We start from the raw sequence: 115,343 nt of genomic DNA on the forward strand, positions 1-115,343 counted from the left end.
ACCGTGCCGGCCACTCTCCCCTCGCGGGTGCTGACACACCAGTGATAGCTACGGCCTCTTTCCCCGCGCGCACCCAATCTTAAGCCGAGCACTTGTTTGCTGCGCGACAGCGCAGCGTCGGCGACGCGGCGGGGACTCCCTCGCCACAAAGGCAATCGTCACTTGCCAGTGGGCTTGCAGAGGCCCCGCAAACCCACTTTTGCAGTCTCTCAGGAATACCGCAACGCCTGCGCCGGTTCGATCTTCGCCGCACGCAACGCCGGGTACACCGTGGCGAGGAAGCTCAGGATAAACCCGGCCGAGCAGATCAGCACCACGTCGCCACGCTGCAGCTCCGACGGCAGGTTGCTGACGAAGTACACATCGGAACTGAAGATGTGCTGGCCACTGACCCGTTCCAGCCAGCCCACCAGCGCACTGACGTTCAGCGCCGCGACCACCCCCAGCACGCCGCCAATCAGCGTACCGACAACGCCGATCACCGTGCCCTGGACCATGAAAATCGCCATGATCTGCCGCGGGGTGGCGCCGATGGTGCGCAGGATCGCGATGTCCGCGCCTTTGTCGTTCACCACCATGATCAGGGTGGCGATGATGTTGAACGCCGCCACCGCGACGATCATCAGCAGCAGCAAGCCGATCATGGTTTTTTCCATTTTCATGGCACTGAACAGGCTGCCCTGGGTGTGGGTCCAGTCGTCGGCCTTGTAGGCCGCGCCAAGGCTAGTGGCGACGTCACCGGAGACCTTGGGCGCCGCGTACAAATCCTTCACCGCCAGGCGCACGCTTTGTACCTGGTTCGGCTGCCAATGCTGCATCTGTGCGGCATCGGCCAGGTGGATCAGCGCCATGGAGCCGTCCAGCTCGGCGCCCACCTTGAACACACCCACCACATTCAGCCGCTGCATCCGTGGGGTGATGCCACCGGGGGCCGTGCTGACTTCCGGCACGATCAGGGTGATTTTGTCGCCAACGTTCAGGCGAAAACGTCGGGCGGTGATTTCGCCGATCACCACGCCAAACTCGCCCGGCTTCAACGCATCGAGACGCCCCTGGACGATATGCTGGGCGACGATGGACACCTTGCCTTCCTGGGCCGGGTCGACGCCGCTGATCTGGATCGGCTGCATCGAACCTTTATGGCTCAGCATCCCTTCCATCTCGGTAAACGGCACGGCAGCGGTCACTTCAGGGTTTTTCAGCGCCGCGGCGGCCACCGGCTGCCAATCGTCGATCGGATTGACACCGACGATAGTGGCGTGGGGCACCATGCCGAGGATGCGCGAGCTCATTTCGCGCTGGAAGCCGTTCATCACCGACAACACTACGATCATCGCCAGCACACCCAGGGCGAGGCCGATCATCGAGGTCATGGAAATGAACGAAACAAAGCGATTGCGGCGCTTGGCGCGGGTATAGCGCGTGCCGATAAAGATCGATAACGGTCTGAACATTCGCGGGGCACCGTATGAAAATAAAAGACCCGGCGTGTGTAGCAAACGCCGGGTTTCGGTCGGTCAGATGGGCGTCAGGCAACCTTCCTGCAAGTGCAGGACGCGGTCCATCTGCCGGGCCAGGTTCATGTCGTGAGTCACCACCAGGAACGCGGTGCGCATCGACGTGCTGAGCTCCAGCATCAAATCCTGGATGCCTTGGGCGGTGTGGGAGTCGAGGTTGCCGGTCGGCTCGTCGAGCATCACCAGGCCAGGCTTGTTGACCAGGGCCCGGGCAATCGCCACGCGCTGGCGTTCACCACCGGACAATTCGGCCGGCTTGTGCTCCAGGCGATGCCCCAGCCCTACCCGCTCCAGCAACGCCGTGGCGCGCTGACGGGCCTCAGGAATCGCCGTGCGGCCAATCAACAGCGGCATGCAGACGTTTTCCAGCGCGGTGAACTCGGGCAGCAAATGGTGGAACTGGTAGACGAAGCCCAGGGAACGGTTGCGCAGCAGGCCACGGGCCTTCTCGTTCAACGCCGAAAGCTCTTCGCCTGCCAGCCAGACACTGCCGGCGGTCGGCGTATCCAGGCCGCCCAGCAGGTTGAGCAAGGTACTTTTACCCGACCCGGAGGTGCCGACAATCGCCACGCGCTCGCCAGGATGCAACTCCAGTTGCAGGCCCGACAACACCACCACCGACTCCGGACCTTCCTCGTAGGATTTGCCCAGGTTGCGGCAGCTCAAGATTGCTTTTTCACTCATGCCCGACTCACTCATAACGTAACGCCTCCGCAGGCTGGGTGCGCGCGGCACGCCAGGCAGGATACAGGGTGGCGAGGAAACTCAGGACCAACGCGGCGCCGCAGACCATCAACACGTCATCGGCCTGCAATTGCGATGGCAGGTAGTCGATGAAGTACACGTCGGCGTTGAGAAACTTGTGCCCGATCAGGCCTTCGAGGGCGGCAATCGCGGCGCTGACGTTCAGCGCGGCGAACATCCCGACCAGGGCGCCGACGAACGTACCGATCACGCCAATGACCGTGCCCTGGACCATGAAGATCCGCATGATCTGCCCCGGCGTGGCGCCGAGGGTACGCAAGATGGCGATGTCGCCCTTCTTGTCGTTCACCACCATCACCAGCGTGGAGATGATGTTGAACGCCGCCACGGCAACGATCAGCAACAGCAGCAGACCGATCATGGCTTTTTCCATGCGGATCGCCTGGTACAGGTTGCCGTGGGTGCGGGTCCAGTCCCGGGCATAGTAGCGGTCTTCGCCGAGTTGCTGGGCGATGGTCCACGCGACGCGCGGTGCCTGGAACAGGTCGTCGAACTTCAACCGCAGGCCCTGGACCTGATCCGGCTTCCAGCGGTGCAGGCGCGCCAGGTCCTGAAGGTTGGTGACGCCCAGGTAACCGTCCAGCTCGCCGGCGCCGACATGGAAAATGCCGACCACGGTAAAGCGTTTCATGCGCGGGAACATGCCGCCCGGGGTCACGGTGACCTCCGGGGCGACGAACGTCAGCTTGTCGCCAATGGCAACGCCGAGCTTGGCCGCGGCCTTGTCACCGATGACGATGCCGAAACTGCCTGGCGCCAGGTCATCGAGTTTTCCCTGTTGCATGAAGTTGTCGATGATCGACACCTGCCGCTCGAGCCCGGGGTCGATGCCATTGAGCAACACTTTGGACACCTTGCCGTCGTTGGTCAGCAGCCCCTGCATCTGGGTGAACGGCGCAACGGCCAGCACCTGCGGGTTCTGCTTGACCTTGGCGGCCAGGCTCGGCCAATCGCTGATGGCTTCGCCGGATTCGAGGGTCGCGTGGGGCACCATGCCCAGCACGCGGGTGCGCATCTCATGGTCGAAGCCGTTCATCACCGAGAGCACGACGATCATCACGACCACGCCAAGGGCCAGCCCGATGATGGACGTCAGGGAAATGAACGATACGAAATGATTGCGACGCTTTGCACGGGTATAACGCGTGCCGATAAATACGAAGAGAGGTCTGAACATGTCGGGGCTTGTTCGGAGGGAAAAGGAACGTCCTTGTGGCGGGGGTCACAAACCAGCTTTACACTCAGACCACCGCCGCTACCATGGGTTCGCCATGTCGACATTAGATGAAGAAGATCGCCGCGAATACTACCGTATCGAGGACACGATCGCACTGGAAATTCGGCCCCTGTCCATTCCTGAAGCTGCTGACCAGGAAGTGTTGCAGGATGCTTCTCCATTGTTCAATCTGCTCAGTGAATTGCACCTGAGCGAATTCGAATCACAGCACCTGCTGCGCCAGATCAGCGAGCGCGAACGCAGCATCGCGGCCTACCTCAAGGCAATGAACAAACGCATCGACCTGCTCAGCCAGGTCATTGCCCTGACGGTGCTCGGCGAAATCGGCGAACCGCAACCGGTGATCATTTCCGAAGGCGGCGTCGACTTCCAACACCCCACGCCGATCGCGGTCGGCACCCACTTGTCGATCAAGCTGGTGCTGATGCCGCAAGCCCTCGGCCTGTTGCTGCGGGCGCGGGTCACCCACTGCGACCCCAAGGGCGACGGCTACGACGTCGGCACCGAGTTCGAACGCCCGACCGACGCCCAGCGCCAGTTGCTGGCTCGCTACATCCTGCAGAAACAGGCGCAAGAGCGTCGCCTGGCCCGGGAACAGAACGACTCAGGTATCAATAAGGAAGAACCGTGACCCTCATTTATGGCCACCGCGGCGCCAAGGGCGAAGCGCCGGAAAACACCCTGACCGGTTTTCAGGAGTGCCTCAAGCACGGCGTACGCCGTTGCGAGCTGGACCTGCACCTTTCGATGGACGGCGAGTTGATGGTGATCCACGACCCGACCCTCAAGCGCACCACGGACCGGCGCGGCAAAGTGGTGGAGCATTCCGCCGCCGAGCTGGTGACCTACGATGCGCGCAAGGGTGGCCCGGGCTGGATCAAGCCGTGCCCGATCCCACGCCTGGAGGAGCTGTTCGAGAAGTGTGATTTCGAGCACTGGCAACTGGAGGTCAAGAGCGCCTCGCGCACCCGCGCCGCCGCGACGGTGCTGGGCATTCGCGAAATGGCCCAGCGTTTCGGGCTGCTGGACAAAATCACCATCACGTCCAGTTCCCGGGAAGTACTCAAGGCGGCCCTGGACCTGACTCCGGACATCTCCCGCGGACTGGTGGCCGAATACGCCTGGCTCGACCCGTTGAAGGTCGCCCAGAGTTACGGCTGCGAGATTCTGGCGCTGAACTGGACCCTGTGCACGCCGGAACGCCTGATCAAGGCGCAGCGCCAGGGGCTGCATGTGTCGGTATGGACCGTCAACGAGCCCGCGCTGATGCGCAGGCTCGCCGACTTTGGCGCTGACAGCCTGATTACAGACTTTCCCGGTTTGGCCACTGCCACCCTCGAGAATTGCTGAAATCGGTCTCCCCGGCCGGCTCAGGCCACCGGCCGGAGCCGCTCAAAAAAGCCGGTTGAGCCCGTCATAGGCCGCTACCCGATAGGCTTCGGCCATGGTCGGGTAGTTGAACGTGGTGTTGACGAAGTACTTCAACGTGTTCAATTCGCCCGGCTGGTTCATGATCGCCTGGCCGATGTGCACGATCTCCGACGCCTGGTAGCCGAAGCAGTGCACGCCCAACACTTCCAGGGTCTCGCGGTGGAACAGGATCTTCAGCATGCCTTGCGGCTCGCCGGCGATCTGCGCCCGCGCCATGCTCTTGAAGAAGGCCTTGCCCACTTCATAAGGCACCTTGGCCTGGGTCAGCTCCTGCTCGTTCTTGCCGATCGAGCTGATCTCCGGAATGGTGTAGATCCCGGTCGGCACGTCGTTGACGAAGCGCCAGCTGCCGTTGTCGACAATGCTGCCAGCGGCCGAGCGGCCCTGGTCGTGGGCGGCACTGGCCAGGCTCGGCCAGCCGATCACGTCACCGGCACCGTAGATGTTCGGCACGCAGGTACGGTAGTTCTCGTCGACTTCGATCTGGCCGCGGCTGTTGACCTTCACGCCAATGTTTTCCAGGCCCAGGGTGTCGGTGTTGCCGGTACGACCGTTACACCAGAGCAAGGCGTCGGCCTTGATCTTCTTGCCGGACTTGAGGTGCAGGATCACGCCATTGTCGACGCCTTCGACGCGGTCGTAGTCTTCATTGTGGCGCACGGTGATGTTGTTGTTGCTGAAGTGATAGCTCAGGGCCTGGGAGATTTCCGAGTCCAGGAAGCTCAGCAACTGCCCGCGGTTGTCCACCAGTTCCACCAACACACCCAGGCCGCTGAAGATCGAGGCGTATTCGCAACCGATCACGCCAGCGCCGTAGACGATGAGCTTGCGCGGGGTGTGACCCAGGCTCAGGATGGTGTCGCTATCGTAGATACGCGCATGGTTGAAATCGATGTCGGCCGGACGATACGGGCGCGAACCGGTGGCAATGATGATGTGCTTGGCCACCAGTTTCTCGACCACGCCATTGCCGCAGACCACTTCGACCGTCTGCTCGTCGGCAAAGCTGCCGGTGCCGAAGAACACGTCCACGCGGTTGCGGGCGTAGTAACCGGTGCGCGAGGCCACCTGCTTGGAGATCACCTTCTCGGCACTCTTGAGCACGTCCGGGAAGGAGAACCAGCGCGGTTCGCCGATGGCACGGAACATCGGGTTGGTGTTGAACTGCATGATCTGCCGGACCGAGTGACGCAAGGCCTTGGACGGGATGGTACCCAAGTGGGTGCAGTTGCCGCCGACCTGCCGACGGCTGTCGACCATCGCCACCTTGCGCCCTGCCTTGGCCGCGTTCATTGCCGCGCCTTCCCCCGCCGGGCCGGAACCCAGTACCACCACGTCGTAGTTGTAGACAGCCATGCATACTCCTCAGAACAGGCCGCTGTGCCTCACTTGGCACCGACGGCTAAATCATGCCGGCCTGCGGCATGAAGGAACAATTTGGGGCCGGTTCACGAGCCCGGCCACAGTCTATAGAAGCGTCAACGCCGCGCACATTACCCCTTGGTCGCGTCGTAGGCTAGTTTTGCCTGCGCTATTTCGCCACAGGTCGCCTTTCATGACGCTGTCATCATTGCGCTTTTCCGCTGCTTATGCGCTCAAACGCATCGTTGGTACGTGTAACAAAGCCATTGCCATCGCGCAGCACAAAAAATACCCCAATGCCGTACTTTTCGGCATAGTCCCAACCCCGTTCAGGCCCAAGAATCAGCAACAGCGTCGATAGTCCATCGGCCATCAACGCCGAAGGATGAATCACCGTGACTGACGCCAGGTTATGTAGGACTGGTGTACCGGTGCGTGCGTCAAAAGTGTGGGAATAACGCCTACCACCCTGTTCGAAATATTTACGGTAGTCGCCCGAGGTGGAAACCCCGTAGCCATTGACCTCGATGACACGTTCGGCCACTTGCCGGTCGTCCCGGGGCTCTTCCAGGGCGATACGCCAGGCCGAACCATCGGGCTTGCGCCCCAAGGCCTTGAGTTCGCCGGTGGCTTCGGCCAGGTAACTGTCGATCCCCAGGGCCTGGAGCCTGGCGGCGATGCGGTCGACGGCATAGCCTGCGGCGACACTGTTGAAGTCGACTTCCACCGCAGTGTCCTTGCACAACCGGTCGCCCTCGATGCGCAAATGACCATGACCGACGCGCTGGCGCGCCAAGGTCAAGGCTTCGGCGGTCGGTACTTTTTCTTCGCGAGACTGGGGACCGAAGCCCCACAGGTTCAGCAGCGGTTCCACCGTCAGGTCGAAGGAGCCGTCGCTTTGAACCGACAACTGCTCACCTACGCGGACCAACTCCAGGACCGAGCCAGGCATGACCTGGCAGCTGTTGGCCGGCAGCGCGTTGAAACGCTCGATGTCCGAGTCGCTGCGATAGGTCGAGAGTTGCCGATCCACTTCGGCGAGGATGCTTTCCACCTCGGCCTGCACCGTTTTCGCAGTGGGCCCGGCGGAATGCCTGACGTACTGAATCGAATAATGACTGCCCATGGTCGGGCCGTCGAAGCGCTCCAGGGTGTCGCCGTTGCCGCAACCCGACAACACGCCGGCCAGCACCACAAGCCCAATCCATCGTCCAGTTAACAAATCTTCATCTCCCCTCAAAACCGCGCCCGCCATTATGAACTCCGGCGCGCGCAAAAAAACCTGTGGGAGCCAATGGAGCCCTGTGGGAGCAAAGCTTGCTCGCGATGAACGATGACGCGGTCTTGCAGCTAAACCGTATCGCCTGCATCGCGAGCAAGCTTTGCTTCCACAGGTTCCAAGGCTCCAAGGTTCCAAGGTTCCAAGGTTCCAAGGTTCCAAGGTTCCAAGGTTCCAAGGTTCCAAGGTTCCTGCAAGGCTCCCACAGGGGTGCAGCGCTTCCATACAAGATTTGCCAGAGTGAGTACCTACACATGTCTTCCCAAACGAGCAACGGCAAGGCGATTTTTCGCGTTGTCAGCGGCAACTTCCTGGAGATGTTCGACTTCATGGTCTATGGCTTCTACGCCACGGCCATCGCCAAGACGTTCTTCCCCGCCGACAGTGCGTTCGCCTCGCTGATGTTGTCCCTGGCCACGTTTGGTGCCGGGTTCCTGATGCGTCCCCTCGGTGCGATTTTTCTCGGTGCCTACATCGACCGCCACGGCCGTCGCAAAGGCTTGATCATCACCCTGGCGCTGATGGCCACGGGCACCATACTGATCGCCTGCGTGCCGGGCTACGCTGCCCTCGGCGTGGCGGCCCCGTTGCTGGTGCTGCTGGGCCGATTGCTGCAAGGCTTCTCCGCCGGCGTGGAACTCGGTGGCGTGTCGGTTTACCTGGCGGAAATCTCCACACCGGGGCGCAAGGGTTTCTTTGTCAGTTGGCAATCCGCCAGTCAACAGGCTGCCGTGGTGTTCGCCGGCCTGCTGGGAGTTGGCCTCAATCACTGGCTGAGCCCCCAGGAAATGGGCGAATGGGGCTGGCGCGTACCGTTCCTGGTGGGGTGCATGATTGTCCCGGCCATATTCGTGATCCGTCGCTCACTGGAAGAAACACCTGAGTTCCAAGCGAGAAAACATCGTCCCAGCCTGTCGGAAATTGTCCGTTCCATTGGTCAGAACTTCGGTATTGTCTTGGCCGGCATGGCGCTGGTGGTGATGACCACGGTGTCGTTCTACCTGATCACCGCCTACACACCGACCTTCGGCAAGGCCGAGTTGAACCTGTCGGACCTGGATGCGCTGCTGGTCACGGTGTGCATCGGCTTGTCGAATTTCTTCTGGCTGCCCGTGATGGGGGCGTTTTCCGACAAGATCGGACGTAAACCCCTGCTGCTCGGTGCGACTGTCCTGGCGATCCTCACCGCCTATCCGGCGCTGTCCTGGTTGGTGGCGAACCCCAGTTTCAGCCATTTGCTGATCGTCGAGCTGTGGTTGTCGTTCCTGTATGGATCGTACAACGGTGCAATGGTCGTGGCCTTGACGGAAATCATGCCGGTCGAGGTGCGCACCACCGGCTTCTCCCTGGCCTACAGCCTGGCGACAGCGACGTTCGGCGGGTTTACCCCGGCGGCTTGTACCTATCTGATTCATGTACTGGATAACAAGGCCGCGCCGGGGATATGGCTCAGTGGCGCGGCGGTGCTGGGGTTGATTGCGACCCTGGTGCTGTTCAAGGGCAATCGGCATGCACTGCGGACGGCGCAGGCCTCGGTGGTCGGCGGCGCCTGACACATCGCTATCGCGAGCAAGCTCGCTCCCACAGGTGACCGTGTACATCCTGTGGGAGCGAGCTTGCTCGCGATGAGGCCAGCCCAGGCACCACAAACCCCAGACAAAAAAACGCCCCGACAAGTCGGGGCGTTTTCACAAGCAGCTAAGGCTTAGCGCGGGAACGCTGGCGGGTTTACACCGGCCATGTCTTCCATCACGCGAACCACCTGGCAGCTGTAACCGAACTCGTTGTCGTACCAAACGTACAGAACAACGCGGCTGTCTTGGCTGATGGTAGCTTCAGCATCCACGACACCGGCGTGGCGCGAGCCGACGAAGTCGGTGGACACCACTTCCTGGGAATTGACGAAGTCGATCTGCTTGTGCAGGTCGGAGTGCAGCGCCATGTAGCGCAGGTACTCGTTCATCTCTTCACGGGTGGCGGCTTTCTCAAGGTTCAGGTTGAGAATGGCCATCGACACGTTCGGCGTCGGCACACGGATCGCGTTGCCGGTCAGCTTGCCGGCCAGTTCAGGCAGGGCCTTGGCGGCGGCGGTGGCGGCACCGGTCTCGGTGAGGACCATGTTCAGCGCGGCGCTGCGGCCACGGCGATCGCCCTTGTGGAAGTTGTCGATCAGGTTCTGGTCGTTGGTGTACGAGTGAACCGTTTCAACGTGACCGTTGACGATGCCGAACTTGTCGTTCACCGCCTTGAGCACCGGCACGATGGCGTTGGTGGTGCAAGAAGCAGCGGAGACGATCTTGTCGTCAGCGGTGATTTCGCCGTGGTTGATGCCGTGAACGATGTTCTTCAGCTTGCCCTTGCCAGGCGCTGTCAGCACGACGCGGTCGATGCCCGGGCAGGCCAGGTGCTGGCCCAGGCCCTCGGCATCACGCCATACGCCGGTGTTGTCCACCAGCAGTGCGTCCTTGATGCCGTACTGGGTGTAGTCCACCTCGGCCGGGTTCTTCGCGTAGATCACCTGGATCAGGTTGCCGTTGGCGAGGATGGTGTTGTTTTCTTCATCGATGATGATGGTGCCGTTGAACGAACCATGGACCGAATCACGACGCAACAGGCTGGCGCGCTTGGTCAGGTCGTTATCGGCACCTTTGCGCACCACGATGGCCCGCAGGCGCAGGCCGTCGCCGCCACCGGTTTTTTCGATCAGGATGCGCGCCAGCAGACGGCCGATACGACCGAAGCCGTACAGGACCACGTCAGTGCCTTTGCGAGGCGAAGCGTTCTGCTGGCCAACCACATCGGCCATCTCTTCACGAACGAACTGCTCGGCGCTACGGCCATTGCCTTCGCTGCGAAATTTGAACGCCAACTTGCCCAGATCCACCGAAGCCGCGCCGAGCTTGAGCTCGCTCATGGCTTTGAGCAGGGGGAATGTTTCGTGGACGGAGAGTTCGCTGTCGTCGGAAGAACGGTGGCGAGCAAAGCGATGGGCTTTGAGGATCGCGATGACAGACTGGTTGATCAGGCTGCGGCCATAGATCGAGCTCACCACGTTGTTATTGCGGTAGAGCTGACCGATGAGAGGGATCATCGCTTCTGCGAGAGCTTCACGATCAATCCATTCACCAAGACACTGGTCGGGCTTCTGAGTCACGGTAACCTTCCACATGTAGGGGCTGAAAAAAGGGGCTACATTATGCCGCCGAGTCATCGGCGGAGCAATGCGCGCCTGTCGCACCGTGGTTTTCCTGTCTGCCCGGGTAGTCTGCGACTGACAGCAGCCCTCTTCCCCCGCTACAATTGTCGACTTTGTCGCAATGCTGGAGCTCAATCTTCCGTGCCCGTTCTGCGTCTTCCGCTTCTCCCTGCCGCGGCAGGTAAACAGCACTGGGGCAACCTGCCCGGTGCCGCCCTGAGCCTGGCCATCGCCGAGGCTGCCAGCGCTGCAAAGCGTTTCACCCTGCTGCTGACCGCCGACAGCCAAAGCGCCGAGCGGCTGGAACAGGAGCTGAGTTTCTTCGCTCCGGATTTGCCGGTCTTGCATTTTCCGGACTGGGAAACCCTGCCCTACGATCTGTTTTCGCCGCACCAGGACATCATTTCCCAGCGAATCGCCAGCCTTTATCGGCTGCCGGAACTCAGTCATGGCGTTTTGGTAGTGCCGATCACCACGGCCCTACATCGCCTGGCGCCGACCCAATTCCTGCTTGGCAGCAGCCTGGTGCTGGACATCGGCCAGAAGCTCGATGTCGAGCAAATGCGCACTCGCCTTGAGGCCAGTGGCTATCGCTGCGTCGACACGGTGTACGAGCACGGCGAATTCGCGGTACGCGGCGCCTTGATCGACCTGTTCCCGATGGGCAGCAAACTGCCTTATCGCATCGACCTGTTCGATGACGAAATCGAGACCCTGCGCACCTTCGACCCGGAAAACCAGCGGTCCATCGATAAAGTGCAGTCGATCCGCCTGTTGCCGGCCAAGGAGTTCCCGCTGCAGAAAGACGCCGTGACCCGCTTCAAGGCCCGCTTTCGCGAGCGCTTCGATGTGGATTTCCGGCGCTGCCCGATCTTCCAGGACCTGAGCAGCGGGATCACGCCCGCCGGCATCGAGTATTACCTGCCGCTGTTTTTCGAAGAAACCTCCACCCTGTTCGATTACCTGCCCCAGGACACCCAGGTATTTTCCCTGCCGGGCATCGAACAGGCCGCGGAAAACTTCTGGAACGACGTGCGCAACCGCTACGAAGAACGTCGCGTCGATCCTTCCCGACCTCTATTACCGCCGGCCGAGCTGTTCCTGCCGGTGGAAGACTGTTTTGCCCGCCTCAAGAGCTGGCCACGGGTGGTGGCGAGCCAGCAGGACGTGGAAACCGGCGTCGGCCGTGAACGCTTCCCGGCCAAGGCGTTGCCGGACCTGGCCATCGAAGCCAAGGCCACGCAACCCCTGGCGGCGCTGGCCGGCTTTCTCGATGCATTCCCCGGCCGCGTGTTGTTCACCGCCGAATCCGCGGGTCGTCGCGAAGTGCTGCTGGAGCTGCTTGAGCGCCTGAAGCTGCGACCTAAGACGGTGGACAGCTGGCCGGACTTCGTCGCCGGCAAGGACCGCCTGGCGATTACCATCGCGCCATTGAACGACGGCCTGGTCCTGGATGACCCGGCCCTGGCCCTGGTCGCCGAAAGTCCTTTGTTCGGCCAGCGCGTCATGCAGCGCCGCCGTCGCGAGAAACGCGCCGACGCCGCCAACGACGCCGTCATCAAGAACCTCACCGAACTGCGCGAAGGCGCGCCCGTGGTGCACATCGACCACGGCGTGGGCCGCTACCTGGGCCTGGCGACACTGGAAATCGACAGCCAGGCCGCCGAGTTCCTGACCCTTGAATACGCCGAGGGTGCCAAGCTCTACGTGCCGGTGGCGAACCTGCACCTGATCGCCCGCTACACCGGCAGCGACGACGCCCTGGCCCCACTGCATCGCCTGGGCTCGGAAACCTGGCAGAAAGCCAAGCGCAAGGCGGCCGAACAGGTACGCGACGTGGCCGCCGAGCTGCTGGACATCTATGCCCGGCGCGCGGCCCGCGAGGGCTATGCCTTCGCCGATCCGAAAGCCGACTACGAAACCTTCAGCGCCGGTTTCCCGTTCGAAGAAACCGTCGACCAGCAGACCACCATCGAAGCCGTGCGCGCCGACATGCTCGCGCCCAAACCGATGGACCGGCTGGTGTGTGGCGATGTGGGCTTCGGCAAGACCGAAGTGGCGATGCGCGCCGCGTTCATTGCCGTGCACGGTGGCAAGCAGGTGGCAATCCTGGTGCCGACCACCCTGCTCGCCCAGCAGCATTACAACAGTTTCCGCGACCGCTTTGCCGACTGGCCGGTGACCGTGGAAGTGATGAGCCGTTTCAAATCCACCAAGGAAGTGAACGCCGCCGTGGCCGACCTGGCCGAGGGCAAGATCGACATCGTCATCGGCACGCACAAGCTGCTGCAGGACGACGTGAAGATCAAGAACCTGGGGCTGGTGATCATCGACGAAGAGCACCGCTTTGGCGTACGCCAGAAAGAACAGCTCAAGGCCCTGCGCAGCGAAGTCGACATCCTGACCCTGACCGCCACGCCGATCCCGCGCACGCTGAACATGGCGGTGTCGGGCATGCGCGATCTGTCGATCATCGCCACGCCGCCGGCCCGGCGCCTGTCGGTGCGCACCTTTGTCATGGAGCAGAACAAAAGCACGGTCAAGGAAGCCTTGCTGCGTGAGTTGCTGCGTGGCGGCCAGGTCTATTACCTGCACAACGACGTGAAGACCATCGAGAAATGCGCCGCCGACCTCGCCGAACTGGTGCCGGAAGCGCGGATCGGCATCGGCCACGGGCAAATGCGCGAGCGTGAGCTCGAACAGGTGATGAGCGACTTCTACCACAAGCGCTTCAACGTGCTGATCGCCTCGACCATCATCGAGACCGGCATCGACGTGCCGAGCGCCAACACCATCATCATCGAGCGCGCCGACAAATTCGGCCTGGCCCAGCTGCACCAGTTGCGCGGCCGAGTCGGTCGTAGCCACCACCAGGCCTATGCCTACCTGTTGACGCCACCGCGCCAGCAGATCACCCCGGATGCGGAAAAGCGCCTGGAAGCCATCGCCAATACCCAGGACCTGGGCGCCGGCTTCGTGCTGGCCACCAACGACCTGGAAATCCGCGGTGCCGGCGAATTGCTCGGCGACGGCCAGAGCGGCCAGATCCAGGCCGTCGGCTTCACCCTGTACATGGAAATGCTCGAACGCGCGGTCAAGTCGATCCGCAAGGGCGAACAGCCGAACCTCGACCAACCCCTGGGCGGCGGGCCGGAAATCAACCTGCGGGTGCCGGCGTTGATCCCGGAAGACTACCTGCCGGACGTTCACGCACGGCTGATCCTCTACAAACGCATCGCCTCGGCCAGCGACGAGGAAGGCCTCAAGGACCTGCAAGTGGAGATGATCGACCGCTTCGGCCTGCTGCCGGAACCGACCAAGAACCTGGTGCGTACCACGCTGCTCAAGCTCAAGGCCGAACAACTGGGCATCAAGAAAGTCGACGGCGGCCCCAACGGCGGCCGGATCGAGTTCGAGGCCCAGACGCCGGTCGATCCACTGGTGCTGATCAAGTTGATCCAGGGCCAACCCAAACGCTACAAGTTCGAAGGTGCCACGATGTTCAAATTCATGGTGCCCATGGAGCGCGCGGAAGAGCGCTTCAATACCGTAGAAGCGCTGTTCGAGCGCCTCACTCCGACCACTGTTTGAAGGACGCCACATGCGCCTGTTTCGCTCACTGACCTTGTTGTTGACCCTGGTCGCTCCCCTGGCGCTTGCCGACGACCTGTATCAGGTTGAAATGATCCTGGTGCGCCAGAATGCCGAGCCGGCGATTGTCAGCCGCGCCGCACCGGAAGACTGGGACGCCGGCGCGCAACGCCTGGGCGCGTATAGCCAGCGCACGCCGGCCATGGGCAACATCGTCGAGAAACTCACCGCCAGCGGCCAATACACGGTATTGATGCACAAGGCCTGGCAGCAGACCCTCGGTGAACAGGGGCGCAAAATTGCCATCAGCGACGGTGCCGAACAGTTCGGGCAATTCCCCATCGAGGGCACCCTGGAACTGAAGCTGGGCCGTTTCACCGACGTGGATGCCGATTTCTGGATCAACCAGATCAACGCCAATGGCCTGGTCACCTCCAGCGAGCGCCTCAAGCAGCAGAGCCATACCAAGAATGGCCAACTGAACTTCCTCGACAACGGGCATCTTGGCCTGCTGATCAAGATCACCTCGTTGACCGCGCCCGCGCCACGGCAGGCACCTGAAGTCATTCCGGACTGATTGGCGCACCTATGCCCTCGCCCCTGAGCAAACCCCTGGCACCTTCCTGGGTCAATCGATTCAAGGAACAGAGCCTGGAGCGCGGGCGCCGTTATGCGCTGGAAAACCGCGTCAGGATTGTCGAAGCCGGCGACAGCACCATCACCGCCAGTTGCGAAGGCTCTGGCGGTAACGTCTACCGTCAGACCATTCGCCTTAAAGAGTCAGCCAAGGGCACGCTGATTCTGCTCGAAGCCGCGTGCTCCTGCCCGGTGCGCATCAACTGCAAGCACTGCGCGGCGGTGTTGCTGCAAGTCCAGGAAACCCTGGCCTACCCGGCCGCCGAAAAAGACGCGCAGTTGCTGGAGAAACTCCAGGCCGTGCTGGACAACCGCAGCCCCAAGGCCCCGCCACAAGTGCTGGTGGACAACGTGCAACCGGTGCCGCGCCTGTGGCTGGCCAGTATCGAGTTCAGCGCCTTCGAGCCGCGCAACGGCAAGATGCAGCGCTACATCCAACACCGCGCCGCACTGTCGTTCAGTTACCTGGACGAATACGTCAGCGGCCAGCGCAACACCGACGTGCTGATTCGCCAGGAAACCCAGACTCTGCGGATAAAACGCCACACCGACGTGGAACAGTCCTACCGCGAACAGCTGCGAATCCTCGGCTTCAAGGTCGCGACCCGACAAAGCAAGGCCCTGCCGGAAAGCGCTGGCGAACTGTACGAGATGGTCAACGACAGTGCCTGGCTGACCTTCACCCTCAATGACCTGCCGAAACTGCGCACCCAGGGCTGGGAACTGCAGATCGACGAGGACTTCGGCTTCGACCTGACGGCTGTGGACGAGTGGTACGCCACCGTCGAGGAAACGCCGGAGCGGGACTGGTTCGACCTCGAACTGGGGATCATCGTCAACGGCGAACGCCTGAGCCTGCTGCCGATCCTGCTGAACCTGATGCGCTCGCACATCGAATTGTTCAACCCGGAACGCCTGGCCCGGCGTCGGGATGACGAACTCATTCTGGTCAACCTGCCCAACCGCCCGAACTCGGAGTTCGGCCCGCAACAGGTGGCCCTGCCCTATGGCCGGCTGAAACCGGTGCTGGCGACCCTGGGCGAGTTTTACCTGCAAGAGCCCGGCACCACCAAACTGCGCCTCAACAGCGCGGACGCCCTGCGCCTGAACCCGCTGCAGGACATGCCGCTGACCTGGGAAGGTGGCGAACACATTCGCGGCCTGGCGCAACGCCTACGGGACATCAAGGATTACACCGCCCTCGCGCCCGAGGGCCTGAACGCAACGCTGCGACCTTATCAACTCGAAGGCTTGAGCTGGATGCAATCGCTCAGGCAATTGGAAGTCGGCGGCATTCTCGCGGACGACATGGGCCTGGGCAAAACCCTACAGACCCTGGCGCACATTCTCAGCGAAAAACACGCCGGACGCCTGGACCGGCCGTGCATGGTCGTCATGCCGACCAGCCTGATCCCCAACTGGCTCGACGAGGCGGCTCACTTCACGCCGCAGCTCAAGGTATTGGCGCTTTACGGCGCCGGGCGCAAGAAATATTTCGACCGACTGGCCGATTACGACCTGGTCCTCACCACCTATGCCCTGCTGCCCAAGGATGTCGAGCGCCTGGCCACGCAGCCGCTGCACGTGCTGATCCTCGATGAAGCCCAGTACATCAAGAACCCCACCAGCAAAGCCGCCCAGGCCGCCCGCGAGCTCAACGCCCGCCAGCGGCTGTGCCTGTCCGGCACGCCGCTGGAAAATCACCTGGGCGAATTGTGGTCGCTGTTTCACTTCCTGCTGCCGGGGTGGCTTGGGGACGTCAAGAGTTTCAACCGCGATTACCGTGTACCGATAGAAAAACGCGGCAGCGATGTACGACTGCAGCACCTCAACGGTCGGATAAAACCTTTCCTGCTGCGCAGGACCAAGGAGCAAGTGGCGACGGAGTTGCCGCCCAAGACCGAGATCATCCATTGGGTCGAACTCAGCGACGCCCAGCGGGACGTCTACGAGACCATGCGCCTGGCAATGGACAAGAAGGTCCGCGACGAGATCACCCGCAAAGGCGTGGCCCGCAGCCAGATCATCATTCTCGAAGCCCTGCTCAAGCTGCGCCAGGTGTGTTGCGACCTGCGCCTGATCAACGACGCTACCCTGCCCGCCCGAGGCAGCACCTCGGGCAAGCTCGACAGCCTGATGGAAATGCTCGAAGAGCTGTTTGAAGAAGGTCGCCGGGTGCTGTTGTTTTCCCAATTCACGTCCATGCTGGCGCTGATTGAAGATGAGCTGAAGAAACGCGGCGTCGATTACGCCCTCCTGACCGGCCAGACCCGCGACCGACGCACGCCCGTCAAGGAGTTCCAGAGCGGCAAGCGTCAGATCTTCCTGATCAGCCTCAAGGCTGGTGGCGTAGGCCTGAACCTGACCGAGGCCGACACCGTGATTCACTACGACCCATGGTGGAACCCGGCCACCGAAAACCAGGCGACCGACCGCGCCTACCGCATCGGCCAGGAAAAACCGGTATTCGTCTACAAGCTGATTGCCCGAGGCACGGTGGAAGAGAAGATCCAGCTACTGCAAAAGGAAAAATCCGACCTCGCCGCCGGCGTGCTGGACGGACGCGTGGCCGGGGATTGGAAACTGCAGAGCGACGATATCGAAGCATTGTTCGCGCCGCTGCCTGACAAGCTGGAAAAACGCTGACACCCCTCAATTCCTGTGGGAGCCAAGCTTGCTCGCGATAGCGGTGGTTCAGTTGGCGCGGATGTCGACTGTGCCGCCGTCATCGAGAGCAAGCTCGGCTCCCACAGGTGACCGAGTCACTTGATGTGCGCGGACAATATGTGGGAGCGAGCCTGCTCGCGATGACTGACTATCAGGCGACATAGCCAGTGAATGTGCCGGTGAATCAGGTCTTGGGCAACGGTGCAAACAACGCTTCGATATCGCTCTGCTCAAGCTTCCACCCACCCGTCGCGCCGCCATCCAGCAGACTGCCCGCCAACGCGGCCTTATCCTCCTGAAGCGCCTGTATCTTCTCTTCCACCGTGCCTCGGGCAATCAGCTTGTAGACGAACACTGGCTTGTTTTGACCGATCCGATAAGCCCGGTCGGTCGCCTGATTTTCCACCGCTGGGTTCCACCACGGATCGAAGTGAATCACCGTGTCCGCAGCCGTCAGATTGAGCCCCGTACCGCCGGCCTTGAGGCTGATTAGAAACAGCGACACCTTGCCACTCTGAAATTCCCTCACCGGGGTGCGGCGATCCGTGGTGGATCCGGTCAGTAAGGAATAGGTCAGGCTGCGCTTTTGCAGTTCCTCCTCGATCAGGGCCAGCATCGAGGTGAACTGGGAAAACAGCAGAATCTTGCGCCCTTCGCTGAGCAACTCTTCGAGCATCTCCATTAAACTGACCAACTTGCCGCTGCCGGAACGTAGCGCTTTGGCGGTCTGTACGGTATTGAGCAGCCGCAGGTCGCAGCAGACCTGGCGTAACTTGAGCAACGCATCGAGAATGATAATCTGGCTACGGGCCACGCCGCTGCGAGCGATTTCGTCGCGCACTTTCTTGTCCATGGCCACACGCACGGTTTCATAGACATCCCGCTGCCCGTCACTGAGGTCGACCCAATGGACGATTTCAGTCTTGGGTGGCAGCTCAGTAGCGACTTGTTCCTTTTTGCGCCGCAGTAGAAACGGTTTTATTCGCGCCGTCAGATAGTGCATTCGCTCGCTGTTGCCATGTTTTTCGATCGGCGTCCGGTAGTCTCGGTTGAAGCTTTTGTTATCCCCCAACCAGCCGGGCAGGAGGAAATGAAACAGAGACCAGAGTTCGCCCAAGTGATTTTCCAGGGGCGTACCGGACAGGCACAAGCGCTGCCGGGCATTGAGTTCGCGAGCAGCCTGGGCGGCCTTGCTGGTGGGGTTCTTGATGTTCTGCGCTTCATCGAGAATCAGCACACTCCAGGCCTGGGGTTTCAGCACCTCCAAATCCCGCGGCAACAAGGCATAAGTCGTCAGAACCAGGTCGTACTGTGCAAGGCTGGCGAAATCTTTTTGCCGGGCTGCACCATGAAGCGCCACGACGTTGAGCTGCGGTGTGAAGCGTGCCGCTTCGTCGAGCCAGTTGGGAATCAGACTGGTGGGCATGACTGCAAGCGCCGGGACATCCAGGCGCCCGGCCTGTTTCTCGCAAAGCAGGTGAGCCAGGGTCTGCAAGGTTTTACCCAAGCCCATGTCATCCCCCAGGATGCCGCCAACTTCCAGCTCGCGCAGCGTCTGCATCCAATTGAGCCCTTCGAGCTGATAAGGTCGCAGCTTGGCTTTGAGCCCTGCCGGCGCAGGGACATGCACGTGAGTCGACTCATTCAATCGCTTGGCGAACGTACGCAACCGCTCCCCGCCTTGCCAGGTCAATGGCACGCTTTCAAGCACATTCAACCTGGCCGCATCAAAGGCATTCAACCGTATCGAGTCACCCCGGTGCTCCTTCATGTACAACTCACCAAGCGTTGCCATCAGCGGCTTGACCCGCCCATATGGCAACGCGACCTTCACACCAGGACCCGCCCCGAATTTTCCGCCGTTGAGATCGAGCAACATCAACTCTTCGTCACCGCGACGACCCAAGTTGTCCGGGGTCATCATCTCGGGGCTTGAGCGAAGCAGATGAAGCAAGATCGGCAGCAGGCTGTGCCGTTTTCCATCGACGATAATGCCCAGTTGTAAATCGAACCACTCTCGACCGGGAGACTCCTCGATGTCGGCGTACAACTGCTCCACCGGTTGCAGATCGAAATGAAAACCCGCTTCGATATCGATCTGCCAATTGGCGGCACGCAATCGCGGCAGGCCTTTGTCCATGAAGACCAACCAGGCGTCGTCATCCGCCATTTGAAATAGCTCACCCCCGATGTCCGCCAGCGCAAGGCTCTTGCGATTGGTTTTCTTGAAACCTACCTTACGCAGAACGGTGCGAAAGGCTTGCTCGACATCCGGCTTACGCTCAATGCGCAAGATTTCGGTTCCGAACAGGATCGACAGTTCGGTGGATGCTTTGTCGTCCGCCACATGACCATCATAAATAAAGGTCAGTGCCGCGCGATGTTCTGGAACAGATTTCCAGTGCCGGAAGTTGATTGCACTTCCCAACGTCAACACCGCTCGCGGTTCAACACCTTCGATGATGCGCTCAGTCAGTTCTTTCGGCGGCGGGATAGGTCGGTCGACAGCGTTGATCCTATGGCTGAAAAGCACGACATCCCGAGCGGGCACCTCCGGCGCATGGCATAAATGGCACGCCAATTTGTCGTCCATTTCATAGGACAGCCGGCCAAGTTCCCTGCGCGATAAATCCAGATAATGAAGCGGCTCAAGCACCAGGAGGTTATCCAGTACCTGATCGCCACTGCGCCACCGAGACCGATAGTTGCCATTGGCCTGCTCAGCCCAGAAAAACTGCACATTTTTTAGCGGACCTGCGCCCAATGGCTGCGGCGGGTCGAAATCCAGGAACAAGCGTGAGGACTGCAATGCCAGCGCCAGCACTTCGGCGCCGCTGCGACCTTGCAACGGAAAGCTGTTCTGGCTGTGATAATGCTGACTGCTGATAAGCGACTGGCCAATTTGCTTGTCGACGTCGGACATATAATTCGGAAAACGATTCAGCATGTCCGTCAGTTGGCCAAACGCTTTCAGATCCTTCAGGGAACCATCATCGAGCTGGCGCCCCTTGAAGAGCTCCAAAAGCCACTGCCCTAAGTGCGTCTTCTTGAGTTTGTAGAAGATCCGGACATCGGCGTCTTTTTTGCTCGGTAGCGAATCGGCGTCCCACTCGGGAATACCCTTGATCCAGGTTTCAAGTTCAAAACTCAGGCGCTCGCTGGCGGAGCCGGCCTCCAGCGCTTGCGGATTCCACATCAAATGGAACATGACGGCAGCGCAGTGCTTGCAGCTGTCACCGACCGGGCACGAACATTCGTAACGAACGCCGTCGTAGCCCCGATAACGAGTGAGCTCGATCACCTGCTGATAGACATTATCGCCGCCACCCTCGCATTCGGCGTGAATCGATTGCTCGTCTATCCGCAGTATCCGTACTCGGTCTCTCTCGGCGTAGTCGAACCCGCGCTGAAGGTAACTCTGATGGAAGTCTTCTCCCCAATCCGTCTCAAGAAGCGCCTCAATTGGCTGGGTCATGGGCACCGCCGAGCATTACGCATATCAGTCACGACACTTCCTCAATCAACCAGCTGGGCAGCCCTCAGCGCGCCGAGCGCCGCCAGCCAGCGAGGGTCCTGACGGTATTCAGTGGAGGCACAGGCCTGGCCGCGCATGCGGGCGATCCGTGCCGAAGGCTTGACCTTCAGGCGCTGGGCAGCGCTCAAGGCCAACTCCGCGGCAGCACGGTCATTGCACACCAAGCCCATGTCGCAACCCGCCGTCAAAGCAGCCTCGATACGACTGGCAGCATCACCGACCACATGAGCCCCGGCCATCGACAGGTCATCACTGAAGATCACGCCATCGAATTGCAACTCGCCGCGCAGGATGTCCTGCAGCCAGCGGCGGGAAAACCCGGCTGGATTGGGGTCAACCTGCGGGTAGATGACATGGGCCGGCATGACGGCGGCCAGTTGTTTGCTCAGCCTGGCAAACGGCACCAGGTCGTTGGCGCGAATCTGCTCCAGGCTGCGCTCATCGTTCGGAATCGCCACGTGGGAATCGGCCTCGGCCCAGCCATGCCCCGGAAAATGCTTGCCAGTGGCGGCCATCCCGGCGGCGTTCATGCCGCGGATGAAGGCACCGGCCAATAACGCAGCGCGCTCGGGGTCACCCTCGAAGGAACGACTGCCGACGACGGCGCTGCGCTGGTAATCGAGGTCCAGCACCGGGGCAAAGCTCAAGTCGAGACCGACCGCCAGTACTTCTGTGGCCATGATCCAGCCGCACTGCTCGGCGAGGTACTCGGCGTTCGGGTTATCGGCTATCGCCCGCATCGCCGGCAACCGCACAAAACCCTGGCGCAGCCGCTGGACACGACCACCTTCCTGATCCACCGCCAATAAAAGGTCAGGGCGGATGGCGCGGATCGACGCGCTCAGCTCGCGCACCTGCCGTGGATGCTCGATATTGCGGGCAAAAATGATCAGGCCGCCTACCTCGGGCTGGCGCAACAGGTGGCGATCTTCGGCCGTCAGCCAGGTACCGGCGACGTCCACCATCAACGAGCCTTGCAGGCCAGCAGTCATAGCATTTCCTTAATAACGATGAACCCGCGCGGTAACACAGACACGACCACACCGCTGGGCCCAAGGCCCGGCAGGTCGCGGTCATGCAATGAAAAATGGAACGGATTCGAAACGAGAGTCGGCATGGGCGGCTAGCTTAGCGGATGTCGGCAGCCGCGCCCACCCGTGCGCTTACGCCTTGGCCAGCGCCGGTGTCGATTTACTGCGCGGACGCAATTGCGCGGCAGCCATGGCTTCATCGGTGACACCACTTTCGGCACGCATGCCGGCTGCCAGGAACGGCACCATCAGGCGCATGACCTGTTCGATCGAGGTGTTCACGCCAAAGTCGGTTTCAGCGATGGCGCGCAACGCCTTGATACCGGACATGCTGAACGCCGCAGCGCCAAGCATGAAGTGCACCCGCCAGAACAACTCGATGGGCGGAATGCGCGGTGCGGCCTCGTTGACCAGCAGCATGTAGCGCCGGAAAACCTTGCCGTACATGTCTTCCAGGTAACGTCGCAGGTGGCCCTGGCTCTGGCTGAAGGCAAGGCCCAACAGGCGCATGAAAATGGAAAGGTCGTTACCGCTGCGCGGTTGCACGACAAGGGCTTGCTCGACCAGGATTTCCAGCAGCTCTTCCAGGGTCGGCTTGACGTCAGGCTTGGCCTGCCGGCGCTCCAGCTCGCGATCGAGGCTGAGGCAGAAAGGCCCGAGGAACCGCGAGAATACCGCCTGGATCAGGGCCTTTTTCGAGCCGAAATGATAGTTCACCGCCGCCAGGTTCACCCCGGCCTTGCTGGTGATCAGACGCAACGAGGTTTCAGCGAAACCTTTTTCCGCGAACAACTGCTCGGCAGCATCGAGAATGCGTTCAACGGTTTCCGACTGGGCCATGGTTACTCCGCCTGACAAACACTTGTTTGAAACATACGTTTCAGCCCAGGGGTTGTCAAGCCTGCCGGGGCGTTTTGCGAACGCCCGGTCACGTATTTAACCACACCTTTTCACGGGTGGTAGCCATGTCGCATCCAACAGCCCGACCGACCGTCCAGCGGCCGGTGAAAAAAGGAGGATTGCCAAGCGGCGTCCACTGTATATAATCCCAGTCACTGTATAAAAAGACAGAGCGATCAATATGCTAAAGCTGACGCCACGCCAAGCAGAGATTCTGGCCTTCATCAAACGCTGCCTCGAAGACAACGGCTACCCGCCAACCCGCGCGGAAATCGCCCAGGAACTGGGTTTCAAGTCGCCCAACGCGGCTGAAGAACACCTCAAGGCGCTGGCGCGCAAGGGTGCTATCGAAATGACCCCGGGCGCATCCCGTGGCATTCGCATCCCCGGCTTCGAAGCCAAGGCCGACGAAACCACCCTGCCGATCATCGGCCGGGTAGCGGCAGGCGCACCGATCCTGGCCCAGCAGCATGTCGAAGAGTCCTGCAACATCAATCCTTCGTTCTTCCATCCTCGTGCCGACTATCTGCTTCGTGTACACGGCATGAGCATGAAGGACATCGGCATCTTCGACGGTGACCTCCTGGCCGTCCATACCACCCGCGAAGCCCGCAACGGCCAGATCGTGGTGGCGCGAATCGGCGACGAAGTGACCGTCAAGCGCTTCAAGCGCGACGGCAGCAAGGTCTGGCTCATCGCCGAGAACCCGGAGTTCGCGCCCATCGAAGTGAACCTGAAAGATCAGGACCTGGTCATCGAAGGCTTGAGCGTCGGCGTCATTCGCCGCTAAAGGAGGCTTTATGCAGTTCCCTCACACACCACAACACACACAACTTCCGCTGTTCGAGGCATTCATGGCCCAACCGCTGGTTCCAGTCCTGAAAGAGGTCATCGAGTCGCCCTGGGGCGTCGAGCCCGAGGCTTTCAGCGAACTGTCGTTACGTGGTGCGGCCGGAAACTGCCTGAACCTGCTGGCGCCGATTCTGCGAGAACTCAGCCAGGACCAGGATGCTCGCTGGCTGACGCTGATCGCACCACCGGCCAGCGTCACCCAGGCCTGGCTGCGGGATGCCGGCCTGAACCGCGAACGCATCCTGTTGTTGCAGCCGCGGGGCACCCAAAGCGCTCAACAGTTGACCTGCGAAGCCTTGCGCCTGGGCCGCAGCCACACCGTGGTCAGCTGGCTCAACCCGCTAACCGCGACCGCACGGCAACAGTTGATCAGCGCCGCCCGTACCGGGGACGCACAAAGTCTGAATATTCGATTGGGCTAAGACGAACGCGGGGCTTCTCCAAGGCAGAGAAGCCGACCAGCCACACTATCCAAAAAAGCCGACAGACGGGATCAATGAAGAACCCGCGGCCCCTCTTCCTTGTTGAATTCGCCTTCAACCAGGCGACCTGCCATCTGGACGCCCACGCTCAGCATCGCCTTGGCGACTTCGACGTGTTGGCCCTGGAGGAATACCTTGGCATCTTCGGAGAAGTTCAGGGTAACCAGAGAACCCTCGTCCTCAGCCCTGCGCAGCTCGATGCGGCCATCAGGAAGTTCGACAATTTCTAGAAAGGACGTAGGCATAAAAGTCTGTTCTCCACGAAAGGCGAGGATTATATAGTCATCGGCCAGGCTCCGCTCGGGATCTTGACCAAGTGTTATCAACCAACGTAACGGGCCGGGGGCGAACTCAGCACTCGTTCAACCCTTCACGAAAGCGTATCGCCAGGCTCTTGAGGTTCTGGCGCCAGCTCTCCAGCTCCTCCCGGCTCAACTCCTGCTCGGGTTCTTGTTCGTCCAGATTGACCGCCACGATCAACGGCTGGGTCACGTCCCCTTTGGGCTTGCGTGGGGCTCGCGGCGGCTCGAACAACGCCGCATGGGCCGCCAATAGCTTCGCCAGCCAGGTTTCCGGGTTGTGCGCCAGTTCGACCATTTCGGCCAACTCCGGGATAGCAATGGTTTCCAACGCTTCGCGGGTCAACAGCAGCTCGGCCCGAGGTGCGTTCGCTTGTGGCAGGCGATAGAAACCGGCGATTTCATGGCACAACCCCAACAATGCACCGTACAGGTGAAACAGCGCGGATTCGCGCCCTGCCTGGAGCAGCGCCGGAGAGTTCATCGCACGTCCATCTTCGGCCCTGGTGAGCGCTTCGAGCGACAGACCGGCGAAATAGATTTTCTGATTGGTGCGGGTATAGAGTTCGTGGGCCATGGCGGCATCTCCCCAACGAAATGAAAGCGTCACGCAAGTGCGACAGTGTCATGGATCAACCGAGGCCACTGCAAGCCAAAAACAAAAAGGCCGCATGAAAACCTGTGGGTTGTCATGCGGCCTTTTGTTCACTTGAGACTTATTGGGGCGGCTACGCCCGAAACGTCGGACCGGCCCAGCGGGAGCAAGCCCCCTCGTCACACGTGAGTGCTGCCATCAGCTCTTGTCTTGCACCGTCCACTTACCACCGTCGTAGTAGGCTTTCCAGCCAGTCGGCTTGCCGTCGACTTCGGTTTGCACGTATTGCTCCTTGGTCTTGCGGCTGTAGCGGATGACCGCTGGGCGCCCTTCCGGATCCTTCTGCGGCGCTTCGCAGAGGAAATGGTACTTCGGATCGATCTCGTCCTTGTGCGGCACGATTTCCATCACCAACGGTGCACGGGTCTCACGGTTTTTCGGGAACTGGCTCGCCGCCAGGAACAGGCCGGAGGCACCGTCGCGCAGGATGTAGGTGTCGTTGACCTTCTCGCACTTGAGCTCAGGCATCTTCACCGGGTCCATCTTCGGCGGCGCCGCGTCACCGCTCTTGAGCAGTTTGCGGGTGTTCTTGCAGGTCGGGTTGGTGCAACCGAAGAACTTGCCGAAACGGCCGGTCTTGAGCTGCATCTCGCTGCCACACTTGTCGCACTCCAGGCTCGGGCCTTCGTAGCCCTTGATGCGATAAGTGCCCTCTTCGATCTCATAACCGGCACAGTCCGGATTGTTACCGCAGATGTGCAGCTTGCGCTTTTCATCCAGCAGGTAGGCGTCCATCGCCGTGCTGCAGATCGGGCAGCGATGCTTGCCGCGCAGCACCAGGGATTCCGATTCACCCTCGTCGTCCGCGGCGATTTCGTCGCCCGGCACCAGGTTGACCGTCGCCTTGCAGCGCTCCTTGGGTGGCAGGCTGTAGCCCGAGCAACCGAGGAACACGCCGGTCGAGGCCGTACGGATTTGCATCGGGCGCCCGCAGGTCAGGCACGGGATATCGGTCATGACCGGCTGGTTGGCGCGCATGCCGCTGTCCGGGCTTTCGGCCACTTCGAGCTTCTTCTTGAAGTCGCCGTAGAACTCGTCGAGAACGTTTTTCCAGTCGCGCTCGCCTTGGGCCACATCGTCGAGGTTCTCTTCCATACCGGCGGTGAAGCCGTAGTCCATCAGGTTCGAGAAGCTCTCGGACAGGCGCTCGGTGACGATGTCACCCATCTTTTCCGAATAGAAACGACGGTTGTGCAGCGCCACATAGCCGCGGTCCTGGATGGTGGAGATGATCGCTGCGTAGGTCGAAGGACGACCAATGCCGCGCTTTTCCATTTCCTTGACCAGGCTGGCTTCGGAGTAACGGGCCGGTGGCTTGGTGAAATGCTGGGTCGGATCAAGCTTGATCAGCTTCATCACGTCGCCCTGGGCCATGTCCGGCAGGACGTCGTCATCCCCAGGCTTGGTGATCTGCGGCATGACGCGGGTGTAGCCGTCGAACTTCAGGATGCGGCCCTTGGCGCGCAGCTCGAAGTCACCGGCACCGACGCTGACCGTGGTCGACAGGTATTGCGCCGGCAGCATCTGGCAGGCCAGGAACTGGCGCCAGATCAGCTCGTAGAGACGCTCGGCATCGCGCTCCATGCCCGACAGCTTGCTTGGCTCGGTGTTGGCATCGGACGGACGAATCGCTTCGTGAGCCTCCTGCGCGCCTTCCTTGCTGCTGTAGACGTTCGGCGTGTCCGGCAGGTACTTCTTGCCGAACTCGCTTTCTATATAAGTGCGCGCCATCGCCACGGCATCGACCGAAAGGTTGGTCGAGTCGGTACGCATATAGGTGATGTAGCCGGCTTCGTACAGACGCTGGGCCATCATCATGGTTTTCTTCACGCCAAAGCCCAGGCGATTGCTCGCGGCCTGCTGCAACGTGGAGGTGATGAACGGCGCCGACGGCTTGCTGCTGGTCGGCTTGTCTTCGCGCTTGACGATGCTGTAGGTGGAAGCCTTGAGCTTTTCCAGCGCAGCCATGGCCTGGGCTTCGTTGAGCGGCTTGAAGGCCTCGCCCTTCTCCCGGGCCACGTCGAAGCGCACGGTGGCGCCCTTGGCGGTGCCGAGGTCGGCGTGGACTTCCCAGTACTCTTCAGGGATGAACGCACGGATCTCCCGCTCGCGCTCCACCACCAGCTTCACGGCGACCGACTGCACACGACCGGCCGACAGGCCACGGGCGATCTTGGCCCACAGCAGGGGCGAAACCATGTAGCCCACCACGCGGTCGAGGAAGCGACGCGCCTGCTGGGCGTTGACCCGATCGATATCCAGCTCGCCCGGCTGGGAGAAGGCTTCCTGGATGGCCTTCTTGGTAATTTCGTTGAACACCACGCGCTTGTAGCGGCTGTCATCCCCACCAATGGCTTCGCGCAGGTGCCAGGCAATGGCTTCCCCTTCGCGGTCCAAGTCCGTCGCGAGATAGATGGTGTCGGCATCCTTGGCGAGCCGGCGCAGCTCTTCGATGACCTTTTCCTTGCCCGGGAGGATCTCGTACTTGGCTTTCCAGCCGTGTTCCGGATCGACCCCCATGCGTGAGACCAGCTGCTTGCGCGCCTTGTCTTTCGGCGACAGCGCCGGCGCTTCACCGGCAGCAGCCTTGCCGCGCTTGGCGGCTGGCTCCTTGCTGGCGCTAGCCGAACCGCTGGTGGGCAGGTCTCGGATATGGCCGATACTCGACTTCACCACGTATTGGTTGCCCAGATACTTGTTGATGGTCTTGGCCTTAGCCGGGGATTCCACAATGACCAGCGATTTGCCCATGGATCAGAAAATTCCTGAATTCTAAAAAGTGAAAGGCGGTTGGCGCCTGACGCGGCACCGCTATATATAGTGGCTGCAAGGTGAGGTCAAGCGCAGGGTTGCCCGCATACCGGCCTCAAGGCTTGGAAAAAATGCTCTCCTCGGCCTGCACCAAAGCAAAGCGTGGCACCTGTTCGCCGTCAACCTCGACGGACTCCTCGAACATGCTCAAGGGACGCACCCAAAAGCCGTAATCGCCATACAGGGCTTGATAGAAGACCACTTCTTCCTCGGTCTCGGAATGCCGCGCGATGCTGAATACGCGGTACTGCGGACCTTTGTAATGCTGGTAGAGCCCAGGTTGTATCGGCATGCTTTGGCACTCACTCAAATTTTTTCAAAATAAAAACAAAATCTTTTTTACTAAACCCGAAAAAACAAAAACCGGGGCACTTGGCCCCGGCTTCCATCAACGCAACGCTTAGACGCGTTCGAAGACAGTGGCGATGCCCTGGCCGAGGCCAATGCACATGGTCGACACACCAAAAGTGCCGCCATTCTGCTTCATGACGTTGAGCAGCGTGCCGGAGATACGCGCACCGGAGCAACCGAACGGGTGACCCAGGGCGATCGCGCCGCCGTGCAGGTTAACCTTCTCGTTCATCTTGTCGAGCACTTTCAAATCTTTCAGCACTGGCAAGGCCTGTGCGGCGAAAGCTTCGTTGAGTTCGAAGAAGTCGATATCGGCAATACCCAGGCCTGCGCGCTTCAAGGCTTTCTGCGTGGCCGGTACTGGACCATAGCCCATGATCGCCGGGTCCACACCCGCCACGGCCATCGAACGAATCACCGCCATCGGCTGGATACCCAGGTCCTGGGCACGTTGGGCCGACATCACGATCATGCACGAGGCACCGTCGGTGATCTGCGACGAGGTACCGGCTGTCACGGTGCCGCCCTTCGGATTGAATGCCGGCTTGAGGGCCGCCAGGCTTTCCAGGGTGGTTTCCGGACGAATGGTTTCGTCGTAGTCGAACAGCTTCAGGAAGCCGTTCTCGTCGTAGCCCTGCATCGGGATGATCTCATCCTTGAACTTGCCTTCCACGGTCGCCTTGTGGGCGAGCTGGTGGGAGCGTACGCCAAAGGCGTCCTGCTGTTCGCGGGTGATGCCGTGCATTTTGCCAAGCATTTCCGCAGTCAGGCCCATCATGCCCGAGGCTTTCGCCGCGTACAGCGACATGTGCGGGTTCGGATCGACACCGTGCATCATGCTCACGTGGCCCATGTGCTCGACACCACCGACGACGAACACGTCACCGTTACCGGTCATGATCGCCTGGGCGGCGGTGTGCAGTGCGCTCATGGACGAACCGCACAGGCGGCTGACGGTCTGGCCCGCCGCCGTATGAGGGATCTGAGTCATCAGCGAGGCCATGCGGGCGATGTTCCAGCCCTGCTCCAGGGTCTGGTTCACACAGCCCCAGATCACGTCTTCGACTTCGTTGGGGTCGACCTTGACGTTGCGTTCCAGCAGCTTGCGGATCAGGTGCGCCGACATGTCTTCGGCGCGGGTGTTGCGGTGCATGCCGCCCTTGGAGCGGCCCATCGGCGTACGACCGAAGTCGACAATCACGACGTCTCTAGGATTCAAGCTCATAAATGTTCTCTCGCTCTAGTCGTTGGGCGCTTAACCGAAGAAGCGCTGGCCGTTCTTGGCCATTTCACGCAGCTTCGCGGTCGGGTGGTACAGCGCGCCCAAATCAGCGTACTGGTCAGCCAGGGCAACGAACTCGGCAACACCGATCGAATCGATGTAGCGCAGCGCACCGCCACGGAATGGAGGGAAACCGATACCGTAGACCAGACCCATGTCGGCTTCGGCAGCGGTCTCGACAATACCGTCTTCCAGGCAACGCACGGTTTCGAGGCACAGCGGGATCATCATCCAGTTGATGATGTCCTCGTCGGTGACTTCGCGCTGCTCGTAGACGATCGGCTTGAGCACCTCCAGCACCGACGAGTCGGCGACTTTCTTCTGCTTGCCGCGCTTGTCGGTCTCATAGGCGTAGAAGCCCTTGCCGTTCTTCTGGCCCAGGCGCTTGGCTTCGTAGAGCACGTCGACAGCCGAACGACGGTCGTCCTTCATGCGGTCCGGGAAGCCCTCAGCCATGACGTCGCGACCGTGGTGGCCGGTGTCGATGCCGACCACGTCCATCAGGTACGCCGGGCCCATCGGCCAGCCAAATTTTTCCATGATCTTGTCGATGCGCACGAAGTCCACGCCAGCGCTGACCAGCTTGGCGAAACCGCCGAAGTACGGGAACAGCACGCGGTTGACCAGAAAGCCCGGGCAATCGTTGACGACGATCGGGTTCTTGCCCATTTTCTTGGCGTAGGCCACGGTGGTGGCAACGGCATGTTCGCTGGACTTCTCGCCACGAATCACTTCCACCAGCGGCATCATGTGCACCGGGTTGAAGAAGTGCATGCCGACGAAGTTTTCCGGACGCTTGAGGGCCTTGGCCAGCAGCGAAATGGAGATGGTCGAAGTGTTCGAGGCCAGGATGGTGTCCTCTTTGACCTTGTCTTCGACTTCAGCCAATACCGCCTGCTTGACCTTCGGGTTCTCGACAACGGCTTCGACCACCAGGTCGACATGGCCGAAATCGCCGTAGGACAGGGTCGGACGAATGCCATTGAGCACTTCGGCCATCTTCGCAGCGGTCATGCGACCTTTGTCGACACGGCCGACCAGCAGCTTGGCGGCTTCGGCCAGGCCTTGCTCGATCCCGTGTTCGTTGATGTCCTTCATCAGGATCGGCGTGCCTTTGGACGCCGACTGGTACGCGATACCGCCCCCCATGATGCCGGCGCCGAGCACGGCGGCCTGCTTCACGTCACTGGCGATTTCGTCGTAGGCCTTGGCCTTTTTCTTCAGTTCCTGGTCATTGAGGAACAGACCGATCAGGCTTTGCGCAGCCGAGGTCTTGGCCAGCTTGACGAAGCCGGCGGCCTCGACTTCCAGGGCCTTGTCGCGACCGAAGCTCGCGGCTTTCTGGATGGTCTTGATCGCTTCGACCGGCGCCGGGTAGTTCGGGCCTGCCTGACCGGCCACGAAACCCTTGGCGGTTTCGAAGGCCATCATTTGTTCGATGGCGTTGAGCTTGAGCTTCTCGAGCTTCGGCTGACGCTTGGCCTTGTAGTCGAACTCGCCGCTGATGGCGCGCTTGATGGTTTCAAGGGCCGCTTCCTGGAGCTTGCCAGGTTCGACCACGGCATCCACGGCACCGACCTTCAGCGCGTCTTCAGCACGGTTTTCCTTGCCGGCGGCAATCCACTCGATGGCGTTGTCGGCACCGATCAGGCGCGGCAGGCGCACGGTGCCGCCGAAGCCTGGGTAGATGCCCAGCTTGACTTCCGGCAGGCCGATCTTGGCCGTGGTGGCCATGACGCGGTAATCCGCCGCCAGGCACATTTCCAGGCCGCCACCCAGGGCAATGCCGTTGATGGCCACGACGGTCGGTACGTTGAGGTCTTCGAAGTCGCTGAAAATACGGTTGGCTTCGAGGTTGCCAGCGATCAGTTCGGCATCGGGCAGCTTGAAGTTGTCGACGAATTCGGTGATGTCGGCGCCGACGATGAACACGTCCTTGCCGCTGCTGACGATCACACCCTTGATCGAAGCATCTGCCTTGATAGTGTCTACAGCCTGACGCAATTCATTCAGGGTTAGACGGTTGAACTTGTTGACGGACTCACCCTTGAGGTCGAACTTCAATTCGACGATGCCACTTTCAAGAGCCTTAACCGTGATGGCTTTACCTTCGTAAATCATCAACTGATCTCCACGATATGGAAGCTGAACAGTACACGTTGAACGCTGACCACTGGTTTGGCATAGACGTTACCGTCGATGCTACGCCAATCCGCCAGGCACACCCGTCAACGCGATAGTCGGGGTCTGTAGGAGCATTCTGAAAATACAAACGCTCAATTCATACGCCCGTTTGATTTGGGTACGTCACCTTCACGGAATTTCCGACAATTGTCAATCGCCCTAAACACAGGCGTGAACGCGACTTCACGGTCATTTCCGTACCGTACGGATCCGCAACACGGCGCCGCATGAGCCGCTATTCATAGGATCAATAATTAGAAAAATCGCCCTAATTCCAGACAGACCGGATCCAGCGGTCTACGCTGTCGGGACGCGATTGAAAATTGGGAACAAAGGACGTTACGAACGCACGCCCTGACATGAGATTGATTACCGGCCTGCCTGGCCAACCCGCCCGATGAGACTGTCGGGCTTTTTTATGCCTCAGGCCAGCGCCTTGAGCACCGTGCAAATATCTTGCAAAACAGTCGCTTCGCCCTTCTCGCCCCAGTACAAGGCAATCATTTGCCGATCGGCTTCAACTTTGTAGACGTTGGCCGGCAATTTTTCGAAATGATTGAGCAGGGATTCATCCTGGCAGACTTCTCGCCACCGGTTGACCCAGACGCCTGGCGCCGTCTGCCAATAGCTCCAGACCGCCGGTTCCTTGCCGCGCCGGGGCCGGTGGTACTGGGCGCAGGGGTTTGGCGGCTGCTGGCCGAGCCAGTGCGGCCACTCCTGCGGCGCCAGCTGCATGGCCAGGCCCAGGCGTCGTGCCTCCATGCGCAGGGCCATGCGACCGCTCTGGACACGGGACGGCCGCAACCATGCCAGCGGACTTAACACCACCAACAGGATTGACACCACTATCCAGACCGTCATATTCGTACTCCCGAATTCTGATGAGCCCATTGAGCCACGTCGCCGTCAATGCGCTTGAAACCAGCCATACTTACCGTATCGCAATTCTCTGGAGTGCTTTCCATGTACTACGAACACGTTCTGGTCGCCGTCGACCTCACTGAAGAATGCGATCCGGTCGTCAAGCGCGCCCTCGCCCTTTGCGAAAGCCGGGACACCAAGCTGTCGCTGGTACACATCGTCGAACCGATGGCCATGGCCTTCGGCGGCGACGTGCCTATGGACCTTTCCCAGTTGCAGCAGCAGCAATTCGACCAGGCCAAGGAGCGCCTTGACCGACTGATCGTGAAATACCCGGCCCTGAAGAAGGAATTCAGCCACCTGACCTACGGCCAGCCGCGCCAGGAGATCCATCACCTGGCCAAGGAGCAGGGCTGCGACCTGATTGTGGTCGGCAGCCATGGTCGCCACGGCCTGGCGCTGTTGCTGGGCTCGACCGCCAACGACGTGCTGCATGGCGCGCCTTGCGACGTGCTGGCGGTACATCTGGTCAAGCGCACATAAACCCTACCCTTGTGGGAGCGAGCCTGTGGGAGCAAAGCTTGCTCGCGATGAACGATAACGCGGTCATTCGACAGACCGAGATGCCTTCATCGCGAGCAAGCTTTGCTCCCACAGGCTCACCCCTACAGGGGAATAGCGTTTCAAATAGAAATCCCGGCATTCATTGCTGAATTCCGGGATTTTTTCAACAGCGGATCAAGCGTCCAGTTCAGCCCAGCGCTCGACCAGTGCGTCCAGCTCGGCCTGCAACTGCTCCAGGTGCGCGATCACCTTGGCGGTTTCGGCAGCAGGTCGCTGGTAGAAACCGGCGTCAGCCATCTCCGCTTCCACCGCAGCGATCTGCTGCTCCTTCGCGTCGATATCACCCGGCAACGCCTCCAGCTCACGCTGCAGTTTGTAGCTGAGTTTTTTCTTGGCCGGTGCCGGCGCCGCTGCGGCGGCTACCGGGGCTGGCTCGGCCTTGACCACGGCCGAATTCAGGTCGGCCTTGCCGGACTTGCTCTCGGTGACCCCCAGCAGACGCGGCGAGCCGCCCTGGCGCAGCCAGTCCTGATAACCACCGACGTATTCACGCACCAGGCCTTCGCCTTCGAACACCAGGGTGCTGGTCACCACGTTATCCAGGAATGCCCGGTCGTGACTGACCATCAGCACGGTGCCGTTGAAGGTCAGCAGCACCTCTTCCAGCAACTCCAGGGTTTCCACGTCCAGGTCGTTGGTCGGTTCGTCGAGCACCAGCAGGTTCGCCGGCTTGCTGAACAACTTGGCCAGCAACAGACGGGCGCGTTCGCCACCCGACAGCGCCTTGACCGGCGTACGGGCACGCTGGGGGCTGAACAGGAAATCGCCGAGGTAGCTCAACACATGGCGGCTCTGACCATCGATGTCGATGAAATCGCGACCTTCGGCCACGTTATCGATCACGGTCTTTTCCAGGTCCAACTGATGGCGCAACTGGTCAAAGTAGGCGACGTCGATCTTCGTGCCCTCCTCCACCTTGCCATTGGTCGGCACCAGGCCACCGAGCATCAGCTTGAGCAGCGTGGTCTTGCCGGTACCGTTGGCACCCAGCAGGCCGATGCGATCACCGCGCTGCAGGACCATGGAGAAGTCCTTGATCAGGAACGGGCCGCCCGGATGCGCGAAACTCACGTTCTCAAGGACCATCACCTGTTTGCCGGACTTGTCAGCGGTATCCAACTGAATGTTGGCCTTGCCGGTGCGCTCGCGACGTTCACTGCGTTCCATGCGCAAGGCCTTGAGCGCCCGCACACGGCCTTCGTTGCGGGTGCGACGCGCCTTGATGCCCTGGCGAATCCAGACTTCTTCCTGGGCCAGTTTCTTATCGAACAACGCGTTAGCGGTTTCTTCCGCTGCCAGCGCCGCTTCCTTGTGCACCAGGAAGCTGGCGTAGTCGCCGTTCCAGTCGATCAGGCCGCCACGGTCCAGTTCAAGGATGCGGGTCGCCAGGTTTTGCAGGAAGGAACGGTCGTGGGTGATGAACAGCACAGCCCCCTGGAAGTCCTTCAAGGCTTCTTCAAGCCAGGCGATGGCGCCGATGTCCAGGTGGTTGGTCGGTTCGTCGAGCAGCAGCAGGTCCGGCTCGGACACAAGGGCCTGGGCCAGCAGGACGCGACGACGCCAGCCGCCGGACAACTCGGCGAGGGTCTTGTCGGCCGGCAGTTGCAGGCGGCTCAGGGTGCTGTCGACCAGTTGCTGCAGACGCCAGCCGTCTCGGGCTTCAAGGTCGTGCTGCACGTGCATCAACTTGTCCAGGTCAGCATCGGTGACGATGTTCTGGCTCAGGTGGTGATACTCGGCCAACAGCGCGCCGACACCGTCCAGGCCTTCGGCAACCACGTCGAATACGGTCCGCTCGTCGGCCACCGGCAGTTCCTGGGGCAATTCGCCGATTTTCAGGCCTGGCGCGCGCCAGACCGAGCCGTCATCGGGCTTTTGATCGCCCTTGACCAGCTTCATCATGCTGGACTTGCCAGTGCCGTTGCGGCCGATGATGCACACCCGCTCACCACGGGCGATCTGCCAGGACACCTTGTCCAACAACGGCATAGCGCCGAAAGCAAGGGACACATCGCTGAATTTGAGCAGGGTCATGAGCTTCTCCAAAAACCGGGCGCGCATTCTACCTGAGATGAGGCCTCAGGGGTCCGCCAATTTCGCCACCGAAGCACTCTGCATAACAAATGTTGCGAACTTGCACTGACGGCCTTGCAAAGCTTTCGCCGGCTGCTGGCAAAAGGCTAAGCTACAGACAGTTACCCTGGGTTACCCCTTGGGCTTGTCATGTTTTTTATGCCCGGACGTCTCATGCGCAGTCGCCTTTTCAGTGTTTTATCGTGTCTTTTTGTATGTGCCACTGCCGTTCAATCCGCGCAGGCGGTGGATATCTCCACTCAACGCCAATATTACGACGAGGCCAAGCGCGCCTTGGCCAAGGGTGATTCCGGCCCTTACTTTCGCTACAGCCAGGCCCTGCGCGATTATCCGCTGGAACCCTATCTGGCCTACGACGAATTGACCGCTCGCCTCAAGAGCGCCAGCAACGCCGAAATCGAGAAGTTCCTCGCCGAACACGGCGATCTGCCCCAGGCCAACTGGATGAAGTTGCGCTGGCTGCGTTGGCTGACCGAGCGCGGTGACTGGGAGACCTTCGTCAAGTATTACGACCCCAAGCTCAATTTCACCGAACTGGACTGCCTTAACGCCCAGTACCAGCTCAGCCATGGCTTGAAAGCCGAAGGCTATGCCAATACCGAAAAGCTGTGGCTCTCCGGCAAATCCCAGCCCCAGGCGTGCGATGCCTTGTTCGGCCTATGGGCCTCCCAGGGCCAGTTGACCGAACAGAAACGCTGGGAACGCACAAAACTGGCGGCCCAGGCCCGCAACTACCCGCTGGCCAACAGCCTGGTCAGCGGTCTGACTACCCTCGCCCCCCGCGGCAAGCTGCTGGTGGACGTGGCGCAAAAGCCTGAGTTGCTCAACCAGCCCTCGCGCTTCACCCCGGCCGATGAACCGATGTCCGACATCGTCAGCCTCGGCCTGCGTCGCCTGGCCCGCCAGGATCCGGAAAAGGCCATGGCACTGCTGGACGGCTACGCCAGCACCATGCATTTTTCCCGTGATGAAAAAGTTGCGATTGCCCGGGAAATCGGCCTGACCCTGGCCAAGCGCTTCGACAGCCGGGCCTTGGACGTGATGACGAAATACGACCCGGAACTGCGCGATGACACCGTTTCGGAATGGCGCTTGCGCCTGCTCCTGCGCCTGGCCCGCTGGGACGATGCCTACCAACTGACCCGTCGCCTGCCCGAGTCGCTGTCGAGCACCAATCGCTGGCGGTACTGGCAAGCCCGCACGCTGGAACTGGCGCAGCCGCAGAACCCCGAGGCGCTGGCGCTCTACAAGCACCTGGCCCGTGAACGAGACTTCTATGGCTTTCTGGCGGCCGACCGTTCCCAGTCACCGTACTCGCTCGTCAACAAGCCGCTGGTGATGAGCCAGGCGCTGATCAACAAAGTGCGCAACACCCCTGGCGTGCGTCGGGCGCTGGAATTTCATGCCCGTGGGGACATCGTCGACGGGCGCCGCGAGTGGTATCACGTCAGCCGTCATTTCAACCGTGACGAAATGGTCGCCCAGGCCAAACTGGCCTATGACCTGAAGTGGTATTTCCCGGCCATTCGCACCATCAGCCAGGCCAAGTACTGGGACGACCTGGACATCCGCTTCCCGATGGCCCACCGCGACACCCTGGTACGCGAAGCCAAGATCCGCGGCTTGCATCCAAGCTGGGCGTTCGCCATCACCCGCCAGGAAAGCGCCTTCATGGACGACGCCCGCTCCGGCGTCGGTGCCGCAGGCCTGATGCAACTGATGCCCGGCACCGCCAAGGAAACCGCGCGCAAGTTCAGCATTCCCCTGGCCTCACCACAGCAAGTGTTGAACCCGGACAAGAACATCCAGTTGGGCGCGGCGTACCTGAGCCAGGTTCATAGCCAGTTCAACGGCAATCGCGTCCTGGCTTCGGCGGCCTACAACGCCGGCCCCGGTCGCGTGCGCCAGTGGCTGCGCGGCGCCGACCACTTGAGCTTCGACGTCTGGGTCGAAAGCATTCCCTTCGACGAAACCCGCCAATACGTGCAGAACGTGTTGTCGTACTCGGTGATCTACGGCCAGAAACTCAACTCGCCGCAACCGCTGGTGGATTGGCATGAGCGGTATTTCGATGATCAGTGATCATTAGCGAAAGCTGTTCCTGAGAAGAAAAAATGCCCGCATCGAAAGATGCGGGCATTTCTTTTTGCTCGCTTGCTGAACCCTGTGGGAGCGAGCTTGCTCGCGATGGCGGTGGCACCTTCAACATGGATGCAAGCTGGCTCAACGCTATCGCGAGCAAGCTCGCTCCCACAAGGGACCATACTTAGTCGGTTGCCGTCTCCAACCCCACATTGAACTGCAACGCCGCCAGCCGCGCGTACAGCGCATTGCTGGCAACCAGCTCCTGGTGAGTGCCCACGGCAACCACCTTGCCCTGGTCCATCACCGCGATCCGGTCGGCGTTTTTCACCGTGGCCAGGCGGTGGGCGATGACCAGGGTCGTGCGGTTTTTCATCAGGTTGGGCAGGGCTTGCTGGATCAGGTGTTCGCTTTGCGCATCGAGGGCGCTGGTGGCTTCGTCCAGCAGCAGGATCGGCGCGTCCACCAGCAACGCCCGGGCGATGGCCAGGCGTTGGCGCTGGCCGCCGGACAGACCCAGGCCACCGTCGCCCAGATGGGTCTGATAGCCGTCGGGCATTTTTTCGATGAAGTCATGGGCGTGGGCAATCTGCGCGGCCTCACGCACCTGCTCGGACGTTGCGCCAGGGTTGCCGTAGCGGATGTTCTCTTCGACCGTGCCGAAAAACAGCGCCGGGTTTTGTGAAACCAGGGCGAAGTGGCGGCGCAGGTCCAGCGGATCGAGTTGAGTCAACGGCACGTCGTCGATCAGGATCTGCCCTTGCACCGGATCGTAGAAACGCAGCAGCAGGTCATATACCGTTGACTTGCCCGCACCGGAAGGCCCGACCAGGGCCAGGGTCTCGCCGGCCTTGATGCTCAGGTCGAGACCGTCGACCGCATAACTGTCCGGCCGGGAGGGGTAGGAAAAACGCACGCCTTCGAGGCGCAGATCGCCCCGGACCCGCTCCGGCAACGTAACAAGGCCTGAAGCCGGCGGTTGGATGATGTTCTCCGAACGCAGCAACTCGGCAATGCGCTCGGCAGCGCCCGCCGCCCGTTGCAGCTCGCCGATCACCTCGCTCAGGGTACCGAAGGCGCTGCCGACGATCAGGCTGTAGAACACGAATGCCGCCAGCTCACCGCCGGAAATCCGCCCGGCGATCACATCCATGCCGCCGACCCAAAGCATCACCCCCACCGCGCCCAGCACCAGCACGATCACCAGGGTGATCAGCCAGGCTCGCTGGGCGATGCGCTTGCGGGCGGTGTCGAAGGCCTGCTCCACCGTCACGGAGAATCGTTGTTCGTCCTGGACCTGGTGGTTGTAGGCCTGCACGGTCTTGATCTGGCCAAGGGTTTCGGAGACGTAGCTGCCGACGTCGGCAATGCGGTCCTGGCTCTGGCGCGACAGACTGCGCACCCGCCGACCAAAGACCAGGATCGGCGCCAATACCAGCGGCAGGGCAATCACCACGATACTGGTCAACTTGGGATTGGTGATGAACAGCAGCACTATGCCGCCCACCACCATCAAGGCGTTGCGCAAAAACAACGACAGCGACGAACCGATCACCGATTGCAGCAAGGTCGTATCGGCGGTCAGCCGCGACTGGATTTCCGAACTGCGGTTGTTTTCGTAGAAACCGGGGTGCAAGTACACCAGATGGTTGAAGACCTGCCGCCGGATATCGGCCACCACCCGCTCGCCGATCCAGGACACCAGGTAAAAACGGGCAAACGTACCGATCGCCAACCCCACCACCAGCACCATGAACAGGCCGATGGATTGATTGAGCAGGTGCGGCGAGCGGGTCATGAAGCCCTGGTCCACCAGCAACCGGATGCCTTGGCCCATGGACAAGGTAATACCGGCGGTGACAATCAGGGCCAGCAAGGCGCCGGCGACCTGTTTGCGATAAGGGGCGATGAAGCCGTTGGCCAGGCGTATGGCACGGCGATGTCGGGAAGAAAGCATCAAGGGTATCCGATAATGCAGCAGGAAAAAGGCCGGCCAGCGACGCCAAAGCGTAGCGGAACCAAATTGAATCAGAATGAGTCAGGTTAAATATGACCACAACGACTAGAGGCTAGATGTTATCGGTCTAAAGTCTGGCTGGAAACGCAACTGCGTTTCTGATTGAGTGGAGGTGTCGCCATGAACCTACAAGGAGTGTCATGGCTCGGTCACCTGGCGACATTAAAGTAGGCACACAACCTGATGAGGAGACAGGCCATGTCCTTGCAACACAGCAGCGACGACAAGATTCAAGTAATCCGCACGCAACCGGACCAGTCTCTGGGCTGCTCGTTCATCGATGCCCAAGGGCGCGAAGTACCGATCACCGAAGACATGATCCAGAAAGCCTGCAGCGAGCTGGAAAAACGACTGGTCAAGCCTGCCGAACAAAAGTGATACAGCCCGTCTTCAATTGGACCCGACCTTGATGTCGGGTTTTTTATGCCTGCTGATTGCACAAGCTTCTGTGGCGAGGGAGCTTGCTCCCGCTGGGTTGCGCTGTAGGAGCTGTCGAGCGAAGCGAGGCTGCGATCTTTCCATTGGCGCTTGAGTTCCAAGTGAAAGATCAAAAGATCGCAGGCTTCGCCAGCTCCTACACCGCCGAGCGGGAGCAAGCTCCCTCGCCACAAGAGCGGTGATCAAATAACAGTGGCGCCCAATGCCGTCACGATCTGTTGCAAGGCCGCCGACTGCCCTTCGATACGCACCTTCAAGCTATCGATTTCCCGCCGTGGCGGATAATGCTTGCGCAAGGCGTCGAACGCGCTGCGTTGCTCGCTGACGCTGCCCACCAGGCTGCGGCGAAAGTTCGCGTCGTCGCCACGGGGGTCATACACGCTCCGGCACAACGCCGCCAAGGCCCAGGCCGGGTCGGTTGCGGCATCCAGGGTGATGCCACCCAGCCAAGGCCGAGGCAACAGGTCGCTGAGGCTGACTTCAACCGGCCGCTCCAGGAAAGCGCACAAGGCCTGGTAGATCTGGGCGGTGCCGCGCTGGCGGCCATCAAGGCTGTAACCGGCAATGTGCGGGGTCGCGATCACGCACAAATCGGCCAGGTCCACATCCACGGTGGGTTCCTGCTCCCAGACATCCAACACCGCTTGCAGGTCTTCGCGTTCCAGCAACACTTCGCGTAGCGCGGCGTTATCGATCACCGGGCCGCGGGCCGCGTTGATCAGCCAGGTCCCGGGCTTGAGCTGGTTCAGGCGCGCCTCGTCGAACAGGTGCCAGGTCGGTTGCTCACCGTCGCGGGTCAACGGTGTGTGCAGGCTGATCACATCGCACTGCTCGATGATCTGCTCCAGGCTCACATAGTCGCCCCCCTCGGCGGCCTGACGCGGCGGATCGCAGACCTTCACGGTCCAGCCCAGCCCCTTGAGCACCTCGATCAACCGCCCGCCCACCTGGCCTGCACCGACCACACCGAAGGTTCGTTGCTCGAGTTGCGCGCCTTCGATTTCTGCCAGGGTCATCAGGCTGCCCAGCACGTAGTCCACCACGCCACGGGCATTGCAGCCCGGCGCGCTGGCCCAGCGGATACCGGCTTCGGCGAAATAATCCAGGTCCAGATGATCGGTGCCGATGGTGCAGGTGCCGACGAAGCGCACCTTGCTGCCTTCCAGCAGAGCCCGATTGACCTGGCTGACCGAACGCACCAGCAGCACGTCGGCTTGCTCGACCATCGTCCGGTCGATCCCCCGGCCCGGTACCCGGCGGATTTCGCCGAATCCTTGGAAAAATGCATCAAGCAGGGGGATGTTTTCGTCGGCGACGATCAGCATGGCAGAGCTCCTTTGGCGGGAGGCGCAGTGTAGGCGTTCCTCGCCTCGATGGGCCAGCGCATTACCTCAGTGAACTAAATTGTGGCGAGGGAGCTTGCTCCCGCTGGCCTGCGAAGCGGGCCCAAAGTGCAGGCGACTGCTGCGCAGTCGAGCGGGAGCAAGCTCCCTCGCCACAACAGCATTTGCACGACTGAGCGAACGATTACAAATCCACAACACAGGATTTTTCCTGACCACTGCGTCAAAGCGTAGAATTCGCCGCCTTGCGCTTAACCTTTTCGGACGCTTTCCCTGTGAACCCTGTCATCGATACCCCCACCACCCTCTCCCGCCCGGCCCGCGTTCGCCTGGAACTCAGGACCTTGCTGGCCCTGGCCTTGCCGATCATGGTGGCGCAACTGGCAACCACCGCCATGGGGTTTGTCGATGCGGTGATGGCCGGTCGGGTTGGCCCGCGAGACCTGGCGGCCGTGGCCCTGGGCAATTCGATCTGGGTGCCGGTGTTCCTGTTGATGACCGGCACATTGCTGGCGACCACGCCGAAAGTTGCCCAGCGCTTCGGTGCCGGTACGTTCGACGAGATCGGCCCACTGGTGCGCCAGGCGCTGTGGCTGGCATTGGTGGTGGGGTTGATCGCCTCACTGGCGCTGTTCAGCGCCGAACCGATCCTGCACATCATGAATGTCGACCCTGAACTGATTGGCCCATGCATGGAATACCTGCGCGGCATCGGCACGGGCCTGCCGGCCGTGGCGCTGTACCACGTACTGCGCTGCTTCAGCGATGGCCTGGGTCGCACGCGGCCGGCGATGGTGCTGGGGCTGTGCGGGTTGGCGCTGAACATTCCGCTCAATTACATCTTCATCTACGGACACCTGGGCGTGCCCGCCATGGGCGGCGTCGGTTGTGGCTGGGCCACGGCCATCGTGATGTGGGTCATGGCCCTGGGCATGGCCGGTTGGGCGCGCTGGGCACCGGCCTATCAGTCGAGCCGGCTGTTCAGCCGTTTCGACTGGCCGCAATGGGCGGTGATCAAGCGCCTGCTGGGCATCGGCCTGCCGATTGGCATTGCGGTGTTCGCCGAATCGAGCATTTTCGCGGTGATCGCCCTGCTGATCGGCAGCCTCGGCGCCACCGTGGTGGCCGGGCATCAGATCGCGCTGAACTTCAGTTCATTGGTGTTCATGATCCCCTACTCCCTGGGCATGGCCGTCACGGTGCGGGTCGGCCAGGCCCTGGGCCGTCGTCAGCCGCGCGAAGCGCGCTTCGCCGCCGGGGTGGGCATGGGCACGGCCCTGGCGTACGCCTGCCTGTCGGCGAGCCTGATGTTCGCGCTACGCGGGCCCATCGCGGCGATCTATACCGCCGATCCGGTGGTGATCAACGTGGCGTCGATGCTGATCGTCTACGCGGCGCTGTTCCAGTTTTCCGATGCGATCCAGGTCACGGCGGCAGGCGCGTTGCGCGGCTTTCAGGACACCCGGGTGACGATGATCCTGACCCTGTTCGCCTATTGGGGGATCGGCCTGCCGGTGGGTTACGCCCTGGGCCTGACCGACTGGCTCGGTGCCGCCAGCGGCCCGAGCGGGTTGTGGCAAGGCCTGATCGTGGGCTTGAGCTGCGCGGCGCTGATGCTGTCGATCCGCCTGGCACGCAGCGCGCGCAAGCAGATCCGCCTCAGCCGCTCGACGGATTAAGCGAGTTTCTTGCGAATCCAGTAGAGGTAAGTGCCCGCTTCCTCCTGCTGGGCCACCAGTTCGTGGTCCAGGAACACGCAAAACTTGGGGATGTCGCGGCGAGTCGAGGGGTCGGTGGCGATCACTTTCAGCAGCCCGCCGGGGACCAGGTCGCGGATGTGCTGGTGTAGCATCATCACCGGTTCCGGGCAATTGAGACCCGTGGCATCCAGCGTGCCGTCCACCGGCGTATCGTTCATTTCACTCATGTTCTACTCCTGAAACTGGCCGGCATTGTCGCGCAATGTCGGCGCGCTTAACAAATGTACATCAGCCCTGTGGCGAGGGAGCTTGCTCCCGCTCGGCTGCGCAGCAGTCGTCGCTTTTAGAATCCAGCAGGAGCATTGGGGTTGCTTCGCAACCCAGCGGGAGCAAGCTCCCTCGCCACAAAAGCTCGCTACATGCTTCAGCGAGACTTGGGCTTCTTGGTGTCCAACCGCCGCAGATGGCACGTCACTTCCTCGCGGTCGTGGTACAGCTGCTTGCAACCGATCTCAACCTTGATCCCCCGAGCCTTGAACCCCTCGGCGATACGTTCGAGCAGGCGCTTGACCTCGGCATAACGCTGTTTCATCGGCAGCTTGAGGTTGACCACGGCCTCGCGGCAATGCCCTTCGCCAATCCACTCTTCCAGCATCGCCGCGTTGCGTGCCGGCTTCTCGACGATATCGCAGACCATCCAGTCCACCGGCTGCTTGGGCTTGAACGTGAAGCCGTCTGCCATCAGATGCTGCACCAGGCCGGTGTCCATCAGGCTTTCGGCCATCGGGCCATTGTCGATGGCGGTCACCAGCATGCCCCGGTTGACCAGTTGCCAGGTCCAGCCGCCCGGCGCGGCGCCGAGGTCCACGCCGGTCATGTCGCTGTGCAGGCGCTCGTCCCACTGGTCCCGGGGAATGAAATGGTGCCAGGCCTCTTCAAGCTTGAGGGTGGAACGGCTCGGCGCTTCCCGGGGAAACTTCAGGCGGGGAATGCCCATCGGCCACATCGCCGAGTTATCGGATTCGGCCAGGCCCAGGAACACTTCGCGACCACTCTTGAAGGTCAGCAGCAGGCGCGGCTTGCGCGGGTCGTCCACCAGCTTGCCGGCGCCAATCAGCGCCTTGCGCAAGGGGCCTTCGAATTTTTTGCAGAAGTTCGACAGCTCCTTGCCGTCGTTGGTGTCCACCACTTCCAGCCACAGGCTGCCACAGGTCGGGAAAGCGGCCATGTGGGCCAGGATGACGCTGATGCGATCGGTTTCCGGCAAATCGATGAAAGTACCGCGCGCCCACTGGCGCGGAAAAATCAGTTCGGCGAAGCGCTGGCCGCCCATCAGCCGCTCGGCGCCGCCGTCTTCGGTGCAGACAAATTCAGCGCAGGCACTGGCCGATTTGGCCTTGGCGTAGCCGGCCACGTTGAGTCGGGCCGCGTGCTCGGCGATCTCGGAACAGACCTCGCCTTCGAAGCCCGGCCGGCAGTGCATGAAAAGCGTGTTCATTGAAACTCCGTAGCAAAGCCTGTCACGAAAACCGCCGCATGATAGCGGAGTTCGGAACCGCGAACCTGCCCATAGAGTCCAGTGATTAGTCATACGCTCAAAACAGGGCTAGGTTAAAGGCTCTGTCCGTTCCGTCAGTCCGTAGCCGTGCGGACTCAAAGGAGTGATTTCAATGCCGTCCCTCGATAGCCTGAAGACCCTTAAAACACTGCAAGTCGACGCCAGGACCTACCACTACTTCAGCCTGCCGGATGCCGCCCGAAGCCTGGGCGACCTGGACAAACTGCCCATGTCGTTGAAGGTACTGCTGGAAAACCTGCTGCGTTGGGAAGATGAAAAAACCGTCACCGGCACCGACCTCAAGGCCCTGGCCGGGTGGCTCAAGGAGCGCCGCTCCGACCGCGAGATTCAATACCGCCCCGCGCGGGTGTTGATGCAAGACTTCACCGGCGTCCCCGCCGTGGTCGACCTGGCCGCCATGCGTGCCGCCGTGGAAAAGGCCGGCGGCGATCCCCAGCGGATCAACCCGCTGTCGCCGGTGGACCTGGTGATCGACCACTCGGTGATGGTGGACAAATTCGCCAGCAGCCAGGCGTTCGAGCAGAACGTCGACATCGAAATGCAGCGCAACGGCGAACGCTACGCCTTCCTGCGTTGGGGCCAGAGCGCTTTCGACAACTTCAGCGTGGTGCCGCCGGGCACTGGCATCTGCCATCAGGTCAACCTCGAATACCTGGGCCGCACCGTGTGGACCAAAGAGGAAGACGGTCGCACCTACGCGTTCCCCGACACGCTGGTGGGCACTGACTCCCACACCACCATGATCAACGGCCTCGGCGTACTGGGCTGGGGCGTCGGCGGGATCGAGGCGGAAGCGGCCATGCTCGGCCAACCGGTGTCGATGCTGATTCCCGAGGTCATCGGCTTCAAACTCATCGGCAAGCTGCGCGAAGGCATCACCGCCACCGACCTGGTGCTGACCGTCACGCAGATGCTGCGCAAGAAAGGCGTGGTGGGCAAGTTCGTCGAGTTCTATGGCGACGGTCTGGCCGACCTGCCCTTGGCCGACCGCGCCACCATCGCCAACATGGCCCCGGAATACGGCGCCACCTGCGGTTTCTTCCCGGTGGACGATGTGACCCTGGACTACTTGCGCCTGTCGGGACGCCCAGCGGAAACGGTGAAATTGGTCGAGGCCTATTGCAAGGCCCAAGGCCTGTGGCGCTTGCCCGGCCAGGAACCGGTGTTCACCGACACCCTGGAGCTGGACATGGGCAGCGTCGAGGCCAGCCTCGCCGGACCGAAACGCCCGCAGGACCGGGTTTCGCTGCCGAATGTCGGCCAGGCTTTCAGCGACTTCCTGGGGTTGCAGGTCAAACCCACCAGCAAAGAAGAAGGTCGCCTGGAAAGTGAAGGTGGCGGTGGCGTCGCGGTGGGCAATGCCGATCAGGTGGGCGAAGCCGAATACCAATACGAAGGCCACACCCATCGCCTGAAAAACGGCGCGGTGGTGATTGCCGCCATTACTTCGTGCACCAACACCTCCAACCCCAGCGTGATGATGGCCGCCGGGCTGCTGGCGAAAAAAGCCGTGAAAAAGGGCCTGACCCGCAAGCCGTGGGTCAAGAGTTCCCTGGCCCCGGGCTCCAAGGTGGTCACCGACTACTACAAGGCGGCCGGCCTGACCGAGTACCTGGATAAACTCGGTTTCGACTTGGTGGGCTATGGTTGCACCACCTGTATCGGCAACTCCGGGCCGTTGCCGGAGCCCATCGAAAAAGCCATCCAGAAAGCCGACCTGACGGTGGCTTCGGTATTGTCGGGCAACCGCAACTTCGAAGGCCGGGTGCACCCACTGGTGAAGACCAACTGGCTGGCTTCGCCGCCGCTGGTGGTCGCCTATGCCCTGGCCGGCACCGTGCGCATCGACATCAGCAGCGAGCCGCTGGGCAACGACCGGGACGGCAAACCGGTGTACCTGCGGGACATCTGGCCCAGCAGCCAGGAAGTGGCCGCCGCCGTAGCCCAGGTCAACACCAGCATGTTCCACAAGGAATACGCCGCCGTGTTTGCCGGTGACGAGCAATGGCAAGCCATCGAAGTGCCGCAGGCGGCGACTTACGTCTGGCAGGACGACTCGACCTACATCCAGCACCCGCCGTTCTTCGACGACATCGACGGGCCGCCACCGGCCGTCAAGAACGTCGTGGGTGCACGTGTCCTGGCCCTGTTGGGAGACTCGGTGACCACCGACCACATCTCCCCGGCCGGCAACATCAAGGCGGACAGCCCGGCCGGTCGCTACCTGCGCGAACAAGGCGTGGAGCCACGGGACTTCAACTCCTATGGTTCCAGGCGCGGCAACCACCAGGTGATGATGCGCGGCACCTTCGCCAATATCCGCATTCGCAACGAAATGCTCGACGGCGAAGAAGGTGGCAACACGATCTACATCCCCAGTGGCGAACGAATGCCGATCTACGACGCCGCCATGCTGTACCAGGCCGCAGGCACGCCGCTGGTGGTGATCGCCGGCCAGGAATATGGCACCGGATCGAGCCGGGACTGGGCAGCGAAGGGCACGAACCTGCTGGGGGTCAAGGCGGTGATCGCCGAAAGCTTCGAGCGCATCCATCGCTCCAACCTGGTGGGCATGGGTGTGCTGCCGTTGCAGTTCAAGCTCGACCAGAACCGCAAGAGCCTGAACCTTGCGGGCAAGGAAACCCTGGACATCCTCGGGCTCAATGACGTCGAACTGACGCCGCGCATGAACCTGTCCCTGGTCATTACCCGCGAGGACGGCAGCCAGGAGCGAATCGAAGTGCTGTGCCGGATCGATACCTTGAATGAAGTGGAATATTTCAAGGCCGGCGGGATCCTTCACTATGTGTTGCGGCAATTGATTGCCGGCTAAAGATCAGCCCCCTGTGGGAGCGAGCTCGCTCGCGATAGCGGTAGAACAGCCAACATCGATGTTGACTGACAAGCCCCTATCGCGAGCAAGCTCGCTCCCACAGGTTCTGCGGCTTACTGACCGTTATTAGCGTTTTAACAGGCGGCGTCTTTGCACGAGCCTGCCTATAATCCCGTCGGCACTCACGGAACCGAGTCAGCCAACGGCTTGCCCCTCCTACGCATGAACCTGCATGGATACAAAACGTGTTCTTTGCGCGACCTGGCAGCGTCATAGACGCGGCGGCCACTTTCGCCCAAAGCTCTACCGTCTAAAAGGATGTTATATGCCCGCTTTACCTTGGCCCTATCTGGCCATGCTCGCCATCGGCTATGGCCTGGCCCTGGCCTACGGCCAGTTGGCCTGGACCGCCCTCATCTCAGTCGCGCTATTGCTGTTCGCCGGGTATGCCGTTCGCCAGCAACCCATGCCAATCGGCCGGTTTCTCGGTCACATTCTATTTGTGGTAATGGCCCTGGCGCTGGCCTTGCATTGGATGCCCGGCTTCTTCAATGGCCGGGCGATCCCCGCGCAACGCTTGACCGACGACGCCGCGCCATTTGCCATGTACTTCAACCAGGACAAGCCCCTGATCGGATTCTGGCTGCTGCTGGCCTGCCCCTGGATCGTCGGCCGGCGCTCATTTCGCCTGTCGGTCTATGCCACGGCCCTGGGGCTGGCGCTGAGCGCGGTGCTGGCCCTCGGCGGGGCGATGCTGCTGGGCATGATCCATTGGGCACCAAAATGGCCGGATCACGCCTGGTTGTGGGTGCTCAATAATCTTTTATTGGTGACGCTCGTGGAGGAAGCGCTGTTTCGTGGCTACATTCAGGGAGGCTTGAGCCGGCGCTTCAAACACTTGGGTTACGGCGACAACCTGGCGCTGCTCCTGACCTCGCTGCTGTTCGGCGTGGTACACGCTGGCGCAGGTTGGCAATGGGTGCTGTTGTCGGGCCTGGCGGGGGTCGGCTACGGCCTGGCGTATCGTTTTGGCGGCCTGGGCGCGGCGATTGCCACACATTTTCTCCTCAATCTGCTTCATTTCGCCCTATTTACCTATCCGATGCTGGCGTGATAGCGACAGGCAAAAATAACTTCAATTAAAACCTGACACCGCCGACAACCTTTCATAGCCTTTCAAAGTCTTGCGGATCAACACACATGCGTAACAACCAACCCGTCACACAACGCGAAAGGACCTTCCCGGCCCAGCAACGATTGATTTCGACCACCGACGCCAAGGGCGTGATCACCTACTGCAACGACGCGTTCGTTGACATCAGCGGGTATTCGAAGGAAGAACTGATTCGTTCGCCGCACAATCTCGTGCGCCATCCCGACGTCCCATCCGCGGTGTTCGCACACATGTGGGGTACGCTGAAACAAGGCTTGCCATGGATGGGCATCGTCAAGAACCGCAGCAAGAACGGCGACCATTACTGGGTCAATGCCTATGTCACGCCCGTGTTCGAGGGCAATCAGGTGGTCGGCTACGAATCGGTGCGGGTCAAGCCCTCCGCCGAACAGATCGCTCGGGCCGAAGCGCTTTATCAACGCATCAACCAAGGCAAGTCCGCGGTTCCGGGCAGCGACAAATGGGTGCCCATGCTGCAGGACTGGCTACCGTTTATCCTGGTCAGCCAGTTGAGTTTCGTCGTCGGCGCGTTCCTGGATTCCTCCTGGGGCTTTGCCCTGGCGGCCGTGCTGTCGGTGCCCTTGGGGCTGATGGGCCTGCAATGGCAGCAACGCGGGATCAAGCGCCTGCTGCGCCTGGCCGAGCAAACCACGTCCGACCCGCTGATCGCCCGGATGTACACCGACAGCCGTGGCGTCCAGGCACGCCTGGAGATGTCGATCCTCAGCCAGGAAGCACGCCTGAAAACCTGCCTGACCCGCCTGCAGGACACCGCCGAGCACCTTAACGACCAGGCTCGCCAGTCCAACACCCTGGCTCATAACAGTTCCAGCGGCCTGGAGCGCCAGCGGGTGGAGACCGAACAGGTCGCTACGGCCGTCAACCAGATGGCGGCAACAACCCAGGAAGTCGCCAGCCACGTGCAGCGCACCGCCGATGCCACCCAGGAAGCCAACCGCCTGACCAGCCGCGGCCGCGACATCGCCGGCGAAACCCGCGAAGCCATCGAGCGCCTGTCGGTGGTGGTCGGCGAGACCGGGCAGACCGTGACCCAGTTGGCCAAGGACAGCGACGAGATCGGTGGCGTGGTAGACGTGATCAAAGGCATCGCCGACCAGACCAACCTGCTGGCCCTCAACGCCGCCATCGAAGCGGCCCGTGCCGGAGAGATGGGCCGTGGCTTTGCCGTGGTGGCTGACGAAGTGCGGCAACTGGCACAACGCACCAGCGAATCCACTGGGCAGATCCACGCCCTGATCGCCAAGCTCCAGCAGACCGCCACCAACGCCGTGCAGACCATGGACGCCGGCCATCGCCAGGCCGAAGAAGGCGTGGCGCGGGTCATGGAAGCGGACGAGGCACTGGTGGGGATCAGCGAAGCAGTAGCCCACATCACCGACATGACCACCCAGATCGCCGCCGCCACCGAGGAGCAAAGCTCAGTGGCCGAGGAGATCAGCCGCAACATCAGCAATATCTCGGAGCTGGCCGACCAGACCTCTGGCCAGGCTCACAGCTCGGCACTGCTGAGTGAAGAGCTGACCCGCACGGCCAATACGCAGTATTCGTTGGTAGAGCGGTTTAACCGCTGATCGTTGCTTGATACAGAAAACCCGGATAGCGAAAGCTTCCGGGTTTTTTGTTGCCTGATAGATCGCTATCGCGAGCAAGCTCGCTCCCACAGGGGTTGGGGTCGCTCATTCAAATGCACTCCACTGTGGGAGCGAGCTTGCTCGCGAAGAGGCCAGGACAGACGCCATCAATCCTGAAGAAACGCCGCCACCTTTCCCGCAGCAGCCTCCAGATGCTGCTCATGACTAAACCCCGAAGCCTTCAACGGCTTCAAATCATGATCCCCCGCCGCCAGCCACATCACTTCAATATCCGGTGACAAGGCATACCCCTGCACCGCCTCCCGATTGCCTAACGCATCGCGCTCGCCCTGGACGATCAAGGTCCGGGTCTTCAACGCCGCCAGATGCTCGACCCGCGGTTTCTCCGGCTTGCCCACCGCGTAGAAGGGATACCCCAGGCACACCAGCGCATCGGCGCCCAGTTCATCGGCCAGCAGGCTCGCCATACGCCCGCCCATGGATTTGCCCCCCACCGCCAGCCGTCCAGCGACATAAGGCCGCACCGTGGCGTACACCTCACGCCAGCATTCCAGCAACTTAGGCGCCGGGTTGGGTGGACGCTTGCCCCCATCCTGGCGCCGCTGGGCCATGTAGGGAAACTCGAAGCGCAATACGTTGACGCCCTGCGCGGCAAGGCGCGCGGCCATTTGCGCCATAAAGCCACTGTCCATTGGCGCACCGGCACCATGGGCCAGGATCAGGGTTGGCGCCCTGGCGCTGGCGACCGATTGCCCGGCAGTCCATAACCAGCCGTGTTCGGCCACACATCGCGCCCATTGATCCCCGTCAATACTGGCCTTGTGCTGTTTGTCCATGCTGACCTCGCTTTTAGTCTGCCTATAACTCCAGGCGAAGAACGCCGCACTGCCTTGCGCAGGCGCTACTTCGGCTGAACCGTGGATGGGGAACCATGAACACTTCTATCAGTACCGCCTACAACTACAAGGTGGTCCGCCAATTCGCCATTATGACGGTGGTGTGGGGCATCGTCGGCATGGGGCTCGGGGTTTTTCTCGCCGCCCAATTGGTCTGGCCACAACTCAACTTCGATTTGCCATGGACCAGCTTCGGCCGCCTGCGCCCACTGCACACCAACGCAGTGATCTTTGCCTTCGGCGGGTGCGCGTTGTTTGCGAGTTCGTTTTATTCCGTGCAACGCACCTGCCAGACGCAGCTGTTCGCGCCGAAAATCGCCGCGTTCTGCTTCTGGGGCTGGCAACTGGTGATCCTGCTGGCGGCCATCAGCCTGCCACTGGGCTACACCAGTTCCAAGGAATACGCCGAGTTGGAATGGCCGATCGACATCCTGATCACCATCGTCTGGGTGGCCTACGCGATTGTGTTCTTCGGCACCGTGGCCAAACGCAACACCAAGCACATCTACGTCGGTAACTGGTTCTTCGGCGGGTTCATCCTGACCGTGGCGATCCTGCACATCGTCAACAACCTGGAGCTGCCGGTGAGCTTCACCAAATCCTACTCGGTGTACGCCGGGGCCACGGACGCGATGGTGCAATGGTGGTACGGCCACAACGCCGTAGGCTTCTTCCTCACCGCAGGCTTCCTGGGGATGATGTACTACTTCGTGCCGAAGCAGGCCGAGCGCCCGGTGTATTCCTATCGCTTGTCCATCGTGCACTTCTGGGCACTGATCACCCTGTACATCTGGGCCGGCCCTCACCACTTGCACTACACCGCGCTGCCGGACTGGGCACAGTCCCTGGGCATGGTGATGTCGCTGATCCTGCTGGCGCCAAGCTGGGGCGGCATGATCAACGGCATGATGACCCTGTCGGGGGCCTGGCATAAGCTGCGCAGCGACCCGATCCTGCGGTTCCTGGTGGTGTCCCTGGCGTTCTACGGCATGTCGACCTTCGAAGGTCCGATGATGGCGATCAAGACCGTCAACGCCCTCTCCCACTACACCGACTGGACCATCGGCCACGTCCATGCCGGCGCGCTCGGCTGGGTGGCGATGATTTCCATCGGTGCGCTGTACCACATGATCCCGAAAGTCTTCGGCCGGCCACAGATGCACAGCATCGGCCTGATCAACGCGCACTTCTGGCTCGCGACCATCGGCACCGTGCTCTACATCGCCTCGATGTGGGTCAACGGCATCGCCCAGGGCCTGATGTGGCGTGCGGTGAACGAAGACGGCACGCTCACCTACTCCTTCGTCGAAACCCTGGTGGCCAGCCACCCAGGCTTCGTCGTGCGGCTGGCGGGCGGGTCGATCTTCCTCCTCGGCATGCTGCTGATGGCCTACAACACCTGGCGCACCGTGCGGGCCTACCAGCCTGCCGAAGCCGCCGCTGCCGCGCAGATGGCCTGAGGAGTCCACCATGAAACACGAAACAATCGAAAAAAACGTCGGCCTGTTGATGCTGCTGATGGTCCTGGCCGTGAGCATTGGTGGTCTGACCCAGATCGTGCCGCTGTTCTTCCAGGACGTGACCAATAAACCGGTGGACGGCATGAAGCCCTACACCGCCCTGCAACTGGAAGGCCGTGATATCTACATTCGTGAAGGCTGCGTCGGCTGCCACTCGCAGATGATCCGTCCATTCCGCGCCGAGACCGAGCGCTACGGCCACTACTCCGTCGCCGGCGAAAGCGTCTGGGACCACCCATTCCTGTGGGGCTCCAAGCGCACCGGGCCGGACCTGGCACGGGTCGGCGCGCGCTACTCCGATGATTGGCACCGCGCCCACCTGTACAACCCGCGCAACGTCGTGCCCGAGTCGAAAATGCCGGCCTACCCGTGGCTGGTGACCCAGGCGGTAGACAGCAGCCACACCGAAGGCAAGCTGCGCGCCATGCGCACCCTGGGCGTGCCGTACACCGACGACGACATCACGGGCAGCGTGGCCTCGCTCAAGGGCAAGACCGAAATGGACGCGCTGGTGGCCTACCTGCAAGTGCTCGGCACTGCCATCAAGAGCAAGAGGTGAGCCATGGTTCTTGAAATGAGTACTGGAATGATCCGCGGCCTGGGCACGGTCGTGGTGTTCATCGCCTTCATCGGCCTGACCCTGTGGGTATTCAGCAGCAAACGTCGTCCAGAGTTCGCCGAAGCGCGCCTGCTGCCGTTCGCCGACGAGCCAGCTGCCGACATCGCCACCCCCCAAGACCCTGCAACAAGGAGCACCCGGCCATGACCACCTTCTGGAGTACGTGGATCTGCGTACTGACCATCGGCAGCCTCATCGGCCTGACGTGGTTGCTGATCGGCACTCGCAAGGGCGAGACCAAGGGCAGCGTCGACCAGACCATGGGCCACAGCTTCGACGGCATCGAGGAGTACGACAACCCGCTGCCGCAGTGGTGGTTCCTGTTGTTCGCCGGCACCCTGGTGTTTTCCGTCGGCTACCTGGTCCTCTATCCGGGCCTGGGCAACTGGAAAGGCATCCTGCCAGGCTACGAGAACGGCTGGACCGGCGCCCATGAATGGGAAAAGGAAATGGCCAAGGCCGATGCCAAGTTCGGACCGATCTTCGCCAAATTCGCCGCCATGCCCGTGGAGGAAGTAGCCAAGGACCCACAGGCCTTGAAGATGGGTGGCCGCCTGTTCGCCTCCAACTGCTCGGTCTGCCATGGTTCGGACGCCAAGGGTGCCTTCGGCTTCCCGAACCTGGCCGACAGCAACTGGCGCTGGGGCGGCGCTGCCGACACCATCAAGACCACCATCATGGGCGGCCGCATGGCGGCGATGCCGGCCTGGGGCGAAGTGCTGGGAGAGGCCGGGGTCAAGAATGTGGCCGCGTACGTACGCCACGACTTGGCCGGCCTGCCTCTGCCGGCGGACAGCGGTGCCGACCTGCAAGCCGGCCAGCAAGCCTTCAGCACCACCTGTGTCGCCTGCCACGGCGCCAACGGCCAGGGAACCGAAGCCATGGGCGCGCCGAACCTGACGCAACCGGCCGGCTTCATCTACGGCACCAGCCTGGCACAGTTGCAGCAGACCATTCGCCATGGTCGCCAGGGCCACATGCCAGCGCAGAATGAGTTGCTGGGCAATGACAAGGTGCAACTGCTGGCCGCCTACGTCTACAGCCTGTCCCACGCCGCCGGTGCCGAGCGCCTGCAAGCCGAACACAAAAGCGAATAAATCTTGACCGCGTGAACAGCCGCATCCGTCTGGATGCGGCTGCTCCGTGTCCCTGCGCGACGCATTGTCGCACCCTCCCATAGTCTTTCTTTCGGTTCCCCGGAATCGGGTCTAAGCTTGCCTTTGCGTGCGCTGGCGACTGCCGGTTTCAGGTCGACCCGACCCGATGCGTTCGACAATCGTTCGTCAAAAAGGCCGCAAAGGCAGGTGAATACCGGCTGTTGCGACAGTTGCCTGGCATCACCCGAACGCCGTGTTTGAACACACCCCGTTACAACCGACCTGACCCCCTCGCCTCATTCCTTCGTTGCGACATTTTGCCGTGGGCCATTTTTGTCCCTACAAGAAACATGGAAAGGCCGCAGAATCAGCTTTGGAAAGCATTGACCCAGGTCATGGCGCGTTGCAATGACCCCCCGCTTTCTCCATACTTGCGACCGATTTTTATCCTAATAAAACACCCAAACCGTGGAACCTTAGAATGAGCACAGCAATCAGTCCGACTGCTTATAACTATAAGGTAGTCCGCCAGTTCGCCATCATGACGGTGGTCTGGGGGATCCTTGGCATGGGGCTCGGTGTCTTCATCGCCTCGCAACTGGTCTGGCCGGAGTTGAACTTCGATCTGCCATGGACGACATTTGGACGCCTGCGCCCGCTGCACACCAACCTGGTGATCTTCGCCTTCGGTGGTTGTGCATTGTTTGCCACTTCTTACTACGTCGTGCAGCGAACCTGCCAAACGCGACTGATCTCCGACAGCCTCGCCGCCTTCACCTTCTGGGGCTGGCAAGCGGTCATCGTCGGTGCGATCGTGACCTTGCCACTGGGTTACACCACCACCAAGGAATACGCTGAGCTGGAATGGCCCCTGGCTATCCTGCTGGCCATTGTCTGGGTGACCTACGGTCTGGTGTTCTTCGGCACCATCGTCAAGCGCAAGACCAAGCACATCTACGTCGGTAACTGGTTCTACGGTGCGTTCATCGTCGTGACAGCCATGCTGCACATCGTCAACCACGCTTCCCTGCCGGTCAGCTTCTTCAAGTCGTACTCGGCCTACTCGGGCGCGACCGATGCGATGATCCAGTGGTGGTACGGCCACAACGCCGTAGGCTTCTTCCTGACCACCGGTTTCCTGGGGATGATGTACTACTTCGTGCCGAAACAGGCCGAGCGTCCGATCTACTCCTATCGCCTGTCCATCGTGCACTTCTGGGCGCTGATCACCCTGTACATCTGGGCCGGTCCGCACCACCTGCACTACACCGCACTGCCAGACTGGGCGCAGTCCCTGGGCATGGCGATGTCGATCATCCTGCTGGCGCCAAGCTGGGGCGGCATGATCAACGGCATGATGACCCTGTCGGGCGCCTGGCATAAGCTGCGCACCGACCCGATCCTGCGGTTCCTGGTGGTCTCGTTGGCGTTCTACGGCATGTCGACCTTCGAAGGCCCGATGATGGCCATCAAGACCGTCAACTCCCTGAGCCACTACACCGACTGGACCATCGGCCACGTACACGCTGGTGCGCTCGGCTGGGTGGCGATGATTTCCATCGGCGCCATCTACCACATGATCCCGAAACTGTTCGGTCGTGCGCAGATGCACAGCACCGGCCTGATCAACGCGCACTTCTGGCTCGCGACCATCGGCACCGTGCTCTACATCGCCTCGATGTGGGTCAACGGCATCACCCAAGGCCTGATGTGGCGTGCAATCAACGACGACGGCACCCTGACCTACTCGTTCGTCGAAGCCCTGCAAGCCAGCCACCCGGGCTATATCGTCCGAGCCCTGGGCGGCGCGTTCTTCGCCAGCGGCATGCTGTTCATGGCCTACAACGTGTACCGCACCGTTCGTGCCTCTGACCCGGCTGAAGCTGAAGCCGCCGCCAAGATCGCCGTAGTTGGAGCTCACTGATGAAGCACGAAGCAGTAGAGAAGAATATCGGCCTGCTGGCCTTCTTCATGGTCATCGCCGTGAGCATCGGCGGCCTGACCCAGATCGTTCCGCTGTTCTTCCAGGACGTGACCAACAAGCCGGTCGAAGGCATGAAGCCACGTACCGCCCTTGAACTGGAAGGCCGTGACATCTACATCGCCAACGGTTGTGTCGGCTGCCACTCGCAGATGATCCGTCCGTTCCGCGCCGAAACCGAACGCTATGGCCACTATTCGGTCGCCGGTGAAAGCGTCTGGGACCACCCATTCCTGTGGGGTTCCAAGCGTACCGGTCCGGACCTGGCCCGCGTTGGCGGCCGCTACTCCGACGACTGGCACCGTGCGCACTTGTACAACCCGCGCAACGTGGTACCTGAGTCGAAAATGCCGGCCTACCCGTTCCTCGTAGAAAACAAGCTCGACGGCAAAGACACCGCCAAGAAAATGGAAGTCCTGCGCACCCTGGGCGTGCCTTACACCGACGAAGACATCGCCGGTGCCAAGGATGCCGTCAAGGGCAAGACTGAAATGGACGCGCTGGTGGCCTATCTGCAAGGCCTGGGCACCATCATCAAAAGCAAACGGTGATTCTTTATGGATATCGGGATGATTCGCGGCCTGGGCACCGTCGTCGTGATGGTGGCCTTCATCGGTCTGGCCCTGTGGGTGTTCAGCCCCAAGCGCAAGTCGGAGTTTGACGACGCGACCTTGCTGCCGTTCGCGGATGATCCCGAAGCCATCAAGCACGTCGAGCAAGCTTCTAGGAGTAACAAAGAATGACTACATTCTGGAGTCTGTACGTCACAGTCCTCAGCCTGGGAACGATCTTCTCCCTGACCTGGCTGCTGCTGTCGACCCGCAAGGGCCAGCGCGCCGAGCAGACGGACGAGACCGTCGGCCACTCGTTCGACGGGATCGAGGAGTACGACAACCCACTGCCGAAATGGTGGTTCATGCTATTCGTGGGCACCATCGTGTTCGCCCTCGGTTACCTGGTGCTCTATCCTGGCCTGGGCAACTGGAAAGGCCTGCTGCCAGGCTACAACTACCTGGACACCGAAAAGCAGACCGCCTTCGCCAACGGCCAGACCGGCTGGACGGGCGTTCACGAGTGGGAAAAGGAAATGGCTCGCTCGGACGCCAAGTTCGGTCCGATCTTCGCCAAGTTCGCCTCCATGCCGATCGAAGAAGTCGCCAAGGACCCGCAAGCCCTGAAGATGGGTGGCCGCCTGTTCGCCTCCAACTGCTCGGTTTGCCACGGTTCCGACGCCAAGGGTGCCTATGGCTTCCCCAACCTGACCGACGCCGACTGGCGCTGGGGCGGTGAGCCGGAAACCATCAAGACCACCATCATGGGCGGTCGTCACGCCGTGATGCCGGGCTGGGCTGCCGTGGTCGGCGAGCAAGGCGTCGCTGACGTGGCTTCCTACCTGGTGACCAGCCTGCACGGCCGTAAACTGCCGGAAGGCGCCAAGGCCGATCCGGCCAACGGCCAGAAACTGTTCGCGGCCAACTGCGTGGCCTGCCACGGCCCAGCCGGCAAAGGCACGCCCGCCATGGGCGCACCTGACCTGACGCACCCTGCGGCGTTCATCTACGGTTCGAGCTTCGCTCAACTGCAGCAGACCATCCGTTACGGCCGCCAGGGCCAGATGCCTGCCCAGGCTGACCTGCAAGGCAACGACAAGGTCCACTTGCTGGCCGCCTATGTCTATAGCCTGTCTCATGGCGAAAAGGCTCCGGCCGCTGACGCCCAGTAAGACAAGTAGCTGATACACCAAAGGCCCCGCCAATCTGATTGGCGGGGCCTTTTTGTTACCGGCCGAAAAACCTGGGTAAATCTGTTTCGCTTGCCGGCCAACCACCCCGGTAGTAACGTGCCTACATTCAAGTTCAAACGAGGACACCTCCATGTCCATCACCACCATCTCCAGCCGCGAATTCAACCACGACACAAGTGGTGCCAAAAAAGCCACCCGTGAAGGGCCGGTGATCATCACCGACCGTGGCAAGCCGGCCCATGTACTGCTAAGCATTGAGGAGTACCAGAAACTGACCGGCATCGGCACCAGCATTGTCGAGTTGCTGGTCATGCCCGATGCGCCGGACATCGACTTCGATACCGAGCGTGCCGTCATCGCCCCCCGCTCGGTGGACCTGTCCTGAATGTTTCTACTCGATACCAATGTCATCTCGGAGCTGCGCAAACCCCAGGCAGACAAAAACGTCCAAGCCTGGGCGCGCAGCGTCCCTGCTCCCAGCCTGTATGTCTCGGCGATCACCGTACTGGAACTGGAAACCGGCGTGCTGCGCTTCGAACGCAAGGACCCGACGCAGGGCAGTCGCCTGCGGGCCTGGCTGGATAATCATGTGATGCCTGCCTTTGCCGGCCGGATCCTGGCCGTGGACCGTGCCGTCACATTGCGTTGCGCTCGCCTGCATGTGCCTGACCGCAGCAATGAATGCGATGCGTTGATCGCCGCCACCGCCCTGGTTCATGGGTTGACCGTGGTGACCCGCAACGTGAGTGATTTTCAAAGCAGCGGCGTGGCGGTGCTCAACCCGTGGGTTGGCTGATTACAAGGTGGCCTTTTGTGGCGAGGGAGCTTGCTCCCGCTGGGGGGCGGTGTAGGAGCTGTCGAGTGCAACGAGGCTGCGATCTTTCCACTGACAATTGAGTCGAGAGCGAAAGATCAAGATCAAAAGATCGCAGCCTTCGGCAGCTCCTACGCGCAGCCGAGCGGGAGCAAGCTCCCTCGCCACGAAACAGAACAGCCTGCAGAGCGCGCTCTTCGTTTCGCCGACGTTATGAAATAGCTATAGTCAATTGATCTGAGTCATGACTTGTTACATCCACTACACCATTCTATGCAGACCCCCAACGCGACCAAAGGTCGCACCCTTGGGCTAGAGCGACAGGCGTATCATTGCGCCACCGCAACACCCTTTCTGACCGTGGTCGGCACGTACTGGCCACGGCACTTTTCCACTGCCGTGGGATGCATTTGATGAGTAACCAGATTCCGGTACATGACGTCACCCCGCCTGCCAAGGACGCGAACAAAAGCGTCGACCTGTATGCCTCTCGGGAAAAAATCTACACCCGCGCCTTCACCGGCCTGTTCCGCAACCTGCGAATGGCTGGCGGCGCGCTCTTGTTCCTGCTGTATTTCGGTACGGTCTGGCTGAACTGGGGTGGCCATCAGGCCGTCTGGTGGAACCTGCCGGAGCGCAAATTCTTTATTTTCGGCGCCACCTTCTGGCCCCAGGATTTCATCCTGCTGTCCGGGATGTTGATCATTGCCGCCTTTGGCCTGTTTTTCATCACGGTCTATGCCGGACGAGTGTGGTGTGGCTACACCTGCCCACAGAGCGTGTGGACCTGGATCTTCATGTGGTGCGAAAAAGTCACCGAAGGCGACCGCAACCAGCGCATCAAGCTCGACAAGGCCCCCATGGGCGCCAACAAATTCCTGCGCAAGCTCACCAAGCACAGCCTGTGGCTGCTGATCGGTTTCGTCACCGGCATGACCTTTGTCGGTTACTTCACGCCAATCCGCGAACTGGTGTTCGAGTTCTTTACCGGCCAGGCCGATGGCTGGTCGTATTTCTGGGTGGGTTTCTTCACCCTCGCCACCTACGGCAACGCTGGCTGGCTGCGTGAGCAAGTGTGTATCTACATGTGCCCTTACGCACGCTTCCAGAGCGTGATGTTCGACAAGGACACCTTGATCGTTTCCTACGACCCGCGTCGTGGCGAAAGCCGTGGCCCGCGCAAGAAGGGCGTTGACTACAAAGCCCTGGGCCTGGGGGATTGCATCGACTGCACCATGTGCGTCCAGGTCTGCCCTACCGGTATCGACATCCGCGACGGCCTGCAGATCGAGTGCATCGGCTGCGCAGCCTGCATCGATGCCTGCGACAACATCATGGACAAGATGGATTATCCACGCGGCCTGATCAGCTACACCACCGAACACAACCTTTCGGGGCAGAAAACCCATAAACTGCGCCCGCGCCTGATCGGTTATGCCTTGGTGCTGCTGACCATGATGAGCCTGTTGGCGGCGGCGTTCTTCATGCGCTCGCTGGTGGGTTTCGACGTCAGCAAGGACCGCGTGCTCTTCCGCGAAAACGCCGAAGGCCGAATCGAGAACGTCTACAGCCTGAAGATCATGAACAAAGACCAACGCGACCATACCTACGTCCTGGAAGCCGCCGGCCTGCCCGACCTCAAGCTGCAAGGCCGGCGGGAAATCAAGGTCGCGGCCGGCGAGATCTACAGCCAGCCGGTCGAGCTGTCCAGCGCACCGGAACAACTGCCATCGAGCACCAACGAGGTGACCTTCATCCTCAAGGACGCCGATGACGAAAGCGTACATGTCGAAGCCAAGAGCCGGTTCATCGGCCCACAAACTCGTTGAGAGAACTGAACATGCCTGCAGCAACCGCCACCAGCCCTTGGTACAAGCACCTCTGGCCGTGGATCATCATCGCGATCCTGACCTGTTCGGTGACACTGAGCCTGACGATGGTGACCATTGCGGTGAAGAACCCGGACAACCTGGTCAACGACAACTATTACGAAGCCGGCAAGGGCATCAACCGCTCGCTGGAGCGCGAATTGCTGGCCCAGACCCTGCAACTGCGTGCCAACGTGCAAATGGACGAACTCACCGGTGAAGTGAACCTGCGTCTGAACGGCAACAGCCGTCCCCAGACCCTGGAACTGAGCCTGATCTCGCCGACCCAACCGGAGAAGGACCGCAAGATCGTCCTGACCCGCAACGACAGCGAACCGGGGCGCTACGTCGGTCAGTTGGCGGACAAGATCGAAGGCCGGCGCTTTGTCGAATTGCTGGGGGTGGAGAACGACAAGACCTGGCGCCTGTTCGAAGAAGAACAGATCAATCACGGCCAGGACCTCTTGCTCGGCGATGAACCGCTGCAAGGCGCTGAAGACCTGAAAAAATAAACCAGACGACAGCCCCTGTAGGAGCTGCCGAGCGAAGCGAGGCTGCGATCTTTCCCTTGCTGCTTGAGTCCCAAGCGAAAGATCAGAAGATCAAAAGATCGCAGCCTTCGGCAGCTCCTACAGTTTGTGTACCTCCTTGCAAGCCCACTATGCCAGGCCTTCATGCGATACCCATGACCACTCCACAGCCCTGCTACCACTGCGCCCTGCCCGTCCCCCCCGGCAGTCGCTTCACCGCCGTTGTCCTCGGTGAAACCCGCGAGCTGTGCTGCCCGGGCTGCCAGGCGGTGGCCGAGGCCATTGTCGCCGGTGGCCTGGAAAGTTATTACCAGCATCGCAGCGAAGCGTCGGCCAACCCCGAATCCCTGCCCGTCCAGTTGACCGATGAACTGGCCCTGTACGATCGCCCAGACGTGCAGCAATCATTCGTGCGCCATGAAGGCGAACTGGCCGAAACCACCCTGTTGATGGAAGGCATCAGTTGCGCCGCCTGCGGCTGGTTGATTGAAAAACAATTACGCAGCCTGCCGGCCGTGGCCGAAGCGCGACTGAACCTGTCCAATCATCGCCTGCATGTACGCTGGGCCGACGCTCAACTGCCGCTGAGCACGCTGCTCGCCGAATTGCGCCAGATCGGCTATGTCGCCCACCCGTACCAGGCCGACCAGGCCTGTGAACAACTCGCCGCACAAAACCGCCTGGCCCTTCGCCAATTGGGTGTGGCCGGTCTGTTGTGGTTCCAGGCGATGATGGCGACCATGGCCACCTGGCCGGAATTCAACATCGACCTGAGCCCGGAGATGCACACCATCCTGCGCTGGGTTGCCCTGTTCCTCACCACGCCCATCGTCTTCTATAGCTGCGCGCCGTTCTTCAAAGGCGCCATGCGCGACCTGCGTACCCGCCACCTGACCATGGACGTTTCCGTGTCCCTGGCCATCGGCAGCGCCTACGTTGCCGGGATCTGGACGTCGATTACCGGCGTCGGCGAGTTGTACTTCGACGCCGTGGGCATGTTTGCCCTGTTCCTGTTGGCCGGCCGTTACCTGGAACGCCGGGCCCGGGAGCGCACAGCTGCCGCCACCGCCCAACTGGTCAATCTGTTGCCGGCTTCGTGCCTGCGCCTGGAGGATAACGGCCAGAATGAACGCATCCTGCTCAGCGAATTGCGCACCGGTGACCGGGTGCTGGTGCATCCCGGGGCAGTCCTGCCGGCCGATGGCAGGATCCTGGAGGGGCAGTCCAGCATCGACGAATCGCTGCTGACCGGTGAATACCTGCCACAGCCTCGCCAGGTGGGCGACGCGGTCACCGCCGGCACGCTGAACGTCGAAGGGGCCTTGACGGTCGAGGTGCTGGCCCTCGGGCAAGACACCCGACTGTCGGCCATCGTGCGGCTGCTGGAGCGGGCCCAGGCCGAGAAGCCACGGCTGGCGGAAATCGCCGACCGCGCCGCCCAATGGTTCTTGCTGTTCTCCTTGGTCGCCGCTGCCGTCATCGGGCTGGTGTGGTGGCAACTGGACGCTTCGCGCGCGTTCTGGATCGTCCTGGCGATGCTGGTCGCCACCTGCCCTTGCGCGTTGTCCCTCGCCACGCCGACCGCCCTCACCGCCGCTACCGGCACCTTGCACAAGCTCGGCCTGCTGCTGACGCGCGGTCATGTGCTGGAAGGCCTGAACCAGATCGACACGGTGATTTTCGACAAGACCGGTACCCTCACCGAAGGCCGCCTGGCGTTGCGCGCCATTCGGCCATTGGCGGCCCTCGACAGCGATCAATGCCTGGGCTTGGCCGCGGCCCTGGAAAACCGCTCGGAACACCCTATCGCCCGCGCCTTCGGCCGCGCGCCACTGGCCGCCGAGCAGGTACACAGCACCCCGGGGCTGGGGCTGGAAGGCCTCGTGGCAGAACAGCGACTGCGCATCGGCCAACCCGGTTTTGTCTGCGAACTCAGTGGCGCGACGGTGCCGGTGATGCCGGATGAACCCGGGCAGTGGCTGTTGCTGGGCGATGAGATCGGGCCCCTGGCCTGGTTCGTCCTCGATGACCGCTTGCGCGTCGATGCCCCAGCCCTGCTGGCGGCCTGCAAGGCACGGGGCTGGCGGACGCTGCTGTTGTCGGGTGACAGTTCGCCCATGGTTGCCAGCGTCGCCGGCGAGCTGGGCATCGATGAGGCTCGCGGCGGGCTGCGCCCGGACGACAAACTGGCCGTGTTGCAGCAGTTGCATCAACAGGGCCGCAAGGTGCTGATGCTCGGCGATGGGGTGAACGACGTGCCCGTGCTGGCGGCGGCGGACATCAGTGTCGCCATGGGCTCGGCCACCGACCTGGCCAAGACCAGCGCCGACGCGGTGCTGCTGTCCAACCGCCTCGACGCCCTGATCCACGCCTTCAGCCTGGCCCGACGCACCCGCCGGGTGATCATTGAGAACCTGGTGTGGGCAGGGCTGTACAATGGCCTCATGTTGCCGTTCGCCGCCCTCGGCTGGATTACGCCGGTGTGGGCGGCGGTCGGCATGTCCATCAGTTCGTTGACCGTGGTGTTGAATGCGCTGAGGCTGACGCGTCAGCCCAAGACGCAGGTTTTCGACGCCACGCCCGATACCCGCCCGCTGCCGGCCTGAGCCGCGCGGGCATGGAGTTCCGACATGCCAGCTCTCTACGTGATGATCCCGGCCGCGCTGCTGATCGTGGCCATCGCCGTGTACATTTTCTTCTGGGCCGTGGACAGCGGCCAGTACGATGACCTCGACGGCCCGGCCCACAGCATTCTGTTCGACGACCAGGACCCGAACCACAAGGCGGCGGTGGACGAAGCCAGTGGCGAGGCCCGCAAGCCGGACGACAAGGCTCCGCCCCATGCTTGATCTGGCGCCCCTGTTGGTTTCGGCGGTTATCCTTGGCCTGCTCGGCGGCGGCCACTGCCTGGGCATGTGCGGCGGCCTGATGGGCGCCCTGACCCTGGCGATTCCCAAGGAACAACGCAGCCGGCGCTTTCGGTTGCTACTGGCGTACAACCTGGGGCGGATCCTGAGCTACGCCACCGCCGGGTTGCTGATCGGCCTGGCCGGCTGGGCCGTGTCCAACAGTCCGGCAGCGATGATCATGCGGGTGCTGGCCGGCTTGCTGTTGATTGCCATGGGCTTGTACCTGGCGGGCTGGTGGAGCGGCCTGACGCGCATCGAAAGCGTGGGGCGTGGTTTGTGGCGGCACATCCAACCCGTCGCCAACCGTTTGCTGCCGGTGTCGAGCCTGCCCCGGGCCTTGCTGCTCGGCGCGCTATGGGGCTGGCTGCCGTGCGGCCTGGTCTACAGCACCCTGTTGTGGTCCGCCAGCCAGGGCAATGCACTGGACAGCGCGTTGCTGATGCTCGCCTTCGGCCTGGGCACCTGGCCGGTACTGCTCGCCACCGGCCTGGCGGCCGAACGCGTCACCGCCCTACTGCGCAAACGCAGCGTGCGCATGGCCGGTGGTTTGTTGGTGATTATTTTCGGGGTATGGACACTGCCGGGGCCGCATCAACATTGGCTCATGGGGCATTGACCAAGTCGCCCCCAATCGCGAGCAGGCTCGCTCCCACAGGAGACGTGTGAGCGCCCCAGATCAAATGTGGGAGCGAGCTTGCTCGCGATAGCGGTGGTTCAGCTGACATCCCTGCTGGATGTGCCGCCGTCATCGCGAGCAGGCTCGGCTCCCACAGGTCATGCGTCGCCCTCAAAAACCATGCACACCCTCCTTCGCAGCGAGCCCGTTGACGCAAATCAAAACGGCCACGCCCACGCGCCCCTAGACTCGCCCCATGCCAGTCTATCCGGGGAATGCCCGCATGCTCGACACCATTTGTTGGGACTCAGATCTCATCCGCCGTTACGACCTGGCGGGACCACGCTACACCTCGTACCCCACTGCGGCACAGTTCGCCAGCCAAGTGGGCACCTTCGACCTGCTCCACGCCCTGCGCGACAGCCGCAAGGCCCTGCGGCCGTTGTCGCTGTATGTGCACATACCGTTCTGCGCGAACATCTGCTACTACTGCGCCTGCAACAAAGTCATCACCAAGGACCGCGGTCGTGCCCACACTTATCTGCAACGCCTGGAACAGGAAATACAACTGATCGGCTGCCACCTGGACCCCACGCAGCGCGTAGAACAGTTGCACTTTGGCGGCGGTACCCCGACGTTCCTCAGCCACGACGAACTGCGCCAACTGATGGCCAAGCTGCGCAAGCATCTGAACCTGCTGGACGACGATTCCGGCGACTACGGCATCGAAATCGACCCTAGGGAGGCCGACTGGTCGACCATGGGCCTGTTGCGTGAACTGGGTTTCAACCGGGTCAGTATCGGCCTGCAAGACCTTGATCCAGCGGTGCAGCGAGCCGTCAATCGCCTGCAAAGCCTGGAAGAAACCCGTGCCGTGGTCGAAGCCGCCCGGACCTTGCAGTTCCGTTCGATCAACATCGATCTGATCTACGGCCTGCCCAAGCAGACCCCGGAAAACTTCGCCCGCACCGTCCAGGAAGTCATCCATCTGCAACCGGACCGGCTCTCGGTGTTCAACTACGCCCACCTGCCGGAACGCTTCATGCCCCAGCGGCGCATCAACAGCCAGGACTTGCCGAACCCGGAGCAGAAACTGGCGATGCTGCAAGGCACCATCGAACAACTGACCGCCGCCGGTTACCGCTATGTCGGCATGGACCACTTCGCCCTGCCTGACGACGAACTGGCAATCGCCCAGGAAGAGGCTACGTTGCAGCGCAACTTCCAGGGCTACACCACCCATGGCCATTGCGACCTGGTCGGCCTTGGCGTGTCAGCCATCAGCCAGATCGGCGATTTGTACTGCCAGAACAGCAGTGACCTGAACCATTACCAGAACACTCTCGCCGACGGGCAACTGGCGACCAGTCGCGGGCTGATCTGCAACGCTGACGACCGGCTGCGGCGCGCGGTGATCCAGCAGTTGATCTGTCATTTCCACCTGCCTTTTGCCGAGATCGAGCAAACCTTCAACATCGACTTTCGCGGTTACTTCGCGCCGCAGTGGCCGCAATTGCAGGCCATGGCTGCGGATGGACTGATCGAGCTGGATAACACCCACATCCGGGTGTTGCCCGCCGGGCGCCTGCTGGTGCGATCGGTGTGCATGGTGTTCGATGCCTATCTGGACCTGCACAATCGCCAACGCTTCTCCCGAGTCATCTGAGCGCGACAATTTGACGACGAAACCACGCTGGCCGGACTGTCTGCTCTGGGGTACCCTTACGCCTTATGCGTGATTTCCCACAAGGATTTAAGAAATGTCCGAGCCAGTCAAACTGCGCGCCCACAACCAGGCCCATTGCAAGGATTGCAGCCTGGCCCCCCTCTGCCTGCCACTTTCGCTGAATTTGGAGGACATGGACGCGCTGGACGACATCGTTAAACGGGGCCGCCCGTTGAAAAAAGGTGAATTCCTGTTTCGCCAGGGCGATACCTTCGATTCGGTCTATGCGGTGCGCTCGGGCGCCTTGAAGACCTTCAACCTGAGCGACGGCGGCGAAGAACAGCTCACCGGCTTCCACCTGCCCAGCGAACTGGTGGGCCTGTCCGGCATGGACACCGAGTCCCACCCAGTCTCGGCCCAGGCGCTGGAAACCACCTCGGTGTGCGAAATTCCCTTCGATCGCCTGGACGAGTTGTCCATACAGCTGCCGCAACTGCGCCGCCAGTTGATGCGGGTCATGAGCCGGGAAATTCGTGACGATCAGCAAATGATGCTGCTGCTTTCGAAAAAAACCGCCGACGAGCGTATCGCCACGTTCCTGGTCAACCTCTCGGCACGCTTCCGCGCCCGCGGGTTCTCGGCCAACCAGTTCCGCTTGAGCATGTCGCGCAACGAAATCGGCAACTACCTGGGCCTGGCGGTGGAAACCGTGTCCAGGGTATTCACCCGCTTCCAGCAGAACGAGTTGATTGCCGCCGAAGGCAAGGAAATTCACATTCTCGACCCGATCCAGCTCTGCGCCCTGGCCGGCGGCTCGATCGAAGGCTGATGGCCGCGCGCGGCTGAGGGATGTTCCCAGCCGCGCTATACTGCCGTGTTTGCAGCTCAGCCAGGACACCTCCACGATGGTCTTTGACTCCTTCGATATCAAATCCCTGATCCGCCCGGTGATCGATTTCCCCAAGCCCGGCGTGATCTTTCGCGACATTACCCCTCTGTTCCAATCCCCAACCGCCCTGCGACTGGTCATGGACAGTTTCGCCCACCGGTACGTCGAGGCCGAGTTCACTCATATCGGCGCGATGGATGCGCGGGGTTTCCTGATTGGCTCGATCCTGGCCTATCAGTTGAACAAACCGCTGATCTTGTTCCGCAAGCAAGGCAAGCTGCCGGCCGATGTGCTGGCCGAGGGTTACCAGACCGAATACGGCGAAGCCTTCCTTGAAGTGCACGCCGATAGCTTGTGCGAGGGTGATTCGGTGGTGATGTTCGATGACCTGATCGCCACTGGCGGCACGCTGATCGCCGCTGCCAACCTGATCCGCCGCATGGGCGCCAAGGTCCACGAAGCCGCGGCGATCATCGACCTGCCGGAACTGCTCGGCTCCCAGCGCCTGGAAGACATGGGGATTCCCACGTTCTGCCTGACGCAGTTCTCGCTCAGCGAAAAATAATGGTCGAGTGAGTCACCCTGTGGGAGCGAGCTTGCTCGCGATAGCGGTGTGTCAGCCAACATAGATATTGGCTGGTCTACCGCTATCGCGAGCAAGCTCGCTCCCACAGGGATTTGTGTTGCTGTTACAAGGCGATCGGCTTGCGCCCCGCAAACGAATGCGCCAGTGTCCCGCCATCCACCAACTCAAGCTCCCCACCCAGCGGCACGCCGTGGGCGATGCGTGAGGCGATCAGGCCTTTGTTGTTGAGCAGTTGGGCGATGTAATGGGCGGTGGCTTCGCCTTCGACCGTCGGGTTCGTAGCAAGGATGACTTCCGTGAAAGTACCCGCTTCTTCGATCCGCGCGATCAACTGTGGAATGCCGATGGCTTCAGGCCCCAAGCCATCAAGCGGTGACAAGTGGCCCTTGAGCACGAAATAACGGCCACGAAAACCGGTCTGCTCCACCGCGTACACATCCATCGGCCCCTCCACCACGCAAAGCAGGCTGTCGTCCCGACGCGGGTCGGCACATTGTGGGCAGAGATCGTCTTCAGTGAGGGTGCGGCACAAACGGCAATGCCCTACGCCTTCCATGGCCTGGCTCAGGGCCTGGGCCAGGCGTGAACCGCCGCTGCGATCACGCTCGAGCAATTGCAACGCCATGCGCTGGGCAGTTTTCTGACCTACACCCGGCAACGTTCGCAGGGCATCGATCAGTTGGCGAATCAAAGGGCTGAAGCTCATGGAGGAAATGTCCGACATAACAACGAGACGCGGTTTATACCCGCGCCTCCGATTAGCGTCAAATACTCAATCCTGCGCGACCCGCACCACCAACTTGCCGAAGTTGCGCCCTTCCAACAACCCGATAAACGCCTGTGGCGCATTCTCAAGGCCATCGACCACGTCCTCACGGAACTTGACCTTGCCATCACGCACCCAAGAGGCCATGGCGCTGATGAACTCCGGCTGACGGTCACCGTAGTCATCAAACACGATAAACCCCTGGATCCGCACACGCTTGTTCAGCAACGTGCGCTGCAACTGCGGCAAGCGATCCGGGCCGCTCGGCGCTTGATGATCGTTGTAGGAAGCGATCAGGCCACAGAGCGGGATCCGCGCCTTGGCGTTGAGCAGCGGCACGACGGCATCGAAAACCTTGCCACCGACGTTTTCGTAATAGATATCGATGCCCTTGTCGCAAGCCTGCGCCAGCTCCTCGGCAAAACGTGCGCTCTTGTGATCGACACAGGCGTCAAACCCCAGCTCGTCGACCACGTACTTGCATTTCTCGCTGCCACCCGCGACGCCGACGACACGCAGGCCCTTGATCTTCGCCACCTGGCCGACCACCGAGCCCACCGCACCCGAGGCCGCCGCCACCACCAGGGTCTCCCCGGCCCTGGGTTGGCCAATGTCCATCAGCCCCATGTAAGCGGTCATGCCCGGCATGCCCAGCACCCCCAAGGCCATCGACGGGCTCGGCAGCCCCGAAGGGATGGGCATCACGTTGCGCCCATCGCTGATGCTGTGGCTCTGCCAACCGGTGGCCCCCACCACCAGATCACCCTCCTGGAATTTCGGGTGCATCGAGCGTTCTACGCGGCTGACGGCGCCGCCGGTCATCACCTCGTCGATTTTTACCGGAGCAGCGTAGGAAGGCGCGTCACTCATTCGCCCGCGCATGTAAGGGTCCAGGGACAGGAACTGCGTCTTGAGCAGAATTTGTCCCTCCGCCAGATCCGGCAGTGTCACGTGCTCAAGACGAAAATTTTCCGGCGTGGGCGCCCCTTGGGGGCGGGAGGCCAGGACGATGCGCTGACTGGAAAGCGATGACATGGATGCGTCTCCTTGTTCGTTGAGCGGACACGTATAGGAAGCAGACCATTGCCGAAGGGGCGGCGTTCGATGTTTGTTCAACGGGTACTTGTGGGAGCAAGGCTTGCCCGCGATGAACGATGGCGCGCCGTTCCGACACACCGAGGCGTCTGCATCGCGGGCAAGCCTTGCTCCCACAGAGCCTTGCTCCCACAGCTAAGGTTTCTGTCACCGCTCGCCCCTACGACAGAAACAACAATGCCAGGCGCGATGCCTGGCATTGTGTGTAGCCCATCCCGACCGGGATGGCGAATCAGAACGGCAGTTTCATGCCCGGCGGCAGTTGCATGCCGGCCGTCACGCCAGACATCTTGTCCTGGCTGTTGGCTTCGATCTTGCGCACCGCGTCATTGACGGCGGCGGCGAACAGGGCTTCGAGCATTTCCTTGTCGTCTTCGCTCAGGCCTTCGACCACGCTTGGGTCGATGCTGACGCGCTTGATGTCGTGGCGACCGGTCATGACCACGGTCACCATGTCGCCGCCGGACTTGCCGGTGACTTCGGCGTTGGCCAGTTCTTCCTGCATCTTGGCCATTTTTTCCTGCATCTGCTGCGCCTGCTTCATCAGGCCGGCCATGCCACCTTTCATCATGGGAATCACCTCGAAAGTACTTGGATAAACAACGCGCCCGGCCCGTTCGACCCGGCGCCTTCAGTTATGAGCCCTGGGTGACCGGGGCCTCGACAGGTTCGATAGTATCGTGACGGACCACGGCGCCGAACTGTTGCATCATCTGCTGGATGAATGGATCACCGTGGATCGACTCCTCGGCTTCGCGCTGACGGTCGGCACGGCGCCGGGACGCGGCCTGGGCCGGGGTCTCCTGCTCGGGCTTGATCAGCTCGATGGTCAGCGTCAGGGTGCGCTGGTGATACTGGTTCAGCGCATCGTTGAGACGACGTTGCTGGGTCGCGTTGAACAGTGCGCTGTGGGCCGGGTCCAGGTGCAGCAGCCAGTGGTCGCCTTCTACGGCCATCAGCGTGCAGTTGGCGGCGATGCTGCCGGTCATGCCGCTGATCGGCAGTTTAGGAAACAGTTCCAGCCATTGCAGGGCCAGGCCGGTGGCTGGCATCGCCGCGGGTTCCGGCTCGGGCTCCGGGGCCGGCTCAGCGGCGTGCTCGCTGGCCAAGTCGTCCAGGTAGCTGTAGGCCGAATCCATGTCTGGCTCGATGTAATCCTCGTCCAGCGGCGGTTCGTCGTCCTGGTCGAGGCCTGGCGTGGCGACATCGACGTCGGCCACTGTCGGTTCGGGCACCGGCGCGGCGACCCACTCAGGCGCATCGGGCACCACGCTGTCGGGCGTCGGCAAAGGCATCGGCGGCAACTCGGGCTGCTCGGCGATGGTCTCCAGGACCGGCTCCACGGCAGGTTGCTGGGCAACCTCGGGCTCGATCGGATCGTTCCAGGGCAGATCGACAACGGCTTCGGCGACCGGCTCGGGCAGCGCCTCGACGACCGGTTCAGGTTCTGGCTCAGGGACCGCGACAACAGGCGTCGGGGTCGGTGGTGCCACAGGTGCCGGCGCTACCGGAGCCGAAGCCACTGCCGGCGCAACGACGGGCGCGGCAGCCACTGGCTTGGCGGAATCAGCTGTGGCTTGGCTGATCCCCACTGGCTTTAGCGCTTGCCTCGGGGCGTCCGCCGTGTCGGCTGGCCGGAACGCCAGCATTCGCAGCAGGACCATTTCGAAGCCGCCGCGCGGATCGGGGGCCAGGGGCAGGTCGCGACGGCCGATCAGGCCCATCTGGTAATAGAACTGCACGTCTTCGGCCGGCAACGCCTGAGCCAGGGCCAGTACGCGATCACGATCGCCGTGACCGTTGTCGACACCATCAGGCAAGGCCTGGGCGATGGCGACCCGGTGCAATACGTTGAGAATTTCCGAGAGCACGCCATTCCAGTCAGGGCCCTGCTCGGCCAGGTGACGCACCGCTTCGAGCAGCGCCTTCGCGTCGCCTTCGATCAGCGCATGCAAAACGTCATAGACCTGGCCGTGATCGAGGGTACCGAGCATGGCCCGGACATCCGCGGCCATGACCTTGCCTTCACCGAAAGCGATGGCCTGGTCGGTCAGGCTCATGGCGTCGCGCATCGAACCATCGGCGGCGCGGCCCAGCAGCCACAGCGCATCGTCCTCGAAGGGCACGTTCTCGACGCCCAGTACGTGAGTCAGGTGCTCTACAACCCGTTCCGGCGTCATGTTCTTGAGGGAGAACTGCAGGCACCGCGACAAAATCGTTGCAGGAAGCTTCTGCGGGTCGGTGGTCGCCAGGATGAACTTGACGTAGGGCGGCGGCTCCTCAAGGGTCTTGAGCAGCGCATTGAAGGAATGGCTGGAGAGCATGTGCACTTCGTCGATCAGGTAGACCTTGAAGCGCCCACGGCTCGGCGCGTACTGCACGTTGTCGAGCAGCTCGCGGGTGTCTTCGACCTTGGTGCGGCTGGCGGCGTCGATCTCGATCAGGTCGACGAAACGGCCCTCGTCGATTTCCCGGCAGACCGAGCACTCGCCGCAAGGCGTGGAGGTGATGCCGGTTTCACAGTTCAGGCACTTGGCGATGATCCGCGCGATGGTGGTCTTGCCCACGCCACGGGTACCAGTGAACAGGTAGGCATGGTGCAGCCGCTGGCTGTCCAAGGCATTGATCAGAGCCTTGAGCACATGGGTCTGGCCGACCATTTCGCGGAACGAGCGCGGACGCCATTTACGTGCAAGAACCTGATAACTCATCGAAAACCGTCGCAACGAAGGAACATAAGCGGCTAATGCTAGCGGAGCAGGGGCGAAATTGCATCCGGTGTGCTCGTCTAATCTGACTAAGATTGAATCAGGGACTCGGTTGTCGACACGGATTTGCACAGTCAGGAGAGTTTATGCGCTCAGCCATGGGGGCTTTGCTGTTGTTGGGAACCAGTTGCTTTGCCGAGGAGGCACCCTTGCGTTTCGCCGTTACCGACGGCTGGGCGATGCCCATGGTGCAGATCGAACGAGGCCGCCCGACCCAGGGCATCCTTCCCGATGTAATGACCAGCCTGGCGACCCAGATGGGACTGCCAGCGCAATTCCACGTCCTGTCCCGCGCCCGACTGGACGGCGCCATGAAACACGGCGAGATCGACGTACGTTGCTACGTCAGCCCTGACTGGGTGAGTGATAGCGGCGATTACCTGTGGAGCATCCCGTTGTTTTTCCAGCGCGACCTGCTCATTGCCACGGCAAGCACACCTGCGGCGGTAGCACCGGCAACGCTGGCGCACCAGGCCATAGGCACGGTGCTCGGCTATACCTACCCGACCTTGCAACCCTTGTTCAACAGCGGCCAACTGCACCGAGACGATGCTCGCAGCCAGGAACAAGTGCTGGCGAAACTGCTGGCCGGCCGCTATAGCTATGCGGTCAGCAACCAATGGGCACTGGACTGGTTCAATCAACGCCACACTGCGGATCGACAACTCCATGCAGTGGCTGTGCTTCAGGAACAGCAGTTGAACTGCTACGTGCGCAACGATCCGAACATTCCAGCACAACGCATTCTGAGGACCTTGCTGGACATGAAAACCTCCGGGGAAATCGACGCGATCATCCAGCTTTACACTGGCCGCAGTGACGCATCCCAGTCCAGGAGCGAGGCGCCCTCCCCCTGATCGCCCGGCCGCTGCTGCCATTGCAACGGCGGGATGAAGCCCTGCACCCAGCCGGGTATCTGTTCGGGCGGCATGGGCCGTGCGATGAAATAACCTTGTGCCACCTCACAGCCCAGGTTCAGCAGCAGTTGGCCATGCTCAAGGCTGTCCAACCCTTCGGCGACTACCTCACGGCCAAACGCCCGGGCCAGGCCGATCACCGCTTTGGTCAGTGCCAGGTCGTCACGGTCATGGAGAATGTCGCGGACAAAGGTCTTGTCGATCTTGATGGTTTGGGTGCGCAGGTGCTTGAGATCATTGAGCGAGCAGTAGCCCGTGCCGAAACCACCCAGCGAAAACCCCACACCCAAGGCATGGCAGGCCTGGAGGCAAGCGCTGACGTGGGCAAGGTTCTCCACCGCGACCGATTCGACAATCTGCAGATCCAACAGGCGTGGCGGTACCGCCGGATGCCGCTCCAACACCTGTCGCAGCCGCTCGACAAAATCCGCTCGCTGGAAATGCCGCGCCGAGATATTGATGCTCACCGGCCAGCCCTGCCCCGCTTGCTGCCATTGCTGCAACTGGGTCAATACCTGCTCCATGACCCACTCGCCGATCTCGACGATCAGGTCGGTCTCTTCCACCAGCGGCAGGAACTCCCGAGGCGGCACCAGGCCACGTTGCGGATGCTTCCAGCGCAGCAGCGCCTCCAGGCCGACCACGGCGCCATGACGCATGTTGACCTTGGGCTGGAAATGCAGCCGCAACTCATTGCCGGCAAGCGCCTGGCGGACCCGCTCGACGGTCTGGTAAGTGGCTCGCACTTCCTTGTCCCGGGACACATCGAACAAATGGAAACGATTGCGACCGCTTTGCTTGGCCACGTACATCGCCTGGTCGGCGTGGCGCAACAAGGTCTCGGCGTCTTCGTTGTCCCACGGAAACAATGTGACGCCAATGCTAGCGAAGACCTTGATGTCCTTCCCGTCAATGCCATACGGCATGGAAACAGCGATCAACACCCGGTTCAACGCGGCATGCAACTCATCCATCCCACGCACATGGCGCAGCACCAGCACGAACTCATCCCCACCCAGCCGGGCCACCACATCCTCGCCACGCACAATACTGCGCAGGCGCCTGGCGACCTCCACCAGCAGCCGATCGCCACTGGCGTGACCATAGCCGTCATTGACCGCCTTGAAGCCATCGAGGTCGAGCATGCACACTGCCAGGGGCAAGTTTTCCGCACGGGAAAACTCCAGGGCCTGGTCCAGCAGATCGGACAGATAAGTGCGGTTGGGCAGCCCGGTCAGCACATCGTGACCGACTCGCCATTGCAGCGAATGCAGCAGGCGACGCTTTTCGCTGACGTCGAAGCGAATCGCCAGGTAGCGTTCGATGTGCCCTGTTTCGTCATCGATCACCGGCACCAGGGTGGTATCGACCCAGTGCAGCGTACCGTCCTTGGCCCGGTTGCAGATTTCCCCTTTCCAGACCTGGCCCACGGCAATGGTGCGCCACATGTCGCTGAAGAACTCTTCAGGGTGCTGGCCGGAATTGAGCAGGCGATGATTCACGCCCAGCAACTCATCGCGCCGGTAACCAAAAAGGCTGCAAAATTGATCGTTGACGTAGGTGATGCGCCCGCTCAGATCGGTTTCGGAAAAAATCGCGGCGGCGTCAACGGCTCTGCGGTACTTCTTATCCATCGAAGCAGTCATCCATGAGTCAGGCTCATTTGTCGCGCGCGGTTGCACCGCCTCCAAGACAGGCGAAAATCAACTAGGCTCAAACACTTTGAGAACAGCTGGAGCGCGGGCCCTGGTGGTGCCAAGGGAGGGCTTCAGCCCTTGCCTGGTATCGCGGCAAGAAACGCAAGGCCTGGTCTCTGCACACACCCCGGCTTCTGAAGCAGGTCACCAAATACCCGTGCCAAAGGCCGATTCTACGAAACACATCACATTTTGCAAAGCAAGGTGATGGATCACGCGGTTGCCTAATGCGAAAATCTATCGTTAAGTTCTTGATTCTAAATGGGAATTAAGCGATGCGAATTTCAAGTTTGGGTCCAGCCATCAGACGCTACCGCAAAGTAGCAGGGCTTACTCAGGCTGAACTTGGCGAAAAAACCGGTTTTGACCCCAAAACCATCAGCCGCTTCGAAACCGGCACCTACACCCCCAGCGTCGAAGCCTTGCTCCTGCTTGCCAATGTGCTGGATGTACAACTCAAAGCCTTTTTTGCCGACATGGGCGATGAGGACGAACAGCGGGCGTATCTGTTCGGTGTCATACACAAAGCCACCTCCAAGGACCTGGAAAAACTGATCACGGCGGTCGACCAGGCCTTGTCCAAGCCTTGATGCAGATGTGAAAGAGAAGCCGAGGCTGCCAGCGGGAGACAGGCCGGGGTTCTCTTTGGCGTTCGTTAGCCCTGCCCGACCAAAGCCTGAACAGCAGAAAGCACCGATCGATATCAATCAGCAAAAAAGAAATTTTGATTTGGAAAACCTTGCGAATGAAGGCTCGGGCGTTATGGAGGCAACCCCACCAGCCACACCCCGGCACACAATGTTCCCGCTGTGGCTGCTTCCTTCCGGATCTGACCAGGTTCACGGGTAATCGCTGCGGGGGGACCGATGGGGTCACCATAACGACGCCCGCCTGACGGCGAGCCGCGCCATTGTACCTATCTGGCAAGAAGTTACAACCGTTCGTGCCGGATTAAAAAACTGAAGATGTTCAAGCACTTGCTGTGGGAGCAAAGCTTGCTCGCGATGACATCGGCACATCAGGCATGGATGCAAGCTGACCCACCGTTTTCGCGAGCAAGCTCGCTCCCACAAAAGCTCTGCGCTTGGAAGCCGCCGCTGTGAACAGTCGCCCCCCTTGTGGGAGCAAAGCTTGCTCGCGATGACATCGGCACATCAGGCATGGATGCAAGCTGACCCACCGTTTTCGCGAGCAAGCTCGCTCCCACAAAAGCTCTGCGCTTGGAAGCCGCTGCGGTGAACAGCCGACAACCCCTGTGGGAGCGAGCTTGCTCGCGAAGGCGTCGGTACATTCAACAGGGTTGCAAGCTGCTTCCACAGAAAACTACAACAGCACCTCATCCGCCCGACCACCCTCCTCCTGGATCACCAGATGGATGAAATGCAGCTTGGTAATAACGGCGGCCGGTACGACAAACGGGTAGAAATCCGGCTGGCCCATGCTGCGGGACAGTTCGTTGAGCATGCCGGCCAACTCGATCCAGGCGTTGACGAACGAGAGGAAGGCCGTACCGCCAGCGTGCTCGGAATCGTATAGGGTTTCGGGCGGGAACGGCTGGTAGTCGAAATCCATTTCCCGGGCGCTCATACCGAACCCCAGGGCGGTGTCCACCGCGTCCATCATGTGCAGGTAATGGGCCCAGGTTTCCGCCCAGTCCTCCCACGGGTGCATGGTGGCATAGGCGCTGACGTAGCGGGTTTGCCAGTCCAGCGGCGCGCCTTGCTGGTAGTGCCGCTCCAGGGCTTCGGTGTAGCTGGCGCGCTCATCGCCGAACAGCTCGCGAAAGGCTTCGAGCCAGTGGCTGTTGGCGATCAGCCGGTCCCAGTAATAGTGCCCCACCTCATGCCGGAAATGCCCGAGCAAGGTGCGATACGGCTCACGCATCTGCTGGCGCACGTATTCGCGATGGGCATCGTCAGCTTCTTTGATGTCAAGGGTGATCAGCCCGCTGGCGTGACCGGTGGTGGGTGGCGTGCCGTCGGGGTCGACACCGATGAAATCAAACGCCAAGCCGATGTTTTCGTCGACGGTTTTCGGGATGACAGGCAAGCCGAAAGTAATCAGTTGCGCGACCAGTCGACGCTTGGCGGTCTCGACCTTGCGCCAGCGTTCTGGGTTTTCCGGGATCGACAGGTCGGGAATGGTGCGGTTCAGGCTACAGGCGACGCACAGGGTGTCGTGCCCGTTGTCCGGCAGCAGCCAATTACAGGCCGCCGCGGTGTCGAGGTTGGCGCAACGGCGGAACAGCCCGGCCTGGGGATCAGCGTCCAGCGTCCAGGTCCCGGCTTGCCCGCCAGGTTGCAAGGACGTCAGGCGACTCTGCTCAGGTTGATAACCCAGCGCCGCCAGGCAGGCCAGGCATTGGCTATTGCGAAAAAACAACGACTGGCCACAGCGGCACGGCCAGACCTTGCTGTTACGTGACCGATCGCCCAGGAACGGCGCGGCGATGCGTGAGCTCAGTTGTTCGAAGAAGCGGTACATGGCGATCTCTCCCTGGAGCCTGCAAGACTAGATCACCTTACGTTCATGATCGTTCCAACGCGTTGCGTCATAGACCGTGGGGAGGGAGCTTGCTCCCGCTGGGCTGCACTGTAGGAGCTGTCGAGTGCAACGAGGCTGCGATCTTTCCACTGCCCATTGAGTCGTGAGCGAAAGATCAAGATCAAAAGATCGCAGGCTTCGCCAGCTCCTACAGAGCCCAGCGGGAGCAAGCTCCCTCGCCACAAAACTCAGAACGCAATGCCATGTCCTGTCAGGAAATCGACAAAGGCTTGTTCATCCAGCACCTTGAGCCCCAGCTCGTTGGCCTTGGTCAATTTCGAGCCCGCCCCCGGCCCCGCCACCACGCAGTGGGTTTTCGCCGACACGGAACCGGCGACCTTCGCCCCCAGGCTCTCCAGCTTGTCCTTGGCGACGTCGCGACTCATCAACTCCAGCGAACCGGTCAGCACCCAGGTATGCCCCGCCTCGGGCAAGCCTTCGACGACCTTCTTCTCGCTTTGCCAATGCATGCCAAAGTCGCGCAACTGTTGTTCCGCTGCCTCGGCCTGCTGACGGTTGGTGGCAATGGCGAAGAACTCGCGCACGGCGTTGGCCTGCTTTTCCGGCAACGCCTGGCGCATGTCCAGCCAGTCGGCATTCATCACCGCTTCGAGCGAACCGAACTTGCCTGCCAGTTTCTGCGCCCCGCCCGGCCCGACCGAGGGGATGTTCAGCTTGTCGAGAAAGCCGCCCAGGGTCGTGCTGGCGGAGAACTCGGCGCCCAACTCGCCTTGGTCCTGGATCTCGAGACCGTGGCGCAGCAGGTCCTTGATCACCTGGCGGTTGTGTGGGTCCTCGAAGAAGCTGTGGATCTCGTGGGCCACTTCCAGGCCGACGTCGGGCAAGTAGGTGAGCACCTGGGGCAAAGCCGCCTGCACACGCTCCAGCGAACCAAGAGAGCGAGCCAAGACCTTGGCGGTTTCCTCACCCACGTCCGGGATACCGAGGGCGTAGATGAAACGCGCCAGGCTCGGCTTCTTGCTGTCGACAATGGCTGCCAGCAGGTTCTTGCTCGACAGTTCGGCGAAACCCTCCAGGTCGACCACCTGCTCGAAGGTCAGGGCATACAGATCGGCAGGCGAACCCACCAGGCCCTCGTCCACCAGTTGCTCGACGCTCTTCTCGCCCAGGCCCTCGATGTCCATGGCCCGACGCGAGACGAAGTGAATGATCGCCTGCTTGAGCTGCGCGCCACAGGCCAGGCGACCGACGCAGCGGTACACCGCGCCTTCGCTGATGGTTTCACGGCCCTTGCTGCGCTTGATCAGTTGCGTGCGCTCGACATGGGAACCACATACCGGGCACTGCTGGGGGATCTCCACGGGGCGGGCATCGTCCGGGCGGCGCTCGGTGATCACTTGCACCACTTGCGGGATCACGTCACCGGCACGACGGATGATCACGGTGTCGCCGATCATCAGGCCCAGACGCGCCACTTCGTCCATGTTGTGCAAGGTGGCGTTGGCCACGGTCACGCCAGCGACCTTGACCGGCTTGAGGCGCGCCACGGGCGTGACAGCACCGGTGCGGCCGACCTGGAACTCGACGTCCAGCAACTCGGTGAGTTCTTCAGAGGCCGGGAATTTATGAGCGATGGCCCAGCGTGGCTCCCGGGCGCGGAAACCGAGCTCGCGCTGAGAGGCGATGCTGTTGACCTTGAACACCACCCCGTCGATCTCATAAGGCAACGCGTTGCGCCGCTCGCCGATGTCGCGGTAGTAATCCAGGCATTCGTCAATACCTTGGGCCAGCTTCAATTCACGGCTGATGGGCAGGCCCCAGGCCTTGAGCTGCTTGAGATTGCCAATATGGGTATCGGCAATGTCCGCGGTCACCTGGCCGATACCGTAGCAGCAGAATTCCAGCGGGCGGTTGGCGGTGATCTTGGAGTCCAGCTGGCGCAGGCTCCCCGCCGCCGCGTTGCGCGGGTTGGCGAAGGTCTTGCCACCCGCTTCCAGTTGCGTAGCGTTGAGGCGCTCGAAGCCAGCCTTGGACATGTACACCTCACCGCGCACTTCCAACACTGGCGGCCAGCCGCTGCCCTGCAGCTTGAGAGGGATATTGCGCACGGTACGCACGTTGACGCTGATGTCCTCGCCCGTGGTGCCATCACCGCGCGTGGCTCCGCGCACCAGCATGCCGTCCTGATACAACAGGCTGACCGCCAGGCCATCGAGCTTCGGCTCGCAGCTGTATTCCACCGCCGCGCCACCGCCCAGCAAATCGCCCATGGGCAGATCGAGGCCTTCAGTCACCCGCCGGTCGAATTCGCGCATGGTGGTTTCGTCGAAGGCGTTGCCCAGGCTGAGCATCGGGATCTCGTGACGCACCTGGCTGAACGCCGACAGCGCCACGCTGCCGACGCGCTGGGTCGGGGAATCACTGGTCACCAATTCCGGGTGTTGCTCTTCCAGGGCCTTGAGCTCGTGGAACAAGCGGTCGTACTCGGCGTCCGGGATGCTCGGCTCGTCGAGGACGTGGTAGCGGTAGTTGTGCTGATCCAGCTCGGTACGCAGCTTTTGGATGCGGGTTTCAACGGCGTTCATGGGTGTTCTCTCATAAAGCAAAAGAGCAGCCTAAGCTGCTCATTCTCAATACTTCGATCGCATGCAGGCGCTGTAGGAGCTGACGAGTGCAACGAGGCTGCGATCTTTTGATCTTTCGCTCACGACCCAATCGTCAGTGGAAAGATCGCAGCCTCGTTGCACTCGTCAGCTCCTACAAGCCAGCGATCTTTGGCCTCAGCGCTTCTGGGTCAGCGCCCGGCGCTCGAATTCGACGATGCGCTGGCGGTAGTGCTCGATGGTCTGGGCAGTCAGCACGCTGCGCTGGTCATCCTTGAGTTCACCATTGAGCTCCTGGGACAGCTTGCGCGCCGCGGCCACCATCACGTCGAAGGCTTGCTTGGGATGACGTGGGCCCGGCAGGCCGAGGAAGAAACTCACCGCCGGCGTGCTGAAATGATCGATGTCGTCCAGGTCGAACACGCCAGGCTTGACGGCGTTGGCCATGGAGAACAGCACCTCGCCGTTGCCGGCCATGCTCTCGTGACGATGGAAAATGTCCATTTCGCCGAAACGCAGGCCGCTTTCCAGGATGTTCTGCAGCAACGCCGGGCCCTTGAAGCCGGCCGGGTCGCGGCAGATCACGCTGATCACCAGCACTTCTTCAGCCTGGGCCTGATCCTTGTCGGCGCTCGAGGCTTTGTTCTCGTCCGGGAAGTCGCTGTCGCGACTGCTGAAGCTCGGACCACCATCCAGGTCGAGGTTCAGGTTCAAATCACCCTGGGATGGCTCGCTGTTGCGCTTGCCGCGCTTGGAACCCGATTCCCGTGGCTCACGGGCAGGCGCGCTCATCGACGGCAAGTCGTGTTCGTCCAGCTGCGGCTCCTTGTGGGTGTCCAGCACCCGGGGCGGGCCCAGCAGCTCGGCGCTGTCGTCCTCATCGGGCAGGTTCGACAGGCTGCGGTCCAGGCGAAACTTCAGCTTCCCCTTGCCGCCGCGCATGCGGCGCCAGCCGTCGAAAAGAATACCGGCAATGACAATGATGCCGATGACGATCAGCCACTCGCGCAGACCGATTTCCATGTAATCCCGTGCCTCTATAAAAATGCTGAAAAATAAGGGGCTTAGCTATTTGCAAACCGCTTTAAAACGTGGCGCCAACTCTATGTTCTGAATGGCCTTTTGCCCACGCATACGAAAAATTGACATTAAACTAGCACGACCAAAGATAACTTTACACCGTCTGTCGCACAGGCTTGTGCCCAAACTGTGATTTGAACAACAGGCCCAAGGGTAAAAAATACCTATAGCGCTCCAAGTAGAAGCCCTGCAACCCGTTCTTCAGGCATCCACCATGGCCATGGCCTCCTCCACATCCACCGCCACCAGCCGCGAACAGCCCGGCTCATGCATGGTCACACCCATCAACTGATCGGCCATTTCCATGGCGATCTTGTTGTGGGTGATGTAGATGAATTGCACCGTTTCAGACATCTCCTTCACCAGCCGTGCGTAACGGCCTACGTTGGCGTCGTCCAGTGGTGCGTCGACTTCGTCGAGCATGCAGAACGGCGCCGGGTTCAATTTGAAGATGGCAAAGACCAGGGCCAGCGCGGTCAGCGCCTTTTCGCCCCCGGAGAGCAAATGGATGGTGCTGTTCTTCTTGCCAGGAGGACGCGCCATGATTGTCACCCCTGTATCGAGTAGATCTTCGCCCGTCAGTTCCAAGTAAGCGCTGCCGCCACCGAAAACTTTTGGAAAAAGTGCCTGCAAACCGCCGTTGATCTGATCAAAGGTATCCTTGAAGCGGTTGCGGGTTTCCTTGTCGATCTTGCGAATGACGTTTTCCAGGGTCTCCAGCGCTTCCACCAGATCGTCGTTCTGGGCGTCCAGGTAGCGCTTGCGCTCGGACTGCTGCTGGTACTCGTCAATGGCCGCCAGGTTGATTGCCCCCAGGCGCTGGATACGCTGGGCAATGCGTTCCAGCTCCTCCTCGGCGTCCTTCTCGTTCGCCCCGGCCACCAAGGTGGCGAGCACGCCGTCGAGGTCGTAGCCATCTTCGAGCAATTGGTCCTGCAAGGCTTTGCGCCGCACCGTCAGGGCTTGCCACTCCATGCGCTGCTGTTCCATCTGGCCGCGAATCAGTTGCGATTGCTGCTCGGCCTGGCTACGGCGCTTTTCGGCGTCGCGCAGTTCGCGGTCGGCGTCCTCCAGGGCGATCTGCGCCGTCTTGAGCTCCTCGTCGACGCTCATGCGCTTGTCGAGTAATTCTTCGAGCTTGAGACGCAGCTCTTCCAGCGGCGCTTCGCCCTCCTCCAGATTGAGGCTCAACTGCTCGCGTTTTTCGGTCAGGCGTTCGGACTGCATTTCCAGCCGCTCCAACGCCTGGCGCGTGGAATCGTGCTGGGCCTTGAGCGAGCCCAGGCGCACCGCCAACTGATGGGCATGGTCCTTGTGCTGGCGTGCTTCCTGGCGCACCCGGTCCAGGCGCTCGCGCAGACTGTCACGCTGGGCCAGCAGCAGTTCACGCTGCTCGGTGTCCAGCGCCATGGCATCGAGGGCGTCTTGCAGCTGCAAACGCGCCTCGCCGATCTGTTCGTGCTCCAACGCCCGCTGCTCGCCCAGTTCGGCGATTTCTTCTTCAAGGCGGGTGCGGCGCAACGCCAGCTGCTCGACCTTGGCCTTGCCGGCCGACAACTGCGCCTTGAGCTCGCCTTGCTGGCGCGCTTCATCCTGCAACAGCCGCCGCAGGTGTTCGCGGCCGTTCTCCTGCTGACGCTGTTGCGCCCGCAGGTTCTGCAATTCGGTTTCCAGGGCTTCGACGCTGGCCTCGCGCTCCTCGCGCTCGGCGCCCAGGCGCTGGATTTCCTGGCCACGGGCGAGCATGCCGCTCTCGGCTTCGCTGGCCCGGCGCACCCGCAGGAAATGCCGGCCAACCCAATAGCCGTCACGACTGATCAGGCTTTCGCCGGCCGCCAACTGCCCACGCTGAGCCAAGGCCTGTTCAAGGCTGTCCACCGGCTTGACCTGCCCGAGCCAGGGCGACAGGTCGACCTGGGCCTCGACCTTGTCCAGCATGCTGCCGGGGATTCGTACGCCGTCGCCAGCCGGGCTGAGCAGGCGCAGATCGCCCTGGGTGAAACCCGACAGGTCGAAGCCGCCGAAGTCATCCACCAGTACTGCTTGCAGGTCGGCACCCAGCACGGTTTCCACCGCCAGCTCCCAACCGGCATCGACCTTCAGGCCCTCGGCCAGTCGCGGACGCTCGGCCAGATGCTGGTCGCGCAGCCATTCGGCGGTGCCGGTGCCTGGGTCCAGCGCGGCTTGCTGCAAGGCTTCCAGCGAAGCCAAACGCCCATTGAGCCGCTGCAATTCGCCCTGGCCCTGCTGCTGGTTCTGCAAGGCCAGTTGCAAGGCCTGGCGCAGTTGCTCAAGCCGTTCGACCTGGGCGTCTTCGCTGGCCTGCAAGTCTTCGAGGGTGGCTTCGCTGGCCGCCAGTTGCTCGCTCAGGTCCAGAATCGCCGCGTCTTCCGGATCCGCCGCGAGCAAGGTGCGCTCTTCGGACAGACGGCGCTGACGTTCGGCCAGGCGCTCCATGCTGGTTTCCAACTGCTGGATGCGCGACTGCTGGACTTCAGCCTGGCGCCGCGGCTCGGCCGAGGTCAGGTTAAAACTGTCCCACTGCTCTTGCCAGCCGTGCATGGTCAGCTCGGCTTCTTCCAGGGCCGCGGCGGCCTCTTCGGCGGCGGCGCTGGTGATTTCCTGCTCTGGCGTGAGCCGGTCCAGTTCTTCGCCAAGGGTCAGCAGCAGCGTACGGTCGTGGCCCAGGTGCGACTCGGTTTCCAGGCGCGCCCGCTCGGCTTCCTTCAAGTCATCCTGCAACTGCCGCAGCCGTTGCTGACCATGCTGGATGCTCTGCTCGACCCGGGCGATGTCGCCCCCCACGGAATAGAAGCGCCCCTGCACCAGATTGAAGCGCTCGGACAGGTCATGGTGACCGTCGCGCAGGCGTTCGATGGCGGCGTCGGCGTTGCGTTGTTCGGCTACCAGGGCTTCGAAGCTGACTTCCTGGTTGCCGATGATCGCCTCACGCTGGCCGACCTGCTCGTTCAGCGCCTGCCAGCGCAGGGCCGAAAGCTGGGCCTTGAGCTGGCGCTCCTCGCCCTTGTATTCCTGGTACTTCTTCGCGGCCTCGGCCTGACGGTGCAAACGCTCGAGTTGGCGTTCGAGTTCTTCGCGCAGGTCGGTCAACCGCGCGAGGTTCTCGTGGGTGCGACGAATGCGATTTTCGGTCTCGCGCCGCCGCTCCTTGTATTTGGAAATACCGGCGGCTTCTTCAATGAAGTTGCGCAGGTCTTCGGGCTTGGCCTCGATCAGCTTGGAGATCATGCCCTGTTCGATGATCGAGTAGCTGCGCGGGCCCAGGCCGGTGCCGAGGAAGATATCGGTGATGTCGCGACGCCGGCACTTGGTGCCGTTGAGGAAATAGCTGTTCTGGCTGTCGCGGGTCACTTTGCGACGAATGGAGATTTCCGCATAGGCCGCGTACTCACCCACCAGGGTGCCGTCGGAATTATCGAACACCAGCTCGATGCTGGCCTGGCTCACCGGCTTGCGGCTGGTGGAGCCGTTGAAGATGACGTCGGTCATCGACTCGCCGCGCAGGTTCTTGGCCGAACTTTCGCCCATCACCCAGCGTACGGCGTCGATGATGTTCGACTTGCCGCAACCATTGGGCCCGACCACCGCCGCCATGTTACTGGGGAAGTTCACCGTGGTCGGGTCGACGAATGATTTGAACCCCGCCAACTTGATGCACTTGAGCCGCACGTTCAGGCCTTCGTCAGGGCAGAGACCACCAGGTCGCAACTGCGCTGGGCGTAGGCCGTGAGCACGATGCGGATCTGCGGCAAATCACGGGCCAGCACGGCGGCGAGCAGGCGCTGGAACAGGTCGAGGAACTCGCTCATTTCCGCCTTGCGCTGGTCCAGGGCCAGGAAATAGGCACGGCTCATGGCCGGTTGCAGGTTCTCGACGGTTTCCTGCAAGTACGGGTTATTGGCAAAGGGATAGGCGGCGCGCATCACACTGAAGCTTTCATCGACGAAGGTGCGGATGTCCTGGCGCGCGTAGGCCTCGTTGAGACGCTGCTGGATCGCCACGAACGGTGCCATGTCGACTTGCTCTTTCCAGCCATGGGCCACGGCGTTGCCCAGCAGGATGTACAGCTCGCTCATCAACGTGCAGAGGCTGCGCACCTTGTGCTCGGTAAGTTCGGTGACGTGGGCGCCGCGGCGCGGCAGGATCGCGATCAAGTGGCGTCGCTCCAGGATCAGCAAGGCCTCGCGGACCGAGCCGCGGCTGACGTTGAGCGCCAGCGTGACCTTCTGCTCCTGGATGCGCTCTCCCGGTTTCATTTCGCCGCGAATGATGCGTTCGGCGAGGTGATGGGCGATTTGCTCGGCGAGGCTGTCCGGGGCCTTGAACGTCATGGTTGTCCTTCAAACTCTTCGATTTGCACAAGCGGCGCAGTGTAGCGCACTCGATACGTCATGGCGCAGGGCCTGTACCGGGTTTTTGGCACGATTCAAGCAAAAAAAGTTTGAGCGTTCCTGCTGAAACAGAACCTGTGGAAGAACCTGTGGGAGCGAGCTTGCTCGCGATAGCGGTATATCAGCTTGCATCCATACTGGATGTACCGCCGTCATCGCGAGCAAGCTCGGCTCCCACAGGGTTCTACAGTGTCCATCGATCGTTGTTCATCGACCAAATGGCTTTTCTTGACCTTTAAGTCAGAAAATCGTTGACCGAAAAGTCAGACCTGATAAATTCAGGCCCACGTCGATACAACAATAATGAGTCTGCGAGGCCTTCCGTGATCCAGTTTTTACTCAACCAGGAACTCCGTAGCGAGCACGCCCTGGACCCGAACCTGACCGTGCTCAACTATTTGCGCGAACACGTTGGTAAACCAGGCACCAAAGAAGGCTGCGCCAGTGGCGACTGTGGCGCGTGCACTGTGGTGGTAGGCGAATTGGAAACGGACGCCGATGGCCGTGAACGCATTCGCTATCGCAGCCTCAATGCATGCCTGACCTTCGTCTCGTCCCTGCACGGCAAGCAACTGATCAGCGTCGAAGACCTCAAGCACCAGGGCCAACTGCACAGCGTCCAGCAGGCGATGGTCGATTGCCACGGCTCGCAATGCGGCTTTTGCACACCAGGCTTCGTCATGTCGCTGTTCGCCCTGCAAAAGAACAGCGAACAACCCGACGCCCATAAAGCCCACGAAGCCCTGGCCGGCAATCTCTGCCGTTGCACCGGCTACCGGCCGATCCTGGCCGCCGCCGAGCAGGCCTGCTGTGGCAAACAACCCGACCAGTTCGATGCCCGTGAGGCCGAGACTATCGCCCGCCTCAAAGCCATTGCGCCGACCGAGACCGGTGAGCTCAACAGTGGCGACAAACGCTGCCTGGTGCCACTGACCGTCGCCGACCTGGCCGATCTTTACGACGCCTATCCCCAGGCACGTCTGCTGGCCGGCGGCACGGACCTGGCCCTGGAAGTCACGCAGTTTCACCGCACCCTGCCGGTGATGATCTACGTGGGCAACGTCGCCGAACTCAAGCGTATCGAACGCTTCGACGATCGCCTGGAGATCGGCGCCGCCGCCGCCCTCTCCGATTGCTACGAAGCCCTGAAAGCCGAGTACCCGGACTTTGGCGAACTGCTGCAGCGCTTCGCCTCGCTGCAGATCCGCAACCAGGGCACCCTCGGCGGCAACATCGGCAACGCCTCACCGATTGGCGACTCGCCGCCCCTGCTGATCGCCCTCGGCGCGCAGATCGTGCTGTGCAAGGGCCAGACCCGCCGCACCCTGGCCTTGGAAGACTATTTCATCGACTACCGGGTCACCGCCCGCCAGGAAAGCGAATTCATCGAAAAGATCATCGTGCCGCGGGCCAGCGCCGAACAGGCGTTCCGCGCCTACAAGGTCTCCAAGCGCCTGGACGACGACATTTCCGCCGTATGCGCGGCCTTCAACCTGCGCATCGACAACGGCATGGTCCGCGACGCCCGCGTGGCTTTCGGCGGCATGGCCGCGACCCCAAAACGCGCCAAGCATTGCGAAGCGGTATTGATCGGTGCGCCGTGGACCGACAGCACCCTCGAACGCGCCTGCGCCGCCCTGGCCGAGGATTTCACGCCGCTGTCGGACTTCCGCGCCAGCAAGGAATACCGCCTGCTCAGTGCCCGCAACCTGTTGCGCAAATACTTCATCGAACTGCAAACGCCGCACATCGAGACTCGGGTGACCGCTTATGTCTAACCATCACACCGTAGAGAAGACCCAAGCCGAACTCGCCGAACTGTTCGCCCGCGACCTGACCACCGGCGTGGGCCGCAGCGTCAAGCACGATAGCGCCGCCAAGCATGTGTCCGGCGAGGCCCAGTACATCGATGACCGCCTGGAATTTCCGAACCAGTTGCACGTCTATGCCCGGCTGTCGGACCGCGCCCACGCCCGGATCATTCGCATCGATACCACGCCCTGCTACGCCTTCGAAGGCGTGCGCATCGCCATTACCCACCAAGACATCCCCGGCCTGAAGGACATCGGCCCGCTGTTGCCCGGCGATCCGTTGCTGGCCATCGATGACGTGCAGTTCGTCGGCCAACCGGTGCTGGCCGTCGCCGCCAAGGACCTGGACACCGCGCGCAAGGCAGCGATGGCCGCAATCATTGAATACGAAGACCTGGAACCGGTGCTGGACGTGGTCGAGGCCCTGCGCAAGCGGCACTTCGTGCTCGACAGCCACACCCACCAGCGCGGCGATTCGGCCACGGCACTGGCGAGCGCCGAGCATCGCATCCAGGGCTCGCTGCACATCGGCGGCCAGGAGCACTTTTACCTGGAAACCCAGATTTCCTCGGTGATGCCCACCGAAGACGGCGGCATGCTCGTCTACTGCTCGACCCAGAACCCCACCGAAGTGCAAAAACTGGTCGCCGAAGTGCTGGGCGTGTCGATGAACAAAGTCGTGGTGGACATGCGCCGCATGGGCGGTGGCTTTGGCGGCAAGGAAACCCAGGCCGCCAGCCCGGCGTGCCTGTGCGCCGTCATCGCACACCTCACCGGGCAGCCGACCAAAATGCGCCTGCCCCGTGTCGAAGACATGCTGATGACCGGCAAGCGCCATCCCTTCTACATCGAATACGACGTCGGCTTCGACAGCTGCGGGCGCCTGCACGGCATCGCCCTGGAACTGGCCGGCAACTGCGGTTGCTCGCCGGACCTGTCGGCCTCGATCGTCGACCGGGCGATGTTCCATGCCGACAACGCCTACTACCTGGGCGATGCGACCATCAACGGCCACCGCTGCAAGACCAACACCGCGTCGAACACCGCCTACCGTGGTTTCGGTGGACCACAAGGCATGGTCGCCATCGAAGAGGTGATGGATGCCATCGCCCGGCACCTGGGGCTCGATCCGCTGGCGGTGCGCAAGGCCAACTATTACGGCAAGACCGAACGCAACGTCACCCACTACTACCAGACCGTCGAGCACAACATGCTCGAGGAAATGACCGCCGAACTTGAAGACAGCAGCCAGTACGCCGAGCGCCGAGAAGCGATCCGTCGCTACAACGCCAATAGCCCGATCCTGAAAAAGGGCCTGGCGCTGACCCCGGTGAAATTCGGCATTTCCTTTACCGCCAGTTTCCTCAACCAGGCCGGCGCCTTGATCCACGTCTACACCGACGGCAGCATCCACCTGAACCATGGCGGCACCGAAATGGGCCAAGGCTTGAACACCAAGGTCGCGCAAGTGGTGGCCGAGGTGTTCCAGGTGGAAATGGACCGCGTGCAAATCACTGCGACCAACACCGACAAGGTGCCGAACACTTCGCCCACCGCCGCCTCCAGCGGTGCCGACCTGAACGGCAAGGCCGCGCAGAACGCCGCCGAAACCATCAAGCGGCGCCTGGTGGAATTCGCCGCGCGACAGTACAAGGTCAGCGAAGAAGATGTGGAATTCCACAACGGCCATGTGCGGGTGCGCGATCACATCCTGAGCTTCGAGGCGCTGGTGCAGCAGGCCTATTTCGCCCAGGTCTCGCTGTCGAGCACCGGCTTCTACAAGACCCCGAAAATCTACTACGACCGCAGCCAGGCCCGAGGCCGACCGTTCTACTACTACGCCTATGGCGCGGCCTGTGCCGAGGTAATCGTCGACACCCTCACCGGCGAGTACAAGATGCTGCGCACTGACATCCTCCACGACGTCGGCGCCTCGCTGAACCCGGCCATCGACATCGGCCAGGTCGAGGGTGGTTTCATCCAGGGCATGGGTTGGCTGACCATGGAAGAACTGGTGTGGAACGACAAGGGCAAGCTAGAGACCTGCGGCCCGGCCAGCTACAAGATCCCCGCCGTGGCCGACATGCCGCTGGACCTGCGGGTCAAGCTGGTGGAAAACCGCAAGAACCCCGAAGACACGGTGTTCCACTCCAAGGCCGTGGGGGAGCCGCCGTTCATGCTCGGCATCGCCGCGTGGTGCGCCATCAAGGACGCCGTGGCGAGCCTGGGGGATTACCAGCACCAACCGAACATCGACGCCCCGGCAACGCCGGAGCGGGTATTGTGGGGGTGTGAGCAGATGCGTGGGTTGAAGGCAGTCAAGGTTGAGGAAGCTGAAGCCGAAGTGGCTTCGCTCTAGGACCGCGGCGCGGCTATCGCGAGCAAGCTCGGCTCCCACAGGGATTTTGTTAACCCTGGAGATCCCATGTGGGAGCGAGCTTGCTCGCGATGAGGCCGGAACAGACAAAGAGATGTCGAGGTGAATATGTACAACTGGATCAGCGCCCTCGCCGACCTGCAAACCCGCGGCGAACCCTGCGTGCTGGTGACGATCATCGAAGAGCTCGGCTCCACCCCGCGTAACGCCGGTTCGAAGATGGTCATCAGCGCCAGCCAGACGTTCGACACCATTGGTGGCGGGCACCTGGAATACAAGGCCATGGAAATCGCCCGGCACATGCTCGCCAGCGGCCAGCAGAACACCCATCTGGAGCGCTTCAGCCTCGGTGCGAGCCTGGGCCAGTGCTGCGGCGGCGTCACCGTGCTGCTGTTCGAACCCATGGGCCAGGTCCAGGCGCAGATCGCCGTGTTCGGCGCCGGCCACGTCGGCCGCGCCCTGGTGCCGCTGCTGGCGAGCCTGCCCTGCAAGGTGCGCTGGATCGACTCGCGGGAGGCGGAATTCCCCGAACAGCTGCCCCATGGCGTGCGCAAGATCGTCACCGAAGAACCACTGGATGAAGTCGACGAATTGCCCGTCGGCAGCTACTGCATCGTCATGACCCACAACCATCAGCTCGACCTGGAACTGAGCGCCGCGATCCTCAAGCGCAACGACTTTGCCTACTTCGGCCTGATCGGCTCGAAGACCAAACGGGTCAAGTTCGAGCATCGCCTGCGTGATCGTGGTTTTGACAGCAGCACCTTGCAGCGCATGCGTTGCCCGATGGGTATCGGCGAAGTCAAAGGCAAGTTGCCTGTGGAAATCGCCATCTCCATCGCCGGCGAAATCATCGCCACCTATAACGCCGATTTCGGCCAGCAGACCGCCCGCGCCGAACCGATTGCCAAGCTGCTGCCGGCCTCGCGCCGCAGCCAGGCGAACCGTTGAACACTCGTTGAGAATGCCCATGCCCCTGACACGCAAAGCCTACCGCGCCGCCCTGCTCCACAGCCTCGCCGACCCAGCTGAAGTCGGTATCGAGGCGTCCTATGAATATTTCGAGGACGGCTTGCTGGTGGTGGAAAACGGCCAGATCAGCGCCATCGGCCACGCCCGCGACCTGCTGCCGACCCTGGCAGCGGACATCGAAGTCACTCATTACCCGGACGCGCTGATCACCCCTGGTTTGATCGACACCCACATCCACCTGCCGCAGACCGGCATGGTCGGCGCCTATGGCGAGCAATTGCTGGACTGGCTCAACACCTACACCTTCCCCTGCGAAAGCCAGTTCGCCGACAAGGCCCACGCCGATGCCGTGGCTGATATTTTCGTCAAGGAATTGCTGCGCAACGGCACCACCACCGCGCTGGTGTTCGGCAGCGTGCACCCGCAATCGGTGAATTCGTTTTTTGAAGTGGCCCAGAAGCTCGATCTGCGGATGATCGCCGGCAAAGTGATGATGGACCGCAACGCCCCGGACTACCTGATCGACACTGCCGAATCCAGCTACACCGAGAGCAAGGCGCTGATCGAGCGCTGGCACGGCAAGGGCCGCCTGCACTACGCCGTGACCCCACGCTTCGCCCCCACCAGCACCCCGGAACAACTGGCCCTGGCCGGCCAGTTGCTGGGGGAATACCCAGACTTGTACATGCAGACCCACATCAGTGAAAACCTGCAGGAAGTGCAGTGGGTCAAAGAGCTGTTCCCGGAGCGCAAGGGTTACCTGGACGTCTACGATCACTACCAGTTGCTCGGCGAGCGCTCAGTGTTCGCCCATGGCGTGCATTTGTGCGACGACGAATGTGCACGCCTGGCAGAGACCGGCTCGGCCATCGCCTTCTGCCCGACCTCGAACTTTTTTCTCGGCAGCGGCCTGTTCAACCTGCCGATGGCTGAGAGGCATAAAGTGCACGTGGGATTGGGTACCGACGTGGGTGGCGGCACCAGTTTTTCGCTGCTGCAAACCCTGAACGAAGCCTACAAGGTCATGCAGTTGCAGGGCGCGCGGCTGAGCCCGTTCAAGTCGCTGTACCTGGCCACCCTCGGCGGCGCCCGGGCCCTGCGTTTGGAGGACAAAATCGGGACGTTGCAACCGGGTTCCGATGCGGACTTCCTGGTGCTGGACTACAACGCCACGCCGCTGCTGGGCTATCGCCTCAAGCAGGCCAAGGACATTGCCGAGCGGTTGTTCGTGTTGATGACGCTGGGGGATGACCGGACGGTGGCGCAGACGTATGCGGCCGGTAAGTTGGTGCATCAGCGGTAGATTTTTATTGCCTGTTGAATCGCCATCGCGAGCAAGCTCGCTCCCACAAAGGTTATGTGAACGACACAAATCCACTGTGGGAGCGAGCTTGCTCGCGATTGGCGGTATGACTGATTCAACCCTCAGAGCTTAGCGGTCGACCGCCCAGGCTTCTTGCTCTGCAGCAGGTGCGAGAACACCGCATGCAAGTCATCCGACGCGCTTTCCTCGTCGAGGTTGAGCTTGCTGTCGATGTGGTCCATGTGATGCATCATCAGGTCCACTGCCAGCGTCGCGTCGCGCGCCTCGATGGCGTCGATCAACTGGGTGTGTTCGTCATAGGAACAGTGGGAACGGTTGCCGCTTTCGTACTGGGCGATGATCAGCGACGTCTGGGACACCAGGCTGCGCTGGAAACTGATCAGCGGGGCGTTCTTCGCCGCTTCGGCCAGCTTGAGGTGGAACTCGCCCGACAAACGGATGCCGGCGCCGCGGTCACCGCGGGAGAAACTGTCGCGCTCGTCGCTGACCATCTGCCGCAGCTCAGCCAATTGTTCGGCCGTGGCATGCTGCACCGCCAATTCGGTGATCGCCCTTTCCACCAGGCGCCGGGCCATGAACACCTGGCGAGCCTCTTCGACACTCGGGCTCGCCACCACGGCACCGCGGTTGGGCCGCAGCAACACCACGCCTTCGTGGGCCAGGCGTGACAGCGCCCGACGAATGATCGTGCGGCTGACCCCGAAAATCTCCCCCAGTGCCTCTTCGCTCAACTTGGTACCGGGCGCCAGGCGTTGTTCGAGGATGGCCTCGAAGATATGCGCATAGACAATATCGTCCTGGGTTCCGCTGCGGCCGGCTTTACCGGCTCGCGGTTGTTTCTTGAGGGGTTGCAACTGTTCGTTCATGGGCACTCGAGTCGGGAGAACTGCGGCGAATTGACCGTGACTGTAATACGGCACAGCGGGTCGCTGGCAAGTATCGCGTAAAAAACAGCCCGATTGTACACAACCTCTGATGGCAACACGACTGTACGGCTGTTTGCGGGCATGGCTGTATTGCAATCGGCTACTGCGTTGAGTTTAGGCTGCAAACCCAAAACCTGCGGCGCGATCAAGCCCAGCCAATCTACAACAAGGACCACCGCCCACCATGACCGAAGTCACGACCACACCACTTCGTCCATTGGCCGATACCTCGCCTTCAGCCATCGTCGCCGGGTTCATTGCGATGATGACCGGCTACACCAGTTCCCTGGTGCTGATGTTCCAGGCCGGGCAGGCAGCCGGGCTGACCAGCGGGCAGATTTCCTCGTGGATCTGGGCGATCTCCATCGGCATGGCGGTGTGCTCCATCGGGCTATCGCTGCGCTATCGCACACCGATCACCATCGCCTGGTCGACACCCGGCGCAGCGCTGCTGATCACCAGCCTGGGCGGCGTGAGTTATGGCGAGGCCATCGGCGCCTATATCACCTGTGCAGTATTGGTGACGATCTGTGGCCTGACCGGCAGTTTCGAGCGCCTGGTCAAGCGTATTCCAGCCTCGCTGGCGGCGGCGCTGCTGGCGGGGATCCTGTTCAAGATCGGCAGCGAGATCTTCGTCGCCACCCAGCATCGCACCGGCCTGGTGCTGGGGATGTTTTTCACCTATCTGATCGTCAAGCGCCTGTCGCCCCGCTACGCGGTACTGGCAGCGCTGTTGATCGGCACGGCGCTGTCAGGCCTGCTGGGGCTGTTGGACTTCAGCGGCTTTGCCCTGGAAGTCGCGACACCGGTGTGGACCACGCCGCACTTTTCCCTGGCGGCCACCATCAGCATCGGCATTCCGTTGTTCGTGGTGGCGATGACCTCGCAGAACATGCCCGGCATCGCCGTGCTGCGGGCCGACGGTTATAACGTGCCGGCCTCGCCGTTGATCACCAGCACCGGCATCGCTTCGCTACTGCTGGCGCCGTTCGGCTCCCATGGCATCAACCTGGCGGCCATCAGCGCGGCGATCTGCACCGGCCCCCACGCCCACGAAGATCGCAACAAGCGCTACACGGCGGCGGTCTGGTGCGGGATCTTCTACGGGATTGCCGGGGTGTTCGGCGCGACGCTAGCGGCGTTGTTCGCGGCACTGCCCAAGGAGCTGGTGCTGTCCATCGCGGCCTTGGCGCTGTTCGGGTCGATCATCAACGGCTTGAGCATCGCCATGAGCGAAGTGAAGGAGCGGGAAGCGGCGTTGATCACCTTCATGGTCACGGCGTCGGGGCTGACGCTGTTCTCCATCGGTTCGGCGTTCTGGGGGATTGTGGCGGGGGTGTTGACCTTGCTGATCCTGAACTGGCGTAGCGCTTAAAAGCATCGCGAGCAGGCTCGCTCCCACAGGGGGATTTGTGTCGTTCACATCACCACTGTGGGAGCGAGCTTGCTCGCGATAGCGGCCTGAAGGGCAACAGCTACCCAACAGACAGGCACAAAAAAACCGGCGCCCGGAAGGGCTGCCGGTTTCTGACCATCAAGCGACCGGATTGATCGGCTTTTCCGGGTACCAGACGTCCATCAGCGGGCTGACTTCAACGCTGGTCAGCTCAGGACGTGCCTTGAGCCAGGCTTCAACGGCAGCGCGCTGCTCTTCGGAAACCGAGCCACGCTTCTGCAGGCAAACCAGACCGTAGTCGTCGCCGCCGACGTAGCCCAGGCCGTTGGCTTCCATGGCTTCTTTCAGGAAAGCGTCGAGGAAAGCGTCAATAGCCTCATCGGCCAGATCTTCTTTGAAATCCAGGTTCAGTTCGAAACCCAGCTCTTGAAATTCATCCACGCACAGTTTTTTGCGCAGACGCTGGGAACGGTTAGTCGCCATTGGAACAATCCTCATAAGTAATAACGGGCGGCACTTTACCAGTTTGGTGCGCCGATTGCCCGACTGATCGGGCGTATCGACCTACCGTCGGTAAAAAATAGCGGCCGAAGGGCTCAGGCACGGCCCAAGCGGCTGCGGCTTGGGGCATAATGCCGACACTTTCATGACCGTTGAGGGCGTTCATTTTCATGTCCTCGTTATTTTCCCCCTCGCCCGTAGGGTTTTATTTCAAATGATCAAATCTTTGCGTCCACTGCTTCTGGCCAGCCTTCTTCTTCCCCTGGCCCTCCCCGTCACCAGCCACGCCGCCACCATCAACACAGCCCTGTCGCCCAACGTGCAAAAGGCCCTCAAGGCCAGCAAGCTGCAGGACGACGCGCTGTCCCTGGTGATGGTGCCGCTCAACGGTCCCGGCACCCCGACCCTGTACAACGCCGACGTTTCGGTTAACCCCGCTTCCACCATGAAACTGGTGACCACCTACGCGGCCCTGGAGATGCTCGGCCCCAATCACCAGTGGAAAACCGAGTTCTACACCGACGGCACCCTCAGCGGCGGGATCCTCAACGGCAACCTGTACCTCAAGGGCGGCGGTGATCCCAAGCTGAACATGGAAAAACTCTGGCTGCTGATGCGCGACCTGCGGGCCAACGGCGTGCAGCAGGTCACCGGCGACCTGGTGCTGGACCGCGGCTTCTTCATCCAGCCGCAACTGCCCGAATTCAACGACGACGGCAACGACGAAAACAAACCGTTCCTGGTCAAGCCCGACTCGTTGCTGGTCAACCTCAAGGCCCTGCGCTTCGTCGCCCGCAATGACGGCGGCCGGGTGCTGGTGTCGGTGGAGCCACCGATTGCGAGTATTCGCATCGACAACCAGGTCAAGGCCGTCAACTCCAAGCAGTGCGCCGGTGGCGTGCGCTACAACCCGGTGGCCCAGACGGACGGCAGCGTGACGGTGACCGTCGGCGGCCAGCTCGGTGACGGTTGCAGCTCCCAGACCTACCTGTCGCTGCTGGACCATGCCACCTACACCGCAGGAGCGGTGCGGGCGATCTGGAAAGAGCTGGGCGGCAGCATCCAGGGCACGGACCGCCTGGCCGCGACCCCGAGCAACGCCAAGGTGCTGGCCCGGGCATTCTCCCCGGACCTGGCGGAGATCATCCGCGACATCAACAAATACAGTAACAACACCATGGCCCAGCAACTGTTCCTGAGCCTCGGCGCGCAGTTCCGCAACGAAGCCGACGGTGATGACGCCAAGGCCGCGCAACGGGTGGTGCGCCAGTGGTTGGCCAAGAAAGGCATCACCGCACCGCACCTTGTGATGGAGAACGGCTCCGGCCTGTCCCGCGCCGAACGGGTCAGCGCCCGGGAAATGGCGGCCATGCTGCAAGCCGCCTGGCGCAGCCCGTACTCGGCCGAGTTCATCAGCTCGATGCCGATTGCCGGCACCGACGGCACCATGCGCAAACGCCTGAAGACCACCGCCATGGCCGGCGAAGCCCACGTCAAGACCGGCACCCTGAACACCGTCCGCGCCATCGCCGGCTTCAGCCGTGACATCAATGGCAACACCTGGGTGGTGGTGGCGATTCTCAACGATCCGAAGCCTTGGGGCGCTTCGTCGGTGCTGGATCAGGTGCTGCTGGACCTGTACCGCCAGCCGAAACTGCCGCAGACGGCTTCGGTGCTCTGACACAGCACAAACCCAATGTGGGAGCGAGCCTGCTCGCGATTCGGTAGGTCAGCAGACATCGATGCTGAATGACATATCGCTATCGCGAGCAAGCTCGCTCCCACACTTGACCTGCCGCGGGCACAAAACTCGTGTGCGAAGCCGACCCAATGTGGGAGCGAGCTTGCTCGCGATAGCGATATGTCATTCAGTCTATTCATCAACTGAACCACCGATATCGCGATGATATGTGGCTAACCCAACTGCACCTCAACCCGATCCCGCCCGGCCTGCTTGGCCGCATACACGCCCGAGTCAGCCCTTAGCAGCAGCGCATCGGCGCCCTCCCCGGCGCGCCAGGTGGCGATACCGAAGCTGGCGGTGACAAACCCCACACCCTCGATGGGCGCCGCCCGCAAGCCTTCCCACAGCTCCAATGCCAAAGTGTAGGCATTTTCGCTGTCAGTGTCCGGGCACAGCACGACGAACTCTTCCCCACCCAGCCGGCAAAATACATCGGTGCGCCGCAACCGCTGGGCGACGCGCTGACAAACCGCCTGCAACACCCGGTCGCCCACTGCGTGGCCATGCTGGTCGTTGATGCGCTTGAAGTGGTCGATGTCGAGCATGATGACCGCCAGCCCCCCGGAACCACGCTCGACCCGGGCCATCTCCGAGGTCAGGCGATCCTGGAAATAGCGACGGTTGCGAATGCCGGTCAAGGCATCGGTCACGGACAACGCCCGCAGCTCTTCTTCCACGCGCTTGAGGTCGGAAATATCCGAGATATAGCCGTGCCACAACACCCCGCCGCCGGGCAGTTCCTCGGGCGTGGCCTCGCCGCGCACCCAGCGCAGGCCGCGCACGGGCAATTGCACCCGATACTCTTCCCGCCACGGGCTCAAGGTGCGGGCCGAAGTACGAACCGAAGCGCGGACACGCGGACTGTCCAGCGGATGAATACGCGAGAAAATCGCCTCGGCGTTCTGCACCAGCACATCGGGTTCCAGCTCATAGATGTCGCGAATGCCGTCACTGGCATAGATCACGCTGAAGCGCCCACTGAAATCCATTTTGAACTGGTAGATGCCCCCGGGCACATGGGCACTGAGCTTTTTCAGCAACAGGTCACGGGCGGCCAATGCTTCGTGGACGCGCTTGCGTTCGGTGATGTCGATGCAGATCGCCAGGTGCCCGACCCACAGCCCCTGGTCATCGAGCATCGGTGTGGCGAGCATGTTCACGGTCAGGTGGCTGCCATCGCGGCGCACCAGGGTCCACTCCCGCGCCTGTTGCCCGCCCTGCTCGCCGCCCTCGAGCAGCATCGCGTGGCACGTCGGAATCGGCTTGCCAAAGCGCGCGCCGAGCTGGGCGGCGCGGGCCTGGAGTTCGCGCGGTACATGCAGGCTTTCCAGGGTCATGCTCTGCAGGACCTCGTAGCTCGGGTAGCCGAGCATCTGTTCGGCACCGGCGTTGAAGGTGGTGATGACGCCGCGCAGGTCGGTGGCGATGATCGCGACCTGGGTCGCGGCATCCAGCACACCGCGCAACTGACCGTGGGTTCCGCGCAGCTCCTGCTCCCGGGCGCGCAGTTCACGGGTGCGTTGCTCTACCAGTTTCAAGGCCCGCTGCCGCTGGCTGACCAGCACGTAGAGCAAGGCGCTGAGCAGCAGGCTGAGCAAACCGCCGAGTATCTCCATGGTCGTGACCGAAGAATGATTGGTCGACAGAAACACCTGACTGGGCCGTAACTCCACCCGGTAGTCGCGATCGGCCAGGCGCAACAGGCGGGTCGCCGCCAAATCGCTCTGGCCAGGCGGGTTGCGGGACTCGAACAATGCCTCCTCGCCGTTTTTGGTAGACGGGTCCATGACCCGCATCGACAGATTGTCGTGACCGGACGCCGGCAGCCCCTCGCCCGCCAGTTGCCGCATGCTGATGACCGCCACCACATATCCGAGCGGTTCGCTGGCCGACGCCCTGATCACCGGCGCGACCAGCAGTAGCCCGCGGGAAAATGCCGGGTCGGCGCCCATCAAGTCCACGGGTTGCGAGGCCACCAACCCGCCGTGCTGGCGGGCCCGCTCGAGGGTGGCGCGGCGCACGGGCTCGGAAAGCAGGTCCAGGCCCAGCGGTGTCCCGTAGGACGCCTGGCTCTGGATGTAGAGCAGCGGTGCGTATTCGTCTCGTTCGGCGGCCGGTCGCAGGCCTCCGTGGCCGTCCGCCTCGCGGATCGTAAATTGAGTGGCCCCTTCTGCCTGCGCCCGCTGTTCGAACGCTTGCCGTTCGTCGCGCAGCACCCTGGGCACCCAAGCGAAGGCCCGGGTACGGCGCAACAGCGCGACGGCGTAGCCACGAAATTCGCTGTTGGAGACCCTTTCGGAGTTGGCAAAAAAGCGTCCGAGACTGCCGAGGATTTGCTCCTCGTCCTGGAACTGTTCCTCAATGCGGCTGAAACGCTCCTCGACATGCATCTCGAAACGCTGGCGCAGTTGTTGATTGACCAGGTTCATCATCGCCCAGGTCAGCACGCCAGTCAGGAAGGCACCGGCCAGCAGCACCAGCGAAGCCACCAGCCAGGCCGATACATCTTCGCTGATAAAGCCCAGGATCCTGGGGCGCACCTGATGCAATGCCATAAACACAACTCAGAGAGGAACCAGGCATAGGCGCTGCCCTGGACACAGCCTAAGTTATAGCTATTCGCCACCACTTTGACCAGTCCCCAAACGAGGCTAGAAGCCTTGAACTACAAGGCTTCGTGGATCCAATCAGCCCCGACTCAACGCGCCATGATCTTCCAGGCGCGGTGGATCTTGCCGTTGCGGGCAAAATCCGGATCGATCGTCTTGGCGGTGATTTCTTCCACCGCATAACGCTCGCCGAGGTTGTCCTCGAGCTGGAACTTGCGGAAGTTGTTGGAGAAATACAGCACACCGCCCGGCGCCAGGCGCGCCATGGCCAGGTCCAGCAACTGGACGTGGTCACGCTGCACATCGAACACGCCTTCCATGCGCTTGGAGTTGGAGAAGGTCGGCGGGTCGATGAAGATCAGGTCGTACTCGTCACGGCTGGCTTCCAGCCAGGCCATTACGTCGCCCTGCTCCAGGCGGTTCTTGTCGGAAAAACCATTGAGCGACAGGTTGCGCCGCGCCCAGTCCAGGTAGGTCTTGGACAAGTCGACGCTGGTGGTGCTGCGCGCCCCACCCTTGGCAGCGTGGACGCTGGCGGTCGCGGTGTAGCAGAACAGGTTGAGGAAACGCTTGCCGGCCGCCTCTTTCTGGATCCGCAGGCGCATCGGCCGATGGTCGAGAAACAGCCCGGTGTCCAGGTAGTCGGTGAGGTTGACCAGCAGCTTCACGCCACCTTCGTTGACCTCGGTGAACTTGCCCTGGGCGCTCTGGCGCTCGTACTGCTTGGTGCCACTCTGGCGCTCGCGGCGCTTGATCACCACGCGGCTCTTGTCCACGTTCAGCGCCTGGGGAATCGCCGCCAGGGCGTCGAACAGCCGGGCCGAGGCTTTTTCCGGGTCGATGGACTTCGGCGCGACGTATTCCTGGACGTGTACCCAGTCGTGGTACAGGTCGATGGCCATGGAGTATTCCGGCATGTCGGCATCGTAGACCCGGTAGCAGTCCACGCCTTCACGCTTGGCCCACTTACTCAGCAACTTGAGGTTCTTTTGCAGGCGATTGGCGAACATCTGCCCGCCTTCGCTCAACCGCGCCTGCTCGACCACAGGGGCCGGCGCCGGTGCTGGCTTGATCGGGTTGCCGTTCTTGTTGTACTGGCGCTCTTGCGGTACTTCCGGGGCCTGATCGTAGGCGGCCTGCTCACGCTCGGCCTGACGCTGTTCCGGGGTGCGACGTTCGCCAGTGACGAACTGGTCCGGCAACACCTTGATCAGCAGCAACTTGCACGGCAAGGCGCCGTTCCAGAACGAATACTGCTTGTGGCTGCGAATGCCCATGCGCTTGCCCAGGTCCGGCGCGCCGGTAAATACCGCCGCCTCCCAGTTCAGGCAAGCCTGGCGCAGACGCTCGCCGAGGTTCTGGTAGAGGTAAAGCAGGCTGGCTTCATCGCCCAGACGCTCGCCGTACGGCGGGTTGCAGATCACCAGGCCCTTCTGGTTCTGGTCTGGACGCGGCTCGAAGGTGGCGACTTCGCCCTGATAGATCTTGATCCACTCGCTCAGGCCGGCACGTTCGACGTTGTTACGGCCTGGTTGGATCAGCCGTGGGTCGGCTTCGTAGCCGCGAATCCACAACGGTGGCTTGGCCAGGCCGGCAGCGGCGCGCTCGGTGGCTTCTTCGTGGAGTTTCTTCCACAACGCCGGCACGTGGCCAAGCCAGGCGGTGAAGCCCCACTGCTGGCGACGCAGGTTCGGCGCCATGTCGGCGGCAATCATGCCGGCTTCAACCAGGAACGTGCCGACACCGCACATCGGGTCGGCCAGTGCCCCGCCTTCAGCGGCGATGCGCGGCCAACCGGCGCGGATCAGGATCGCGGCGGCGAGGTTTTCCTTCAGCGGCGCGGCACCTTGCTGCAGGCGATAACCGCGCTGGTGCAGGCTGTGGCCGGAGAGGTCGAGGGAGAGGATCGCTTCGCCGCGGTCCAGGCGCAGGTGGATGCGCAGGTCCGGGTTGAGCTTGTCGATGGACGGTCGCTCGCCCGACGGCGTGCGCAGCTTGTCGACGATGGCGTCCTTGACCTTCAAGGCGCCGAAATGGGTGTTGTCGATGCCCGAGCCGTGGCCACTGAACTCTACCGCCAGGGTGCCATCGGCCAGCATGTGGTCTTGCCAGTCAACATCCAGCACGCCGTGGTAGAGGTCTTCGGCGTCCTTCATCGGGAAGCGCTTGAGCACCAGCAACACGCGGTTGGCCAGGCGCGACCACAGGCACAGGCGATACGCCGTTTCCATGTCGGCCATGCCGCGCACGGCCGAGGTGTGCTCGCGCGCCTCTTCAAGGCCAAGCCCGACGGCTTCCTCGATGAGCAGGCCTTCGAGGCCCTTGGGGCAAGTGAGGAAGAGTTCGAAACGATCGGACATGGGATTTCCAGAGCCTTTGGCTAAGTGGACCGGGCAACGCATTGCCGGGCCGGGTTCAATCAGGTGCTTTTCTCAAGAGCACCCGCGTGGCACGAAAGTGTGCCGTGCCGCCCTCGCCGCTCAGGTTAAAAGAGCTTAGATGCGAAGGCAGAAAAAAAATTCTGTGCAACAAATTGTGAAAACTCGACCCTTTCGTCGAATAGTACCCGAGTGCAACGGGAGGACATTCTCATCCGAGCCAGGCCTACCCCTTTCGGCGCAGGGCCGATCATACAGGGGTCTTGCTCAAAAGCGGTCAACGAACATCAAGTTACTTATCGCCCTAACATCTTTATTGTTACGTGCTTATGACAAAACGATCATTCCATCCATGTGACGCTTTGGTTAGAACTCAACACAGGTTGACGTCGCAACGGCGTCAACACCTCGGCTCGTCACGCCGGCAACGAGCCACCAACGGCAGAATGATTCTGCCCCGGCCTCGATAGAGGTCGACGCTAAGTAACAGTCAACAAGTGAGGGCAACACCCTATGAGAAGACTTAAGCGTGATCCGTTGGAAAGAGCATTTTTACGTGGTTACCAATATGGCGTTGGTGGTAAATCCCGTGAGCTTTGCCCCTTTACTCTACCGTCGGTACGTCAAGCCTGGATCAATGGCTGGCGAGAAGGACGCGGCGACAACTGGGACGGTATGACCGGCACTGCGGGTATCCACAGACTCAACGAACTTCACGCCGTCGGCTGACACAGGGCTTAATACTCAAGAACTCGACAATCTGACATCCATATCGATTTAACCACGCACGTCCCATCCGGACGGCGGGCTACGGCCCAGGGGGCTCCTTCGAGGAGCCCTTTTTAATGCCTGGGTTTCATGAACTTGGGCTGCAAACACTGTTGTGGCGACACCCTGTGGGAGCAAGGCTTGCCCGCGATGAAGACGACGCGGTCTACCTGGAACCGAGGCGCCTGCATCGCGAGCAAGCTTTGCTCCCACAACTTGCTCGCATCAATAGATGCCGACCGTTCCTGAATCAACCCAACGCCGCAATCGCATCCACCGATTCACGAATCAACGCCGGCCCCTTGTAGATAAAGCCCGAATAAATCTGCACCAAGCTCGCCCCTGCGGTGATCTTCTCGGCGGCGTGGTGGCCTTCGGTAATCCCGCCCGCGGCGATGATCGGCAAGCGCCCCGCCAATTCAGCGGCCAGCACCTTCACGGTGTGGGTGCTCTTGTCACGCACGGGCGCGCCAGACAAACCGCCCGCCTCGTCACCGTGTTCCAGCCCTTCGACACCTTCGCGCCCCAGGGTCGTGTTGGTGGCGATTACCGCGTCCATGCCCGTCTCGATCAGGGCCTGGGCCACCTGGGTGGTCTCTTCGTCGGTCATGTCCGGGGCGATCTTGATTGCCAGCGGCACGTGCCGGCCGTGAATCAACGCCAGTTCCGCACGACGCCGGGCCAGGTCGGCCAGCAGTTGCTTGAGCGAATCACCGAATTGCAGGCTACGCAGCCCCGGGGTGTTGGGGGAGCTGACGTTGACGGTCACATAGCTGGCGTGGGCGTAGACCTTGTCCAGGCAGATCAGGTAGTCGTCAACGGCGCGTTCCACCGGCGTATCGAAATTCTTGCCGATGTTGATGCCCAGCACGCCCTTGTATTTGGCCGCGGCCACACGGGCCAGCAGATGATCGACGCCCAGGTTGTTGAACCCCATGCGATTGATGATCGCCTCGGCTTGCGGCAGGCGGAAAAGCCGTGGCTTGGGGTTGCCCGGCTGCGGTCGGGGGGTGACGGTGCCGATTTCCACGAAACCGAAACCCAACTGGGCGAACCCGTCGATGGCCGCGCCATTCTTGTCCAGGCCCGCCGCCAACCCGACCGGGTTGGGGAACTCCAGGCCCATGACCGTCACCGGCAATTTCGCCGGGGCCTTGCACAGCAACCCATTGAGGCCCAAACGTCCGCCCGCACCGATCAGGTCCAGGGACAAGTCGTGGGAGGTTTCCGGGGAAAGTTTGAACAGCAGCTCACGGGCCAGGGTGTACATGGGTGGGTTTGACTCGTTCGAAGAAATGAGGCGCGGATTATAGCGGGGTGGAGGGATGGGAGCGAGCAACCGATGGTTGTCGGCTCCTCGGTTTCAGTCAAGGAAGGGGCGTATCCAGGGCATAAGTGTTGCGAGTGTCTTTTGAGGTGCCATAGCTGAGAAAGACGTAAAGAAGCATCATCGTCGCAGCAAGACAACAGTTGACAATATGGCCTTGGTTATCGTCGCTGATCTCGGTTCCACTTAGCCATAACGCTACTGCGCCTCCGACCAGGTTGACAGCGTGACCAAACGAGAGACGTAGCCCCCCAAGGGTCGCCGCATCCGCCAAATGGGTTCCAGTGGGCAGCCGGAGGCCAGCGCGCACCTTCAATTTGATTTGTTGCAAAGACTCTGGATCAGAAAATACCGAGTCCAGTCCTCGCGAGGGGGATAGCAAACTTCTGGAGAAAATCGAGAAGGCCTTATCGCCTATCATTGCGAAACCGTTCAGCCCAGCCTGAATAGCATCCGCCCCGAAATCGTAACTCACCTGCGCGGCCGCCCTGGCAGGACCGCTCAACGGCATAAGGCTAACCACTTCCCTCAACGCACCGAAGACCACTCCATGAAACGCAGCTGTAGCCACGTTTGACTTCAAATTCGGAAGTCCTGCGTTGTCAACTTTCAAATGACTGACGAGTTCAGCCGCAGCCCTGGCCCCGTTATAGGCAAGGCCGCCGACTGAGGGGAGAAGCTTCGAGGCCGTGCCCGTCACACCTGCCGCGATCGTACTTCCCATCACCGCGCTTGCCATGCAGAGACACGACACTATCGAAAGCGCGGTCGGTCGCTCCCCAGTTGCGTACCACTCGCCGATTTTTCCCGCCAACATTAGCGCAGGGCCCGTCATCGCCAGCGCAACAGCCGCCCACGCCTGAGAGGCCTCAGGTGTATCACCTTCGCCAATAGCATCCACAACCAGAGAGGCAATGTACTCGCGCAAAAGGGTAGCCAGCACAATGATTGTCCCTGTGTGCATGGCGATATTCAGCGCATTGAGCCCTGGCCCCTTGGCGGCTTCGAGTAATCCCAACCCTGCCTCAAGCACAGCCTTCAGTCGACCCTCTCGGGTTTCGGTGCCTGTGGCTCCTACATTTAAGGTGGCAAAAATCCCGTTTTTTTCATCTCCTTCGGGTATGTCACCGTTGTAGACGTATCGCTCAATTTGCACCACCGCATCCATGTCCGACTCCCCCAAGCCAGTCTTTAATTCCCCAACGTATGGATTTGTCGCGCGGTCCATAAGCTCGAAACCGGCTGTAATTTCTCGATTTGTTCCTAGCGACTTCACGCTAAAATCCCCAATCTCCAACTTCGAAGCATCAAGTGGACTGATCGTAGATTCTAAGGATGAAACGCTGCCGGACGCCGTGGAAGCTATTGAAGGGGTAAATGAAGTATCAACTCGCATATGTGTTTCTCCTTGTTATTTTTATAAGCGTTATTCTTAAGCGTCTCTCACCACTCACTCTTCTCCCAAGCCTCATCCCCCATCGGCTGGAACACCTCCCGCATAAAACCCTTGACGAAAACATCCATCGCAAATGCCAACCCATTGGCACCGCTGACCTCTTTATAAAGCTGCGACTTTTCCAACCCCTCGTTCTTCAATCGCACCAAAACCTGCAGCGTGATCGCCATCAACGCCCGGGCGGTGGGGTACGCAGCCGTTTCACCATCCGGTCCCCGCAGTGTGCGGAGAAACTCATGAATCGCCTTCTCCCCCTGACCTTCCATGGCCAGCAGCAATTGGTACAAGTGCTCGAACTCAGGGTCCGGGCGTTTGCTGTCAGGTGCTTGCTCGCGGGCCGCCAGGAGCCGCGATTCCAGGGTCTGGACCGACTCATTCGCGTCGTGATCGAGCAGACTGGAAACCGTCATGGATTCAATCTTCATGGCGAACCTCGGCAGTGTCGGTTGGCGCGAAACCGGTGAAGCTTGCGCACACGTCCGCCAGCGCCTGTCTTGAGGCCTGATCCAACAAGCGCACCGTCTCCGGCAGGTTGGCGAGGCTCGCCAGTAACCGGGGCACCAGCCGTTCCCGGGTCGCCTCGACATCGAACTCCAGCAGTTGATCCGCCAGGCGCAGCACATAGCGGTCTTGCGGGTGATATTCCAGGATCAGCTCGCCGTTCCATCGCCTGCCCACGCTCTCACACAGCGCTTGGCCACGTGGACGGCAATGCATTGGCAACAACAGGTGCAGGACCGCGCCCGAGTCGCCCGCCTGCCCGGCCAGCCAACGTTCCAGCATTTCATCCAGCCACTCGGGGCGACTCAAGGCTTGCCCGAGCAGATCACCAGCGGCCCGGGCCAGATCGCTACGCAATTGCAGCCCCAGGCTTTGCGATTTCAGCAGGCCTTCAGCCAGATGCTCGCTCGCACGCAGGACGCCTTCGGCATAGCCCTGCTGGAACGCCTGTGCATGCACCGCCTCGACATCACGGTGCGCTTGCTCGAGACACTCCCGCGCGCGGCGTTGGGCCTCCAGCTGTAAGCGCTGGCGACGGCGCGCGGAGGCGATGTCTTCGCAGGCCAGGCGCACGTCTTCGCACGCGGGCAGGTCAGTCAGGGGTCGGATGGAGTCGAGCATGCTGCACCGCTAAGAAGAAAAGAATGGGATCAGGTTTCGCGACTGGCCATTGCCGATGCAGGCGAACGACCGGCTCGGGGAACTGCAGGTCCAGGCGTTCGAGCAAAAGACGAGGCACGTGCTCTCGCCAACTCCACAACGCATTGAGGCCGGCCGCTTCGACCTGCGCCGTCGAAACCGGCGCGCACTCGATCGGCAGGCCGCCTCTCGGGCCCAGATTGAAGCTGGCGAACCGGCGAACCGCCCCCGGCAGGCGCAGCAGTGCGGCGCCGCGCGTCAGGTCGGGCATCAAGCGATAGGCACCCATCAGCAAGGCGATATAGGGCAATTGTCGCCAATGGCGAACCCATTGCTTCGCCACACCCGTCAGCGGCGTCGAAGGCCACGGTCCTTGCAGTCCCAACCCTTCGAGCACGATCCGGTTGAGCAACGTGCGTGCCTCGACGCCTTCGAATCCCGACGGTACAACCAGACGCTGGGGGTGCAGATACGCCAAAGGCTCGGCGAGGATCTGTTCCAGGCACTCAAGCTCCGACATCACGCCGCCCTGCGCTGGACTGGCGATAGGCCCAAGTGCCGCCACCGGCCAACAGCACCGCACTGATCGCCGCCAACCACCACGGCCACGGCGAATGCCCCCGCGTCACAGCCACCGACGGCGCCACATGCTGGGTCGCCGAGCGTTTGGACAGCACCACCGAGACGTTCTCGTACTCCACCGCCGCAAAACTGTTCTTGAGAAAACGCTTGATGTCGGTGATCAACAATTGCGGTTCGACATCGCGCTCATGCAGCACCACCGCCGCGAGATGAATAGGCGGCGACTTGCGCCCGCCCTCGCCGGCATCCAGGTCGTAACTGACATGGACTCGCGCCGACACCACGCCTTCGAGCACACTCAGCGACTGTTCGATGCGCTGTTCCAGCGCTGAATACAAGCGGGCCTTTTCCGCACGGGGCGAGGCCACCAGGGAATCGGACGGAAACATCTCGGCCACTTGCAGGCGTGGCCGGGAAGGCAGCGAATAGAGATTGAGCAGATCGACGGCAGCGGAAAAGTCGAGGGCGTCGATTTTCACCGCATACCCGGTTTTACCGGTGTCGACCTTCACCGCCGCGATATTGTTGCGTTGCAGCACCGACAGCACTTCATTGGCCTGCTGCTGATCCAGCCCTTCCAGCAGGTTCGGCTGGCGGCACCCCACTAGCGCGAGGCACAACAACAGCAGAAGCACGCCCGGTTTCATGATGCACGCAACAGGGTTTCTGCCGTGCCCACGGCTTTGCGCACCAGCACGTTGAGCAAGTTGATATCCACGTTGTACTGCCCTGTCAGCTCCTGCAACTGGGCCAATACTTCAGGGTCGGTGATATCCGGGCGCTGCAACAACTGATTGATCGACGAAACGTCTTGCGCGCTGTCGACGGCGGAACCGGCAAACGCTTCGATCAAGCGCGACTCCAGGGAAACGACCGGGCCTTCCTGCGGGCCACGCAACTCAACGAAGGCGGACCGGGCGATAAGCGACGGGGCAAGATTCTGGATAGACATACGATGCACTCATGAAATGGCCATCGTCACGAGCAATGGCCAGTCGAAAGGGAAAGCGTCAGCGGGCCGCCTGGATGATCGCCATGTCGATATCCTTGAAGCCCTTGATCGTGTTGGTCTGGGCGTTGCGGAACACCGTGTAGGAGGAAAATGCGGTCTGGTAGGCCGCTAGCTTTCCAGGGTCCGAGGCATCGAGCTTGAGGTCCTCCAGCGCTTGATCCAGTGCATCTTTAAGGCCTTGGGCGCCACGCTCGAACGCTGCGGCTTGCTCGCCAAGAAAGTCATCAGGAAACACGGGGAACATGATCGGAATACCAGGCATGGGTCACCTATTCTGGTTGTTTGGAAAATGCCAGGACGAAGGGCTCGTCTTGACGTAGCCCTGGGGGCCGGTTTGAAACGACGTGCCCTTGAGCGCGTCGTCCTTGAGCTCGACAGTGAAATGCACGTAGCGATCCCCCCACTGCCGGTAGAAATCGTCGACGTACTGGCGCGCGGCGGCCAGGTCGGCATCCTGCAGGTTGCCCTCGATGGCGAACGAGAGCCCATCTGCGTGTTCGACCCGGCTGAAGGTCAATGCCAGGCGTTGCAAACCGCCCTGCGCAAGGTCCGCGAGCAGCGCGTCATCCTGCATCTGCAGCACGACATCGCGGGCATACGGCGCCGCCGCGAGCACGGTATCGAGCAGCTTGGCCTCCTTGTCGGGCGTGAGCAGGTTGCGTTGTGCGCTGAGCAACAGCCGCGGCACCGACGGATCCTTGAGGTCCAGGAAGTGCCACGCCAGTTGCGGATCATGGTCGACCAGCAGTTGCTCCAGCCGGCGACGCTCCTGGTCCAGCATCAGTACCTCGCTGTTCAGGCGGGCGTGGCGCGTCAGCACCTGCCGGCTCCAACCGGCATCGCGCTCGGAAGACACGAAGACATAAACCGCCTCATCACGACCGCGCAGCACCTGGACCGGCGCACTGGCGCCGGCGATCAACGCACGAATATCGGTTTCAGGCGACGGCCCCGGCATCGACCAGAGGCTGACCACGGTGACCAACGCAACCAACACCAGAGCACCGGCAATCCCGCGGGGCCAATGGGCACGCCATCCGCTGAACACGGCGGCATTGCACGGGCTATCTGCCGGACCAAGACACTCGGGCGCCCAGGACTGATCTGCTGGACGCAAGGCCACTTGCAACCCGCCGAGTTGCATACGGGCCTGGAAGACGCAGCGACGTACTTCGATCGAATCACCGAGCAAGCGCACCGGCACACCGTCCGACGTGGCCTGGTCGGCCAGTACCTCGAAATTGCAGCCACCCTCCTCCAGGGGAACGAAGATCGCATCCGCCGGAACACTGGCAGCACGAGCGCCATCCCCCAACACCTCCACGGCCCCGACGACGAACAGGGTCGTGCCCTCGCCAAGCGGGAATTCACAGCCCTGCAACGGACCGTTGAGGATCCGCAGGATGCAGGGCTGTAGCGTGGGGGCCGTAGGGACTGTCACCGTCCAAACTCCAGGAAGGTCGAATGAGCAGGTAGGTTAGGAAAGGCGTTCGCAGGATTCCTGATCCGATTCTGCCGATTGCGTGCTGCAAAGGATCAGAATCCTGCGCGGGGCCCGTTCGTGACGCCGTCAGTCCCCGGCCTGGGTGATCACTTGGTAACGTTGCCAGACTTTGCGCGCATAACGCAGCCGCGCCGCTTGGCGATCCGGGGCATTGCCCGCGTTGTAGGCGCCGACCGCCGTCCAGTTGTAACCGTAACGGGCGATAAACCCGGCCAGCACCGAGGCACCGACCACTACCGACAGGCAAGGCTCATCCAGCAGGCGTTGCTCGGTGATGCCCTGGGCACTCAAGCGCGATAGATGAATGCTGTTGATCTGCATCAGCCCGATATCGCGAGTGCCGTTGCGGTTGTGATTGATGGCGTCAGAGCGCAGGCCTGATTCGACATCGGCAATCGCTTGCAGCAATTCGGGTTCGATGGCGTGCATCTGTCCCGCCTTGCTCCAACACCAGGCCTGTGCCTGGGGCGTGCCAAACCCCAGGCCAAGACACACCGGCACGCATAACCAGGTTTTCCGGCGCCGCTTCATGCCAGGCGCCTCTCGCCGATCCACGTCAGCTGTTCGTGAATGCGCACCCGCAGGATCTGCGCCCGGACACAGTCCGGATCATGCGCCAGGCACTGGTCGACCATCTGCGCCGCTTGCTCGTTGCGCCGCCAGAACCAGTGATGCCAGGCGTGAAAGTACAGCACGTCCGCCTGATCGGCCGACAACAGGCAGCGCCGGAACAACACCTGGGCCGCCTGTTCGCAACCGCGCAAACTGGTGAGCAACGCCAGGCGCGTCAACGCCGGAATGCTGCCGGGGTCCAGCATCAACGCACTGGACACCGCCGCATGCGCCTCTTCGATGGCGCGCTCCGTGTCACCCAGGCCCATCATCACCCGCCCCAGCCACACATCCGCCAAGCCACACCAGGGCGGTGCGTACCCGGCGTCGAGCTTCACGCACTGCCTGAACAGCACGAGGGCATCGCCGAGGCTTTGCACCGTGTGCTGCTGCACGCTGCACAACCCGTTGAGATACGCCACCGCCGCCGAATAGGACCCGCAGCGATCACCGACCGGACGCAACCCGGGTACACACTGGGCCACCAGGCTGGTCAACACGCCAAGCGCCTCCCCAAGATCACAGGCATCCAGCGTCTGCCCATGCAGCAGAGACTGATCGCAGCCACGAATCAACTCGACCGACCAGTGTTGCAACCCACCCGCACCGATAAAACGACCGTTCAAGCAATAATCCGCCGGCAACCGCCCGGCCAACGCCCGCACATCGTCCGATACACCGCTGGCCGCGATCAGCCCCGAGGGAATGACATGCAACGCCTCACCGAACGCCGTGGTCAGTTGGCGAATCATCAGGTCCTGCAGATCCAGCGCCGCGATCTCGTCCAGATTGCGCAAAGGCAACACCGCCAACGACGGCGCCACCGCCCTCGCCTGGCTCGGCACATCGAGCTCGACCACGGAACCGGTGAACCGATAACCCTGGCCGTAAACCGTCGCAATGTAACCCTTGTGCTCCTTGAACAACTTGCGCAAGGCATAGATACAACGGGTCAACGACTCCTCCGCCGCATCCATCCGGGGCCAGACTTGGTCCAGCAGATAATCCTTACTCACGACCGTGCCCGCCGATTTCAACAACAGGCGCAGCACGTGCAATTCTTTGGGTGGAACATGAACTCCTTGTCCATCTCGCATCAGCGTTCCATCGCTTTGCAATAGCCAGTGGTCAAAAACGAATGACTTGGCTGGGGTTTGATCAGTTGCACTGTCCATACGTTGAGACTTCTCTATAGAAAGTTACTGAAGCGCGATTGAGCCTGTGGCGGGCACAGGCTCGGGATGGCGAGCTGCGTGACTATAGGAAGATGTGTGGGGGGATTCCGTAGGGCGCTAGGTCTTATTGATGTAGGAAATCACGACATTGACCGTAGGCAGTCAGAACTTCCGGAAGCGCCGAGTTTCAGAGATAGGAAGAATCTGTGGTTTTTTCCCTGCGTCACGTCAGATAGGGAGCCTGAGCTCGCTATAGTCAGCAGGCATTGGCGCTTTACTTTCAGGCATGCCCTTAATCTTGTGCAATTCATCTTTTGTCGGCAATATGAAATTTCCACCATTTCGGGACAATATCAACCCTTCGATATCTCCACCCTGTTTTAAATGCTGAATGACCTCGTCAATGCTAAATGCGCGTGACTCATTCAAGGGATGATCTCCTTTATTCACCCAAATATGAAGGTGCAAGGTAGCGGTTGAAGGGGCGACCGGAAAATGGAAAAATAAATTAATTTTGTCTTTTTCAGCATCCACTCCGTAGGCATCAACTAAATGCTGAAGGCTGTCCATCTTTAGTTTCTCCAGCATCCTGACATCGCTCTGTTCTAAATCTAATATAGAGGTTAACGATTTCACGCCCGACGCAAATTCAGCGCATTTTTGATTTACCTCCTCCTCTTGATTAGCCGATGCTTTTCCTGTTGGAAGATCGCCATTAATCTCTTGAATCAAACCATGCGGCATCGCAGGGTGAATAGCCCAGGCCGTTAGCTGGATGCCTTCTCGCCCGCAGACCAAATCGGTAATTTCCCCAACAGTGTAAATTTGTGACATGTAGGGGATATTCGGATAAACTAGGAATCCATTGCCCGCCCCCAGTGGAGTAGAGTAATAGAAGATATCTGGATTTTTTTTATATACGTCGTTATATACTTCATCGCTTGGCTCCCGACTGCTACCGCGTAACAGCTCGACCAGAAATCGAGGAGCATTTTCATTTTTGTATACGCCTTGGAGCTGCGTCAAATTTTCTGCTGCAAGTGTCACTTTAACCAGATCATTAGTTTGATATTTCTGCAAAGTTCTCGGACTTACCCACCTAAAACAACCATAAGTATCTTCATGCACTTTGGATACATAAGCGCCAGGAATAAAATCGGCCTTTCCTGATTCGTCTCGCTTGATCAACACGTTATATCCACCTTGGTTTAGCCGACTAAAAATACTCCGATCAACATCTACACCATAAATATTCAAGGCTCTGCAAACCACATCGTTTTTGCATATACCCAACTTGTTCGGAGAATTACGCACTGTCTTTACGTGCAGGGTTTGAGATGAGAGGTTCGGATCCGTGGATATAGTAGCAGCAGAGCTCTGCAACAGGCTTATCAAGGTCACTAATTAACTCCATATCGCCGCCTCGACACAACAGCGAACTCAATAGCTAATATTTATCGTAGCTACAACTAGCAAGACGACGAAACACTTCAATCACAATGAAAAATTCAGAATATTGGGATGTATACCTTTAAATGGAATACCACTAATATCCTTAATAGAATCCGAGACAGGTAAAGGGTAGACCCCCTCATTTCGATCAAGAACAAGATCACCAATCTCTTTTCCAGACTTGAGGTGCATAATAATCGTGTCGAGATCGAAAGACCTAGGCTCGTTCAGCGGATGATCGCCTTTGTTAACCCACGTGTGTAGGTGAAGCGTGGCAGTTTTTTCTGCAACAGGAAAATGAAAGAACATTCTGATATTATCAGAGTCACCTACGGAATAGACATCCCGAAGATGCCGCAATATTCCTTGCCGCAATTTTTCGAGTTGCTGAACATGTTCTATCTTCAAACTTAAAATACTGGTCAATGAGTCAAGCTGCATTTTTTCATTGATTGTCTTTTGTGGTATTTTCTCGCTTACCTCAACTCTCATGGACCCGGACTGATGATGCCGCGCCTCCAGAAACGAAGATTGTATACCCGGGTGAATCGCGTAGGTGCACAAGATAATACCGGCCTTGCTATTCTTAAGTGTTTCAGGGGTATTGACATAGGCATTTAAAACTTGCTCATCGCAGTATGGCGAGTTGGGCATAATGAGATAACCATGCTGTTTGCTGTCGGCCGGCGAGACAAACGCAGCCAAACTGCTATTTCGACGATAAAGATGGGAATCCAGACAGTCTTCTTCATTGATTATTTTGATGAGAAAATCGGGCAAGGGGGTCTCCGAATAAATATGATCAAGCTGTACCAATTGATTTTTGTTTGTAAAGCAGATAACAGCCACATCTTTAGTTTGATATTTCATTAAACCTTTTGGATTTATCCAGCTAAAATCACCGTAGCTCTCACCCTGTCGAGACACATAGGCACCTTGGGTTAAATCAGGGATGCCTGAGCGATCTTTTTTAACCAAAACATGCTCAGGATTGAGCTGACTCAAAGTTTTTCGATTATCATCTATGCCATAGGCGTCCAGCACCCTGCGTATCAGCGGATTTGTAGTGTTTCGTACTGCCTGCACACCTAGAGTCTGATGAAACTGCTCAGTCGGCGCAATACGGGTAGAACTATCCAATGCGTGGATCAGCGTCACGAGGTATATCCTTGTAATTTAATTTATAACTGTTTTTTTGTACTGGATATTTTTTGGAAAACAACAACATCAGCAAGAACACTGACTAACTAGCACCTTCACATCATCCTGCGACATATGCTTGGCATAAACATCAATATCGTTAATATTGACACCTTCTGCCGACAATCGAATTAAAATATTTCTGAGCTGCGGTAGTAACGGTGCATAGTGGCCGGAATCCAGATGAAATGATTTCATTCTTCCCTGTTCTATACGAATCATACCGGCTGCTAAAACTGGTTGCCCTGCCGTTGTGGAAGTATGTTGCCATTTCCCTTTTTCATAAGGATGGACAAATATATTTCCGCCGCGATGGACTACGATAGCCGCGTGTCCCTCCATCCCCGGCTTGCCTGTTAGATGCGTCGTGTCTAACAATTCACCTCCTATTTTCCATTCGCCTTGCGAGATGGTTACCTGATAATCAACGGCCTTCTCAACGGATACATAATTTATACCGCTAACATTCTGAGACAGCGGGTGTTTAGGCCCCTCCTTGAGTTGATTAACTTTAACATCAGGATGTTGATCAATCCATTGAAATAGGCCGGCCTTGCTACTAGTGTCTTCTTTCCATGCACTTAATGCGCCGGACTGCCCATCGAGACCATTCAGCGAAATACGGTCCCGATGCTTTGGATCTTTAATTTCGAGCCAATATTTGGGATCAACACCCGTTTCCCCATAATTCTTTCTTGGCATTAGCTGCAGTATGAATTGTGCTGTTTCCTTGAAACGCATCACACTCGGGGTATTTTTTACCATAACAACAGGCAGAGCTAGTTCATCGTGCCATTCTGCTTGGCGCATGGAAACTTGAGCTATGCCACTAACGTTTATTTCTGGCATTAACTACTCTCTTTTCATCAATAGTAGGCAAAAATTTAGAAAATCTAACTATTTTTTCTTTCACTTCGCTTTTGAGCTTTAAAAGTATTTACTCATCGCAAACTAAATCTTTATACTCTTGACTGACGATTTACCTGTAATTTCCACGATTCAAAAGAGCCCCAATTACAAACGCACCTGTCCCGCACTCAATATTTTTCGAACCATCCATAGGTTAGATAGTACGAAT

General features: G+C 61.0%; 93 protein-coding genes and 1 other RNA gene. 42 read left to right on the forward strand and 52 right to left on the reverse strand.

Annotated elements, in window-relative coordinates; translation table 11 throughout:
• Window positions 1-209: 209 nt before the first annotated feature.
• The 3 genes from AB4Z20_RS01195 to AB4Z20_RS01205 all read right to left on the reverse strand — a co-directional run bounded on the left by AB4Z20_RS01195 (window position 210) and on the right by AB4Z20_RS01205 (window position 3,459).
• Complete coding sequence (locus tag AB4Z20_RS01195; protein ID WP_442089169.1) at window positions 210-1,454, reverse strand: lipoprotein-releasing ABC transporter permease subunit; 1,245 nt, start codon at window positions 1,452-1,454, stop codon at window positions 210-212.
• Window positions 1,455-1,517: 63 nt separating this feature from the next.
• A complete protein-coding gene (lolD, locus tag AB4Z20_RS01200) occupies window positions 1,518-2,201 on the reverse strand; it encodes a lipoprotein-releasing ABC transporter ATP-binding protein LolD (protein ID WP_162843734.1) in 684 nt (227 codons plus the stop codon).
• Between the two features lie 7 nt (window positions 2,202-2,208).
• Window positions 2,209-3,459: a lipoprotein-releasing ABC transporter permease subunit gene (locus AB4Z20_RS01205; protein WP_003199675.1), complete on the reverse strand. Its 1,251-nt coding sequence runs from the start codon at window positions 3,457-3,459 to the stop codon at window positions 2,209-2,211.
• A 94-nt stretch (window positions 3,460-3,553) separates the two neighbouring features.
• Here AB4Z20_RS01205 and AB4Z20_RS01210 point away from each other — a divergent pair, with 94 nt between their 5' ends.
• Window positions 3,554-4,150, forward strand: a complete 597-nt coding sequence (locus tag AB4Z20_RS01210) for a PilZ domain-containing protein (protein ID WP_253472955.1) — start codon at window positions 3,554-3,556, stop codon at window positions 4,148-4,150.
• Window positions 4,147-4,869 carry a glycerophosphodiester phosphodiesterase gene (locus tag AB4Z20_RS01215; protein ID WP_063322173.1) on the forward strand — a complete coding sequence of 241 codons (723 nt, stop codon included), beginning with the start codon at window positions 4,147-4,149 and terminating at the stop codon, window positions 4,867-4,869. The genes AB4Z20_RS01210 and AB4Z20_RS01215 overlap by 4 nt, the downstream gene beginning before the upstream one ends.
• 42 nt (window positions 4,870-4,911) lie before the next feature.
• On the opposite strand, the gene sthA is transcribed toward AB4Z20_RS01215, so the two are convergent.
• Window positions 4,912-6,306: a Si-specific NAD(P)(+) transhydrogenase gene (gene sthA / locus AB4Z20_RS01220; protein WP_003183399.1), complete on the reverse strand. Its 1,395-nt coding sequence runs from the start codon at window positions 6,304-6,306 to the stop codon at window positions 4,912-4,914.
• A 211-nt stretch (window positions 6,307-6,517) separates the two neighbouring features.
• Window positions 6,518-7,507, reverse strand: a complete 990-nt coding sequence (locus tag AB4Z20_RS01225; protein WP_442089170.1) for an FAD:protein FMN transferase — start codon at window positions 7,505-7,507, stop codon at window positions 6,518-6,520.
• Between the two features lie 338 nt (window positions 7,508-7,845).
• Here AB4Z20_RS01225 and AB4Z20_RS01230 point away from each other — a divergent pair, with 338 nt between their 5' ends.
• A complete protein-coding gene (locus AB4Z20_RS01230; RefSeq protein WP_442089171.1) occupies window positions 7,846-9,144 on the forward strand; it encodes an MFS transporter in 1,299 nt (432 codons plus the stop codon).
• A gap of 152 nt (window positions 9,145-9,296) precedes the next feature.
• Here AB4Z20_RS01230 and AB4Z20_RS01235 read toward each other — a convergent pair whose 3' ends face one another.
• Window positions 9,297-10,760, reverse strand: a complete 1,464-nt coding sequence (locus AB4Z20_RS01235) for a glyceraldehyde-3-phosphate dehydrogenase (protein WP_214508911.1) — start codon at window positions 10,758-10,760, stop codon at window positions 9,297-9,299.
• Between the two features lie 168 nt (window positions 10,761-10,928).
• Here AB4Z20_RS01235 and mfd point away from each other — a divergent pair, with 168 nt between their 5' ends.
• Genes mfd through AB4Z20_RS01250 form a run of 3 tightly spaced genes read left to right on the forward strand, consistent with a single transcriptional unit; the run spans window position 10,929 to window position 17,660 of the window.
• Window positions 10,929-14,378 (forward strand): transcription-repair coupling factor, encoded by a 3,450-nt coding sequence (mfd, locus tag AB4Z20_RS01240; RefSeq protein WP_320390138.1) that lies wholly within the window; start codon window positions 10,929-10,931, stop codon window positions 14,376-14,378.
• Window positions 14,379-14,388: 10 nt separating this feature from the next.
• Complete coding sequence (locus AB4Z20_RS01245; protein ID WP_258690704.1) at window positions 14,389-14,955, forward strand: peptidoglycan binding protein CsiV; 567 nt, start codon at window positions 14,389-14,391, stop codon at window positions 14,953-14,955.
• 11 nt (window positions 14,956-14,966) lie between these two features.
• A complete protein-coding gene (locus AB4Z20_RS01250) occupies window positions 14,967-17,660 on the forward strand; it encodes a DEAD/DEAH box helicase (RefSeq protein WP_258690703.1) in 2,694 nt (897 codons plus the stop codon).
• 205 nt (window positions 17,661-17,865) lie between these two features.
• Here the strand turns inward: AB4Z20_RS01250 and AB4Z20_RS01255 are convergent, their stop codons facing one another.
• From AB4Z20_RS01255 to AB4Z20_RS01265, 3 genes are all read right to left on the reverse strand, one after another.
• Window positions 17,866-21,156, reverse strand: coding sequence for a DEAD/DEAH box helicase (locus AB4Z20_RS01255; protein ID WP_442089172.1), 3,291 nt, complete (start codon window positions 21,154-21,156; stop codon window positions 17,866-17,868).
• A gap of 41 nt (window positions 21,157-21,197) precedes the next feature.
• The gene (nagZ, locus tag AB4Z20_RS01260; RefSeq protein WP_172831549.1) at window positions 21,198-22,196 is read right to left on the reverse strand and encodes a beta-N-acetylhexosaminidase; all 999 of its coding nucleotides are present in this window, start codon (window positions 22,194-22,196) and stop codon (window positions 21,198-21,200) included.
• A gap of 183 nt (window positions 22,197-22,379) precedes the next feature.
• Entirely contained in the window at window positions 22,380-23,087 is a 708-nt protein-coding gene (locus AB4Z20_RS01265; RefSeq protein ID WP_013692622.1) for a TetR/AcrR family transcriptional regulator, read from the reverse strand.
• Between the two features lie 241 nt (window positions 23,088-23,328).
• Between AB4Z20_RS01265 and lexA the strand changes: the two genes are divergently transcribed.
• Together lexA and sulA are read left to right on the forward strand one after the other, a co-directional pair.
• Window positions 23,329-23,937, forward strand: a complete 609-nt coding sequence (gene lexA, locus AB4Z20_RS01270) for a transcriptional repressor LexA (protein ID WP_003199651.1) — start codon at window positions 23,329-23,331, stop codon at window positions 23,935-23,937.
• 10 nt (window positions 23,938-23,947) lie between these two features.
• A complete protein-coding gene (gene sulA, locus AB4Z20_RS01275; RefSeq protein ID WP_003199648.1) occupies window positions 23,948-24,421 on the forward strand; it encodes an SOS-induced cell division inhibitor SulA in 474 nt (157 codons plus the stop codon).
• Window positions 24,422-24,492: 71 nt separating this feature from the next.
• Here sulA and AB4Z20_RS01280 read toward each other — a convergent pair whose 3' ends face one another.
• The 7 genes from AB4Z20_RS01280 to AB4Z20_RS01310 all read right to left on the reverse strand — a co-directional run bounded on the left by AB4Z20_RS01280 (window position 24,493) and on the right by AB4Z20_RS01310 (window position 32,924).
• Entirely contained in the window at window positions 24,493-24,726 is a 234-nt protein-coding gene (locus AB4Z20_RS01280) for a hypothetical protein (RefSeq protein WP_003183419.1), read from the reverse strand.
• 106 nt (window positions 24,727-24,832) lie between these two features.
• Window positions 24,833-25,357: a DUF6586 family protein gene (locus AB4Z20_RS01285; RefSeq protein ID WP_018604864.1), complete on the reverse strand. Its 525-nt coding sequence runs from the start codon at window positions 25,355-25,357 to the stop codon at window positions 24,833-24,835.
• A gap of 216 nt (window positions 25,358-25,573) precedes the next feature.
• Complete coding sequence (topA, locus tag AB4Z20_RS01290; protein WP_442089173.1) at window positions 25,574-28,186, reverse strand: type I DNA topoisomerase; 2,613 nt, start codon at window positions 28,184-28,186, stop codon at window positions 25,574-25,576.
• Between the two features lie 115 nt (window positions 28,187-28,301).
• Window positions 28,302-28,538 carry a DUF1653 domain-containing protein gene (locus AB4Z20_RS01295; protein WP_003199644.1) on the reverse strand — a complete coding sequence of 79 codons (237 nt, stop codon included), beginning with the start codon at window positions 28,536-28,538 and terminating at the stop codon, window positions 28,302-28,304.
• Window positions 28,539-28,646: 108 nt separating this feature from the next.
• The gene (gene fadA / locus AB4Z20_RS01300) at window positions 28,647-29,822 is read right to left on the reverse strand and encodes an acetyl-CoA C-acyltransferase FadA (protein ID WP_018604861.1); all 1,176 of its coding nucleotides are present in this window, start codon (window positions 29,820-29,822) and stop codon (window positions 28,647-28,649) included.
• 30 nt (window positions 29,823-29,852) lie between these two features.
• Window positions 29,853-32,000 (reverse strand): fatty acid oxidation complex subunit alpha FadB, encoded by a 2,148-nt coding sequence (gene fadB / locus AB4Z20_RS01305; RefSeq protein WP_214508904.1) that lies wholly within the window; start codon window positions 31,998-32,000, stop codon window positions 29,853-29,855.
• A 486-nt stretch (window positions 32,001-32,486) separates the two neighbouring features.
• A complete protein-coding gene (locus tag AB4Z20_RS01310) occupies window positions 32,487-32,924 on the reverse strand; it encodes a hypothetical protein (RefSeq protein WP_253472938.1) in 438 nt (145 codons plus the stop codon).
• A gap of 102 nt (window positions 32,925-33,026) precedes the next feature.
• Between AB4Z20_RS01310 and AB4Z20_RS01315 the strand changes: the two genes are divergently transcribed.
• Complete coding sequence (locus AB4Z20_RS01315) at window positions 33,027-33,467, forward strand: universal stress protein (protein ID WP_003199636.1); 441 nt, start codon at window positions 33,027-33,029, stop codon at window positions 33,465-33,467.
• A 195-nt stretch (window positions 33,468-33,662) separates the two neighbouring features.
• On the opposite strand, the gene AB4Z20_RS01320 is transcribed toward AB4Z20_RS01315, so the two are convergent.
• Window positions 33,663-35,582, reverse strand: coding sequence for an ATP-binding cassette domain-containing protein (locus AB4Z20_RS01320; RefSeq protein WP_253472935.1), 1,920 nt, complete (start codon window positions 35,580-35,582; stop codon window positions 33,663-33,665).
• 213 nt (window positions 35,583-35,795) lie between these two features.
• Between AB4Z20_RS01320 and AB4Z20_RS01325 the strand changes: the two genes are divergently transcribed.
• The gene (locus AB4Z20_RS01325; RefSeq protein ID WP_253472932.1) at window positions 35,796-37,724 is read left to right on the forward strand and encodes a transglycosylase SLT domain-containing protein; all 1,929 of its coding nucleotides are present in this window, start codon (window positions 35,796-35,798) and stop codon (window positions 37,722-37,724) included.
• Between the two features lie 184 nt (window positions 37,725-37,908).
• Here AB4Z20_RS01325 and AB4Z20_RS01330 read toward each other — a convergent pair whose 3' ends face one another.
• On the reverse strand, window positions 37,909-39,690 hold the full coding sequence (locus tag AB4Z20_RS01330; RefSeq protein ID WP_442089219.1) for an ABC transporter transmembrane domain-containing protein: 1,782 nt from the start codon (window positions 39,688-39,690) through the stop codon (window positions 37,909-37,911).
• Between the two features lie 249 nt (window positions 39,691-39,939).
• Here AB4Z20_RS01330 and AB4Z20_RS01335 point away from each other — a divergent pair, with 249 nt between their 5' ends.
• Window positions 39,940-40,119: a PA1571 family protein gene (locus AB4Z20_RS01335; RefSeq protein WP_003199629.1), complete on the forward strand. Its 180-nt coding sequence runs from the start codon at window positions 39,940-39,942 to the stop codon at window positions 40,117-40,119.
• Between the two features lie 242 nt (window positions 40,120-40,361).
• Here the strand turns inward: AB4Z20_RS01335 and pdxB are convergent, their stop codons facing one another.
• A complete protein-coding gene (gene pdxB / locus AB4Z20_RS01340; protein ID WP_253472910.1) occupies window positions 40,362-41,504 on the reverse strand; it encodes a 4-phosphoerythronate dehydrogenase PdxB in 1,143 nt (380 codons plus the stop codon).
• A 293-nt stretch (window positions 41,505-41,797) separates the two neighbouring features.
• Between pdxB and AB4Z20_RS01345 the strand changes: the two genes are divergently transcribed.
• Complete coding sequence (locus AB4Z20_RS01345) at window positions 41,798-43,201, forward strand: MATE family efflux transporter (RefSeq protein ID WP_442089174.1); 1,404 nt, start codon at window positions 41,798-41,800, stop codon at window positions 43,199-43,201.
• On the opposite strand, the gene tusA is transcribed toward AB4Z20_RS01345, so the two are convergent.
• Window positions 43,198-43,449, reverse strand: a complete 252-nt coding sequence (tusA, locus tag AB4Z20_RS01350; RefSeq protein ID WP_014339369.1) for a sulfurtransferase TusA — start codon at window positions 43,447-43,449, stop codon at window positions 43,198-43,200. The genes AB4Z20_RS01345 and tusA overlap by 4 nt on opposite strands.
• 197 nt (window positions 43,450-43,646) lie before the next feature.
• The gene (gene rlmM / locus AB4Z20_RS01355) at window positions 43,647-44,720 is read right to left on the reverse strand and encodes a 23S rRNA (cytidine(2498)-2'-O)-methyltransferase RlmM (RefSeq protein WP_442089175.1); all 1,074 of its coding nucleotides are present in this window, start codon (window positions 44,718-44,720) and stop codon (window positions 43,647-43,649) included.
• 172 nt (window positions 44,721-44,892) lie between these two features.
• On the opposite strand from rlmM, the gene acnA reads away from it, so the two are divergent.
• From acnA to AB4Z20_RS01370, 3 genes are all read left to right on the forward strand, one after another.
• Entirely contained in the window at window positions 44,893-47,634 is a 2,742-nt protein-coding gene (gene acnA, locus AB4Z20_RS01360; protein ID WP_442089176.1) for an aconitate hydratase AcnA, read from the forward strand.
• A gap of 325 nt (window positions 47,635-47,959) precedes the next feature.
• Window positions 47,960-48,748 (forward strand): CPBP family intramembrane glutamic endopeptidase, encoded by a 789-nt coding sequence (locus tag AB4Z20_RS01365; RefSeq protein WP_253472887.1) that lies wholly within the window; start codon window positions 47,960-47,962, stop codon window positions 48,746-48,748.
• An 86-nt stretch (window positions 48,749-48,834) separates the two neighbouring features.
• The gene (locus tag AB4Z20_RS01370) at window positions 48,835-50,400 is read left to right on the forward strand and encodes a methyl-accepting chemotaxis protein (RefSeq protein WP_063322198.1); all 1,566 of its coding nucleotides are present in this window, start codon (window positions 48,835-48,837) and stop codon (window positions 50,398-50,400) included.
• 167 nt (window positions 50,401-50,567) lie between these two features.
• Here AB4Z20_RS01370 and AB4Z20_RS01375 read toward each other — a convergent pair whose 3' ends face one another.
• Window positions 50,568-51,257 carry an alpha/beta family hydrolase gene (locus tag AB4Z20_RS01375; RefSeq protein ID WP_258690698.1) on the reverse strand — a complete coding sequence of 230 codons (690 nt, stop codon included), beginning with the start codon at window positions 51,255-51,257 and terminating at the stop codon, window positions 50,568-50,570.
• A 95-nt stretch (window positions 51,258-51,352) separates the two neighbouring features.
• Here AB4Z20_RS01375 and ccoN (AB4Z20_RS01380) point away from each other — a divergent pair, with 95 nt between their 5' ends.
• From ccoN (AB4Z20_RS01380) to AB4Z20_RS01465, 18 genes are all read left to right on the forward strand, one after another.
• Window positions 51,353-52,777 carry a cytochrome-c oxidase, cbb3-type subunit I gene (gene ccoN / locus AB4Z20_RS01380; protein ID WP_003199614.1) on the forward strand — a complete coding sequence of 475 codons (1,425 nt, stop codon included), beginning with the start codon at window positions 51,353-51,355 and terminating at the stop codon, window positions 52,775-52,777.
• Window positions 52,778-52,787: 10 nt separating this feature from the next.
• A complete protein-coding gene (gene ccoO, locus AB4Z20_RS01385) occupies window positions 52,788-53,396 on the forward strand; it encodes a cytochrome-c oxidase, cbb3-type subunit II (protein WP_014339376.1) in 609 nt (202 codons plus the stop codon).
• A gap of 3 nt (window positions 53,397-53,399) precedes the next feature.
• The gene (locus AB4Z20_RS01390) at window positions 53,400-53,603 is read left to right on the forward strand and encodes a cbb3-type cytochrome oxidase subunit 3 (protein WP_253472878.1); all 204 of its coding nucleotides are present in this window, start codon (window positions 53,400-53,402) and stop codon (window positions 53,601-53,603) included.
• Complete coding sequence (ccoP, locus tag AB4Z20_RS01395) at window positions 53,600-54,553, forward strand: cytochrome-c oxidase, cbb3-type subunit III (RefSeq protein WP_253472875.1); 954 nt, start codon at window positions 53,600-53,602, stop codon at window positions 54,551-54,553. Before AB4Z20_RS01390 ends, ccoP (AB4Z20_RS01395) begins: the two co-directional genes overlap by 4 nt.
• Window positions 54,554-55,034: 481 nt before the next feature.
• On the forward strand, window positions 55,035-56,477 hold the full coding sequence (gene ccoN, locus AB4Z20_RS01400) for a cytochrome-c oxidase, cbb3-type subunit I (protein ID WP_003199607.1): 1,443 nt from the start codon (window positions 55,035-55,037) through the stop codon (window positions 56,475-56,477).
• The gene (gene ccoO / locus AB4Z20_RS01405; protein WP_003199605.1) at window positions 56,477-57,085 is read left to right on the forward strand and encodes a cytochrome-c oxidase, cbb3-type subunit II; all 609 of its coding nucleotides are present in this window, start codon (window positions 56,477-56,479) and stop codon (window positions 57,083-57,085) included. Before ccoN (AB4Z20_RS01400) ends, ccoO (AB4Z20_RS01405) begins: the two co-directional genes overlap by 1 nt.
• A gap of 6 nt (window positions 57,086-57,091) precedes the next feature.
• A complete protein-coding gene (locus AB4Z20_RS01410; RefSeq protein WP_003183474.1) occupies window positions 57,092-57,277 on the forward strand; it encodes a CcoQ/FixQ family Cbb3-type cytochrome c oxidase assembly chaperone in 186 nt (61 codons plus the stop codon).
• On the forward strand, window positions 57,274-58,257 hold the full coding sequence (gene ccoP / locus AB4Z20_RS01415) for a cytochrome-c oxidase, cbb3-type subunit III (protein ID WP_003199603.1): 984 nt from the start codon (window positions 57,274-57,276) through the stop codon (window positions 58,255-58,257). The genes AB4Z20_RS01410 and ccoP (AB4Z20_RS01415) overlap by 4 nt, the downstream gene beginning before the upstream one ends.
• A gap of 151 nt (window positions 58,258-58,408) precedes the next feature.
• Window positions 58,409-58,663 (forward strand): type II toxin-antitoxin system Phd/YefM family antitoxin, encoded by a 255-nt coding sequence (locus tag AB4Z20_RS01420; protein ID WP_024618410.1) that lies wholly within the window; start codon window positions 58,409-58,411, stop codon window positions 58,661-58,663.
• On the forward strand, window positions 58,664-59,074 hold the full coding sequence (locus AB4Z20_RS01425; RefSeq protein ID WP_258690695.1) for a type II toxin-antitoxin system VapC family toxin: 411 nt from the start codon (window positions 58,664-58,666) through the stop codon (window positions 59,072-59,074).
• A gap of 431 nt (window positions 59,075-59,505) precedes the next feature.
• Window positions 59,506-60,921 (forward strand): cytochrome c oxidase accessory protein CcoG, encoded by a 1,416-nt coding sequence (ccoG, locus tag AB4Z20_RS01430; RefSeq protein ID WP_214508890.1) that lies wholly within the window; start codon window positions 59,506-59,508, stop codon window positions 60,919-60,921.
• Window positions 60,922-60,932: 11 nt separating this feature from the next.
• On the forward strand, window positions 60,933-61,472 hold the full coding sequence (locus tag AB4Z20_RS01435; protein WP_214508889.1) for a FixH family protein: 540 nt from the start codon (window positions 60,933-60,935) through the stop codon (window positions 61,470-61,472).
• 173 nt (window positions 61,473-61,645) lie between these two features.
• A complete protein-coding gene (locus tag AB4Z20_RS01440; protein WP_253472867.1) occupies window positions 61,646-64,096 on the forward strand; it encodes a heavy metal translocating P-type ATPase in 2,451 nt (816 codons plus the stop codon).
• A gap of 24 nt (window positions 64,097-64,120) precedes the next feature.
• Entirely contained in the window at window positions 64,121-64,339 is a 219-nt protein-coding gene (gene ccoS / locus AB4Z20_RS01445) for a cbb3-type cytochrome oxidase assembly protein CcoS (protein WP_003183505.1), read from the forward strand.
• Window positions 64,332-65,015 (forward strand): sulfite exporter TauE/SafE family protein, encoded by a 684-nt coding sequence (locus AB4Z20_RS01450; protein WP_018608618.1) that lies wholly within the window; start codon window positions 64,332-64,334, stop codon window positions 65,013-65,015. The genes ccoS and AB4Z20_RS01450 overlap by 8 nt, the downstream gene beginning before the upstream one ends.
• A gap of 283 nt (window positions 65,016-65,298) precedes the next feature.
• Complete coding sequence (gene hemN / locus AB4Z20_RS01455) at window positions 65,299-66,681, forward strand: oxygen-independent coproporphyrinogen III oxidase (RefSeq protein ID WP_442089177.1); 1,383 nt, start codon at window positions 65,299-65,301, stop codon at window positions 66,679-66,681.
• Between the two features lie 94 nt (window positions 66,682-66,775).
• Window positions 66,776-67,510, forward strand: coding sequence for a fumarate/nitrate reduction transcriptional regulator Fnr (gene fnr, locus AB4Z20_RS01460; protein ID WP_018608622.1), 735 nt, complete (start codon window positions 66,776-66,778; stop codon window positions 67,508-67,510).
• Window positions 67,511-67,586: 76 nt separating this feature from the next.
• On the forward strand, window positions 67,587-68,135 hold the full coding sequence (locus AB4Z20_RS01465) for an adenine phosphoribosyltransferase (RefSeq protein ID WP_003199587.1): 549 nt from the start codon (window positions 67,587-67,589) through the stop codon (window positions 68,133-68,135).
• A 124-nt stretch (window positions 68,136-68,259) separates the two neighbouring features.
• On the opposite strand, the gene recR is transcribed toward AB4Z20_RS01465, so the two are convergent.
• The 4 genes from recR to dnaX form a co-directional block, all read right to left on the reverse strand.
• On the reverse strand, window positions 68,260-68,862 hold the full coding sequence (gene recR, locus AB4Z20_RS01470; RefSeq protein ID WP_003199585.1) for a recombination mediator RecR: 603 nt from the start codon (window positions 68,860-68,862) through the stop codon (window positions 68,260-68,262).
• Between the two features lie 66 nt (window positions 68,863-68,928).
• Complete coding sequence (locus AB4Z20_RS01475) at window positions 68,929-69,957, reverse strand: NADP-dependent oxidoreductase (RefSeq protein WP_320390127.1); 1,029 nt, start codon at window positions 69,955-69,957, stop codon at window positions 68,929-68,931.
• A 292-nt stretch (window positions 69,958-70,249) separates the two neighbouring features.
• Entirely contained in the window at window positions 70,250-70,588 is a 339-nt protein-coding gene (locus AB4Z20_RS01480) for a YbaB/EbfC family nucleoid-associated protein (RefSeq protein WP_214508885.1), read from the reverse strand.
• Between the two features lie 64 nt (window positions 70,589-70,652).
• Window positions 70,653-72,728 (reverse strand): DNA polymerase III subunit gamma/tau, encoded by a 2,076-nt coding sequence (dnaX, locus tag AB4Z20_RS01485; protein ID WP_442089178.1) that lies wholly within the window; start codon window positions 72,726-72,728, stop codon window positions 70,653-70,655.
• 143 nt (window positions 72,729-72,871) lie between these two features.
• Here dnaX and AB4Z20_RS01490 point away from each other — a divergent pair, with 143 nt between their 5' ends.
• Window positions 72,872-73,642, forward strand: a complete 771-nt coding sequence (locus tag AB4Z20_RS01490; protein ID WP_253472852.1) for a substrate-binding periplasmic protein — start codon at window positions 72,872-72,874, stop codon at window positions 73,640-73,642.
• Here AB4Z20_RS01490 and AB4Z20_RS01495 read toward each other — a convergent pair.
• Window positions 73,588-75,336, reverse strand: a complete 1,749-nt coding sequence (locus tag AB4Z20_RS01495; protein ID WP_253472849.1) for a putative bifunctional diguanylate cyclase/phosphodiesterase — start codon at window positions 75,334-75,336, stop codon at window positions 73,588-73,590. The genes AB4Z20_RS01490 and AB4Z20_RS01495 overlap by 55 nt on opposite strands.
• A gap of 338 nt (window positions 75,337-75,674) precedes the next feature.
• Between AB4Z20_RS01495 and AB4Z20_RS01500 the strand changes: the two genes are divergently transcribed.
• On the forward strand, window positions 75,675-75,989 hold the full coding sequence (locus AB4Z20_RS01500) for a helix-turn-helix domain-containing protein (RefSeq protein WP_253472845.1): 315 nt from the start codon (window positions 75,675-75,677) through the stop codon (window positions 75,987-75,989).
• A 182-nt stretch (window positions 75,990-76,171) separates the two neighbouring features.
• Here AB4Z20_RS01500 and ffs read toward each other — a convergent pair.
• The 6 genes from ffs to AB4Z20_RS01530 form a co-directional block, all read right to left on the reverse strand.
• An RNA gene (gene ffs, locus AB4Z20_RS01505) (signal recognition particle sRNA small type) lies at window positions 76,172-76,268 on the reverse strand.
• A gap of 454 nt (window positions 76,269-76,722) precedes the next feature.
• Window positions 76,723-77,883 carry a zinc-binding metallopeptidase family protein gene (locus AB4Z20_RS01510; protein WP_442089179.1) on the reverse strand — a complete coding sequence of 387 codons (1,161 nt, stop codon included), beginning with the start codon at window positions 77,881-77,883 and terminating at the stop codon, window positions 76,723-76,725.
• A gap of 248 nt (window positions 77,884-78,131) precedes the next feature.
• Window positions 78,132-80,489, reverse strand: a complete 2,358-nt coding sequence (gene ligA, locus AB4Z20_RS01515) for an NAD-dependent DNA ligase LigA (protein ID WP_442089180.1) — start codon at window positions 80,487-80,489, stop codon at window positions 78,132-78,134.
• Window positions 80,490-80,684: 195 nt separating this feature from the next.
• Window positions 80,685-81,530, reverse strand: coding sequence for a cell division protein ZipA (zipA, locus tag AB4Z20_RS01520; RefSeq protein ID WP_442089181.1), 846 nt, complete (start codon window positions 81,528-81,530; stop codon window positions 80,685-80,687).
• Between the two features lie 258 nt (window positions 81,531-81,788).
• Window positions 81,789-85,277 (reverse strand): chromosome segregation protein SMC, encoded by a 3,489-nt coding sequence (gene smc / locus AB4Z20_RS01525; RefSeq protein WP_253472833.1) that lies wholly within the window; start codon window positions 85,275-85,277, stop codon window positions 81,789-81,791.
• 2 nt (window positions 85,278-85,279) lie between these two features.
• Window positions 85,280-85,939, reverse strand: coding sequence for a GntR family transcriptional regulator (locus tag AB4Z20_RS01530; RefSeq protein WP_253472830.1), 660 nt, complete (start codon window positions 85,937-85,939; stop codon window positions 85,280-85,282).
• A gap of 383 nt (window positions 85,940-86,322) precedes the next feature.
• On the opposite strand from AB4Z20_RS01530, the gene xdhA reads away from it, so the two are divergent.
• The 4 genes from xdhA to guaD all read left to right on the forward strand — a co-directional run bounded on the left by xdhA (window position 86,323) and on the right by guaD (window position 92,462).
• Window positions 86,323-87,777 carry a xanthine dehydrogenase small subunit gene (gene xdhA / locus AB4Z20_RS01535; protein ID WP_442089182.1) on the forward strand — a complete coding sequence of 485 codons (1,455 nt, stop codon included), beginning with the start codon at window positions 86,323-86,325 and terminating at the stop codon, window positions 87,775-87,777.
• On the forward strand, window positions 87,770-90,169 hold the full coding sequence (gene xdhB / locus AB4Z20_RS01540; RefSeq protein WP_442089183.1) for a xanthine dehydrogenase molybdopterin binding subunit: 2,400 nt from the start codon (window positions 87,770-87,772) through the stop codon (window positions 90,167-90,169). Before xdhA ends, xdhB begins: the two co-directional genes overlap by 8 nt.
• A gap of 126 nt (window positions 90,170-90,295) precedes the next feature.
• Window positions 90,296-91,138, forward strand: coding sequence for a xanthine dehydrogenase accessory protein XdhC (gene xdhC, locus AB4Z20_RS01545; RefSeq protein ID WP_253472821.1), 843 nt, complete (start codon window positions 90,296-90,298; stop codon window positions 91,136-91,138).
• 19 nt (window positions 91,139-91,157) lie between these two features.
• Entirely contained in the window at window positions 91,158-92,462 is a 1,305-nt protein-coding gene (gene guaD, locus AB4Z20_RS01550; protein WP_442089184.1) for a guanine deaminase, read from the forward strand.
• A gap of 122 nt (window positions 92,463-92,584) precedes the next feature.
• On the opposite strand, the gene AB4Z20_RS01555 is transcribed toward guaD, so the two are convergent.
• Window positions 92,585-93,349 (reverse strand): GntR family transcriptional regulator, encoded by a 765-nt coding sequence (locus AB4Z20_RS01555; protein WP_003183531.1) that lies wholly within the window; start codon window positions 93,347-93,349, stop codon window positions 92,585-92,587.
• A gap of 244 nt (window positions 93,350-93,593) precedes the next feature.
• Between AB4Z20_RS01555 and AB4Z20_RS01560 the strand changes: the two genes are divergently transcribed.
• The gene (locus AB4Z20_RS01560; RefSeq protein ID WP_003199555.1) at window positions 93,594-94,784 is read left to right on the forward strand and encodes a benzoate/H(+) symporter BenE family transporter; all 1,191 of its coding nucleotides are present in this window, start codon (window positions 93,594-93,596) and stop codon (window positions 94,782-94,784) included.
• A 159-nt stretch (window positions 94,785-94,943) separates the two neighbouring features.
• Here AB4Z20_RS01560 and AB4Z20_RS01565 read toward each other — a convergent pair whose 3' ends face one another.
• Both AB4Z20_RS01565 and AB4Z20_RS01570 read right to left on the reverse strand, forming a co-directional pair.
• Window positions 94,944-95,288, reverse strand: coding sequence for a YggL family protein (locus tag AB4Z20_RS01565; protein WP_003199553.1), 345 nt, complete (start codon window positions 95,286-95,288; stop codon window positions 94,944-94,946).
• On the reverse strand, window positions 95,278-95,472 hold the full coding sequence (locus tag AB4Z20_RS01570; RefSeq protein WP_442089185.1) for a hypothetical protein: 195 nt from the start codon (window positions 95,470-95,472) through the stop codon (window positions 95,278-95,280). The genes AB4Z20_RS01565 and AB4Z20_RS01570 overlap by 11 nt, the downstream gene beginning before the upstream one ends.
• Before the next feature lie 48 nt (window positions 95,473-95,520).
• On the opposite strand from AB4Z20_RS01570, the gene dacB reads away from it, so the two are divergent.
• Window positions 95,521-96,987, forward strand: coding sequence for a D-alanyl-D-alanine carboxypeptidase/D-alanyl-D-alanine endopeptidase (dacB, locus tag AB4Z20_RS01575; RefSeq protein ID WP_214508874.1), 1,467 nt, complete (start codon window positions 95,521-95,523; stop codon window positions 96,985-96,987).
• 233 nt (window positions 96,988-97,220) lie between these two features.
• On the opposite strand, the gene AB4Z20_RS01580 is transcribed toward dacB, so the two are convergent.
• Together AB4Z20_RS01580 and rlmKL are read right to left on the reverse strand one after the other, a co-directional pair.
• On the reverse strand, window positions 97,221-99,605 hold the full coding sequence (locus AB4Z20_RS01580) for a sensor domain-containing diguanylate cyclase (protein ID WP_442089186.1): 2,385 nt from the start codon (window positions 99,603-99,605) through the stop codon (window positions 97,221-97,223).
• A 143-nt stretch (window positions 99,606-99,748) separates the two neighbouring features.
• The gene (gene rlmKL / locus AB4Z20_RS01585; RefSeq protein WP_018608655.1) at window positions 99,749-102,019 is read right to left on the reverse strand and encodes a bifunctional 23S rRNA (guanine(2069)-N(7))-methyltransferase RlmK/23S rRNA (guanine(2445)-N(2))-methyltransferase RlmL; all 2,271 of its coding nucleotides are present in this window, start codon (window positions 102,017-102,019) and stop codon (window positions 99,749-99,751) included.
• A 531-nt stretch (window positions 102,020-102,550) separates the two neighbouring features.
• Here rlmKL and rmf point away from each other — a divergent pair.
• The gene (gene rmf / locus AB4Z20_RS01590; RefSeq protein WP_003223300.1) at window positions 102,551-102,766 is read left to right on the forward strand and encodes a ribosome modulation factor; all 216 of its coding nucleotides are present in this window, start codon (window positions 102,551-102,553) and stop codon (window positions 102,764-102,766) included.
• 289 nt (window positions 102,767-103,055) lie between these two features.
• Here the strand turns inward: rmf and AB4Z20_RS01595 are convergent, their stop codons facing one another.
• The 14 genes from AB4Z20_RS01595 to AB4Z20_RS01660 form a co-directional block, all read right to left on the reverse strand.
• Entirely contained in the window at window positions 103,056-104,075 is a 1,020-nt protein-coding gene (locus AB4Z20_RS01595) for a quinone-dependent dihydroorotate dehydrogenase (protein WP_253472803.1), read from the reverse strand.
• Window positions 104,076-104,172: 97 nt separating this feature from the next.
• The gene (locus AB4Z20_RS01600; protein ID WP_442089187.1) at window positions 104,173-105,528 is read right to left on the reverse strand and encodes a hypothetical protein; all 1,356 of its coding nucleotides are present in this window, start codon (window positions 105,526-105,528) and stop codon (window positions 104,173-104,175) included.
• Between the two features lie 47 nt (window positions 105,529-105,575).
• Window positions 105,576-106,013, reverse strand: a complete 438-nt coding sequence (locus tag AB4Z20_RS01605) for a hypothetical protein (RefSeq protein WP_258690679.1) — start codon at window positions 106,011-106,013, stop codon at window positions 105,576-105,578.
• Window positions 106,003-106,710 (reverse strand): oxygen-regulated invasion protein OrgB, encoded by a 708-nt coding sequence (locus tag AB4Z20_RS01610; RefSeq protein WP_442089188.1) that lies wholly within the window; start codon window positions 106,708-106,710, stop codon window positions 106,003-106,005. The genes AB4Z20_RS01605 and AB4Z20_RS01610 overlap by 11 nt, the downstream gene beginning before the upstream one ends.
• On the reverse strand, window positions 106,682-107,248 hold the full coding sequence (locus tag AB4Z20_RS01615) for a secretion system protein (protein ID WP_442089189.1): 567 nt from the start codon (window positions 107,246-107,248) through the stop codon (window positions 106,682-106,684). Before AB4Z20_RS01615 ends, AB4Z20_RS01610 begins: the two co-directional genes overlap by 29 nt.
• Entirely contained in the window at window positions 107,235-107,957 is a 723-nt protein-coding gene (locus AB4Z20_RS01620; protein WP_442089190.1) for an EscJ/YscJ/HrcJ family type III secretion inner membrane ring protein, read from the reverse strand. The genes AB4Z20_RS01615 and AB4Z20_RS01620 overlap by 14 nt, the downstream gene beginning before the upstream one ends.
• Window positions 107,954-108,262 (reverse strand): type III secretion system inner rod subunit SctI, encoded by a 309-nt coding sequence (gene sctI / locus AB4Z20_RS01625; RefSeq protein WP_258690675.1) that lies wholly within the window; start codon window positions 108,260-108,262, stop codon window positions 107,954-107,956. Before sctI ends, AB4Z20_RS01620 begins: the two co-directional genes overlap by 4 nt.
• 58 nt (window positions 108,263-108,320) lie before the next feature.
• Window positions 108,321-108,584: a type III secretion system needle filament subunit SctF gene (gene sctF, locus AB4Z20_RS01630; RefSeq protein ID WP_258690674.1), complete on the reverse strand. Its 264-nt coding sequence runs from the start codon at window positions 108,582-108,584 to the stop codon at window positions 108,321-108,323.
• A 3-nt stretch (window positions 108,585-108,587) separates the two neighbouring features.
• Window positions 108,588-109,763: a PrgH/EprH family type III secretion apparatus protein gene (locus AB4Z20_RS01635; protein WP_442089191.1), complete on the reverse strand. Its 1,176-nt coding sequence runs from the start codon at window positions 109,761-109,763 to the stop codon at window positions 108,588-108,590.
• A gap of 129 nt (window positions 109,764-109,892) precedes the next feature.
• Window positions 109,893-110,357, reverse strand: coding sequence for a transglycosylase SLT domain-containing protein (locus AB4Z20_RS01640; RefSeq protein WP_442089192.1), 465 nt, complete (start codon window positions 110,355-110,357; stop codon window positions 109,893-109,895).
• Entirely contained in the window at window positions 110,354-111,613 is a 1,260-nt protein-coding gene (locus tag AB4Z20_RS01645) for a winged helix-turn-helix domain-containing protein (protein WP_442089193.1), read from the reverse strand. Before AB4Z20_RS01645 ends, AB4Z20_RS01640 begins: the two co-directional genes overlap by 4 nt.
• A 228-nt stretch (window positions 111,614-111,841) precedes the next feature.
• Entirely contained in the window at window positions 111,842-113,014 is a 1,173-nt protein-coding gene (locus AB4Z20_RS01650; protein WP_442089194.1) for a hypothetical protein, read from the reverse strand.
• A gap of 93 nt (window positions 113,015-113,107) precedes the next feature.
• Window positions 113,108-114,223 (reverse strand): hypothetical protein, encoded by a 1,116-nt coding sequence (locus AB4Z20_RS01655; RefSeq protein ID WP_442089195.1) that lies wholly within the window; start codon window positions 114,221-114,223, stop codon window positions 113,108-113,110.
• A gap of 69 nt (window positions 114,224-114,292) precedes the next feature.
• Window positions 114,293-115,114, reverse strand: coding sequence for a hypothetical protein (locus AB4Z20_RS01660; RefSeq protein ID WP_442089196.1), 822 nt, complete (start codon window positions 115,112-115,114; stop codon window positions 114,293-114,295).
• Window positions 115,115-115,343 lie beyond the last annotated feature (229 nt).

The sequence above is a fragment of the Pseudomonas sp. KB_12 genome, assembly GCF_052114545.1.
GTDB lineage: Bacteria > Pseudomonadota > Gammaproteobacteria > Pseudomonadales > Pseudomonadaceae > Aquipseudomonas > Aquipseudomonas brassicacearum.

Coding starts and splice junctions, on each gene's coding strand:
- AB4Z20_RS01580 (WP_442089186.1), bottom strand. CDS start 99,605: ATGGCATTGCATCAGGTGCGCCCCAGGATCCTGGGCTTTATCAGCGAA.
- ccoN (WP_003199614.1), top strand. CDS start 51,353: ATGAACACTTCTATCAGTACCGCCTACAACTACAAGGTGGTCCGCCAA.
- sctF (WP_258690674.1), bottom strand. CDS start 108,584: ATGCCTGGTATTCCGATCATGTTCCCCGTGTTTCCTGATGACTTTCTT.
- AB4Z20_RS01280 (WP_003183419.1), bottom strand. CDS start 24,726: ATGCCTACGTCCTTTCTAGAAATTGTCGAACTTCCTGATGGCCGCATC.
- AB4Z20_RS01480 (WP_214508885.1), bottom strand. CDS start 70,588: ATGATGAAAGGTGGCATGGCCGGCCTGATGAAGCAGGCGCAGCAGATG.
- rlmM (WP_442089175.1), bottom strand. CDS start 44,720: ATGAACACGCTTTTCATGCACTGCCGGCCGGGCTTCGAAGGCGAGGTC.
- AB4Z20_RS01620 (WP_442089190.1), bottom strand. CDS start 107,957: ATGAAACCGGGCGTGCTTCTGCTGTTGTTGTGCCTCGCGCTAGTGGGG.
- AB4Z20_RS01265 (WP_013692622.1), bottom strand. CDS start 23,087: ATGGCCCAGTCGGAAACCGTTGAACGCATTCTCGATGCTGCCGAGCAG.
- AB4Z20_RS01530 (WP_253472830.1), bottom strand. CDS start 85,939: ATGACGTTCAAGGCCCCGGACAGCCTCGCCGAGCAAATCGCCCATCAC.
- AB4Z20_RS01370 (WP_063322198.1), top strand. CDS start 48,835: ATGCGTAACAACCAACCCGTCACACAACGCGAAAGGACCTTCCCGGCC.
- AB4Z20_RS01335 (WP_003199629.1), top strand. CDS start 39,940: ATGTCCTTGCAACACAGCAGCGACGACAAGATTCAAGTAATCCGCACG.
- dacB (WP_214508874.1), top strand. CDS start 95,521: ATGATCAAATCTTTGCGTCCACTGCTTCTGGCCAGCCTTCTTCTTCCC.
- AB4Z20_RS01295 (WP_003199644.1), bottom strand. CDS start 28,538: ATGCCGATACAACCTGGGCTCTACCAGCATTACAAAGGTCCGCAGTAC.
- AB4Z20_RS01250 (WP_258690703.1), top strand. CDS start 14,967: ATGCCCTCGCCCCTGAGCAAACCCCTGGCACCTTCCTGGGTCAATCGA.
- guaD (WP_442089184.1), top strand. CDS start 91,158: ATGCCCCTGACACGCAAAGCCTACCGCGCCGCCCTGCTCCACAGCCTC.
- AB4Z20_RS01605 (WP_258690679.1), bottom strand. CDS start 106,013: ATGAAGATTGAATCCATGACGGTTTCCAGTCTGCTCGATCACGACGCG.
- AB4Z20_RS01610 (WP_442089188.1), bottom strand. CDS start 106,710: ATGCTCGACTCCATCCGACCCCTGACTGACCTGCCCGCGTGCGAAGAC.
- AB4Z20_RS01555 (WP_003183531.1), bottom strand. CDS start 93,349: ATGAACGAACAGTTGCAACCCCTCAAGAAACAACCGCGAGCCGGTAAA.
- AB4Z20_RS01255 (WP_442089172.1), bottom strand. CDS start 21,156: ATGACCCAGCCAATTGAGGCGCTTCTTGAGACGGATTGGGGAGAAGAC.
- rmf (WP_003223300.1), top strand. CDS start 102,551: ATGAGAAGACTTAAGCGTGATCCGTTGGAAAGAGCATTTTTACGTGGT.
- AB4Z20_RS01660 (WP_442089196.1), bottom strand. CDS start 115,114: ATGCCAGAAATAAACGTTAGTGGCATAGCTCAAGTTTCCATGCGCCAA.
- zipA (WP_442089181.1), bottom strand. CDS start 81,530: ATGGAAATCGGTCTGCGCGAGTGGCTGATCGTCATCGGCATCATTGTC.
- AB4Z20_RS01475 (WP_320390127.1), bottom strand. CDS start 69,957: ATGTCATCGCTTTCCAGTCAGCGCATCGTCCTGGCCTCCCGCCCCCAA.
- ccoP (WP_253472875.1), top strand. CDS start 53,600: ATGACCACCTTCTGGAGTACGTGGATCTGCGTACTGACCATCGGCAGC.
- AB4Z20_RS01435 (WP_214508889.1), top strand. CDS start 60,933: ATGCCTGCAGCAACCGCCACCAGCCCTTGGTACAAGCACCTCTGGCCG.
- xdhB (WP_442089183.1), top strand. CDS start 87,770: ATGTCTAACCATCACACCGTAGAGAAGACCCAAGCCGAACTCGCCGAA.
- AB4Z20_RS01325 (WP_253472932.1), top strand. CDS start 35,796: ATGCGCAGTCGCCTTTTCAGTGTTTTATCGTGTCTTTTTGTATGTGCC.
- AB4Z20_RS01245 (WP_258690704.1), top strand. CDS start 14,389: ATGCGCCTGTTTCGCTCACTGACCTTGTTGTTGACCCTGGTCGCTCCC.
- AB4Z20_RS01210 (WP_253472955.1), top strand. CDS start 3,554: ATGTCGACATTAGATGAAGAAGATCGCCGCGAATACTACCGTATCGAG.
- AB4Z20_RS01500 (WP_253472845.1), top strand. CDS start 75,675: ATGCGAATTTCAAGTTTGGGTCCAGCCATCAGACGCTACCGCAAAGTA.
- AB4Z20_RS01390 (WP_253472878.1), top strand. CDS start 53,400: ATGGTTCTTGAAATGAGTACTGGAATGATCCGCGGCCTGGGCACGGTC.
- topA (WP_442089173.1), bottom strand. CDS start 28,186: ATGGGCAAATCGCTGGTCATTGTGGAATCCCCGGCTAAGGCCAAGACC.
- AB4Z20_RS01205 (WP_003199675.1), bottom strand. CDS start 3,459: ATGTTCAGACCTCTCTTCGTATTTATCGGCACGCGTTATACCCGTGCA.
- AB4Z20_RS01195 (WP_442089169.1), bottom strand. CDS start 1,454: ATGTTCAGACCGTTATCGATCTTTATCGGCACGCGCTATACCCGCGCC.
- ccoG (WP_214508890.1), top strand. CDS start 59,506: ATGAGTAACCAGATTCCGGTACATGACGTCACCCCGCCTGCCAAGGAC.
- fadB (WP_214508904.1), bottom strand. CDS start 32,000: ATGATTTACGAAGGTAAAGCCATCACGGTTAAGGCTCTTGAAAGTGGC.
- AB4Z20_RS01615 (WP_442089189.1), bottom strand. CDS start 107,248: ATGTCGGAGCTTGAGTGCCTGGAACAGATCCTCGCCGAGCCTTTGGCG.
- AB4Z20_RS01230 (WP_442089171.1), top strand. CDS start 7,846: ATGTCTTCCCAAACGAGCAACGGCAAGGCGATTTTTCGCGTTGTCAGC.
- AB4Z20_RS01465 (WP_003199587.1), top strand. CDS start 67,587: ATGGTCTTTGACTCCTTCGATATCAAATCCCTGATCCGCCCGGTGATC.
- AB4Z20_RS01560 (WP_003199555.1), top strand. CDS start 93,594: ATGACCGAAGTCACGACCACACCACTTCGTCCATTGGCCGATACCTCG.
- acnA (WP_442089176.1), top strand. CDS start 44,893: ATGCCGTCCCTCGATAGCCTGAAGACCCTTAAAACACTGCAAGTCGAC.
- AB4Z20_RS01285 (WP_018604864.1), bottom strand. CDS start 25,357: ATGGCCCACGAACTCTATACCCGCACCAATCAGAAAATCTATTTCGCC.
- AB4Z20_RS01645 (WP_442089193.1), bottom strand. CDS start 111,613: ATGGACAGTGCAACTGATCAAACCCCAGCCAAGTCATTCGTTTTTGAC.
- ccoS (WP_003183505.1), top strand. CDS start 64,121: ATGCCAGCTCTCTACGTGATGATCCCGGCCGCGCTGCTGATCGTGGCC.
- pdxB (WP_253472910.1), bottom strand. CDS start 41,504: ATGCTGATCGTCGCCGACGAAAACATCCCCCTGCTTGATGCATTTTTC.
- recR (WP_003199585.1), bottom strand. CDS start 68,862: ATGAGCTTCAGCCCTTTGATTCGCCAACTGATCGATGCCCTGCGAACG.
- dnaX (WP_442089178.1), bottom strand. CDS start 72,728: ATGAGTTATCAGGTTCTTGCACGTAAATGGCGTCCGCGCTCGTTCCGC.
- AB4Z20_RS01600 (WP_442089187.1), bottom strand. CDS start 105,528: ATGCGAGTTGATACTTCATTTACCCCTTCAATAGCTTCCACGGCGTCC.
- AB4Z20_RS01410 (WP_003183474.1), top strand. CDS start 57,092: ATGGATATCGGGATGATTCGCGGCCTGGGCACCGTCGTCGTGATGGTG.
- AB4Z20_RS01640 (WP_442089192.1), bottom strand. CDS start 110,357: ATGAAGCGGCGCCGGAAAACCTGGTTATGCGTGCCGGTGTGTCTTGGC.
- AB4Z20_RS01570 (WP_442089185.1), bottom strand. CDS start 95,472: ATGAACGCCCTCAACGGTCATGAAAGTGTCGGCATTATGCCCCAAGCC.
- AB4Z20_RS01450 (WP_018608618.1), top strand. CDS start 64,332: ATGCTTGATCTGGCGCCCCTGTTGGTTTCGGCGGTTATCCTTGGCCTG.
- AB4Z20_RS01310 (WP_253472938.1), bottom strand. CDS start 32,924: ATGACGGTCTGGATAGTGGTGTCAATCCTGTTGGTGGTGTTAAGTCCG.
- ccoO (WP_003199605.1), top strand. CDS start 56,477: ATGAAGCACGAAGCAGTAGAGAAGAATATCGGCCTGCTGGCCTTCTTC.
- AB4Z20_RS01495 (WP_253472849.1), bottom strand. CDS start 75,336: ATGGATAAGAAGTACCGCAGAGCCGTTGACGCCGCCGCGATTTTTTCC.
- rlmKL (WP_018608655.1), bottom strand. CDS start 102,019: ATGTCCGATCGTTTCGAACTCTTCCTCACTTGCCCCAAGGGCCTCGAA.
- lolD (WP_162843734.1), bottom strand. CDS start 2,201: ATGAGTGAAAAAGCAATCTTGAGCTGCCGCAACCTGGGCAAATCCTAC.
- AB4Z20_RS01365 (WP_253472887.1), top strand. CDS start 47,960: ATGCCCGCTTTACCTTGGCCCTATCTGGCCATGCTCGCCATCGGCTAT.
- tusA (WP_014339369.1), bottom strand. CDS start 43,449: ATGAGTGAAATGAACGATACGCCGGTGGACGGCACGCTGGATGCCACG.
- AB4Z20_RS01425 (WP_258690695.1), top strand. CDS start 58,664: ATGTTTCTACTCGATACCAATGTCATCTCGGAGCTGCGCAAACCCCAG.
- AB4Z20_RS01440 (WP_253472867.1), top strand. CDS start 61,646: ATGACCACTCCACAGCCCTGCTACCACTGCGCCCTGCCCGTCCCCCCC.
- AB4Z20_RS01235 (WP_214508911.1), bottom strand. CDS start 10,760: ATGTGGAAGGTTACCGTGACTCAGAAGCCCGACCAGTGTCTTGGTGAA.
- fadA (WP_018604861.1), bottom strand. CDS start 29,822: ATGAGCTTGAATCCTAGAGACGTCGTGATTGTCGACTTCGGTCGTACG.
- xdhC (WP_253472821.1), top strand. CDS start 90,296: ATGTACAACTGGATCAGCGCCCTCGCCGACCTGCAAACCCGCGGCGAA.
- AB4Z20_RS01510 (WP_442089179.1), bottom strand. CDS start 77,883: ATGTACCGCTTCTTCGAACAACTGAGCTCACGCATCGCCGCGCCGTTC.
- sulA (WP_003199648.1), top strand. CDS start 23,948: ATGCAGTTCCCTCACACACCACAACACACACAACTTCCGCTGTTCGAG.
- ccoN (WP_003199607.1), top strand. CDS start 55,035: ATGAGCACAGCAATCAGTCCGACTGCTTATAACTATAAGGTAGTCCGC.
- ligA (WP_442089180.1), bottom strand. CDS start 80,489: ATGAACGCCGTTGAAACCCGCATCCAAAAGCTGCGTACCGAGCTGGAT.
- AB4Z20_RS01595 (WP_253472803.1), bottom strand. CDS start 104,075: ATGTACACCCTGGCCCGTGAGCTGCTGTTCAAACTTTCCCCGGAAACC.
- AB4Z20_RS01420 (WP_024618410.1), top strand. CDS start 58,409: ATGTCCATCACCACCATCTCCAGCCGCGAATTCAACCACGACACAAGT.
- AB4Z20_RS01375 (WP_258690698.1), bottom strand. CDS start 51,257: ATGGACAAACAGCACAAGGCCAGTATTGACGGGGATCAATGGGCGCGA.
- AB4Z20_RS01490 (WP_253472852.1), top strand. CDS start 72,872: ATGCGCTCAGCCATGGGGGCTTTGCTGTTGTTGGGAACCAGTTGCTTT.
- AB4Z20_RS01320 (WP_253472935.1), bottom strand. CDS start 35,582: ATGACCCTGCTCAAATTCAGCGATGTGTCCCTTGCTTTCGGCGCTATG.
- sctI (WP_258690675.1), bottom strand. CDS start 108,262: ATGTCTATCCAGAATCTTGCCCCGTCGCTTATCGCCCGGTCCGCCTTC.
- lexA (WP_003199651.1), top strand. CDS start 23,329: ATGCTAAAGCTGACGCCACGCCAAGCAGAGATTCTGGCCTTCATCAAA.
- ccoP (WP_003199603.1), top strand. CDS start 57,274: ATGACTACATTCTGGAGTCTGTACGTCACAGTCCTCAGCCTGGGAACG.
- AB4Z20_RS01565 (WP_003199553.1), bottom strand. CDS start 95,288: ATGGCGACTAACCGTTCCCAGCGTCTGCGCAAAAAACTGTGCGTGGAT.
- AB4Z20_RS01315 (WP_003199636.1), top strand. CDS start 33,027: ATGTACTACGAACACGTTCTGGTCGCCGTCGACCTCACTGAAGAATGC.
- fnr (WP_018608622.1), top strand. CDS start 66,776: ATGTCCGAGCCAGTCAAACTGCGCGCCCACAACCAGGCCCATTGCAAG.
- sthA (WP_003183399.1), bottom strand. CDS start 6,306: ATGGCTGTCTACAACTACGACGTGGTGGTACTGGGTTCCGGCCCGGCG.
- ccoO (WP_014339376.1), top strand. CDS start 52,788: ATGAAACACGAAACAATCGAAAAAAACGTCGGCCTGTTGATGCTGCTG.
- hemN (WP_442089177.1), top strand. CDS start 65,299: ATGCTCGACACCATTTGTTGGGACTCAGATCTCATCCGCCGTTACGAC.